The organism is Nonomuraea sp. NPDC049028, assembly GCF_043197735.1.
Lineage (GTDB): Bacteria > Actinomycetota > Actinomycetes > Streptosporangiales > Streptosporangiaceae > Nonomuraea.
The window spans coordinates 170736-286078 of the sequence record NZ_JBICTR010000003.1 but is presented as its reverse complement, the minus strand read 5'-3'; the positions used below and the strand labels follow the sequence as shown (position 1 = coordinate 286078).

Here is a 115343-nt window from a genome sequence, read left to right as displayed (position 1 = left end):
CGGCTGCTGCCCGAGCTCGGCGAGCTGGAGGAACACCCGGAGCTGGGGCGGGCTCGACTGTTCGAGGAGGTGCTGTTGCTGGTCGAGCGGGCGGCCGAGCGGCGGCCCGTCGTCCTCGTACTGGAAGATCTGCACTGGGCCGACCAGGCCAGCCGCGACCTGCTGGTGTTCCTGCTGCGCAACCTGACGCGGCCCGGCGTGCTGGTGATCGCGACCTCGCGCGAGCCGCTGCGCCTGCCCATGGCCGAGGTTCTCAAGGTCCCGCCACTGGGCCGCGACGAGGTGGCGCGCATGCTCGGCGGCAGCGAGGGTGAGCAGGCCGACATCGACCGGATCGTGGCGCGTAGTGAGGGCAACCCGCTGTTCGTGGAGGCGCTGGCCGACGCGGGCACCGCTACCACGCCCGCGTCGCTGCGCGAGGTGCTGCTCGCCGGAGCCGAGCGGCTCGGCCGGGCCAGTCTGGACGTGCTGCGGATCGCCGCCGTGTCGTCGTCGGTGTCGCCCTCGTACGGGGGGAGCCGGACGCCGCACGAGGTGCTGCGGGCCGTGGCGGGACTTGACGACCTGGTGCTCGACGAGGCGCTGCGGCCGGTCGTACGGGCTCGGCTGCTGCTGGTGGACGGGGACGGCTACGTGTTCAGGCACACGTTGATCCGGGACGCCGTCTACGACGACCTGCTGCCGGGGGAGCGTATCCGGCTGCACACCCGCTGCGCCGAGGCGCGGCCCGAGCTGGCCGCCGACCACTGGTACGCGGCGGGCGACCGGCGCCGCGCCTTCGAGGCGGCCTGGCGGGCGGGCCGGTGGGAGCGCGTACTGGAACTGTGGGAGCAGTCCGACTCACCTGATGACGGTTCCGACGGCGGTATGGATCACGCGGCGGTGCTGGAGCTGGCCGCCAAGGACGCGCTGCACGTGGGTGACGCCGAGCGGGCCGAGGAGCTCGCGAGCCGGGCGCTAGACGAGGTTCGCGACCCGCTGCGGGCCGCCCACCTGCTGGAGCTGCGCGTGGCGATCCGCGATCTGCTCGGCGAGGAGGGGCTGGCGGACCTGCGTGAGGCGATCCGGCTGGCGCCGCGCGAGGCCCGGCTGATCGGCGCCCTGGCCAACACGCTGGCCTGGAACGGCCAGGACGCCGAGGCCCGTGCCCATGCCGAGGACGCGCTGGCGCTCGGCGACTCCAGATCCCTGGTCACGCTGGCCGCGCTCACCGCGCTCGAAGGCGACCTGGCGGCCGCGTCGCGACTGCACGCCGAGGCGCGTGCCGCCGCTCCCGATGACGACACGGTGCTGGCCGCGTACGCCGGCGAGGCCGACGTGCTGGAGGCGGCGGGCGAGCACGCCAAGGCGGAGGCGGTCGCGCGCCGGGGCATGGCGCAGGCCAAGCGCCTGGGCATGGCCCGCTCGCGCGGCGCCCACATCGCCGCGAACCTGGCCGAACCCCTGGCCTCCCTCGGCCGCTGGAAGGAGGCGCGCGAGGTCATCGACGCGGCCCTGGCGCTCGACCCGCCGCCGATCCACCGGGCCTGGCTGCTGATGGTGCTCGGTACGGTCGCGGTCTGGGAGGGCGCGCTGGAGGAGGCGGCCGACGTTCTGGATCGGGCCAGGCCGCTGATGCGCGGGCGCTCGCGCGGCTACGACTCGTGCCTGGAGCCCGATCTGCTCGAAGGCAGGCTCGCCGTCGCCGCCGGTGACGTGGAGCGGGCCGGGCGGCTGGCCGACCACGTGCTGTCCGCGCACGACCTGACGCTCAGCCGCCGCTACGCCTGGCCGCTGCTCGTGATCGCCGCGCGTACGGGCCGGGTGCGCCAGGCGCCCGCGGGCATGGAGACGACGGGGCGGGTCCAGGAGGCGTACCGGGCGACGTTCGAGGCCGAGTGCGGGGGCTCGTGGGCGGCCGCCGTGGCCGCCTGGCGGACGGTCGGCCAGCCGTACGCGCTGGGACAAGCCCTGGTCAGGGCGGCCGAGCAGGATCCGGAGTCGGCACGCGAGCTGCTGCGTGAGGCCGCCGCCATCGCCGAGCGGCTGGGCTCGGCGCCACTGCGGCAGGAGGTCGAGGCGGCCGCGGCCAGCGGCCGGGTACGCCTGACGGCCGAGCCGGGGCTGTCGGCGCGGGAGCTGGAGGTGCTGGAGCTGGTGGCCGAGGGGCTGAGCAACAGGCAGATCGCCGAGCGGCTGTTCATCTCGGCCAGGACCTCGGGCGTGCATGTGTCCAACATCATGGCCAAGCTCGGCGTGGCCTCCCGGGTCGAGGCGGCGGCCCTGGCCCGCCGTACCGGGCTTCTGTAGCACTGTCGTTGACGTCCGATCGTGGCTAGCCGCCGCGCTCCGGGCCACGTCACAGTGGGTCGGGTGATGGATGCGGACAATCTGTACGCGGTGCTCAGGAGCCGCGATCGGCGCTTCGACGGGCGGTTCTTCGTCGGGGTCGTCACCACGGGCGTCTACTGCCGGCCGAGCTGCCCGGCGGCCATGCCCAAGCCGGAGAACCTGCGGCTCTACCCCTCAGCCGCGGCCGCCCAGCAGGCGGGCCACCGGGCCTGCAAGCGCTGCCGTCCCGACGCGGCGCCCGGCTCGCCCGACTGGAACCTGCGGGCCGACGTGGCCGGCCGGGCGATGCGGCTGATCGCCGACGGGCTGGTGGACCGGGAGGGCGTCTCGGGGCTGGCCGCCCGGCTCGGCTACAGCGAGCGGCAGCTGCACCGGCTCCTGCTGGCCGAGCTGGGCGCCGGGCCGCAGGCGCTGGCCAGAGCGCAGCGGGCGCAGACCGCGCGGGTCCTGCTGGAGTCGACGGGGTTGGGGGCGGGGGAGGTGGCGTTCGCGGCGGGGTTCGCGAGCATCAGGCAGTTCAACCAGACGATCAGGCAGCTGTACGGGCTGACCCCGACCGACCTGCGGTCCCGCACCTCCGGGCACCCCGCGACTGAGCGTGGGTTCGTGGAAGGGTCGCGGGCTGTCCGGGTCGAGGTGCGACTGGCCTACCGGCCGCCGCTGGACGCGGAGGCGCTGTTCACCTACCTGGCCGCGCGGGCGGTGCCCGGCGTCGAGGAGGGCGGGGCCGGGTTCTACCGAAGGTCGCTGCGCCTGCCGTACGGGACAGCCGTGGTGGGCGTGACGGACGGCGGCGATCACATGCGGTGCGAGCTGCTGCTGGCGGACGTCAGGGACCTCGCCGTCGCCGTGCGGCGGTGCCGGGTATTGCTCGACCTCGACGCCGACCCGCGCGAGATCGAGGAGGTGCTCGGCGCGGACCCGGTGCTCGCCCCGCTGGTCACGACCCGTCCGGGGCTGCGCGCGCCGGGCCATGTGGACCCGGCTGAGCTGGCCGTACGCGCGGTGTGCGGGCCGGGGAAGGAGCTGGCGGAACTGGTCGAGCGCTTCGGCGAGCCGCTGAGCTGCCCGGCCGGGGCCGTGACCCACCTGTTCCCGCCGATGGCGGCGCTGACCGAGGTCGTCCCGATCGCCGAGGCGCTGGTCACCGGGCGGCTCACGCTCGATCCGGGCGCCGATCGGGACGAGGCCGAGCGGCAGCTGCGCGCCGTACCCGGCGTGGATGAGCGGACCGCCGCCTACATCCGCATGCGCGCGCTCGCCGACCCCGACGTCTTCCTGCCCACCCAGCAGGTACGTCAGGCGCCCGCGAGCTGGCGCCCATGGCGCTCCTACGCCCTGCACCACCTGTGGGCCGCGGCATGACACTCACCGTTCTGGCCGCGCGGGACTTCCGCAGGCTGTGGATCGGCTCGTCCATTTCGCTGGTCGGCGACGGCATGACGCTCGTGGCCCTGTCCTGGCTGGTGCTTAACGGGCCGGGCGGCGTCGGCGCGCTCAGTCTGCTGGCCGCCTGCTACACCGCGCCGGTGCTGGCCGGCGGGCTGGCGGTGGGCCCGCTGCTCGACCGCTTCGACAAGCGGCACGTGCTGGCCGCCGACAGCCTGATCAGGGGCGTCGCGGTGGCCACCGTGCCGCTGACGGCCGCGCTGGGCGGCGTGCCGGGGTGGCTGCCGTTCGTCGTGGCGGCCCTGCACGGCCTGCTCAAGATGGTGCCCATGGCCGGTGTGCCCGCCGCCATCCCGGATCTCGTCGAGCCGGACGCGCTCGACCAGGCCAACGCGCTGGAGTCCCTGGCGTACGCCGTGTCCGGAATCGTGGGCTACGCCCTGGCCGGGACGATGATCGACGCCATCGGCGCGGCGAACGTCCTCGCTCTCGACGCGGCCAGCTATCTGTGCTTCGCCGTGGCCGCGCTGCTGGTCCGCACGCCGCTGCGGCCGCACGTGACGCCGGAGACGGGCCGGCCGCGCCTCGGCCACCTGCTGCGCGATCGGGCGCTGGTGCGCACGACGCTGGCGTTCATGGCGTTCAACATCGCCGAGGGCGCCCTGGTGCTGGTCGCCGGGCCGTGGCTGGCCAAGGATCGGTTGCCCGGCGGCCCGGCCACGCTGGCGCTGCTGCTGAGCGCCCTGTCGGTGGGCGAGCTGGCGGGCGGGTTCCTGGCCGGATCGTGGAAGCCGAACGTCAGCCGGATGCGGGCGATCGGGCTGGCGCAGCTCGTGGCGGCGGCCGGATTCCTGGCGCTGCTGGCCGTACCCGACCGGTGGGTGCTCGCGGCCGGGTTCCTGCTGATCGGGGCGGCGGGCGTGGTGATGACCGTCTGGGCCCAGTCGCTGCGCATGGAGCTGATCCCGCCCGCTCTGCGCGGCCGCACGTTCAGCGTGCTTCGTACGCTCATGCAGGCCACACCGCCGGTCGGCGCCGCCGCCGTGGCCCCGCTCCTGGCCGGCGGGAACCTCACGCTGACCGCCGTCCTCATGGCCGCTCTGGCCGGGCTGCCCGCCCTTCTCCTGCTCCTGCCGCGCGACTGAGCCGGGGCACGCTGTCGAGGAGCTTGCGCGTGTACGGGTGGGCGGGGGAGCCGAGTACGGCCGGGGTGGGGCCCTGCTCGACGACGCGTCCGCGTTCGAGCACCGCCGTGTCCCGGCAGAGGGCCGCCACCACGGTCAGGTCGTGCGAGACCATCACCACGGCCATGCCCCGGCTCTCGCCCAGCTCGGCCAGCAGTTCGACGACGCGTACCCGGGTCGAGACGTCCAGCGCGCTGACCGGTTCGTCGGCGAGCAGCACCTTCGGCTCGCAGACGATGGCCCTGGCGATCGCGATGCGCTGCCGCTGCCCGCCCGAGAACTCGTGCGGGTAGCGGCGCGCCGCGTCGGCGGGCAGTCCGACCGCCCGCAGCGCCTCGGCCACCCGGTCCCCCGCCTCGTCGCGTGAGCCGAGCAGTCTCAGCGAGCGCAGCGGCTCGGAGACGATCCGGCCCACGCGCTGCCGGGGATCGAGGGAGGAGTACGGGTCCTGGAACACGGGCTGCACGTTCCGCCGGAACTCGCGGCCAGTGGGCTCCCTGCCGTCGAACAGGATCCGGCCGCTGCTCGGTCTGGCCAGGCCGAGCAGCAGCCGCAGCAGCGTCGTCTTGCCCGCGCCGGACTCGCCGACCAGGGCCAGGCTGCGCCCGGGGGAGACGGCGACCGACACGTCGCTGAGTACGGGGGCCGCCTTCCGGTAGGCGAACCCCACGTCGCGCGCCTCCAGCACTACGCCGCCCCCGGATCCGGCTTCATCGGGGTTCATGGCGCCATCCGATCCAGCTCGCCTTCCAGCTCCCACGCGCTGGCCACCAGCGAGCGGGTGTACGCGTGGCCAGGCTCGTACACGATGTCGCGCACGCTGCCCGACTCGACCGCCACCCCCTCCTTCAGCACCACGATCCGGTCCGTGACCCCCGCCACGACGGCCAGGTCGTGACTGATGAACAGCAACGCCATCCCCCGGCTCGCGACCAGCCCGTCGAGCAGCGTCAGCACCTCGGCCTGGACGGTGACGTCCAAGGCCGTGGTCGGTTCGTCGGCGATCAGCAGCTTCGGCCGGCAGGCCAGGGCCATGGCGATGGCCACCCGTTGCCGCTGGCCCCCGGAGATCTCGTGCGGGTACGCCCGCGCCACGCGCTCGTCGAGCCGTACCTCGGCCAAGGCCGCCATGACCGCGGCGCGCAGCGGGCCGCCGCGTAGCCGCTGATGGCGGCGGAGCGGCTCGGCGAGCTGGTGGCCGACGCGCATCAGCGGATCGAGCGCCGTGAGCGGCTCCTGGAAGACGACGGCCGCCGCCCGGCCGCGTACCCCGTCGAGCTCGCCGTCACGTGCGCCGACGATCTCCGTGCCGTCCAGTACGGCACTGCCGTGCGCGGTCATGCCGGCCGGGAGCAGGCCCATGACGGCCAGCGCGGTCAGCGACTTGCCGGAGCCGGACTCGCCGATCAGGCCGAGCCGGTCGCCGGTGCCCACGGTGAAGGACACGCCGGTGACCAGCTCGCGGCCGTCCGCCCGCCGTACCGTGAGGTCATGGACGTCCAGCAGGCTCATCGGCTCCTCCGGCGGGTCGGGTCGGCCAGGTCTCTGAAGCCGTCGGCGACCAGGTTCACGCCCACGACGAGCACCACGAGCAGCACGCCCGGCGCGATGGCGCCGGTCGGCGCGGTGAGCACGGTGGCCTGAGCCTCCTGCAGCAGCCGTCCCCATGAGGCGTTCGGCGGCGGCGGGCCGAGGCCGAGATAGGACAGGGACGCCTCGGCCAGTACGGCCAGACCGAGCTGCAGGGCCAGGTTGACCAGCAGCGTCGGCCAGATGTTCGGCAGCACGTGCTCGGTCACGACGCGCGGCCACGATGTGCCCGAGGTACGGGAGGCCGTGATGTAGTCCTGGGCGAGCACCCGCTTGACCAGCACCCGCGTCAGCCGCGCGACGATCGCCGACATCGCCAGCCCGATCGCCAGCACGGCCGAGCCCAGTGACGCCTGGCGTACCGCGACCACCAGCATGGCCAGCAGCAGCGTGGGGAAGGCGATGAGGATGTCGAGCACGGCGGAGATCGTGTCGTCCAGCCACCGGGTCGCGAACCCGGCCAGCAGCCCGGCGGCCACCCCGAGCACGCCGCCGACCAGCACGGAGCCGAAGCCGACCGTCAGCGCGATGCGCGCGCCGACCATGAGCCGGCTGAGCAGGTCGCGGCCGAGCTTGTCGGTGCCGAGCCAGTGCGCGCCGCCGGGCGGGACGAGCCGGCCGCCCGAGGTGTCGGACGGGTCGTACGGCAGCCAGAACAGCGAGACCACGGCGACCGCGCACACCAGCGCCACCAGCACACAGCCGATCAGGAACGTCGGCGACCTCTTCACGCCCCGCCCCCGCTCCTCACGGCCGGTCTCCCGCTCCTCATGGCCTGCCTCCGGCGAGGTGGGCGCGGAGCCGGGGATCGACGAGCCGCTGTACCAGGTCGGCGGCGAACCCGATCACCAGCACCGCGAAGGTGCTGACCACCAGAACGCCCTGGATGACCGGATAGTCGTGCTCGGCGATGCCCTTCACCAGCATCCCGCCCAGCCCCGGCAGCGCGAACACACTCTCCACCACCACCGCGCCGAGGAACGTGGTGGCCAGCTCGATGCCGAGGATCGAGATGACCGGGACGGCCGCGTTGCGCAGCCCGTGCCGCCACATCGCGCCGACGAAGGACGAGCCGAGCGCCCTGGCCGTACGCAGATAGTCGGCGCCGAGCACGTCCACCGTGGCCGAGCGGACGTAGCGGATCAGCGAGGCCGACATGACCAGCGCGATCGTCACCACGGGCAGGGCCAGCGAGGTCAGCGCGGCGGCCGGGTCCTCCCACTCGTGCCGGGGGAACCCACCAGCCGGCAGCACCCGCAGCCGCAACGCGAACACCGTGACCAGCAGCATCCCGATCCAGAAGACCGGCACCGCGATGCCGAGCTGCGACACCCCGTTCAGCAGCGGCCCGTACCAGCGGTCCGCCCGGTAGGCGGCCAGGAAGCCGACCGGCACCGCGACCACCACCGCCAGCAGGAACGACAGCAGTGTCAGCGGCACCGTCACCACCAGCCGGGAGGCGATCTCCTGCCCCACGGGCAGCGTGCTGACGAACGAGGTGCCCAGGTCGAACCGGGCCAGCCCGCCCAGCCAGGAGCCGAACTGCTCGGGCAACGGCCGGTCCGACCCGATCTGGTGCCGGGCCGCCGCGATCTGCTCCGGCGTGGCCCCGACGGACAGCAGCGAGTTGGCCGGATCGCCGGGCAGCAGCCGGAGCAGCAGGAACAGCAGCGTCGCCGCCAGCAGCAGCGAGCCCAGCAGGAAGGCCGTCCGGCGCAGCAGGTAGCGCGCCATCAGCCCTTCTTGATGCCGTAGACGTAGAACTGCGAGTTCAGGCCGTTGATCGGGTAGCCCGACAGGTCCGACGACGCCACCACGATCTGCGGATAGAGGTAGAGCCAGTCGCTCGCCGCGTCCTCGGCGATCTGCCGGTTGACCTTCTTCAGCAGTTCGGTCTGCGCCTCGGTGGTCTCGGCCTGCTCGGCCTCAGTGACCCACTTGGTGACCTGCGGGTTGTCGTAGCCCCAGTAGAAGTCCGGGTCGCCGTACCAGACCACATCCCTGTCGTTGACGTGCTCCTGGAGGGTGGCGGCGAAGTCGCGGTTCTTGTACACCTTCGAGTACCACTCGTCGGCGGTGATGACGTTGATGGTGACGGTGATGCCGACCTTGGCCAGCTCGCTCTTGATGAACGCCGCCGCCGTGGGGTGCGGGTCGTAGTTGGGCGTGTCGAGCGTGAAGGCGAAGCCCTTGGCGTAACCGGCCTCGGCCAGCTCCTTCTTCGCCAGGTTCACGTCGTACGGGTTGACCTTGGTCAGGTCCTCGTACCATGGGTCGGTCGGCGGCACCATCGAGCCGATCAGGCTGCCGTAACCCGCCCAGATCGACTCCAGCAGCTTGGCATTGTCGATGGCCGAGGTGACGGCCTTGCGCACCAGCGGCTTGTCGAACGGCGCCTTCCGGTCGTTGAAGGCCAGCAGCAGCTTGGTCGTGGAATGACCGTCGCTGACCCGGTAATCCTTGTTGTCCTTGAACTGCGCGAGGGCGTCCGGGCTCTGCTCGCTGGTGACGATGTCGACGGCGTTGGTGAGCAGCGCGTTGTTCAGCGCGGTCGCGTCGGTGAAGTAGTGGAACACGACGCCCTTGTTCGCCGGCTTGGCGCCCCAGTAGCCGTCGAACCGGTCGAGGCTCAGCGTGGAGCCGCGCTTCCAGGCACCCAGCTTGTACGGGCCGGTGCCGTCTTCGGAGGTGGTGAGGTTCTTCGCCGCCGAATTGATGATCCACACGTAGCTGAGGTTGTAGACCAGCGAGATCGACCGGCTCGCCAGCTTCACCACCACGGTCGCGTCGTCCGGGGTCTCGATGCTCTTGACCGGCTTGAAGCCGCTCTTGCGCGCCGACTGCGAGTCCTTCGCGGTGACCTTCTCGATGCTGTATTTCACATCGGCCGAGGTCAGCGGCTTGCCGGAGTGGAACTTCACACCCTTGCGCAGCGTGAAGGTATAGGTGAGGCCGTCGGGGCTCACCTTGTGGCCCTCGGCGAGCAGGTTCTCGACCTTGCCGTCGTCGGTCAGCTTGAACAGGCCCTCGTAGACGTTGCCGTTGAACGCCTCCGTGACGCCCTGGCCGCCGCCGGCGGTGTTGTCGAGGTTCTGCGGCTCGTAGAGGGAGCCGATCTCGATGGTCGCGGCGGTTGGTGGAGCGGTGCTGGCGGTGACGCCCGACCCGGTGCCGCAGGCGGCGAGAGCTAGGCTGAGAGCGAGGGCCGCACCGACGATCTTGCTGGTCACGAGGATCCCTGACATTTAGGTACTAAATCGGTAGGTTTAGTAGATTATAGCCTCGGGGGCTTTCAGGCTCGGCGGCGCAGGCCCCACGCGGCCAGCACGGCGATTCCGGCGGCGGTCAGGCTCACCGCCCGGGTGAGGCGCACCGCGCGCCGGACGTCCGCCGGCTCGGGCTTGGGACCGTCGCCCATGGTCGGCCGGTGCTCGGTTCTGCCGCCGTAGACGTTCGTGCCACCCAGCGTGAGGTCGAGCGCCCCGGCGAATGCGGCCTCGCACCTGCCCGCGTTGGGGCTGGGATGGCGGTGCCCATCTCTTCGCAGTACGGCCAGCGCCTGCGCCCGGTTCGGGGCGACGAGTACGGTGATCAACCCCGTGAGCCGGGCCGGCAGGTAATTGGCCACGTCGTCGAGCCTGGCCGCCGCCCACCCGAAACGTTCGTAGCGGGGGGAGTGGTGGCCGATCATCGCGTCCAGCGTGTTGATCGCCCGGTAGGCCAGCAGCCCCGGCACGCCCGCCACGGCACCCCAGAAGAGCGGGGCCACGACCGCGTCGGAGGCGTTCTCGGCCAGCGACTCGACGGTGGCCCTGGCGATCTCGGGCGCCTCCAGCGCGGCGGGGTCGCGGCCGCACAGGTGGGGGAGGCGGGCGCGGGCCCTGGTCAGGTCGTCGTCCTCCAGCGCCGCGGCCAGGTAGGCGCCCTCGCGGGCCAGCGTGGTGCCGCCGAGCACCGCCCAGGTGGCGACGGCCGTCAACGCCGTACGGGCGACGGGGTTCGCCACGCGTTCGGCGAGCACGCCCAGGCCCGTGGCCGCGCCCGCGCAGAGGGCGACGTGTACGACGCCGTTCGGCCTGGCGTCGCCATACAGGGCCTGCTCCAGCCGGGTGGCGGCACGGCCGAACAGCGCGACGGGGTGGGCCGCGCGCGGGTCACCGATGACGGCGTCGAGCGCCACTCCCAACGCGATGCCCACCGGCCGCGAGATGTCGTTGACCGGGTGGGACTTAGCTGACCAAATGCGCATGGAGCCTATCTTCGTGCTTGTCCAGCCAGGCGGCGGCCCGGCGGATGCGCTCGCCCGCGCCGCCTGCCCACATCCTGGCCCAGCTCCCGCCCGTCGCCGCCCGGTCACGCATGACCGTGTACGAGCGCTGGAACCGGAGCCTGGCCAGCTCCAGCAGCCGTCGGCGATCGCGCGGCGGCACCCCGTACGCGTCGCAGAACAGGCGCAGCCGCGCCCCCACGTCCAGCCCGCGCTGGAGCGGCGCCAGGTCGACCGGGTCGCCGATGGGCGCCCAGTGCCTGAGCGTCGTGACGACGTCGAACAGCCGGGTCGTTGGCCGGGCCAGATCGAAGTCGATCAGCGCCCGGGGCCTTCCGTCGCGAAATATCACGTTTTGAAGGGTTAAATCGCAGTGGCCGATGACCTCCGGGGCGGCGTCGTCGTTCGAACCGCCCTTCCATCCGCCGCGCGTCAGCGGGAAGCCCCGCGTCGCGTCGTGGAAGTCGCGCAACAGCTCGGCCAGCCGTACCAGCGCCTCGTCGGTGACCGTCACCAGGCCGAGCCCGGTCGTCCCCGGAATATAGGTGAGGATCTCGCGCCCGAGCTCGTCCATGCCCACGACGCGCGGCGCGCCCTCGAACCCGGCGGCTTCCAGGTGGCGGAGCAGGGCGTGCACGGCGGGCGTCGACGGGCTCGCCGGTCTGCGGACGGTGTCACCGACCCGGACCACCCCGTCTGTCACGTCCCCGCCCTGCAAGGGGATCTCGTGCAGGAGCGTCGCGACCATGCCGAGAAAGCTTAGACCCTTTTACACCCCTCCCGCCTGGCGTTTTAGCGTGTCGCGACTCTGTGACGCGCACGCGCCCCCTAGCCTGGAGCCTCATGCCGATCATGCTGTCGTTCGCGGCATTCCTGATGACGCTGCTCGGCGGGCTGGTCGCGCATCGCGTCAGGGAACGCCGTCACCTCGTCCTCGGCGCCGCCGCCGGCGTCATGCTCGGCGTGGTGGCGTTCGACCTGCTGCCGGAGGCGCTCTCCCGCGACCCGGCTCAGCTGGGCGGGGTGCCGGTGCCGATGCTGATGTTCGCGCTGGCGTTCCTGGGCATTCACAGCGTCGAACGCTCGATGGGCATGCACGACGCCCACGAAGGCGACTACGCCTCACACCGCCACTCGCACGCGGGCGTCGGCCTCGTCGCCGGCGCCGCGCTCGTCGTCCACAGCTTCCTCGACGGCGCCGCGATCGGCGCCGCCTTCCAGACCGACACCACGCTCGCGGTCGCGGTCGCGATCGGCGTCATCGCGCACGACTTCACGGACGGGTTCAACACGTACACGATCACTTCCCTGTACGGGAACGCGCGCCGCCGGGCGCTGATCCTGCTGGGTCTGGACGCTCTGGCGCCGGTGACGGGGGCTACGTTGACGTCACTGATCGCGATTCCGGCGGGGGTGCTGGGGGCGTATCTGGGGATGTTCGCCGGGTTTCTGCTGTACTTGGCGACGTCGGACATCCTGCCGGAGGCCCACACCACCAGCCGCGCGGCGGGTCCGACGCTGCTGGCCACGGTGGCGGGGGCGGCGTTCATGTGGCTGGTGATCGCCCTGACGGACTGACTGACGTGCTGCTGTTCGTGGTCCGCTACGGGCAGTCGGCACCGAGGTTTGGTGACGTTCGGCGGCACTGAGGTTTGGTGACGTTCGGCGGCACTGAGGTTTAGTGGCGTTCGGCGGCGGCGCTGAGGTATCGGCGTACCATCTCCACGCTCTTCCACCCGGTGATCCGCATCAGATCGAGCGGATCGCCGCCCTTGTCCAGGTAGTCGTCGGCCATCGTCTGCCGGAACCGGTGCGGATGCAGCCGCCCAGGGATCCCCGCCTCCCGACCCCGCCGTTCCAGCATCTGCTGTATGCCCGTCGCGGTCAGCCGCCGCTGCCCACCCTCGGCCGTGATACCGCGTACCGGAAGCCAGAGCCAGGGCGAGGCCGCGTGCGGATGCCGCGTACGGGCCCGCAGATACCGATCGATCGCCGCGGCGGCCTTCGGCCCGATCGGCACCAGATGCGCGTCGTCACCCTTACGGACGATCCGCAGCAGCCGCCGATCCAACCACACATCCCCGGTCCGCCCGGCTTGAGTATTGTCCCGCTGATCACCGGTAGGACCGTGCCGGAGCCCGGCCAGCCAGGACAGTCGCATCCCGTTGTCCATGAGCACCCGCACGATCGCGGTATCCCGACGATCCACCCAAGACCCCCCGGAACACACCTCCAGCAGTGCCTCAAGCTCCCGATCAGCCAGCAACTCGACCGTCCGACCGGCCCCCTTCGGCGGATCGATCCCGTCCATGGGCGTCCCCGAGATCCGCTCCTCTTCCGCGATCAGCCAGTTGAAGAACACCCGCAGGTTGCGAAAATGCTTGCGCGCGTTCCCGGAACTGGTCGCGGCAGTACTGGCATCGAGAAACGCGCGCACGTTCGCGGCGTCGACCGCCTCCACCTCCACGGGCAACCCGCGCTCGGAGAGAAACCGGGCCAGGACGCGTACGCTGTCGAGGTAGCTCCGGATCGTTCCGGGTGACTTGTCAGCCGCCTGAAGGGACAATTCCCAGGAGGGCACCATGTCGAGCAGGGGAGGCGAAGGGGGCATCTGTCTTCGGGATCGTGCCATGGCCCCTCCAAATCCGATACTGTTCGATCGGCGTATGATTATGCTACCGTCTCTCCTGGTCGGCTGACATGCTGGTCAGAGGCCGAATTCGAGCGCCCTTAGCTCAGCTGGATAGAGCATCGGACTTCTAATCCGACGGTCGCAGGTTCGAATCCTGCAGGGCGCGCTTTGATCATGGTCTGACCTGCGGTTCTGTGAGATCGGATGCATTCTAGAATTTTCGTCTAGCGGTTGCGTGCTCCGTGCGTGCTCGCGCGCTTCAACCCCGCACACACCGTGATCCATTCACTGTCTCCGGCTGCTGCGGGAAGAGCAGCGGCCCCGCCTCGCCACGAGCAGGCGGCGAATGCGGGGCCGGATGCTTAATCCGACTGTCAACTCCTCAGCGAGATGAGTTTCCCGGGCGTGGCCTGGTCGTCCTCGCCGGACAGCAAGGCCGCGGTCTGCTCGGCCGCAGCCGAGGCCACCTGCGGGTAGACAGAGGTGTAGGTGTCGGCGGTGAAGGCGCTGGAGGTGTGTCCCAGCGTTTCCTGCACCACCTTCATCTCCACCCCGGCCGCCAGCATCAGCGAGGCCGCGCCATGGCGCAGGTCATGCAGTCGGACGGGCGGTAGCCCGGCCAGGTAGGCCAGCCAGAGGAATTGGTCGGAGACATTGCGCCTGCCGAAAATTACATCCGTGCTGGCTAAGCGGCATGTGAGTATTCGTGGAGGAGGCCGCCGAGTCGGTCTCGCCGGCGTATGTTCAGGTTGATGATTCGCTCGGGATCTGTGATCGAATCGGGGACGGGACGCAGCGGGGCTGCTTGGTTCAGGGCCTGATGTGCTCGGTACTGGTTGTAGAAGCGTTCGTACTCGCGCAGGGCGTGCCGAAGATGGCGTTCGTTCCAGACGAGGCAGCAGTCGAGAAGCTCGTGGCGGCAGGATTGCACCCACCGTTCCATGATCGAATTCATCCGCGGCATCCGAATGCCGGTGAGCACTGTCGTGATGTCCGCCTCGGCGAGGACCTCGTCCATGAGGGCCGGGAACTTTCCATCCCGATCTCGGAGCAGAAAGCGCGCTCTGCAGCCTGCATCGTCCAGGTCCATCACCAGGTTTTTGATCGCCTGGGTGACCCAGTTCGAGCTCGGGTGAGCGGTGGTGCCGAGCACGCGTACGCGTCTGGTGGCGTGCTCCATGACCGCCAGGACGTACTGGCGTTGTCCGCTGAGAGTGACGGTCTCGATGAAGTCGCAGGCCAGTAGGGCGTCGGCTGGCGAGCGCAGGAAGTCGGCCCACGTGGTGGAAGCCCGTTCGGGTGCCTGGTCGAGGCCTGCCTGTTTGAGGATCTCCCAGACGGTGGACGGCGCAACCTTGATGCCGAGCGTGGTGAGCTCTCCGTGGATCCGCCGGTCGCCCCAGCTCGGGTTCTCCCGAACCAGGCGCAGAATGAGGGCGCGGATGGAGCGGACCGTGGGTGGGCGCCCGGGCCGCTTGGGCTGGCAGATACGGGCGTGACGACGTTTCATCAGGTCGCGGTGCCAGCGCAGGACGGTGTTCGGCCGGACGAGAAGCCGCAGCTGGCGCAGAACGTCACGCGGCAGTGAGGTCAGGAGCGCGGCGAGGAAGGCCCGGTCCTCGGGCGCGAATCGCACTCTCGTGTCAACGCCGAGCTGGCGTTCAAGGACGCGATCTGGTGACGCAGAACGAGAATCTCCATGTCCTTGTCCCGATCACTCATGGCAGCAACCGCAGCGCGGCGAAGGGGTTGCGTCCACGGGAGTGGTGTATGGGTTAGAGCGCGTGTCGAGCACTGCGAGCGACCTCTACGGGCAGTGCCTGCATGACTGGAACGTGGGCTTCACTTCCGCGAGCTATGCTCGTCATGAGTTACCCCGCCTGTCCTGATTCCTTGGGCTGGAACACGGTGGTGCGGATGCCGTTGCCGTGGCCGGGCGCCGTACCGGCCCGGAGTTCGATGGGATCAGGTGCTGTCAAGGATGGCGTAGGCCGGCAGGTGTATGACGGCGGAGTAGACGATGTCAGGGCGATCGCCACCGCGACCCTCCTTTCGCCGGGACTCGCGATCGGACGACTGGGGAGCCGCGGGGATGGGCCTCATGGGCATCGCAACTTGCTCCATCGGTCTGGTGAGGCGGAGCGGGGCGAAATGCTGCCCCACGCGTAGGCGCGGGCCCGGATCCACCACTGCCGAGGCGCGGCCGCTCGGAAGGTACGACGAGCAGCTAAGGCTCGTGTTCTGCTGGAATGCCTGCACCGACCCCGACGACACCTATCCAGACCATCGCGACAAGGATCTAAAGGGTTGTGATGTGACCAACGGTAAGGGCTCAGAGATATACCTGCACCGGGAATTCAAAGCCCAGGGAAAGACGAACCAAGGCGCCCCAAACACTAAGTGCAACCGGATGTGGCCGAGATATTCGGACAGCGGAAAGCAGTGCGACGAGTTCCTGTTCGCATCGACTCGCGAACGGACAAACGCGCTTAAGGACAATCACCTGAATCTGTCTCTCTGCCCAATTACGGCATCCCACAATGGGGATGCGGGCAACTACCTCGATCAGGCCTACCGAGCCGATCGCGTTCTGGCTGGTGACTCGTTCACCAACAGGTTTGACACCACCATGAATAACCCAAACCCGACACGAGAACAGCTATGCGAAGTACCTGCGGTGGGCGAACTGAGCTAGCCCTGGCCTGCGGTGGAGGGTGGGGGTAGCGTTTGTCTCCTGCCTTCCACCGCAACTGCACACACTGACCTCAACCAGAGCAGCCGAGAGGTGTTTGCGTGACGTACGAACCTCTGGCTCGCTATGAGCGCATTCTCGATGAACACCAGTGGATGGACGAGAGCATGAACTGGCTGGTTGTCCAAACTCTCGGACCAGCACCCGGAAGCGTCGACTCCATCGGAGCACGCTTGTCCAAGTTAGGCGTCTGTGATGTCGACATGGAGATGGACCCCCGAGAGGGGTGGGCAGAGTATGACGGCCGACTGGCCGTGTCGGTCGACCTTCAGCAGAAAGGCTACTTCCTCTTCTCGGACACAGACCTCTACGACGAGAGCCTTATCCGTGAACTGAGTTTGGACGGATGTCGGGTCTGGGCTTTGAGAGTCGTCTTGGAGCAACACGAGATGATCTACGCCTTCGACGGCGAGATCCTCATGATGTGGAACACCTTCCGTATCACCGACCGGCCACTCGCACATGACCCGATCGACGAGGACATCCAATTCCTGCAGGAGGTCTGTGCGGAGGAGGGAAAGCGGTTCGATATCACCGCGATGATGGCAGTGTTCGAGCTAGGCAGCGGAGTCGCCATGGACGTCAACTGGGCCGGCACGCCTCGGCCAGCCGTGATCATCAGTGACCCTATCTGGTAAGCCCCTCCAAGGGTGAGGGCGCCGCCGAGCGATGTCGCTTGGACCTGGCCGGTGGCCCTGGACACCACGTCAGCAGGAGGCTCGCTGCATAATCGTGCAGGTTGAGCGGGCTGGCAGCCCGCTCAACCTGTGGCTGGTCCGCACCCATTCCGTCCCAACCGCTGGTCTGGGGCGCGGTCATGGCGGATAGACGAACTGCGGTGCGACATCAGCGAGAGAATTCGCTTGACTGCTGGACGAGGAGCGTGAGCAGGGGGCTTGCCTCGTCGCTGAGCCAACCGGGTTAGATCGGCAGGCAGTCCCGCCGGATGAAGAACCAGGCTTGGTGGTCCTTGCCGTTGCTTTTCCCGTACTTGGTCGCGTGGATCAAGGCGTATGCTCCGTCGCGGGTGACGTATCGCCATTTGACGGTGTTGCGGCTGTTTGTCGCCGCGTCGTCGACCCCGAGGGTGAGGGCTCCCGCGAGCGTGTGGGAAGGTCTGGACACTGTCCTCCAGGGTTCGACGTTGCCCCAGCCGTCGATCTTCCCGTTCTGCGCTACGCACGCGCCATGGGGGCGGAGCTTGATCGGTTGGCCGTCATTGCCTTGCGCGTTGGAGCCGATCATGCCGTTGGTGAAGCGCCGCTTGAACTCCTCACCGCTCGGATACTCGCGAGCGGGGCCGCATGCCTTGGACATGGTGTGCCCACCTGCGGTGGTCGCGTTGTAGAAGATCCAGAAGCATCGGTTCAGGTTGCCGCCTACGCGGGCCCAGGTGTAGGTCTGCCGGCCTCCGTCGATACGTACGGACCAGGGCTTGTACGCGGTGCCGATCACGAAGCTGCCCGGTGCACTGCGCAGGAGCGTGTAGTCGCTGTCAACCTTCCTCGGCGCGGGATCGGCCGAGGCGGGGCTGGCGATGGCGAGGATCAGGAGCGGTGTCGCGAGCCACATTCGCATGGGATGTCTCCTTGCCGGTCGGAGGTCAGCGGCAGGCCGGAAGGTGCATGGCCTCGACGTACCCCCAGCGGCCGGCGGCCGGCGCGTACCCGAGGATCCACTCTTCCGGACCGTGGTGGCCGCAGGCCGCGGTGGTGATGTAGAGCGAGTCGCCGGCGCGCAGGTTGCCGATCACGAATGACCTCGGCTCGCTGCGGAAGGAGCCGACGGAGCCGAGGTGGATCGGTGTGCCGGTCGGCGATCCGGTGTGCGCCGCGCTGATCGGAACGGCCTTGACCTGGTTGTTGCCGCCGATGGCCTGCAGATCAGGCAGTGGCGCGCCACTGTCGCCCTGGCTGCGCGCGGACGGGTCGGCGAGACAGGATTTGGCGATGAAACCCCAGTTGGGGTTGTCCTGCTTGGCGTAGTCGAGGACCATCGCGTACTCGTTGTAGGTGTAGCGCACCCCCACGGCCTGGCCGCTGCCCTTGCCCCAAGCCCGATCGAGGACATCCGGCTTCGGGTAGTTCTCGTGAATCGCGCAGTTGCTCTTCAGGGTCGTGCGGTGGGTGTAGTGCGTGTCCGCTGCCGTGGCGGCCACTGCCGGCGTGCCGAGTTGCGCGGCCAGAGCGATACCGAGGATCAGAGCGCTCTTACGCGGGAAGCGGGTGGCGATTTTCTGACGCAAGATCTTGCTCCTTTGTCGAGGGGAGTTGTGTCGGAATAAAGTTCCGGATCGGCCTTGTGTGACGCTCCGAATTCTTTACGGATCTCCATCGTATTGGCGAGCGTTTTCCATGAGAAAAATTCAGAAAGCGTGTGCAAATCGCTGAAAAGCCACCTAGCCTGGGGGCTCTCGTCGGGGGTCACCGCTTGGCCGAGAGGCTTGAAATGGACAATTTTCACGAAACCGGCACCGCTCCGGCGATCGCAAACAGGCAGACAGGAGAGGAGGTAAGAAGAGCGCGAGAAGCCGCAAATATGACTCAAACGGACATCGTGCGCGAGCTTGCGCGGATGGATGTGGAAATGTCCGTTTCCACGTTGTCTCGTAGCGAGAGCGGTGCCCGGGAGTTCAAGAAAGCCGAGCTCCAGGCCATCGGGGAGGTCCTCAAAGCCGAGATCGTGGCGCTGCGCCCGGCTGAGATATCGGATCCGAAGCCACCGCACAGGGTCCGTGAATTCCTCCGCCGACACGCGATCATCATCGGCGTTTCCGGGGCGTTGATAGGCGCCTTAGGGCTCCTGGGAATGATCGCGACATTGAATGGCGTACCATTGGGCAACCATTCAGATGCACGGTCGACCGCGACCGGCTGCAATCATTATCGCATCGCTGCACAGGATCTGTGGTTGCGCGACCAATATGGTGAAACGGTCGAGCAGTTGCCCCATGACCTCGACGTCACGTACCTGGGAAAGCAGAACAGAGCGGGTCACTGGGAGATCACCGCTACCGACGGGAGACACGGCTGGGTGGACTCTTCCTTCTTGAAACCCCAGTGCTGAACTACGGCCGTATTCGCACGCCTTCGCTGTCCGTCTGAGGGCGGCGCGCGGAAAGTCGGCGCTCATCGAGCCGCGTCCGCGTCCAGGCAGGTAGGGCAGCCCGCTCGGCCGATGTCAGCGGCGCACCAGTTCCCGCAGTTCCTCCATCAGCCTCTGCTCCGCCGGAAAGTTGGCCGGCTTCCCAGCGGTGGCCAGATCGCCGCAGTCGTGACCTTTGCCGGCAAGGGCTCCCGGTCGGTAAGCAAGCCGTACTGAAGGACCCACCCGGACACTCCGCGAAACTGCCAAGCGTGCCTTGGTCAGCTCCACGAGTGAGGCTAAATGTCGGTGCCCGTTGATAACTATGGCCCATCACGTTGACCGACCGACGACGATGGAGCCCCCCATGGCCACGGCCACCTTCAGAGACGAGAGCGCTACCGGCAGGTGCTCAGCCGAGATCCCCCTTCCCGCTCGGCCCGACGTGAGCCCGGCGCGCGAGCCCGTCCGCCTCGTGCCGCGGGTCGGAGCCTGACATGGGCGTCCTCGACAGTTTTCCCAAGTCCCAGGGCTACCTGCTCAACTACCGCATAGAGGGGCTGCCGCGTGAGCTGTTCGCTTTGTACGACGCGGGCGGGCGGCCTGGCGCCGACGAGGCCGGACGGAGGGCGTTCGGGATGTGGGCGCAACTGCGGCTCAGCCTGGGTGACAAGGGCGGCCGCGAGTACCCCGAGGAGGTGCTCCAGCTGGTGCGTGAGGTGGCCGATGGCGACATTTCCTGGACGTTCGAGGACACGCGCCTCCTGTGGGAGATCGCCGACGCGCTGTCGAGTTGCGGTCACACCGGCCACGCCGAGCTGTACCGGATTCCGCTGGCCGCCATCGCGACCCTCGGATACCCCGAGCGCCGTCAGATCCTTGATGACGTGCCGCCGTGGCACCCGGCCTACCGCAGCCCGGGCCGGGCCGCGTTACGCAAGGACCTGGAGCGCGTCCTGACCGAACCCCCGGAGCACGGGCCGGCCGGGGTCGTGCGCAGCCTGGTCTGGGACGGCGACCCCATCGCCCGTGCCATGGCAGGAAAGTACGCCGTCCGGCTGACCGACCCCGCCGTGCTGCCGCTGCTGAAACACTGGCGCAAGGCCAAGGCCAACAGGCCCAGCGAGCCCTGGCTCGCCAAGGTCCGCACGCTGCTCACCGACGACGGCGTGGCAGTGCTGCGCGAGATCCTCTCCCGTGTGGCCACCCACCGCGAGAGCCGCGAGCCCGGCGGCAGGGTCTTCCTCGCTCGCCGCACGGCCCTCCCGCTGCGCGGCATGCTGTGGACCTGCGAGGTGATCGACGCGCCCTGGGTGTCCACGCTGCTCGGCGACGTCGCCACGAACTGCGGCATCGGGCGCAACGGCACCGGGGGCGCCGCCGTCTGCCGTAACGAGAGACTGGCCAACGCCGCACTGAACGTGCTGGCCAAGCGGGGCGGCCTCGACACGGTGGGCGTACTCGCGCGCGTGCGAGCCAGGCTGCGCAGACCGGCCCTGCTGGCGAAGGCGTCCGATGCCCTCGACGCGGTGGCCGTACAAGAGGGGCTGAGCCACGAACAACTCGTCGACCGGACGGTCCCGGCCTTCGGGCTCGGCCCCGACGGGGTCCGGGAGGAGCAGGCCGGCGACTGCGTCGTCCGGCTTGACGTCGACGGGCCGGTGCTGCGGTTCGTCAACGCGTCCGGGCGCGTCGTCAAGTCGGCACCCCAGTCCATCCGCGAGGATCCAGTGCTCGCCGATCTCAAGGCCACGCTGAAAGACCTCAAACGCACGCAGGCCGCTGAGCGGCTACGCCTGGAGCAGATGCTCATCGTCGAACGCGAGCTGTCCTGGCAGGAGGTCGAGCAGTACTTCTTCGACCATCCGGTCACCGGCCCCTACACCCGCGCCCTCATCTGGCGGCTCCCCGACGGGTTCGCCGGGCTGCCGGCCAGGGATGGCGGCGGCTGGGCACTGGCCGGCGTGAGCGGCGAATCCGTGCGTCCGGGCGCCGACACGCCCGTCCGGTTGTGGCACCCGATCCTGGAGAGCGCCGAGGGGGTGCGCGGCTGGCGCGACCACCTGCTGGAGCGGGGGATCAGGCAGCCGTTCAAGCAGGCGTTCCGCGAGGTCTACCTGCTCACCCCTGCCGAGGAGCGCACCCGTACCCACTCCGACCGTTTCAAGGGTCACTTCGTGCGCTACGGGCAGGCCAAGGCGCTGCTGGAGCAGCGCGGCTGGAGCAAGCTGTCGATCGGTCACTGGGACTACGAGTGCGGCGGCGACATAGGGGCGGCCGTCAAGACGCTCGCCGGCTGGCAGGTGAGCTGGGGCATGCAGGTCGCCTCCGACCCCGCGCAGGATGACTGGGGCACGGCCTCCTGTGCCGCCACCGACGCGATCCGGTTCCGCCACGCGGATCTTCCCGGCGACGCGCCGCTCACCGAAGTGCCGCCGCTGGTGTTGTCGGAACTGCTGCGCGACGCCGACCTCGCCGTGGGGGTCGGGTCCCTGGGGCTCGACCAGCAGGCGGCGGCCGGGTACGACGGCTACTGGCAGTCGTACGGGTTCGGCGAGCTGAGCGAGACCGCTCGCACGCGGCGTGACGCGCTGGCCCGGTTGCTGCCCCGGCTGAAGATCGCCGACCGGGTGGAGCTGACCGACCGGTTCCTGCGTGTGCGGGGGCAACTGCGCACCTACCGGATTCATCTGGGGTCGGGCAACATCCTGATGGAGCCGAACGACGCCTACCTGTGCATCGTCCCGGGCCGCGACCGCTCCGCCTCATCGGTGTTCCTGCCGTTCGAGGAGGACGGCGGAATGTTGTCGGTCATCTTGTCGAAGGCGTTCCTGCTGGCGGACGACACCAGGATCAGCGATCCCAGCATCACCCGCCAGCTCGTCGCTGCCTAGGCCCGATGCGGTTCCACTGGTTGTAGAACCGTTCGTACTTGCGCAAGGCGTGCCGCAGGTGACGTTCGTTCCCGAGCAGGCGGCGGTCGAGCAGTTCGCGGCGGCACGACTGCGCCCACCGCTCCATGATCGAGTTCATCCACGGCATCTGCCGAGTGGACGGACGGAAGGCATCCTTGTGGCCAGCCAGGGTGCGAGCCACTGTCCGTGACCTTGACCGGTGGGGCGGGTATGGCGTGCTCCCGTTACAGGCCGATCCCAGCGGCCCAACCAGGATCGGTGCTCGCCCACATGGCCGAAGAGAAGGTGGCGCTCACTCTCGACCCGGCTAGACGTTCCCGGCCCGCACCGTGACGAATAGGGCGTCATCTGCGCCGGTAGCGACATCGTCGCCCATGAACATCACGGTGTAGATGTACTCGCCTTCCTGATCGGGCAGATCGCTGATCTTGAAGCCACCGGCTGCGGAGACCTGCACCGTGCCGAGGTCCGTACTGGTGCCGTCGGGGTTCGCGCGAATCACCAGCACCGACGGACGGGTGGGCGGCGCCTGGTCGCCGAACTTCAAGGTGCCCAAGAAGTCGAATCTCTCCCCGAGGTCCAGGACTGTGCGGCCGGACAGAGTGAGCGACGCCGGCTTACGGGCGACATCGACGGACACCGACGCCTTGCTGCCGCGCACAGTGGCGGAGCCGTGCCAGCTCACGTCGTAGCCGACCGTTCCGGCCACCGGTGGGGTGTCGGTGATGGAGAACGTGCCGTCCGCCTTCGTCTTTCTGTGGCGGAGCGTCGTGCTGGTCCCGTCCGGGAGACGGCGGGTCACCTCCAGCCTCCGCGGCCTCGGGGTCACGCCTTCGGGCAGGGTGAGCCGGCCGGTCAGCGTGACAGGCTCCAGCGCCGTCGCCTTTTGCGGGGCCGACAGGGTCACGGCCGACGGCAGCAGGGTGGCGTCCTCCAGCCGCCACAGACGCAGGTTGGTGGTGCCGGAGGTGTAAAGGACGCTGAAGACGTCGTTGCCGGCGATGGTCATGGTGAGGATTCTGGGGGTCGGCCATCCGCTGGGGATCTTCTGCGAGTACGTAAGCGCGCCCGTGGCCACGTCATACAGTTCGACGCCTCGATCGCCCCACGACCAGCCGCTTGCGAGGTGGCCGCCATCCGGGCTGACGGCGGTGCCGGCCACCGAGCCCCGGACCGCCGGGTTCTTGCCGTAGTCCCGTAGCTTCGTCAGGCTCGCGAGGTCCCAGGACTCCAGCCCGCGCGGGAACGCAAGGACGGCGGTGGAGCCGTCCGGGGTGATGTCGAGGCGCGGCTGGGTGCTCGTGGCCGGGTCGTCCCCGTCGATCTCGCCGCGCAGAATGGCGGAACCGGTGCTCACGTCGTACACCCGGACATCGGCGGAGGATGTGTTAGGAGCGGTGGACAGCAGGGTGTTCCCTGCGACGGCGATCGTGGGCGTATAGGACTGCCCCGTCAGGACCGTGACCGGTTGCGGGGCCGGGGACGACACGTCGAGACGGGTGACGACACCGCCGGTGTACAGGTCACACCCGTGGGCCGTCCACAACGTCTGCCCGGACAGTGCCAGGTCGCTCAGGCACGAGTACGCCGTGAAGTCGAACCGCCGGGTGACCGCCAGGGCGGTGGCGTCGATCTCCACGACTTCGCTCGAGCCGGGCAGCGTCGCGTATGCGCGGCTGCCGTCCGGTGCCGCAACGACATCGTCCACACCGGCGAGGCCGGTGACCGCGCCGATCAGCACGCCTTCGGTGTCGGTGACCACGACGCGGTCACCGGCGGTCACGAAGACCTTGCCTCCTCCCGCGGCCACCTCACTGTGGTCGGCGCCACTGGTGCTGACGCCGAGGTCGGTCATCGAGTCGGCAGCCGAGACCGTGGGCGCCGCGGCGACGATGAGCCCGGCCGTCATGGTCATGGAGCCCACGAGGGCGATTAATCGGCGGGCCGACCGGCTGACGTCCGGCCGTTTCGAGGGTGAGAAGCGCACGTGTACTCCGCTCTGAGCAGGAACAACACATAAGGGAACGCCATGATCAAGCCAGAGATCCGGCATCCGGTCAAGATCGTTGACGGTCACCACGTGATCACGTGACGCAACCTCGCTGCCCACCCTGCTTTCGAGCGGGACCGGGTCGTTGGCAGCACACCGGGCGGTCGACCCGCACTTTCTGGATTAGTCAGCCTGGAACAACGACAGATTTTGCTCCCTACCAGGGCTTGTCGGTATGCCCGAGAATGTCCGCCATGGGTTCCCCATTGATCTTGGCCAGTCTGCCTTTCGCCATCGGCATCGTCATGCTCGGCCTGGGTCTCAGCCTGACTCTGGACGACTTCCGGCGGGTCGGCCAGTATCCGAAGGCGGCCGCGGTCGCGTTGCTGTGCCAAATCGTGCTGCTGCCGGCGATCTGCTTCGGCCTGGTGCTCGCCTCCGGGCTTCCGCCGGAACTGGCGGTCGGGATGCTGCTGGTCGCGGCGTCGCCCGGTGGCCCCACGGCCAATCTGTTCAGCCACCTGTTCGGCGGGAACGTCGCGCTGAATGTCACGCTCACCGCGATCAACTCGGTGCTGGCCGTGATCGCCCTGCCGATCGTGGTGAACCTCTCGGCCGGGTATTTCTTGACCGACTCCGGCGGGGCCGCCCTCGGGCTGCAGTTCGACAAGATGTCGCAGGTCTTCTTGATGGTGCTCGTACCGGTCGCGATCGGGATGCTCCTACGCGCGTGGGCGCCTGAGGTGGCGCGGCGGCTCAACCTCCCCGTTCGGGTGCTGTCGGTCGTGGTGCTGGTCGGGGTCATCTACGCCGTGTTGTACGCGGAGCGGGCGAACCTCGTCGACTATTTCGTCTCGGTCGGGTTGGCCGCGTTGGTTTTCAACATCGTGAGCCTGCTGATCGGCTACAGCGTGCCGCGCCTGGCGGGTGTCGATCACCGTGCGGCGACCGCGACCGGGTTTGAGATCGGCATCCACAACACCGGGCTCGCCATCACGGTCGCGCTGAGCCCGACGCTGCTGAACAGCGCCGAGATCGCCATTCCGGGCGCGGTGTACGGCATTGTCATGTTCTTCACGGCGACCGGGTTCGGCTGGTTGATCAGCCGGCGAGCTCGAAGGTCGGTCGCCCCTTCTGCGGCCGATCCCGGGCCCATATAATCGGTGCACGCTGCGGTGCGAAACGGGTCGTAAGCTGACAAATTTGTCATGTCCATCCGGGAGTCGACGTGACCGGGCCAGCCCATCCCGTTCGGCACGACGGTGAAGGTCCGCCGACCGGTGCTGGTTCGCTGCGACTGCAGATCCTCGGTTCGCTGCGGCTGTGGCGCGATGGCGCCGAACTGGACACCGGCCCCCGACAGCAGGCGCAGCTGCTGGCTCTGCTCCTGGCGCGCGTGGGCCATCCGGTCAGTACGAGAGAATTGATCGACCTGATGTGGGCCGATGACGCCCCCGCCAGCGCGCTCAATCTCATCCAGAAGTACATCGGGGCGTTGCGGCGGGTGCTCGAGCCCGCTGTCCCTGCCCGGGCAGCCGGTACGTACCTGCACCGCCGCGGCAACGCGTACGTGTTCAGCGCCGGCTCCGGCACGCTGGATCTCGTCACGTTCCGGGAACTCCTCAACGGCGCCCAGGCCGCCCACGCCCAGCAAGCTCGCGAAGTGGCGCTCGACGACTACGTCAAGGCGCTCGGCCTCTGGCGTGGCCCCGCGGGGGATGGATTGTCCTATGGATTGACCGCGATGCCGATCTTCGCCGCCCTCGACGACGAGTTCTACGCCGCCTGCGTGGCAGCGGCCGAACTGGCGGTGTCGTTATGCCGACCGGAGCGGGTGATCCCGCCGTTGCAGCTGGCCGCGTCGATGGCACCGTTTCACGAACCCGTACATGCCGGCCTCGTCACCACCCTCGGCGCCGCTGGGCGGCAGGCGGAGGCGCTGTCAGCGTTCCACGCGGTCCGTGACCGCCTCGCCGAGGAACTCGGCATCGACCCCGGTTCGGCGTTGCAGGCCGCGCACCTGCGCGTGCTGACGCAGAGTCCGACATCGCCGGTGGTGACGAGCACGGAGAGCGAGGGCGACCGCGCACCGGCGAGGCAGACGGGCGGCCTGGTCGGCCGGGACGAGGAACTCGGCGTGCTGCGGCATGCCATCGAGGCGGCGCTCACCGGCCGCACCGGGCTTGTCATCGTCGAGGGCGAACCGGGCTCGGGTAAGACGCGCGTGCTGGAAGAGGCCGCTGCCGGCGCGGACCGGCGTGGCGCGCTCGTCGTCAGGGCTTCCTGTTTGGAAGGCGACGGAACACCGTCGATGTGGCCATGGGAGCAGGCGCTCGCCGTCGTCCTCGACAGCCTGCCCGTGTTGGCGCGCGAGAAGTGGCTGGCCAGTGAACTCGGGCGCCTCCTCGAATCTCGAGACGATGACGCCGCGCCGCCGGTTTCGGGCGGCCGCGCCCAGTTCCGCCTGTACGAGCAGGTCGTCACCTTCATCGGCCAGGCCTCGGCAGAACGGCCGATGCTGCTCGTGATGGATGATCTTCAATGGATCGATGCCACTTCGCTCCAGTTGTTCAGCCATCTGGCGGCCCGGCTACCCACCGGCACCGCGATCATCTGCGCCCTTCGCGACCGCGCACCCACACCCGGCCCCGACCTTTCGCGGGCACTGGCCGCCGCCAGCCGGTTGCCCAGCCACCGCAGGATCCAACTCGGCCCGCTCAGCCTGACCGACGTGGCCGAACTCATCCGCCGCGAGACCGGCCACGAACCCGGCGCGGACATCGCCCGCAACATCCACGTTCGCACCGCCGGCAATCCTTTCTTCGTCCGCGAACTCTCGCGGCTCCTCAGCGATAGCGGCGCGCTCAGCGATCGTGGCGCGCTCAGCGACGACGACGCATCGGCCCGGGCCGGGGTGCCGTCCACCGTACGAGACGTCGTCCGCGATCGGATGGCGAGCCTCGACGACGGCGCCCGCCACCTGCTGCGCGTCGCCGCGCTGATCGGCCGCGAGGTCGACCTCGGTCTCCTCGCCCGCGCCGCCGGAGTCGACGTCGCCGACTGCCTCGAACGCCTCGAACCGCTGCGCGCGCTCGGCCTGCTCGAAACGGGGCCGGAGAACCCGTTCTCGTGGCGCTTCGCGCACGACCTGGTTCGCGAATCGATCACGGAGACAACGGAACAACTGCGGGCCGTCCGGCTGCACCTGCGTGTCGCGGACGCGCTCGAAGAAAGCCAGGCGGAGGACGAGTCCATCACCGAACGCCTCGCCTTCCACCTGTCGGCCGCCGGCCCCCTCGCCGACCCGGTTCGTACCGTGGAAGCGCTGAAACGCGCCGGTCGTCGCGCGGCGACCAAGCTCGCGTTCGCCGCCGCCGATCGGCACCTGGAATCGGCCGCCCAGATCGCGCGGACCGCCAAGCTTCCCGAACTCGAGCTCTCCGCCCTCTCGCTGCTCGCGATCGCCCCGCGCCGGCAAGCCGGGTTCGGCGGCACGACGTTCGATCTGCTGGAGCGTGCGGAGCACCTGGCCCGCCAACTCGGCCGGGATGTGGACGCCGCCGGCCTCCTCTTCGCTCGCCTGTTCGGGGCCTACACCTTCCTGGAGTGGGACCGCGTTCGGCTGGTCCGCCGGCTGTACGAGCAAGGGGAGGCGTCCGCCGATCCGGTCATCCGTGTGTACGGCCGGCAAGCCTGGGGCCTGCACCAGTGGGACATCGGCGACATCGGCGCGGCATACCGATGCCTAAGCGAGAACAACCCCGCCCTGCTCGACGGGGTCGTCTCCGCGCACAGCGATACCCCGATCCGGCGTGACGTCTCGGGTGAGTGGCCCGGCTGGCACGCCGTCGTGACGGCATTACATGGTGACGTCGGGACGGCGGAGACCATCATCGACAAGTGGAACGGCCCCGACGACTCGTACGCGGTCGCGACCTGGGCCTACTACACCACGATCATCGCTTCGATGGCCGGTGACGCGGGCTGGGTGATGCGCACGATCGAGCGGTGGATGGCCGTGGGCACCGGCCGCGCGGCCATCCAGCAGGAGCACTACATACGGCTGAACTGGTACTGGGCCCGTGCCCTCGTCGGCGATGACCCGGCCGTCATCGCGGCGGAGGCCGACCAGCTCCTGGCCGGGACGATGGTCGACCCGCCGCGGTGGGGCGTCGCCTACCATCACGCGCTGATCGCCGAGATGTGGCTGGCCGCGGGGATGCCGGACGAGGCGGGCATCGCCCTCGATCGAGCGGACCAGGCCCTCGACGCCTACGGTCAACGCTACGCCGAAGGACTTGTCCTGCTGCTGCGGGCGCGCCTGCTCCACGCCCGCGGCGAGCCCGCGGACGTCGTACGAGCCGCTGCGGAAAAGGCCCGCGACCGGTCCCATGAACGCGGGTCTCACCTGTTCGCCCGCCGTGCCGAGAAGTTCCTCGCGGTATTCGGCCGGGGCGGCGAGTAGACGCTCCAGGTGTGAAAGCCCAGCCCGATGCCCCAAACGACTATCGACCACACCGGCCAGAAGTGGCTTCTCGAGTCGTAGCGAAACCACACCACGACCTGGGTCAGATTGGACAGGACATAAAGAGCCAGGTGAATCCGTAGACCCCACTTCCTGGCCGTCTCGCTCTTCTGTGTGTTCATGCCCGCAGGCTAGATCGACGTACTTGTCAAAGACTGAGGCGTACTTCCCGAAGACTGACCTACCGGGTTCAGCGATCGTCAACTATTCGAGATCTACTCTGACCTGCAATCGAGGTGCCAATCGCAAACCTTTGAAAGGACCACGCTATGACGACGACCCGCCGAGCGGTGCTGGCCGGATCCGCCGCGGTCGCGACCGGTGCCCTGCTGGGGACATCCGAGGCGCAGGCGCAGCCCCGGCCGGGAGCCAAGCCCAAACCCACCGTGGTGCTCGTGCACGGCGCGTTCGCCGATTCCTCCGGCTGGAACGACGTCAGCGCCAGGCTCATCCGCGAGAACTATCCGGTGATCGCCCCGGCGAACCCGCTGCGTAGCGTGGCCGCCGACTCCGCCTACTTGGCCTCCCTTCTCGCCACGCTCAGCGGCCCGATCGTCCTGGCCGCGCACTCTTATGGCGGAATCGTCATCACGAACGCCGCGACTGCTAACCCGAACGTGAAAGCGCTGGTCTACGTGGCCGCGTTCGCCCCTGACCAGGGTGAATCGCTGCTGGATCTGCAGAACAAGTATCCGGGAAGCAAGCTCAATGAGGCGGCGCTGGACTTCCGTCCTTATGGTGATGGGCTCGTCGAGGGATACATCAAGAAAGAGGTATTCCACGACGTCTTCGCCGGGGACGTGCCGAGGGCGACCACCAACCTGATGCAGGCCGGCCAGCGGCCCGCTGACACGCGCACGCTCGGAGAGCCGTCCGGCGCCCCGGCGTGGAAGACCATTCCCTCCTATTACCTGATCGCCAGGAACGATCAAGTGCTCCCCGTCGCGGCCCAGCGGTTCATGGCGCGGCGGGCCGGGGCACGGGCCCACGAGGTCGGCGCCTCGCACGTCGCGATGATCTCGCAGCCCTCCATGGCCGCCGACCTCATCAAGAGCGCCGCGCGCTGACGTCTCAAGGGGACGGCGACGTTCGAGCCGGCGGCCGGTCCCAGTGATTTGGCGTGTCCTACTGTTCCGGCCCGGTACGACGGAGGAACTACATGAACGACGGTACGGCGCGGCGCGGGCCGGTCCTGAACGACGAGCAGTTCCGCCGGCTCGCCGCGTACGGGGAGGTGGAACACGCCGAGGCCGGTCGGGATCTGTACGTGTCCGGCGACGACTCCTACGACTTCTTCCTGCTCCTGACGGCGACCGTGGACATCGTCCGGGACGCGACGGCGATCGAGCCGGAACGTCTGATCTTCCACGGTGGCCCCGGCGACTTTCTCGGCGAGCTCAACCTGCTGACCGGTCAGCACGTCTACCTGACCGCTCGGGTGGTGTCCGCCGGGACAGTCGTGCGGATCGGGGCGGCGAAGCTGCGCCGGGCCCTCGCCGAACAGGATGACATCGCCGACCTCGTGCTGGCGGCGTTCCGGGAACGGCGCGAGGTCATCCGCTCGGCCGCCGGCGACGTCCTGGAGATCGTCGGTCAGCCGGAAACCGCGGCGACTTTGGAACTGCGCACCTACGCGACGCAGCTGCTCCTGCCCCACACCTGGCGCAGCGCGACCTCGCACCCAGGACGTTCGCTGATGACAGCGGCCGGGCTCACGGCAGACGACCTTCCGGCGGCGATCGTCGGTGGTTCGGTGCTGCGGCGCGCGACGTCAAGAACGCTCGCGGAGCTGCTCGGCCTCATCTACCGGGCCGACGAATATCCGGTCGATCTCGTCGTGGTGGGCGCCGGCCCGGCGGGGCTGGCCGCCGCCGTGTACGGGGCGTCCGAAGGCCTCGTCACCGTGCTGCTGGATCGAAGCGGGCTCGGCGGCCAGGCCGCCAAGAGCGCCCGGATCGAGAACTACCTGGGCTTTCCTCACGGTGTCAGCGGTGCGAACCTGACCCGCCTGGCGATGATTCAGGCACTCAAGTTTGGTGTACGGATCCACTCGCCGTGCGCGGTGACCGGTCTCGATCTCTCCGACGATCGACGGCCGACCGTCCTGCTGGAGGACGGCGTACGCATTCCGTGCCGCGCGGTGATCGCGGCGACCGGAGCCCATTACCGTCGTCTCGACATTCCCCAGTGGGCGAGGTTCGAGAAGTCCGGCTGCATCCGGTATGCGGCGACCGAGCTGGACGTCCGCGAGTACGAGCATCACCCGGTGGCGGTCGTCGGAGGCGCCAACTCGGCCGGGCAGGCAGCCCTGTCCCTCGCCGCCCACGGCGCGACGGTGGATTTGATCGTGCGTGGCGCCGATCTCGAGGCTGGGATGTCTGCCTACCTGACCGACCGAGTCCGTGCCCATTCGCGGATCCGCACCCACGCTGATAGCACGGTCCGCGAACTGGCCGGAGATGGCACCCTCACGTCGATTGTCGTCGAGAGGCCGGGCGAGCGGCCGGAACGGCTGGCTTGTCACGCGTTGTTCTGCTTCATCGGAGCCGACCCCGTGTCGGGCTGGCTGTCCGGCGTCGCCAAGGCCGACGACGGCTTCGTCCTCACGGACAGTCGGCTTCCCACCGGCTCGTCCGGCCCGCGGCTTCCGTTCCAGACGAGCGCTCCCCGGGTCTTCGCGGTCGGCGACCTCCGCTCGGGCTCGACGAAACGAGTGGCCACGGCCGTCGGCGACGGCGCGAGCGCGGTCTCCTCCGTACACGTGGCGCTCACCGGCGACTGACATGTCCATCGCCCGTCCTGACCTCCATTGAACCGACGACCAGCCCATGCGCAACCTGCGCCCTTAAGGAGCATCAAATGCCAACCCGCGTGAACCGGCAGACCGTCGATCTGTCCGCCTATCCAGACCTCATCGTCCTTTACCTCGGTATGCGAGTGAATCGCCTGTACGGGATCCGGACCTTCTTCAGCTTCGGCAGGAAGATCAGCGGGTCGGTCGCGGGCAAGCCGGACGGGCTGCTGCTGCACGAGCCCGTGTACTACTCGTTCTTCCCGATGAACATGGGGATGCGCCAGTACTGGCGGGACCTGCCGTCGCTGCTCGCCTTCGCCCGGTCCGAGCCGCATCGGGAGTGGTGGCTGGACTTCCTGCGGGACTCGGGCGGCACCGGTTTCTGGCACGAGACGTACTCGGTCAGGGGTGGCATGGAGGCCGTCTACGACGACGTTCCCAAGCCGCTCGGGTTTGGCCGGTTCGCCGGAATCAGGCGCGCTCGCGGACCCATGTTCGGTTCCGCGGCCCGGTTGGGACGCTCCGACGACGGCGGCAACCCGGTCCTGAGCGAGACGGAGCTCTACGAGTCCTAGCCGGCGAACTGTGTCCGGGCCACCAGCGCCAGGGGCGCCACCAGCGCACACGTGACGGTTGCCGAGACGATCCAGCGCGACCACACGGCGCGCGGGTGGCGGCAAAGCAGCATGACCGCGTGGGCGGGCAAGACGAACGGAAACCGCATCGCGGTCTCGCCCGTGCCCGCGAGTGCGGAGACCATGTGGAGCATCACGTAATAGAGGCCATGCGCCAGGTCCATGTGGCGTAGAACTGTGGGCAAGTCTGTCAGGGGACGGCTGGCGATCGACACCGCTACGGCCTCATCGGCCCAGTAAGAGGGACCATTGATCCGCCACAGGCCGAGAACCATGGCGATCACGGCCGGAACAGCGACGACCCACACGGAAGCGCCAGGCGCCCGCACTCTCGACATGTCCCCCGAAGCAGGCTGGCGCCCAGCCGGGCCGACGTCCGTCTGGTCGGCCACCACCCCGTCACGGCAGGTCCAGGACCGACACCATCGCCGCGGTGTTACTCAACTGCCCGCGCGGCAGGTCTGGCCGTATAGTGACATCACGCGTCGTCCGTATCGATCAAAAGGGAGCTATGGCCAAGGTCGGAATCAGTGACGTCGCCGCTCGTGCCGGGGTCAGCGAAGCGACCGTCAGCCGTGTGCTCAACCGTCGGGGCGTGGTCGCCGCCGGCACGCGCCGTGTCGTGGAGGACGCGATCCGCGAGCTGGGATACGACCGCGGCGGACAGAGTCAGCTCGTCATCGTCCTGACTCCGGGCCTCGCCCAGCCCTTCTTCGGACGGCTCTGCGAGCTGATCGAATCGGCGTTGGCGCCCCAGGGGTTCAAGGCCGTCGTGTGCTCCACGACGGTGGGCGGGTTGCAGGAGATCGACTTCATCACCTCCACCATGGATCTGGGCATCGCGGGCGCGGTCTTCGCCTCGGCGAGTAACACCCTGATCGGCGTGGACCCGGCGCCATACCGGCTGCTGCAGGAACGCCAGATCCCGTTCGTCTCGATGAACGGCGCGATCGAGGGCCTCCCGGCCCCCAGCTTCTCCACGAATGACAAAGTGGCGGCGGCGCTGGCCGTCGAGCACCTGTGGAACCTCGGCCACCGCGACATCGGCATGATCGTCGGCCCGGTGGGCAACCGGCCCAGCGAGCGGCGCCTCGACGGTTTCGTCGAGGCGATGAGCTCACGTGGCGTGGATGACCCGCGGCGACTCGTCGCGCGCCAGGTCTACAGCGTCGAGGGCGGAATGTCGGCCGCCGAGACCCTGCTCGACCAGGGTGCGACCGCGATCGTCGCCGCGAGCGACTACATGGCTTTGGGTGCGATTCGTACGGCGGGGCGCCGCGGTCTGTCCGTGCCAGGCGACGTGTCCGTCGTCGGCTACGACGACTCCCAGATCATGGGATTCGTCGATCCGCCCCTGACGACGGTCCGGCAGCCGATCGAGCGGATCGCGCAGGCGATCTCCGCCACCATGGTGCATCTGGTCAACAGGCGGCCGGTGCCGGCGGGGGAGCTGATGTTCGACCCCGAGCTGATCATTCGCGGCTCGACGGCCGCCCCACGCGCATAGATAGTCGCCGATCGATCGCGGCACAGCAGGCTGACCGCTGCCGCTCGCTGATGGCCTAATTCACCGTCGCCGCCCCATTCGTCCGATGTCGCCAGTGTGACGGCATCGGCGCTCGTACCTGCTCACGGGGTGTGTCCTCCGCTGATGGCTGCCCGGCCGATGGGGGCTGCCTGCCGCTACGGCGGGCTGTGTGACTCCTGCCGACCCCACGATGGGCTGTCGCCCGGGGCGCGGGCTCCTTGAGCGTGTGGCCGTCCTGTAACGCACTGCGTTGCCCTACTGTTGACGTGTTTATGACGTGTATGTAACACTCCCTTTTCATGACGAAGCAGTCACCACCTGCGGCGCATGCCACACGGTCTGGCCAAAATCACCCACCATGGCACCTTCGGGTTGATTCGAGCATGCACGATCTTGTCGAATCTTTCATTTGGGCGTCACGTCGTTCGCGTGAGTGGGTTCAGACCGGACGGGACCCGAGATATCTCCCGAGTTACTGGGCCGGTTTGACGGACCGGCCGATGTTCTATTCGAGAGACCTCGCCCACCAAATGCTCGGCGCGCATCTGCTGGGACTGGACGTGGAGAACCTTTCGATGCTCCGGCATTTCGCCGGATCGTCGAACGGCGCCCGCGGCTGGTATCCGTTGTGGGCCTTCGAGTTCGACGGCACGCCGGCCGCCATCGACTACCACTCGGATGACGACTTCGTACGAGAGATCCCGGCGCCATTCGAACTCGTCGAGAAGGCGGTCGAGCAATATCGCTGGACGGCGGACGACCGATTCCTGCTCACTCCGGAGATCGCGGCGTTCGTACGCAGCACGATGACGTCGTTCGTCGACGCCCATGATCCCCTCGGGACGGGTGTCGCCGGCGAAGGCGGCAGCGGGGACATCTTCCGCGGAACGGCGACCTACAACGAGGGGGAGCGGCCACCGCACCTCCTGGTCGCCGCCGACGGGATCGCCAGCCAATGGGCGGCGCACCTGGCGCTCGGCTCCGTCACCTTCGACGAAGAGTTCGCCGCGTGGAATCGTGCGCGGGCCGAGCAGTTGGCCGAGCACTTCTCGACATCGTGGTGGTTGCCCGGCGACCAGCACTACACCGCGGGCTTCACCGCCGACGGACCGACCGGCGGGTTCCGGCTGGAGAGCACCTGGTTCCCCGCACTCAAGGGGATCATGCGCGACGACCAGCGCTCGAGCGCGCATCTCGACTTCCTGCGATCCGGCCTCGCGGCGACGCCGCCGACCAATATCGAGGCATTCACGTACCTTCCGGAGGCGTTCTTCCGGTACGGATGGGACGACGAGGCGTTGCGCTGGATGCGATACCTCGCGGACTCCAGGGCGGACTATCCCGAGGTCCCCTTCACGCACGTCGCCCATGTCGCGGTCGGCCTGACCGGGCTGGAGCCGGGCGCCCAGGAGGGCGTCGTCCACACCCGCTCGCATCTGCCGGCCGGGGAGTGGATCGAGGTCGGAGATGTTCCGGTCGGTGGTTCCGTCGTCGGGCTGCGGCACGAGGCCAGGGAAGCCACCGAGTTCGAGGTGACCGGCGGACCAGGCGTGACCTGGACCTCCACCTGGGACGACGGGCACGTCACCACGGTCGACGTGCCGAACGGTTCACGCGTACGCGCGGCTGCCGACGGCAGCGTCGTCGTGCTTCGCGGGCAGCGATAGATCACTGACAAAGGAGACCCCCCTTGCACCGAAAGGCACTCGCTGCCGTCACCGCCGCCTCGTTCCTCGCGCTCGCCGCTTGTAGCAGTGAGACCAGTGGTGGAGGAGGCTCGGCCGGGACCACCACGATCAGTTACGCCTTCTGGGGGACCACCGACGAGGCCGCCACCATGAAGGCGATGATCGCGGCGTTCGAGAAGGCCAACCCGACGATCAAGGTCGAGCCCAACTGGATCCAGAGCGACTACGAGCAGAAGCTCCAGACGTCGATCGCCGGGGGCGACGCCCCGACCGTGGCGGAGATCTCAGATACCTCGCTGCCGAGCTTCGCCAACGCCTTCAAGCAGGTCGAGGTCGACAAGAGCGTCTACTACTCCCCGGCCGTCCAGAGGGCGGGGACGTTCGGCGGGGCCGACTACGCGGTGCCCTTCGTCGCGAAGAGCAAGGTCTTGGCCCTCGGCAAAGACGCCTTCGACAAGGCCGGCGTCGCCGTCCCGTCCGGGACGACGCCGATGACGACCGCGGACTTCGTGTCCGCGGCCAAGAAGTTGACGTCGGGATCGGGCGCGAAGAAGGTCTATGGCTCCGCGCCCCTTTGGTACGACGGCTGGCTGATCGCGGAGGGCGGCTCGTACTACAGCGCGGACGGCAAGCAGTGCACCATGGGCAACGCCGACGGGATCCGCGCCGCCCAGACCGTGGTGAACGCCGTGAAGACCGACGGCTTCGCGCCCAACCAGGCCGACGCCCAGGGGCAGGACATGTTCCAGTGGCTCGCCGACGGCAAGGTCGCGATGCTGCCCGACTTCGGCCCGTGGAACATCGCCAAGATCGCCGCGTTGGACTCCTCGAAGTTCCTCATCGTGCCGTTGCCCGGCAAGGGCGAGCCCATGGAGGTCGACAGCCTGGGCATCGCGAAGGACGCGAGCGAGGCGGAGACCGCCGCGGCGAAGACCTTCACGAAGTTCATGAGCTCGAGCCCCGACGCGCAGAACCTCCTGGCGACGACGAAGTCCGCGCTCGGCATCCCCGTCATCGAGGGATCGCTCGACGCCTTCAAATCCATCGCCCCGAAGGTGAACCTGCAGGCCTTCATCGACGCCGTCAAGAACGCGGTCACCACGCCCGCCGTCAAGGACAAGGTGCGGATCGAGAGCGCCTTCTCAGGTGACCTGAACTCACGCACCGCGATCGGGTCCGGCACCGAGGATCCGGCCGTCGTACTGCCGCAGCTTCAGGCCGAATGCCAGAAGTTGCTGGACGCGGCGCAGTGACGGTCACCGAGCGGATCGCGTAGAGGGGGATCGCGGCATGTCAGGCATCGTGGATGGGCTGTCGGGATTCCTCGAACGGCTGCGCGTCGACGAGGGGCTCAGGCCCATCCTCTCCCTGGTCATCATCTTGGCCATCGTGTTCGGCCTCATCGGCGCCGGCCTGTGGGGCGCCCTCCGGGCGCGCTGGATCTCGCGGAACACCGCCGCGTTCTGGCTCTTCGTCTCCCCGTGGATCGTCGGCTTCGTGATCTTCACGGGTGGGCCGATGGTGTACTCCCTGGTCCTGTCCTTCATGGACTGGGACCTGATCGATCCGGCGAAGTTCACCGGGCTCGCCAACTACAAGGAAGCGCTCTCGGACCCCGCGCTCGGTCAGGCGATCAAGGTCACCCTGACGTACGCCGTCGTGAGCGTTCCCCTGCAGACGCTGCTCTCCCTGGGTGTCGCGCTCCTGATGAACGTCCGGGTCCGCGGGGTCAACGTGTTCCGGACCATCTGGTACCTGCCCTCGCTCGTGACGGGAGTGGCCCAGGCGGTGCTGTTCATCTGGGTCTTCCACCCCAGTTACGGCCTCGTCAACGGGGTGCTCCGCCTGTTCGGCGTCGACGGACCCAAGTGGCTCTTCGACGCCGACTGGGCCCTGCCCGCGGTGATTCTCATGAGCCTCTGGACGGTCGGCGGGAACATGATCATCTATCTCGCCGGCCTGCAAGATGTGCCGAAGAGCCTCTATGAGGCGGCCTCGATCGACGGCGCCGGGCGCCGGCACTCGTTGTGGCACATCACGCTTCCCCAGGTGAGCCCCGTCATCTTCTTCAACGTGGTCACGGGTCTCATCGGTGCGATGCAGACCTTCACCCAGGGCTACGTGGTCACGCACAACGGGGGCGGCCCGTCCGACTCGCTCCTTTTCTACGTCCTGTACCTGTACCAGAACGCGTTCTCCTTCTTCCAGATGGGATACGCCTCCGCCCTGGCCTGGATCCTGTTCGCCATGATCATGGTGCTCACGGCGCTGGTGTTCCGGGGGAGCGCTTTCTGGGTCTACTACGAATCGCAACGGCCGAGGGAGCGGAGGCGGCGTGTCCATGTCAGCTAGCGCGGAGGGGGCGCGACCTCGGCCGCTCGGGCCCAAGGTCTTCGCGGTCACCCTGCTCGTGGTCGGGTCCGTCGTCTTCGTCTACCCCTTCCTCTGGATGATCGCGACCGCGCTGCGGACGCAGGCGGGCGTGTCGCAGGGCGGGGTGTCGCTCTGGCCCATCCAGTGGCAGTGGTCCAACTTCTCCGACGGCCTCGGCTCGTTTCCCTTCTGGACCTACCTGCGCAACTCGGTGCTGAGCACGCTCGTCCCGGTCGTCGCGGTGGTCTTCTCGTCCTCGCTCATCGGGTTCGCGTTCGCGCGGATCCGGGTCCGGGGCTCCGGGGTGCTGTTCGCGATCGTGCTGTCGACGATGTTGCTTCCCGGAGAGGTGACGATCGTCCCGCAGTTCATTCTTTTCAAGAATCTCGACATGATCGATACGCTGTGGCCGATCATCGTCCCGACCTTTTTCGGCTCCTCGTTCTTCATCTTCCTCTACCGGCAGTTCTATCTGCGATTGCCGGACGCGCTGACGGATGCCGCCCTCATTGACGGCGCGGGCTGGTTCCGCATCTGGTTCTCGATTTACCTGCCGCTTTCCCGGCCCATCGTCATCGCGACCGCGGTGTTGCAGTTCATGTCCTACTGGAACAACTTCTTCCAGGCCGCGATCTATCTTTCGACGGAGCGGTGGAAGACGCTGCCGCTCGCCCTGGCGGGTTTCCAGTCCGTACACGGCACGAACACTCCACTGCTGATGGCCACCACCCTGGTGGTCACCTTTCCCTGCGTTCTTCTTTTCTTCTTCGCGCAGCGTCACATCATCGGCGGAATATCATTCACGGGGATCAAATGACGGAAATCGAAACGCCTGCCACGGGTGCCTCCTGGCTACCGGGGTGGACCCACTCGGAGCCTGAGGCGCCTGTCCCGCTGGGCGCCGATCACTCCGGCGCGGGGCTCCTGCTGCGGGCGACGCGGCCGGGTGACGTGCGCGAACTGCGGGGCGGAGTCTTCGAGGTCGTGTTCCGCACGCTGGGCGAGCCGCTCAGTCTTACCGTGACGATCCCCGCGACCGACGCGGGCGCGTGGTGGCGTCCGGGCAGCACCGAGCCGCACGCGACGATCCCGCCGTCGTGGGGGGCGCCGATCGACGCGACCGCCCTGCGGGGCCTTCCGCTCGGGGCTCTGCTCGGCTCGCGCGACGTCACCCGTCTGGTCTACGCGGTCGACACCGGGCATAGCGAGACACAGGTGCTGGCCGGCCTGGTGGAGGAGACCGCCGACTTCGTGATCAAGATCGCTGTCGGCGGCTCTGGTACGCCGGGCGACGTGCGGCTTCTCCTGGACGTGTCCGGCGGCACCTTCGCGCGAGCCGTTCCCGATGCGGGGCGCTGGCTCCAGGGGGAGGAGGGCCATCGCGTGGCGCCGGGGGCCGAGGACCCGGTCCTGTGCACCTGGTATTTCGCGCACCAGCACGTCACGGCCGGCACCGTACTCGCGCAGGCCGATCGCGCGGCCGCGATGGGGTTCGGCACCGTGATCGTCGATGACGGCTGGCAGACGAACTCGCACGGACGCGGATACGGATCGTGCGGCGACTGGGAGGTCGCGGAGGACAAGTTCCCCGATGCGGCCGGCCTGGTCGAAGCGTTGCGCGCTCGAGGGCTGCGTACCGTGTGGTGGATCGGCACACCGTTCCTGGGCTATCGGGCGAAGGCCCGCGACCTGGGGCTTTCGACGCTGCGCGACAAACCCGAACTGGAGGCGGAGGTCCTCGACCCGCGAGACCCCCTCACCCGCGCCTACCTGGTCGGGCGGATGGAAGAGATCATCGCGCGGACGGGGGCCGACGGCCTGAAGCTCGACTTCCTGGAGGAGTTCCAGGACCAGGGGGCGCCGGGGTCCGTGGCCGCGGCCGTCGACACCGTGTCCGAGATCGTCGACAGGCTACGAGGGCTCGGAGCCGAGCCGTTGATCGAGTTCCGGGAGCCGTACATTCATCCGGAGCCAGCCCGGTACGCCTCGATGATCCGCGTCGGCGACTGCCCGCTGAACGCCGTCCAGAACCGCGTCGGCATCCTCGACCTGCGCCTGAGCCGGCCCGGCACGCCGATCCACAGCGACCCGATCATGTGGGCCGAGGGCGACAGCCCGGAGCGGGTCGCCCATCATCTGATCAACTCACTGCTGGGCGTACCGCAGGTCTCCGTGGACCTGACGCGGCTTCCCGATGGCCAGTCCGAGGCGCTCACGTTCTGGCTCAGTGTCTGGCGGGAGCACCGCGACCTGCTGCTGCACGGCCGGCTGGTGCCCGAGCGCCCCGAACTGATGTACCCGGTGGCCCGCGTTCACGACGGCGGGCGGCACTTCGTCGCGAGGTACGCGCCGCACGCCATCCAGATTCCGGCCGGCGACTGGACGGAACTGCTGGTCGCGAACGCCGACGACAGCTCCCCGATCCTGCTGAACGAGGGGGACGAGGTCAGCGCCGGCCTGGAGATCTGGGACGCCAGGGGGCGGCGGGTCGTCGACGGGGACATCGTTCTGGCCGCCGGACCCCACGCGCTGGCCATTCCCTCCGGCGGGCTCGCCCGGTTGCGCCGGGCCCGTTCGATGCCCTCGACATGACGGAGGCGACCTGCGGGCCGGGAGTCAGGCCGCACGCACGGCTGGTGCTCGATTTCGTCGGCGAGGGGGTCTAGCTCGGTGCCGGCGACGCTGGACGTCACCGACTTCGGGGCGGCTCCCGGCAGCCGCTCCGATGCCGCGCCCGCGGTCGCGGCCGCGCTCCGGGCCGCCAGTGCCGTGGCGGGGCCGGTGGTCCTCCGATTCCCTCCGGGCGACTATCACTTCTGGCCGGACGGCGCTCAACGACGCGAGCTGTACGTCTCCAACACGGTCGGGGACGATCCGCGGTACCGCGAGAAGACGATCGCCGTACTCGTCGAGGGGATGGACGATCTCGTCATCTCGGGGGAGGGCGCCCGCATCCTGCTTCATGGGCTCCAGACGACCTTCGCCGTCATCGACTCGCGGCGGGTGCGCGTCGAGGGACTCGAGTTCGATTTCGCGGTGCCGACGGTCGTCGACGCCACAGTTGTGGACGCGGGCGTCGAGGCGGGGCGGGCGTACCGGGTGATCCGGGTGCCCGAGGTCACGCTGTTCTCCGTCGAAGGGCGCTCGATCCGCTGGCACGGTGAGGCGCTCGGCTCGGGCGCCGTCGCCTGGGAGGGTCGTGACGCGCTCGAGTACACGCAGATCCATGATCCGTCCGCCCACAGGACGCGGCGCGGCCCGAACCCGCTCTTCGACGACGTCCGGTCGATCAAGGCGGTGGGGGACCGCGAGATCCGCATCGACTACGACCGCGGCGAGGAACCGGCCGACCTCGGTGTCGTCTACGAGATGCGCCTGACGACACGTGATCATCCCGGCGCGCTCGTGCTCGACAGCTCCGGCGTGAGGTTGTCCGGGCTGCGTTTCCGGTTCCTGCACGGCTTCGGCGTCGTGGCACAGGCCAGCCGTGACGTCACGATCGAGGGCTGCGAGTTCAGAAGCCCACCGGGCAGCGGGCGGCACACGGCGGGTTTCGCCGACTTCGTCCAGTTCGCCGGATGCTCGGGAGTGGCGGCCGTTCGCGACTGCCTCTTTGACGGGCCGCACGACGACCCGATCAATGTGCACGGCACCTACCTCCGCGTCGCCGCTCAGCCTGACCGCCGCACGCTGGTGCTCGAGTACGCGCATCCGGAGACGGCCGGGCTCCCGCAGTCCTCGCCCGGCGACCTGGTCGAGATCGTCGAGCGGGAGACGCTCCAGCCGATCGCGACCGCGACGGTGGAGCGCGTACGGCAGCCGAGCGGGCGGGACCGCGCCCACCCGCTCAGGGGCATCGTCCTGACCGTCGGCTCCGAGCTGCCCGGCGACCTCACCGGGCGGGCCGCGGTGGAGAACGTGACCCGGACGCCGGCCGTACACATCGCCCGCAACGTCTTCCGAAACGTGCCCACGCGCGCCGTGCTCGTGACCACGCGGCGTCCGGTGGTCATCGAGGACAACCGGTTCGAACGCCCGGGAATGGCCGCGGTCTACGTCTCGGGCGACGCCGCCGAATGGTGGGAGTCCGGGCCGGTACGCGATCTGATCGTCCGCGGAAACGAGTTCGTCGATCCGGGTGGGCCGGCGATCTTCGTCGATCCGCGGACCGACTCCGCATACCCGGTTCACCGTGGCGTCGTCGTCGAAGGAAATCGTTTCGTGCTCCGTGACGTTCCGGCACTCGACGCCAAGAGCACCCAGGGCATTCGCTTCAGGGACAACAGCATCGCGCGCTCCGGGGCGGAGGCATGGGACGTCGTTCTCCGATCGTGCACGGACGCGGACATCGATGAGCCGACGCTGAGGGGCACCGATCTTGGATGAGCGACACCAGCGGCCACCGCCGTCGCTGAGCCGATCAGGTCTCCCGGGTCAGGAACTGGTGGAGGCTCCGGCAGGCCCGGGTCAGCGAGGTCGAACCGGGTTTCCGGGCGTGAGCCGCCACCTCGGGGATCTCGCCCCGCGCGCCGGCCCACATGGCGATGTCGGTGGCCAGCACGACGGCGTCGGTGTGCGGACGCTGGGCCCGCTCGCCCTCACCCGGGAGGAAGGAGGCCAGGAAGTGGCGCAAGATCGTCCATACCTCGGCGTGCGCGCCCTGCTTGGCGGCCAGTTCCAGTGAGGGCAGCGCGGGGCCGGCCTCGTAGCGGGTGCGGCGGCCCAACAGGCCCAGCAGGCGGCCCGTCTCGGCGGCGGGGAGCGCGCCCTTGGCCGCCAGCTGAAGCAGTGAGGGCACCGCGTCGTCGCCCTCCACGGTGAGGAAGTAGGCCAGCACCAGGGCCGTCGCCGGTCCGGACGCGCCTTCGGCCAGGGTCAGGTCGCGGAGGTCGTCGATCGCGATGTCAGGCGGGTCGAAACGGTCGATCAGGCCGAACGCCAGATGGGCCGCCGCGAGCTCCCGGTGGTGGGGCGTCATGCCGGGCCAGAAGTCACGTGACAGGCGCCGAAAAGGCCGCATCTCGGGGGCGGTCAGCAGGGCGTCAATGTGGGCGAGACCGGTGGGCTCCACTGGTCGCCAGCTCACGTTGGCGATGCCGCGCTGGTCGAGGACACGGTCGTCGTAGGGCACGACGTGGGAGCCGAGGTCGAGGGTCCAGGTCAGCTCCACCTCCGGGGGTGGGGGCGCGCCCCGCTCGAACCAGCGGGCCACCACCGCGGCGGCCGCCGAGCCGATGCCCTGCGCGCGTACGGCCAGGTCGGGGGCGGGATCGGGTGGGAGGCGTAACAGAGCCTGTTCCAGATCGAGCGGGAGCGGTTCGCCGCCGGAGTGCGCGCACATGGCCAGGCGGTCGAGCAAGGTCTCGGGATCGAGGTGGCCGTCGGCACGGGTGGGGGTGGCCAGCAGGACCGGGGGCAGGGCTCCGGCCTTCGCCGCGCGCAGGAGTTCGTCGAGGCGGGACAGGAGGAAGGCGTGGGGGCGGGCGCACTCCCGCAGGCGGGGGAGGCGGTTCCAGGGGGCGGGCGCGGGTCGCCCCGTCGGGTCGTAGAGGTCGGTCTGGACGTCGACCGTCCGCAGCACCTCCTGGAAATAGTCGGGCATCTCGTGGAGCGGGACGACCGTGCGGAGGCCGGGGAACAGCTGGAAGGCCGTGGCCGCGACGTTCACCATGCTGTCGTACAGGGCCTCCCCGAGACCGCCGGACAGGCTCTGCCCCTCGAAGATCGTTTTTCGGTACGACGGGCGCTGCCTCGGCGGACGAGACATGGGCGGCCCTGGATCTTCGCCGGGGTTGACGAGTTCCCTGGCCAGCGCGGTGCACCAGTCACGCGGGGACTGCCACGTCGGCCAGTCGTAGAGCACCGGCCGCAGGTGTTCGCCGAACCGCCGGGCCAGCGTCTCCTTCAGGGAGTCCGGGTTCGTATGCGCTTCTCGCGTGACCGCCGCCAGCCATGCCTCGATGTCGATCCAGCCGATCTCCTCCGGCGGGCCGCTCTCCAGGCCGGAGGTGGGGAACGGGCCGGGGATGGTGGCCTCCGGCAGACGGCCGGGGGTGAAATCGCCGGTCCAGCCTTCGGTGAAGCGCTCGAGGAGTTGCCGGGCTGAGGCCGGGGGCAGCAGTTCGGCCGCCTCCAGGATCGGCGCGGGGTCGGTGAGGTGGCCGGCGTGCTTGAGGGTGAGGGTGACCGCGCGGTCGCGTACCTCGTGAGAGGTGTGCGCGTACGCATTGGTCAGCGCGGTGACGTGGTCGGCCACCCGTTCCGGGTGATGGCGGAGGTCGCGGTCGAGCCAGGTCAGGCCCTTCACCGCGAGCTTGGCCTCCTGGCGAAAGGTCATCGCCTCGATGGCCTCGGCGACGTCCGCCGGGTCGAGCCGTGCTTGGCGTACCTGCTGCCAGGCCAGCTCGGCTACCGGGCCCGGCGCGGCGGGCAGCAGACGCAGGTAGTCGCGCAGTCGCCCGGCCGACTCCTCTGGCGTGGGCGCCACGAGTGTGTGCAGCCGGACGAAGAAGCGCAGGTCCCGTACGTCGCCGCCGAGCAGGAAGCGGCTCACGCAGCCCGTGATGATCTGCTCGCGCGGCAGCGTGCGGGCGGCCAGGGCCAGCCAGCGGGACGGCTTCGGGGTGAGCGTCTCGTTGACCAGTGCCCGGCCCGCGCCGGCCGCCTCGAAGATCTTCGGAAGCAGATGGGGCGTCAGCGGGTCCTTGGCCACGCCCACCGCCGACAACCAGGCCGCCACCAGCGGCTCGTGGTCGGGTGGGGTGGCCTCGCCGTCGCGCAGCAGCGCCAAGGCCAGCGGTACGATCCGGTCGTCGGGGCGGCGGATGCGGCGCGCGAGCCGTACGGCCAGATCGGCCCGCCAGGCCACCGGGCGACCGGAGAGCGCCTTCACCAGCCGGTGCGGGCTCGGCGCGCCGGACCAGCGGGGATTGAGGTCGCGCTTCATCAGCCAGGTGGTCGCCCCGGCCGAGCCGGGAATGGTCGCCGCGCCCACCATCATCAGCACCTCGGACCGCCCGGTGACCTGGTCGAAGGCGTCCCAGTCGGACAGCGGGCCCTCGCGGAGCTCGGCGAGCAGGCTCGGCAACTCGGCGGCGACGGTGGCCCGCTCGGCGTCGGTGAGCTTCGGCAGCCGCGACGCCAGGCCCTCGGCGTCGTGGTGCAGCACGAGATTCCTGATCTCGGTCCGGATGTCGTCAGAAGTCATGACGTGGCTCCGGTGAGCTGGGCGTGCAGGCGCTTGCACTCGTGGACGAAGCGGATCGTCCGGCGGCTGCGCGCGAACTCGGCGACGACCGGGATCTCCCCGCGCGCGCCGGTCCAGCGGGCCACGTCGGTGGCGAAGGCGACGAGTTCGGCGTGGGTCACGGTGATGCGCTGCCCCTCGCCCGGCAGTATCCCGGGCAGCAGGGCGCGCAGGATGCGCCACACCTCGTGGTGGCCGCCGGCGTCGGCCAGCTCGGTCAGGGCCGCGACGGCGGAGCGGGTCTCCAGCCAGGTGCGGCGCAGCACCAGTGCGAGCTGGCGGCCGATCGCCTCGGCGGGCAGTTCGCCCCTGGCGGCCATGCTCAGGACCAGCGGGATCATGCTGGGCACGTTGTCGGCCAGGAGGAAGGCGAGGATCACCGCCGTGGACTCGCCCATCGGGCCCTGGGCGATCTCCAGGCCGGTGATCTCCGCCGGAGCCAGCCACATGCCCCAGCCGCCGCGTGGCATGAAGGGCAGGAAGTTGACGGCCACGACCTCGCGGTGCGAGGGCAGCATGGCGGGCCACGCCCTGAGCGAACCGCCGAACTTGTTGTGCGTCCAATCGAACGGCTGGCGCAGCAGCACCTCGTCGATCAGCCGATGGCCGGTCGGGGCCGTCATCCGCAGCACGGGCTGCAGCCTGACCTCGGTGAAGTGTTCCGGTTCGCCGTCACCGAACTCGACCATGGACGCGCCGACCATGTGGCGCCACACGTGGCCGCACTCGGGATCGGCCATGCCGTCACCGGCGAGCCAGCGGGCGGCTGAGCGCGCAGCCTCCGAGTCGACCTTGGCGGCCCGGTCGGCCGCGGCCTGGTGGCTGCCCCGGGGCAACCGCAGCAGCGCCTGCGCCAGATCGGCCGGGAGCGGCTCCACGCCGGCGGCGGCGCAGGTCTCCAGCCGGTCGATCAGTACGTCGGGGTCGAGGTGGCCGCTCATCCAGGTCGGCGTGGCCAGCAGCACCGGCGGCAGGGTGCCGTCGCGAAGGGCCTCGGCGAGTTCCGCGTAGCGGTGCAGCAGGAAGTCGTGGGGCGGGGAGACGTGATTGGGGTCGGGCAGGTGGTTGCGCCGCCGCCACTCGTCGTTCTCGGGCAGCGCCTCGGGCATGAAGGAACGCAGCCGGGGCGGGATGAAGACGACGGTCACCTGCACGAGCGGCTCGTTCGGGCCTGGCGGGGGTACCTGCTCCTCCGCCCGCATCGCCGCGATCCGGGCGGGGTCCACGCCGAGTTCGGCCATGCGCTCGTAGACGTCGTCGAGGACAAAGGACGGCATGGCCTCCTCGGAGTCGTCGTACAAGACGCCGGGCCTCTTCCGCACCGGACGGAGGTGATTCGGCGGTCCGTCGTCGGTGGGGGAGTCGTACAGGTGGATCCGGCCCTTGGCGAAGGGGATCTGCCGGTCGCCCTCGTGGGCCACCGCCCCGGCCGGGCCGTCGTCGCTGGTCCAGGTGATGAATACGGCGCGCAGTGGGGTGTCGTCGTCGAGGTAGCGGCCAGGCTGCCAGGCGCCGCCCACCACGATCCGCCGGGGCGACGGCTCCGGCTCGGGCTCCTCGTCACGGGTGAGGGCGCGTACTCTCACGGAGTAGCTTGCGTCGTCCCAGAACTTCTTCGGTCCGATCGGCGGTAGCTCCGGCACGCTGCCGGGGTTCACGAGCTCGGCGGACAGCGCCGACTGCCAGTCGTCGGGGTCGAGGCGCACCTCGCTGGACCGCCAGTGGCCCCGGTCCTGCTCGACTTGGGGCGTGAGCTTGCGGCGCAGCTTCGCGCGGTCGTCGGCGATCCCGGTGACGAAGGCCGCCAGCCAGTGCTCCTGGCCGATCCAACGCTCGTGGTAGTCAAGGGAGACCGACGGCTCGGGGAACCGTCGCGCCTCCGGCGGCTCGGGCAGCGGCGGGAACTCCTTCCGCTCCAGCACTTCCTCGACCGGAGTCTCCCCGCCGAACCGCTCGGCCAGCTTCGCGCCCAGGTCGGCGGGGAGGTGGCGGACGCCGTCGAGGATCGCCTCGGCGTGGTCGGCGAACAGGCCGGCGTGTTTCAGGGTCAGCTCGGCCGCGCGGTTGCGCACGTCGAAGGACTTGTGCGCGTACGCCGTGGTCAGCGCGGTCACGAAGTCGGCGGCCGCCTCGGGCGTGGCCCGGATCGCCCGGTCGAGCCAGCGCAGACCGGTGGCGGCGAGCTTGGCCTCGTCCCGGAAGGTGAGCGCGTCGACCGCCTCGACCAGGTCGGCGTGGTCGATCGGCATGGCTCCGCGTACCTGCCCGGCGGCCAGCTCGGCGACCGTGCCCGGGGCCGACGGCAGCAACCGCAGGTAGTCGCGCAGGCGGGACGCGGACTCCTCGGGCGTGGGGTCGAGCAGCGTGTGCAGCCGTACGAAGAACCGCAGGTCCTGCGCCTCGCCACCGCGCAGGAAGCGGCTCACGCAACCGTCGAGCAGCTGCTCCCTGGGCAGCTCGCGCACGGCGGCGGCCAGCCAGCGGGTCGGCCGGGGCTCCAGCCGCTCGTCGCGGAGGACGCGGCCCGCGCCGTCGGCGTCGAAGACACGAGGCAGTAGTACGGGGGTCAGCGGGTCATCGGCCACGTTCGGCGCGGCCAGCCAGGCGGCCACCAGCGGGTCGTGGTCGGGTGGCACGGCGCCGGACTCGCGCAGCAGTGCCACGGCCAGCGGCGCGATGCGGTCGGCGGGACGGCGTACCCGCTGGGCCAGCCGGACCGCGACATCGTGGCGCCACTCCAAGGGGCGGGTGGCCGCCACCCGGCAAACCTGGGCGACGTCGAGGTCCTCGGCCCAGCGGCGGTTGACGTCGCGGCTGGTCATCCACGTCACGGCGGCCGCCGGGCCGGTGATGACGCCGACACCGGTCAGCAGCAGCGCGCCGGCCAGTTTGTCGAGCAGTTCGCCGACCTCCCAGGAGGCATCCTCCTCGAAGTCGTCGGGATACTGCGCCCGCACCTGCTCGGTGCGGGCGCGGCGCAGCTCCTTGACGAAGCCGGGCAACCGCCCGCCCAGCTCGGCGCGCTCCTCCTCGGTGAGCGTGACCAGCCGGTCGGTCAGGCGGGTGACCTGGTTGCGAGTGACCAGGTCGCAGATCTCCGTCCAGAGGGTCATCGGGAGACCTCCACGGCGGCGCGGGCGACGATCCGGGCGGCCAGCACGTGTTTGCACGGCCCGCGGGAGCCACGATGGTCCCACCACCACTCGCAGGTGCAGGAGCCGTCGGTCAGAGAGACCCGGCGCGCGCCACCCGAGGTGTGGACGGTGGCCAGCTCGCCTTCGAGGCGTACGGCGCCCGCGTCAACGAGCTTGCGCGCCTTGGCCAGCCGTGGGTTGAGCAGGAGCACGTTGTCCTTGTCATAGGGCAGCTCACGGTGGAAGTGGGTGGCCTCCGACAGGTCGTAGCCGACCCGCCCGGCGACGCCGAGCTGTGTCAGCGCGGCCCGCACCCGATCGGCGGGGATGCCCGCGCGGTCGGCCAGCAGGCCGATCTCGATCTCGGGCTCGAAGTTGAGCAGCATGCCCACCACGTCGGCGTCGTTCTCGGCCTCGTCGGTGGCCAGGTCGTCGAGCACCGCGCCCTCGCCGGAGAAGCCGCGCCAGCGCTCGGGCGAGAGGGTGAGCGTGTAGCGCATGCCCGGCAGCTCCAGCTCCCAGGCGCTGGAGGCTCCCTCGGCCGGACCGTACACCCGGAGGGACTTCGCGAAGCGCAGCAGCGGCAGGAGGGTGGCGAGCCGGTTGGGGCCGGCGAGCTGGACCGCGCCCGGAACCTGACGGTCGGAGGCCTTCAGCTCACGCCCCGTCTGCGCCACCCATACCGTCTCTCTCTTGGGCAGCCCGCGCAGGAACCGTACCGCCGCCATGCCGGTCAGCTCACCGCGCTGGTCCATGCCCGAGGCGATGACCTGCACCTCGGCGAAGCCGCGTAACCAGCGCTCGGGCAGCGGCACCTTCTTCTCCACCACCGCGCCGTCCATCGTGGTCACGACCAGCTCGTCGAGCCCGACCCCCAGGTGCAGCGGGTCCCGCGCGCCGATGCGCGCCAGGGCCTCCCGGAGCGGCGCGTTCACGTCGACGTTGGTGGTGCCCCGGTCGAACACCTCGCCGTCGAGCGCGCCGCTCAGCAGGTCAAGCCGGGCGTACACGCCGCCACAGGCCGAGAACGACTCGAACCGCAACCGGTCTCCATTGCACGTCACCACCGGGTCGCGCACCCAGCCGGGCCGCGCCTGCGGCTGGTGATAGCGGGCCAGCGCCACATCGGCGACGCCGAGCAGGGCCGCCGCGGCGGGGGCCGACTGGGTCACCACGCCGCTGAAGAACCGGGGGGCCACGGCCGGGCCGGACAGGGCCCGGCCGCCGGAGGTCGCCAATCCGAGACGACCGTCGACAAGGGAGGAGGGCGCGGCGTAGGTGTACGCCTGCGTCGTTGAGGTCATGGCCGGGACACTAGATCGCCCCACCGACAAACCTGTGGGCATCCATTGACGCTCACGCGGAACGCGAGACCCAGAAACCTCACATTCCCCTATAAACACGATGATCAGCTTGAAACACACAAACAACACAACAAAGGACGACCAGCAACAGAACCCCCCAAGACTCACCTACAGCAAAATCTTGGAGGTACGTGTTGGGGTACAGCAGACGCGATTTCCTGTCCGCCGTCGGTGTTTCCGGCGGTGCAGGGGCGCTCTTCGCGACCATGGGCGCGCTCGGCCTCGCGCCCACCGCCGAGGCGGCCGCGAAGGAAACTTTCGACCCGCCGCAGCAGTCCGACTTCTCGCTCACCGGGAGGTCTGCGAAGAAGGTGGTGATCCTCGGCGCGGGGATAGCCGGTCTTGCCACGGCGTACGAGTTGGGCAAGGCAGGCTACGACTGCACAATCTTGGAGGCGCTCGACCGGGTGGGCGGCCGGAACTGGACCATCCGCGGCGGTGATCGCGTGACCGAGCTGGACGGCTCCTCACAGGTCGCGAAGTTCAGTGACGGTGTCTACCTCAACGCGGGACCGGCCCGGCTGGCGCAGTGGATGGTCACCATGGACTACTGCCGCGAGCTCGGCGTGGACCTGGAGGTCTTCACCAACTCCAACGCCCAGGCCTACATCTACCACCAGAACATGCAGGCCCCCGTCCGCTGGCGCACCGCCAAGGCCGACGTATATGGGTACGTCTCGGAGCTGCTGTCGCGGGCGACCGACGCGGGGGCGCTGGACGCCGCGCTCACCGCGCAGGACAAAGAGCGGCTGATCGCCTTCCTGTCGAGCTTCGGGGCGGTGGGGAACAAGGCGAGCGGATTCAAGTACTCCGGAGGCGACCGCCGCGGCCACAGCGTGAACCCGGGCGCGGGTGAACAGCCGGGCACGCTCCTCGAGCCGGTGCCGTCGCTGTCGGAGGTGCTGGCGAGTGGCGTCGGGCAGCGGTTCTCGTTCGAGTTCGGCTACGAGCAGGCGATGCTGATGTTCCAGCCGGTGGGCGGCATGGACGCGATCCCGCGGGCCTTCGCCGGCAAGATCGGGCGGCAGCGGATCCGGCTGCGCGCCAAAGTTACCAAGATCACCGATCTGCCGGACGGCGTGGAGGTGGAGTACCAGGACCGCCACGGCCGTTCGCAGAAGATCAAAGCGGACCTTTGCGTCGCGGCGATGCCCCCGCACATCCTCGCCAAGACCGCGCACAACCTCGGCCCGGACGTCCAGGCCGCCCTCGCCACCCCGACCGCCACGAACGCGGGCAAGATCGGCCTGGAGTACCGCCGCCGCTGGTGGGAGACCGACGAGGACATCTACGGCGGCATCACCGCCACCGACCTCGACCTAGCCACGATCTGGTACCCCTCCTACGGGTACGGCACCTCGCGCGGCATGGTCGTCGGCTACTACAACTTCGGCGCCCAGGCCGACGCGTACGCCGCGCTGAAGCACGCGGACCGCGAGCGCCGCGCGATCGAGCAGGGCATGAAGATCCACGGCGCGAAATACCGCGACGAGCTGGCATCGTCGGTGTCCATCGCCTGGAAACTCCAGCCGCACATCGAGGGCGCCTGGGTGGGCTGGCCGTCCCGGCAGGGCGCGTACCAGCTCCTCAACAGACCGGCCGGGCACGTGCACTTCGCGGGGGACTGGCTGAGCTACATGATCGCCTGGCAGGCGGGTGCCCTGGAGTCCGCCCGCAAGGTCGTCACCGAGCTGCACCAGCGCGTCATGAGCACCTCCTGAGAGGACACCTCCGCATGAAGATCCGCACCATCGCCCTCTCCGTGGCCGTCGTCCTCGTCCTCGGCACCGGTACGGCCGCCGCCAACCCCACCTGGTCGCCCCGGCCGCAGGAGGTCAAGCCCTTCCTCCCGGCCGGCACCACCAACCCCTCGATCGCCGACGGTGTGGCGCTCGGCAAGCAGGTGGCCTCCTACACCGCCAGCGGCCTGGGCCCGGCGGCGGCCAACACCGGGGCTCCCGCCGACTCTCCCGAGCGCTACATCGACTTCCCCGGGGCTACCTTGCCCCCTGGCGTCACCATCACCGAGGCCCAGGCACTCAACGTGCTCAAGCGCATCAAGGCGAACCTCTCCGCCGCTGGGCTGGGCCTGGCCGACGTCGTCTCCATGCGCGCCTATCTGGAGAAGCCTCCCGGAGCCGAGTCGGCCGACTTCACCGGCTGGAACCGCGCCTACCGTCAGTTCTTCGCCAACACGGACCTGGCCACCGGCCAGCCCGTACCCGTCCCCCTCGGCACCGCGCCCCCCGCCTCGCCCATGGAGGTCAACCCGGCCCGCCCGGCCCGCGTGACGATCGAGATCGCCAATCTCCCGGTCGCGGGCTGGCTCGTCGAAGTGGAGGTCGTCGCCGCCTACAAGCACTGACCGCCGCACAGGGTCGCAGGCGTGTGATGCGCGCGCTCAGTGGTCGTGGCAGCAGGCGACCCGGGCTGCCTCGAGTTCGGCGGGGTCGTTCCACCAGTGGCTCGCCGCGCTCTGGTGGACGGGGACGCGGTTTTTGACCTTGCCGGAAGGTGCGGCGGCCGCGGGTGTCGCCTGAGTGGTGGAGGAGGACGGATAAGGCGCGAGGAGCTGCTCGACGGTGTGGTGCCTCCCGCCGACGACGACGGCGGTGACGTTGGCGGCGTCCTCGATGCGGGACAGTGGGTCGCCGTCGATGATGGCCAGGTCGGCGTACATGCCCTTGGCGATCCTGCCCAGCGGGAGGCCGAGGTAGGCCCCGGACGTGCTGGTCGCTGAGGTGAGCGTTTCCCGCGGGGTCAGGCCGTACTTGACCATGGCGCGTAGGTTCATGTGCAGGCTGATCCCGAGGTGATCGATCGGTGCGTCGGTGCCTGCGGTGACCACGCCGCCGCCGCGGATCATCGCCGTGAGCTGCGCGACCTGGTTGGCGAGGTTCGTCCGGATCACCTGGACCGCCGTCGGGTCGGCGGTCTGGGCCGTGGTGACCGTCGCCCGCAGCGCGGCCATCCGCCAGTTCGGGTAGAGCCGGCGGACTCGTTCGTCGGTGACCAGCGAGGTGTCGTCCCGGTAGAGGGTCGAGGAGTTGAACAGCGTGGGGGTTCTGGCCATCTTCGAGGCGTTGAACATGGCGATGACGTCCGAGTAGGCGGAGCCGACGTTCGTGACGGTGCGTGAGTAGCCGAACCGGTTGGTGGCGCCGACGTGCTCGGTCTGGTCGCCGCCCATGGCGATCGCCGGATAGTGGTAGTGCGAGCTGACCGGCTTGCCCTGGCGGTGGGCCCAGTCGATGACCTCCCTGTGCCAGACGACCGGCAGCCGTACGTAGCACTTCATCATGTCGTAGTCGAGGGCGGCGGCCCGCCGCAGTTCGAGCAGCAACTGGTCGTGGGAGTACGTCGGGCGCATGAAGTTGTAGTAGATGCGCGGGCCGTCGATGGCCTCGCCCGTGCCCAGGTAGCGCGGTGCGAGCCGGGCGCCGGACTGCACCGACTCGCGCTCCTCGACCATGTGGTACGCCGGTGAGCCAGGTGAGCGCGTCGTGGTGACGCCCAGGGCGAGCCACAGCGGACCCTGTCGCGATCCGTACGCGTAGCCCTGCATCTCACGGTGATGGTGGATGTCGATGAGGCCGGGCATGACGAACCTGTCGCGGGCGTCGATCCGGGCGCCGGGCCTGCCGTCCCGGTGCGGTTCGATCGCGGTGATGCGCTGGCCTCGTACGATGATGTCGACGTCGCGGACGACGCTCTTGGAGACGCCGTCCCACATGCGCCCGGCGTGAATGACGACCTGATCGGGGCCGGTGTCGTTGCGCCAGGTCAGCTTCATCGGAATCGACCGGGCGGGCTTGCCGTCGAGGCGCACGCTCTTGAGACGTCCCGGGTGACCTGACGGGCGCTGCCGGTGGGCCGTCCGTTCTTGTCGACGGGCAGGACCCACAGGAGCGATTCCATGGCGAAGGCGAGCATGGTGCCGTCAGGGGACCAGACGGGGCCGTCGTCGCCACGGGTCTGCAAGGACCGGTGTGGCGCGGGGTCGATGTACGTGCCGGCGCCCGTGGCCCGGTCGACGAGCAGGATCTTGGACAGTCCCTCACGGTAGCGTCGTGAGTACGGCACCACCGCGGCCAGCGCGAGAGTCTTGCCGTCGGGTGACCAGGTCGGGCGGCCTGGTTCGAAGGTGGCGTCGAAGATCTTCTGGAGGTCGCCGGTGGAGACGTTCACCGTCCACAGGGCGCCGTCCTGGTCCAGGTAGGCGATCTCCCTCCCGTCGGGTGACCACCGGACCGACAGGGCGGCCGAGTCGGTCAGATGGGTGATCTGCCGGTCGGCGCCGGTGCTCAGGTCGCGGACCCAGATGTTGAGGGTGCCGGTGCGGTCGGTGACGAATGCCAGTTGCCGCCCGTCCGGGGAGAAATCCGGGTCGGCTTTCCACCAGTGGTCACGGAAAAGCGGTTCCGGCGTGCCACCGCCGCGCATCAGATAAATGTCGTTGAGCGCGCGGAAGGCGATGGCGGACCCGTCCGGGGACACGGCCGGGCTGCCGATTCCGACGACGGGGAATGACCCGGGCTCGTCGAATACGCGGACCTTCTTCTTGTACTTCGGAGTCGTCGTCGTCAGGGCGGCGGTGAAGCCGATGGTGCCGACGGACGCGGAGTTGAGGCGGCGGACCTTGATGGTGCCCGCTGAGGTGTAGTAATAGCGTCCGTCCGGGGCGAACCGGGCACGGAACGGGAAGACTTCCTCGCCGGTGACGAGGGTGCCCGCGGTGCCGGCCAGATCATTGGCGCCCGAGTGGAAGAGGTGGTAGGCGAGGTCGGTGCCGTTCGGCAGCCAGGACGGCTGGTGAATGACCTGACCGGCGGGGACCGTGACCGCGGTGGCGCGCGTGCCGGTGGCGACCTCGATGACGTCGATCCTGGTGTCGGCCACGACGAACGCGATCTTGCTCCCGTCGGGTGACCAGGCCGGCTCGTACTCCTCGACGGGGGTGTCGGTCAGGACGCGGGTCGCTCCGGTGGCGACGTCGAGCAGGTGGATCCCGTAGCTGCCTCCGGCGTCGGAGGAGTAGGCGATGGTGCGCCCGTCCGGGCTGTAGCGGGGCTCGCGGTGATCGAACGGGCCGGTGGTCAACTGGGTGATCGCGGACCCGTCGGGCCGGATCGTCCACAGGTTGAAGACGCCGTCGCGGTACGACTGGAACACGATGGTGCCGCCGTCCGGGGACCAGTCGGGCTGGGCGATGTCGTACAGATCGCTGGTGAGCCTGCGGGCGGTGCCCCCGGAAGCGGAGCAGACCCACAGGACACCGAGCAGGTCGAGGGCGAGCAGGCGGCCGTCGGGGGAGGGCGCGACGGCGTAGTCGGTGCCGGAGACGACGGCTGTCTTGCCGGCGTTCTCCGCTACGCCTGCCCTCGCCGGTGCGGCCGGGGCAAGCAGGGCGGCACCGGCGCCCACCAAGACGGCCCGGCGGGACGGGCGTGACATCGATCCGGAGGCGGAGGTGAACGCGTCGGGAGAAACCGGCGAGTGAGACATGGGGGGATTTCCACTCCACTATTCACGCATGGTCAGGTGGCCGTCGAGCAGAGGCGGGCTGACGCGTTCAGTGAGGGCAGTGGGACCTGGTTGACCAAAGTGCGTGCATAGGAATGTACATACGTCGGTCAACAGAATTGGTCAAGAGGAGCCAGTGGCTCAGCCTGAGTGATCGAGATTGGGAGGCTCGCCCGCCCATGCCGTACGCAGGAGTCCGGTCAGACCTTCCGCGGTGACCTCGACCGGGTTGGCGTACGGGTTGGCGAGCACCTCGTCGACGATCCGGGGGATGTCCGTCTCCGCCATTCCCAGCTGCCGCAGCGACCGCGGGGCGCCGAGCTCGCCGGCGAGTTCCCACAAGCGGCGCGTCGGGTCGGGATGTCGCCGAGCGCGCGGCGCAGCGCGGCCACGGCCTGTGGCGCGCCCGGCTGGTTGTAGGCGAGAACGTGGGGGAGGACGACCGTGTGCGTGGGGGCGTGGGGAAGGTTCAGCGTCGTAGAGCACGCTGACCGGCAGGACGCGCGGGTCCCGGCCGGTGCGCTTGCGTCCGTTCTCGGTCAGCCCCCAGATGGGCGTCATCTCCGAACCGGCGTAGGTGGTGGGGACGGCGAGGACCGGCAGTCCGTGGGCCAGGGCGACCGCCTTGCCCAGGCCGATCGCCGAGCCGCCGCCGACGGCGACACAGCAGTCGGCCTCCAGCGCTCGGGCTCGGTCCCTGGCGAGGTCGGCGATCTCCAGCGGGACGTGCATGCGGGCTTCGGCCAGGAGACCCGCCGAGCGGTCTCCGAGCGCGTCGGCGATCATCCGCCCGGTGGACTCCTGCTCGGGGCCGCAGAGGACCAGCGCCCGCCGGTGTCCCAGGCGTTCGATCTCCTGGGGCAGCGACTTCACGGCGCCGACGCCGAAGACCACCCACACCGGATCGGTGGGCGGAGCCCCGATCTCGGTTCTGCGCCAGTACATCGAGCAGCAAAGCCGACCGGTTTAAGGCACGCTCAGGCGCTGGAGCGCCTTCCCGCGTGGGCCTTCACCCCCGACGTAAACGCCGGAGCACTGGCCCACATCCCGGTAGATGAACGGGGTCACGGCCGGGGCTCCTCAGGTCGGAGCACCACGTCGAAGTGGACGGTACGGAACGGGTTGGGCAGGCCGGCCTCTGCCGCCCGGGCGGGGTCGTCGATGGTGGGGAACTCGCGTACGAGGCTGTCCTTCACGCCGAAGACCGCGTCGGAGTCGATGTAGGGCGTGTCCGCGACGAACAGGTGGGTGACCAGGGGCCGGAAGCCGGTGGCCCGGACGTCGAAGTGCACATGCGCGGGCCGGTTCGGGTGGCGCCCGGTCGCCTGGAGCAGCCGGCCGACGGGCCCGTCGGAGGGGATCGGGTAGTGCCGGGGCACGATCGACCGTAACCAGAAGCGTCCCTCGTCGTCGGTGGTGAACAGCCCGCGCAGGTTGCGCTCGGGTTGCCGCTCGGGCTGCTGTACGTCGTAGAAACCGTCCGCGTTGGCCTGCCACACGTCCACGGCGGCGCCGGGCACGGGAGTGCCGTCCGTCGCCCTGACCGTACCGGTGACCAGGCACGGCTCGCCCTTCCCGTCCAGCGCGATGTCGGCGCCGAGCTCACGCGGCGGCGACTCGACGACGTGGAACGGCCCCTCCACGGTCGACTCCGTGGCCTCGCCCGCACGGTTGTTCATGGTCTCCACCAGCATGGACACGCCGAGAACGTCGGACAGCAGGATGAACTCCTGCCGGACCGGCGTACAGGTCGCGCCCACCTCGGTGAGGAAGCCGATCGCCGCCGTCCACTCCTCGACCGTGGGCTCGACGTCCTTGACGAACGCGTGCAGGTGCCGTACGAGCGAGGTCATGATGGCGCGCAAGCGCGGGTCCGGAGTGTCGGCGAAGGTCGCGGCGACGATCTCGGCGGAGTGCTCCTCGCTGAAGTGCGCCGCAAGTGCGGTCATGTCGGTTTGATCCTCACGGTGATGATGTGAACTAGTGTTCCGGTTAGGCGCTTGAGGTTGTCAACCGTCTCGCTACGCTTTCGCAGTGAGTAGTAGCGACGCGTCCGCAGCTCGGGGGGAGCGGCCCGGGGGCGGGTGTCAGGTCGTGCCGAGGGCCTTGCGCAGGACATGGATGGCCTGTTCGACGGCGCCGGTGGTGGCGGCGGTCTGCCGGAGCGGGTTGAGCATCATGAAGTCGTGCAGGATGCCGTTGTAGCGCAGGCTCGTCGTGCGCACCCCGGCTGCCGTGAGCTTGCGCGCGTACGCCTCGCCCTCGTCCCGCAGCACGTCGTTCTCGTCCACGATCACGAACGCCTCGGGCAAACCGGTGAGCTCCTCCAGGGTCGCCCGCAGCGGCGAGGCGGTGATCTCCGCACGCCGGTCGTGGTCCGGCAGGTACGCATCCCAGAACCAGGCCATGGCCTTCGCGGTCAGGAAGGGCCCGTTGGCGAACTCCCGGTAGCTGTCGGTGTCCTGGGCGGCGTCCGTGACCGGGTAGTAGAGCGACTGGTGGACGAACCTCACGTCGCCGCGCTGCTTGGCCAGGATGGCCAGGGCGGCCGTCATGTTGCCGCCGACGGAGTCGCCCGCGACCGCGAGGCGGGCGGCGTCGAGCCCTTCGGCGGCACCGTCCCGGGTGATCCAGCGGGCCGTGGCGTACGCCTGCTCGATCGCCACCGGGTAGCGCACCTCCGGCGAGCGCTCGTACTCGACGAAGACCACGGCGGCCTTCGCCCCGACGGCCAGCTCGCGGACGAGCCGGTCGTGCGTGCCGGCGTTGCCGAGGATCCAGCCGCCGCCGTGGACGTACAGAATGACGGGCAGCGCGCCGGTGGCGCCCGGAGGCTTGATGATGCGGACCCGTACGTCCCCGACCTCGGCCGGTACGGTGATCCACTTCTCCTCGACGTCGAGCTTGTCGATCGGGGCGGCCTGGATGTCGTCCAGGACCTTCCGGGCGCCCTCGGGGCCCAGTTCGTACAGGAACGGGGGCTTCGAGGTCGCGTCCGCGATCTCCTGTGCCGCCGGCTCCAGAATGTGCTCAGTCATGAGACGTCCCCCTGGTCGTCATGGATGCTCGAGCCCCCCGGGCTCACGTACCCGCAATCCGGGGGGCGAACGCACGGTCATCGTGACACGCGCTCAGGAGATCGAGGCGCGCGTCACGAGGATGCCGTCGTCATCACTGAACAGCTCGGCCCCTGGATGGAAGGTGACACCGCCGAAAGCGACCGGGACGTCACGCTGGCCAGTGCCCTCCTTGCCGCTCTTACGAGGATTGGCGCCCAGCGCCTTGACGCCCAGGTCCAGTTCACGCAGGGCGGCGACATCTCGTACCGCACCGTTGATGACCACGCCGGCCCATCCGCTGGCGACGGCCAGGCCGGCGATGATGTCACCCATGAGGGCGGTGTGCAGCGAGCCGCCGCCATCGACCACCAGGACGCGTCCCTCGCCGGGCTCTCCCAGGACGGACTTGAGCAGCGCGTTGTCCTCGTGGCAGCGGACGGTGACGACCGTGCCGGCGAAGGCCCGGCGGCCGCCGTATTGGGAGAGCTGAAGGTCGCAGGAGTCGAGCTCGTCGCCCCGCTCGTCGTAGAGGTCTGCGGTCACGATGGTCACAGCGCGGCCTTTCTGCGAATCGGCAGGATACGAGTGGCGAATTGCCGCCGCTGGCACCCCGCCGTTGTGGTTTGGGCACATCTGCCGCGACTGTACAGGCGGTCAGTCGTCAGGGCCTTCCATCTCGCCGCTCCGGGGGTTGGGGCCCTGCGGGTTGGGGCCGGGGCCGGAGGCGGGCAGGCCGAGGGCGCGCTTGACGCCCGCGTTGTCGGCCGACCGGAGTCCCCGCTTGTCGTAGACCCAGGCGTCGAAGTAGTTGATCGGCGGGACGAGCGTGACGTCGAAGTCGGCGAGGACCTTCATCAATTTGGGGACCTCGGCGGCGTCGAAGGCGGCCTGGCCGCACTGCTGGATGCCATCGCGGCCCGGATCGCGCCCCGGCGTCCCGGCTGAGGTCGTGCGCGGCGCGCTTGTCCCCCGTGCGAGCTACCCGCGAGTGTCCACCGCGCGGTGACGATTCCCGGTCGGCACATCCCTAGCGTTCTCGGCGTAGCCGCGGCGCTCCGGTCGCGGAAGCTCGTGGAATCTCGCAGAGGAGTCGTCATGCGGCTGTTGAAGCAGCTCGTGGCCGTCGCGGTGGTCGCCTTCGTCGGCAGCCTGGGTGTGGGCGCGGTACAGGGGAACGCGTTTCTCACCCTGGTTCTCGGTGTGGCGACGGCCGTGCTCGCGGTGTTCGTGTACGCCCGGGTGGTGCGGTGGTCCGAACGCCGCGAGCCGGTGGAGGTGGCCGCGAAAGGCGCCGCCACCGCCGTCGGCCGAGGGGTTCTGATCGGCATCGGGTTGTTCACGGCCGTCATCGTGAACATCGCCTTCATGGGCGGCTACCGCGTCGACGGCGGCGGCTCGCTGGCGGGCGCTATCGGGCTGGTCGGGTTCATGGCCGCCGCCGCCGTGACGGAGGAGCTGCTGTTTCGCGGCGTTCTGTTCCGGATCGTCGAGGAACGCACCGGTACGTGGATAGCGCTGACGCTGACGGGTCTGGTGTTCGGCATGGCGCACCTGTTCAACCAGCACGCCAGCCTGTGGGGCGCGCTCGCCATCGCGATCGAGGGCGGTGGCATGCTCGCCGCGGCGTACGTCGCCACCCGCACCCTGTGGGTGCCGATCGGCCTGCACTTCGGCTGGAACTTCGCCGCGGCCGGCATCTTCAGCACCGAGGTCTCCGGCAACGGCGCGACGGAAGGGCTGCTGCACGGGGTGACGTCAGGTCCGGCACTGCTCACCGGTGGCGACTTCGGGCCGGAGGGCAGCCCGTACTCGGTGGTCTTCTGCGTGCTGGCGACGATCGCGTTCATGTGGCTGGCCCGCCGTCGCGGCAACCTGGTCCCTCGCCGGCGCGCCGCCCGGCCCGGCACGACCGTTACGCTCTCCCAGTGATCGGTCTCCATCGGGTCCCGGATCTGTGGCGGCGGTGTGACGTCACGGTCCGGGATTCTCCGCTCGCGCTGCTGTTGGCCGTCGCGTCGTTCCTGCCGGGATTGCAGAGCGCCGGGACGCAGGTGGGCGACATGCCGCTCCGCCCCTACGACGCGCTGGCCGTCGTGGCGGTCGCCCTTCAGAGCCTCCCGCTCGCCGTGCGCCGGCGGTGGCCGGCCGTCTGTCTCATCCTGGTGTCGCTCGGCTTCGCACTCGACCAGCTACGCGGCTACCACGCGTTGGCGGGCACCGGGCTGCCCATCGCGCTGATGAGCGCGGGCGCCCATCTGGAGCGTCACCGTCGCGTCATCGTGGTCCTCCTCTCCGTGGCGTACGTGCCGCTGGCGGTCGCGCTGGACCGGCCCGGCGGGCCCGAGAGGCCGGAAGGATTCGTGCTGTTCTACCTGGCGCTGGTGCTCGCTTGGGGCATGGGGGCTTGGCTGCGCTCCACCCGGGCCGCCGAGGCCGAACTCCGCCGCCACGTCGCCGAGGCCACTCGCACCGCCGAACGCACCCGCATCGCCCGCGAGCTCCACGACGTCGTGACCCACCACGTGACGGCGATGGTCGTGCAGTCCGAGGCGGCCCGCTACCTGACCGCCGTACCCGATCGCCTCGACGAGACGCTGAGCGCCGTCACCGACACCGGCCGGCGGGCCATCGCCGACTTGCGACACCTGCTCGACCTGCTCAACCCCGGCCACGACACCGACGTCAGAACGCCGTCCGTCGGCGAGCTTCACACGCTCGTGGAGCAGACACGTCAGGCCGGGCAGCCGGTGGAGTTCACCGAGGAGGGCCGGCCGGCGGAGTCGGCCGGCAGCGCCGAATTCGTGACCTACCGGGTCGTGCAGGAGGCTCTGACGAACGCCCTCAAGTACGCCCACGGCAGCCGCACCGTGGTCCGTGTGCGCTATGGCCGGAAGGAGATCAGCGTGGAGGTCAGCACCGATGGTTCCGGCGCACGGAGGGACTCTCCTGGTGGGAGCGGGCGGGGTCTCGCCGGGCTCCGGGAGCGGGTCGACGCCTTGGGGGGCGAGTTCAGCGCGGACCGGCCCACGGGCGGCGGCTTCGTCGTGCGGGCACGGGTCCCCGCGGGGAGCCCGTCGTGAGCGCTCCGGTTGTTCGGGTCCTGATCTGCGACGACCAAGCGCTGATCCGTACCGGGTTCGCGACGATCATCGGTGCGCAGCCCGACCTCGAGGTGGTGGGGGAGTGCGGGGACGGGCGCGCCGCGGTCGACCTCGCCCGCCGGCTGAAGCCGGACATGGTGGTGATGGATGTACGGATGCCGGTGCTCGACGGGATCGAGGCGACCCGCCTGCTGGCCGGTGCCGGGGTGGCGGATCCGATCAAGGTGCTCGTGGTGACGACGTTCAACCTGGACGAGTACGTCTACGAGGCGCTGCGCGCGGGCGCGAGCGGGTTCCTGCTGAAGGACGCCCCACCGGCGCAGCTGCTGAACGGCATCCGCACCGTCGCGACGGGTGCCGCGCTACTGGCACCCGAGGTGACGCGGCGGCTGGTCGGCAGGTACGCGTCCCGGATCCGTCCCGCCGAGGACAAGCCGGACGGCATCGCGCTGACCCCGCGCGAACTGGAGGTCCTGCGCCTCATCGCCGACGGCCTGTCCAACAGCGAGATCGCCGCGACCTTGGTGATCAGCCAGGAGACCGTCAAGACGTACGTGTCGCGCATCCTCACCAAGCTCGACCTGCGTGACCGCGTGCAGGCTGTGGTCTACGCCTACCGCAGGGGCCTGGTGACCTGAGAAGCACCACGCGGCCATCACGCATGCCGATCCTGTGCGGCCGTCAATGGCCGGCGCTCATACCTCCGTCGACGTGCAGGATCTCGCCGGTGACGAACGGGGCCGTCTCGAGGTAGACCACCGCGTCGGCGATGTCGCTCACCTCGCCCATCCGCCCGACCGGGTGCAGCGCGGCGAGGGTCTGGTGGGTCTTGATCGTGCCCGGTGAGACGGCGTTGACGCGGACGCCACGGGTCGCGTACTCGATGGCCAGGGACTTGGTGGCGGACTGCAGGCCGCCCTTCGTCAGCGAGGCCGGCACGGAGGGGACGTTGGCGCAGATCTTCGAGTCCCAGGTCGACATGGTGGAGAAGGTCGTCACCGAAGCCCGGGAGCGCGGCGAGGTCACGGTCGCCGACGCCCACGAGGCGGCGCGATCCGTCGTCGCTCAGCTCGAAGGTCAGGTGCTCTTCGCCAAGCTCTACAACAACACCCAGCGCCTCGACGCTCTGTGGACGAACTGCCTGGCCCTTCTCGGCGCCACCGCCCCCGCCCGGTGATGAACGGACATAAAACATTTGTGTATTTCGCTTGACGAATGAGCCCGTCGAATATGAACAGATGATTTCCGGGGGTCGGTCGTATTGCCCTTACCTGCGGGTTTTAAATAACAGCCGACGTGGTTATCAACGCGGCCGAAACCCCCTATATGGTGGGGTCTCGCATGATCGGGCGGGCATGGCGGCTCGCTGCGATAACTGATAATTAATAGGTCGGGGAGTTATTGGTGAGCGGCGATACCCTCCGCGAGGAACAGGCGATCCGCCGGACCACCGACCACCTGGTGCAGGTCTTCGCCGGCACCCATTCCGCCGAGCACGTCGAGAGTGTGATGCAGGCGGCTTATCGCCGCTTCGACGGCCTTCCCGTCCGTGACTTCGTCCCCGTCATGGTCGAACGCATCGCTCGCGGTGAGCTGACGGCACGGGTGGAGGCGCCCGCGCCCACCGAGTCCGCGCCCACCGAGTCCGCGCCCGCCGAGTCCGCGCCCGCCAAACCCGCGCCCGCCGAGGCTGCGCCTGCGAAGGCCGCGGCGCCCACGGACGCGGCGCCGTCAGGCAAGCCCGCGGACGTTCGGCCCGAGACGACCACCGCAGTCGCCCAACCGGCCGCGGTGCTGGCGAGAATGCCCAGCCGCAAGGTGCTGCTCCCGATCGGTCTCGGGGTCGCGGTCGTCGTGGTCGCCGCTGTGGTGGTCGTGAACCTCGGGAAGCCGGAGGCCCCGCCCCCGCCTCCGCCGCTCACGGTCGTGCGTGGCGTGATCGGCTCCGAGAAGACGGCGTTCTTCGAGGATCCGCAGGTGGTGCGGGCCTTCGCCGACAAGGGGGTGAAGGTCGAGATCGAATCGGCCGGTTCCCGTCAGATCGCCACCTCGGTAGACCTCAGTCGCTTCGACTTCGCGTTCCCGTCGAGTGCGCCGGCGGGTGAGTTCATCCAGCGCAAGCGCAAGGTCAGTACGAAGTACACGCCGTTCTCCTCGCCCATGGCGATCGCGACGTTCCAGCCGATCGCGGACCTGCTCACCAAGGCGGGTGTGGTGAAGCAGGGCCCCGTGCCGACCTTCAACATCGGCCGCTACCTCGAACTGGTCACCACGGACACGAAGTGGGACCAGCTCACGGGCAACTCCGACTACCGCGTCGACAAGAACGTCCTGATCTCCACGACGGACCCGCGCACCTCGAACTCCGCGGCCATGTACCTGGCGATCACCAGCTATGTCGCGAACGGCAGCAAGGTCGTGCACGGCGCCACCGCCGAGAAGAACGTGCTGCCCTTGGTGACCCAGCTCTTCACCAGCCAGGGCTACACCGACAACACCTCCGAGGGTCCGTTCAACGAATACCTCACGGTGGGCATGGGCCCGTCGCCGATGGTCTGGATCTACGAGGCGCAGTTCGTCGACGCGGTCACGCGAGGGCAGATCAAGCCGGGGATGGTGCTGATGTACCCATCCCCGACGGTGATGTCCAAGCACACGCTGGTGCCGCTCAACGCATCAGGCGACCGCGTCGGACGCCTGCTCAGCACCGACTCGCAGCTGCAGCGGCTCGCCGCCGAGCACGGGTTCCGGTCGGCGGACGCCGCCGACTTCGCCAAGGTCGCCGCGGATCACCAGGTAAGCGTCGCGACCGACCTCATCGACGTCGTGGACATCCCCTCCTACGACACCCTTGAGCACCTGCTCGACAGCGTCGGCAAGTCATACGGCTAGCCGCGGCTCCGGCCGCCGTTGCTTCCGGGCATGGACCCCGGCGCGGAAGATCCGGCCGGGGTCACGCCTTCTCGCCAGAGATCACCCGAGATAGCCCGAGATCACCCGAGAGAGATGCGGTCCAGGTCCGGGGCCGGGGTCGTGTCGTTGTGGAGCTTGATGGTGTTCGGGCCGGCCTTCAGCGTGACGGGGACGCTGACGGTGTAGAGGGTGTTGTTGCCCGCCCCGTTCACCTTCACCTCGGTCGGCGTGCCGCCGTTGACCGTCACGGAGTACGACTTGGGGCCGTTCACCGTGAAGTCGATGTACAGCGTGTACGCCCGTGCCTCGGGGACCGTGACGTCCTCGAACAGCACATAGGCGTTCGGCTCGCTGCCCTGGTCCGGTCCGCCGCCGATGTTGCGGACCTTCTGACCGCCGGAGCACGCCGCGCAGGCGGTGATCCCGGCTTCGCCGATCTTGTTGCGTGAGTCCTCGGCCTCCCGCATGAACACCCGGTCGGCGGGACGCGGACGTACTCCGACCTGGTTCGTGACCGTGTAGGGGCGGCCGAGCGACTGGAAGGTGGCGGTGATCGGGATGTCTGTCGCGGTCACGTCCTTTCCGGGGGGTGAGGTGAGCGTCCACGAGCCCGCCAGCGTCTGCCCGAGCCGGACGGCCGACGCCTTGATCGTCTCGCCCTCGACGGTCCAGCCCGCCGGGACGGCCGGGGCGAACGCGACCTGGTCGAGCACGTCCTCGCTGTCCAGGCGCAGCGTGGCCGAGACCCGCAGCGACTGCCGGCCGGGACTGACCCACTGCAGGCCGGCCGGGTCGACGGTCATGGTGGTCTTGGGGGTGTACGAGGCGGGTGGCATCGGGGCGACGGCCAGGCGGTCCACCCCCGCGTCCCCGGACAGGGTGATCGTGTTGGTGCCCGCCTTCAGGGTGACGGGCAGGGCGCTGGAGGCGGGGACGCCCTTGCTGTCGCCCGGCACCCGCACCTGGAGCGGCGCCGCGCCGTTGACGGCGACCGACAGCGTCGCGGGTGTGGCGGAGGTGTGGTCGATCTGCAGGCGGTACTCGCCCGCCGCCGGGACGCTCACGTCGCGGTAGGTGAGCGTGCCGTCCCGCAGCCCGATCACCTGGGCCCCGCCCGAGCAGGCGGCGCAGGACTCGACGCGGGCCCGGCCCGTCCGCTGCTGCCGCTCCGCCTCAAGCGGCAGGCTGTCGCGCGAGACCGGGTACGAGTCGGCGACCTGGATCTCGTCGATCCGGAGCTTGCGGTGGAAGCGTGGCGCCTGCGCGCCCGCCCAGGTGTTGAGCACCTCCAGCTTCACGTAGCGGCCGTGCTGCTCGCCCAGGTCGAGGACCTGCGTGCCGCGGGCGCTGCGCATCGCACCGGCCCGCACCGGCTTGTCCCAGCGGCGGCCGTCGTCGCTGACGTAGACGCGGTAGTCCTTGATCCGGGCGGAGTCCTCGGGCCGCCCGAACGTCACCCTGGCCAGGACAGGCGACCATTCGCGCTGGTTGACCGCCAGATAGGCCACCTTCTTCCGCTTGCCGAGATCCAGCGTCACCGACACCGGCAGGTTGCCGTCTGAGTCCCAATATTTCGTGAAATCACCGTCCACTAGGGCGGCGGCGGGATGCTCGGTCTGCTCGGCGGACGCCGTGGCCTTGACCCCGGTGAGGAAGCCCTGGCGGCCGGCCGTCTCGACCTTGAACACCGTGTCGTAGTCGTCCCACCGCGTGATGCCGAGGATCGTCAGGGAGCCGCCGGACTGGGTGAACCGCATCCGCTCGCCCGTACGCAGGTCGCTCACCCCGGTGATGCGATAGCCGTTGTCGCGCAGCCGTACGCGGTCGGTGCTGGGCTTGGTCAGCACGTGGACGTACTGGACCTTCCCGCCGTCGTCGCGCCGGACGGTGATCACGCCGTGCGCGCCGTCGTTCCAGAAGCCGGGCTGCAGGCCGCCGTACATGTAGCCGCCGCCCTCGGTGGCGTGCAGTGACTCCTTGATCGGCGGGACCCACGTGGACATGAAGGAGTTGAAGGCCTCCTGCTGCGGCGGGAACTTGCCGTTCACCATCGCGGTCTCCGCCATGAGCGACTTCATCGACGAGCCGGCGTTGGTGATGTACCGGCCGGTGGACAGGCGGGCGTCCACGGGGTGGTCGGCGCCGTCGTACCACCAGTCGCCGACCGTGGGCAGCTTGTAGTCCGCCTCGACCAGGCGCGGCATCGGGGTCCACGCCGCCTGCGGGTAGTCGTAGGCGGGGGTCATGCCGGTCTTCTGCTCGTTGCTGACCGTGTCCATGATCGGGGTGTCGGTGTTGTTGTTGCTCAGCAGCCAGTCCGGGCGCCGTTCACGGACCTTGTCGTACAGGCCGTTCTGCTGCCAGTACTCGTTCTCGTTGTCGATCCAGAACCCCGCCAGGTCCGGATATTTCTCCATGACCTCCAGGAAAAGATCCTGGCTGTACATCCCGAAGCCGGGTCGGGTGGTGATGTCGACCTGCCGGCCCTTGTAGGCGGAGTAGGCGGCCGAGTCGAGCATCTCGACGCCCGTGTTGTTGTGCCATTGCGGGTCGTCGGTCATGTAGAGCATGACCCGCACGCCCTTCGCCTTCCCGGCGTTCACCAGTTCGCCGAGGAAGTCGCGGCGGGTGGCGCAGCTGCCCGGGATCGCGGACGGCCAGGGGCGGGCGTAGCCCAGCGCGCTGTGGAAGGTGGCCAGGACGATGTAGGAGGCGCCGAGGTCGCGGGCCTGGTCGATCCAGTAGTCAGGGGTCCAGCCGCCGTCGGTGACGTCGCGTTCCCACGAGGCGCAGTCCAGGTGCCGGGGCGCGGTGAACATGCCCCAGTGCAGGAACAGGCCCGCGGTGGAGTCGCGTAACCACTGCTGGCGAGGATGGACGACTTCGGCGTGGGCCGGTACGGCGGTGAGCAGACCGACCAGCATCGCGAGGGCGAGGATGGCGCGCAGGCGCATACGAATGTCTCCCTACTTGGCGACGCGCTGGATGGCGGCGACCGCGGTGGTGGCGGCGTCGCCCGGGGAGGACTGTCCGGCGAGCACGGCGCTCCACGCCTCGGCCACCGGCTTGCGCATCTGCGTCAGCTCGGTGCCGAACCCGGGCAGCAGGTACGGCACGCCGTTCTCCAGTGCCTTGTTGAACTGGGTGTAGATCGGGTCCTTCATGCCCTCGGTGTCGGCCAGGTCCTTGCGCACCGGCATACTGCCCGCCTCCAGAGCGGCGAGCTCGCCCTCCTTGCTGAGGAACATGGCGGCCACGGCGTTGAAAGCGGCGTCCTTGTCCTTGGTGAACGCGCTGACGTGCACGTTGTCGCCGAACTGGTAGACCTTGGCCGGGGCGCTCCCGTTGGGCACGGGCACGACGCCGTACTTGAAGGAGGCGGCCTTCTTGGCGTTGCCGTACTGCCAGTTGCCGCCGAGCACGAAGGCCATGCCACCGGCGGTGAACTTCTGGAAGGCGACGTCAGGGGTCCAGGTGGCGGCGTCTCTGGGCACGTAGCCCTTCTCGGCCCAGCCGCCGACCAGCTTGAGCGAGGTCTCCAGAGCGGCGGCGTCGGGCTTGGCGTAGTCGAAGCCGTACGCGGTGATGAAGGAGAAGGCGTTGACGTCCTGGTCGCCCTGGCCGGGCAGGCCGATGCCGATGTACTTCTTGCCGATCTTCTCCAGGGCGGCGCTCAGCTCGTCCATCGTCGTGGGCGGCGTGATGCCCAGCTCGTCGAGGATCGTCTTGTTGTACCAGAGGGCGGTCGTGTTGTTGAAGCCCTGGACGCCGTAGACCTTGCCGTCCTTCTTGATGACGTTCGCGTCGGGGATCTGCGCTTTGTCGGGGAACTTGTCGAACTGGGGGGTGATGTCGGCGATCGCGCCGGCCTTGATGAGCTGGAGCAGGTCGGCGCCGCCCTGGACGAAGACGTCGGGGCCCTGCTTGGTGGCCGCCGTGGCGATCACCTTCTGGGTGAGCTGCTCGCCGGGTACGTACACGCTGTTCAGTGGCTTGGACAGCTTGGCCTTGGCGTAGATGTCGTTCAGGTCCTTGGTGAACTTCGCGGTGGCGGGGATGCCCTGGGCGTAGTAGTGCCAGAACGTGACCTTGTTGGCGTCGCCCGAGCCGCCGGAGCCGGAGGTGCCGCACGCGGCGAGGGCGCACAGGGCCGCCGCGGCGGCGACGACGCGGAGTCTTGCAGAGATCAACGGACGCTTCCCATCGTGATACCGCCGACCAGCAGGCGCTGCCCGAACAGATAGATCAATACAGTCGGGACCGAGACCAGGACGGAGACCGCCATGAGACCCGGCCAGTTCACCCCGTAGGAGGACATTTGCTGCGCCAGCAGCGCGCTCACCGGGTATTGGCCCGGGTCGTTGAGAAAGGTGATCGCGTACAGGAACTCGCCCCACGCGCCGATGAAGGTGAGGGTGGCCACGGTGGCGATCCCATTGCGGGTGATCGGCAGCACGATCTTGACGAACCGCTGCCACCTGCTCGCGCCGTCGCTGGCGGCGGCCTCCTCGATGGCGATCGGCACGCCGGTGAAGAACGGCCGCAGCAGCAGCATGCTGAAGGGCAGGTTGGTCGCGGCGATGGCGAGCGCGACGCCGTACAGGTTGCCGGTCAGCCCCCACTGGGCCAGCAGCCGGTTCAGGGGGATGAGGGTCGAGGTGGCCGGCACCATCTGCAGGATGATCAGCGCGGCCAGCCCGCCGGTCACGATGGCGCCGTTGAGCCGGGCCAGTCCGTACGAGGTGGGCACGGCGACGACGAGCACGATGACCGTGGTGGACACGGCGATGATCACGGAGTTGACGGCGGAGGTGGCGAAGCCGCCGTTCCACACGTCGATGTAGGCCTGGAGGGTGGGCTTGAAGATGACCGCCGCCGATCCGGCGAACACGTCCTTGAGGCTCTTGAACGAGGTGGCCAGCAGCCAGTACAGCGGCAGCGCGTAGATCGCCAGCAGGACGACGCAGCCGAGCACGGTGACCGGCGTGTTGCGCTTGGCGTCGGTCATGCCTGCTCCCGCCGGTTCATCCGCAGGTAGACGGCGCTCAGGAAGAGCACGATGACCAGCGACAACGTCGCGGTGAACGAGCCCTGGCCGAACTCGTAGAACTTGAACGCCTGCTGGTAGCCCAGGTACGGCAGCGTGGTCGTGGAGGTGCCGGGCCCGCCGCTGGTCATCACGAAGATGAGGTCGAACGAGCGGAAGGCGTTGATCACGACGAGCACGCCGAGGATGGAGATGACCGGGCGCAGCAGCGGCAGCACGATGTGCCTGGTCACCTTCCAGCCGGCCGCGCCGTCGAGCGCGGCGGCCTCCAGCAACTCCTGGGAGACGTCGAGCAGCGCCGCGCGCAGTACGAGCGCGCAGAACGGCACCACCATCCAGGCGTTGACCAGCCCGAGCACGACGATCGCCAGCGTGCCGTTGGCCAGCCAGGGGATCGGCTGCTGGATCAGGTGCAGCCAGAGCAGCACTGAGTTGACCGGCCCGCCGGATTCAAGCAGAAATTTCCACAGATTTCCGGCGACGACCGCCGGCAGCGTCCACACGAACACCATCGCGCCCAGCGTCACGCCGCTCAGCCGGGTGCGCGGCCGCAGGACCAGCGCGGCGGCGAACCCGCCGGCCAGCCCGACGACCAGCACGATCACGACGATGGCCAGCGTCTGGAGCACCACGTGACCGAACGACGGGTCCTCGATCACCCGCCACATGTTGTCCAGTCCGTTGAACGGCCGCTCGCCCAGCAGGTTCTCGGCGGTCACGTCGGAGAACGCCGTACGGAACAGGTCGATGAGCGGATAGACCGACAGCACCGCGAGATAGATCGCGCCCGGCAGCAGGAACAGCATCGTCTTGGGGCCGAACAGCGTGCTGCCCGCCCGCTGCCGCGCTCTGCGCGCCGCGACCCGGTCGGCGGCGGCCGTCACCATCGCCCGGCCCTCGTCCGCTGCCCAGCACGAGCGGAGGTGAAGACCGTCGCTCGACCCTCGTCCGCTGCCCAAGTACGGGCGGAGGTCACCATTGTTCGACCTTCGTCCGCTCCCCGGTTCGGGCCGAGGTCAGCGCGGCCTCCAGCATCGCGACGCTGTGCGCGTTGTCGGCGGCGGGCGAGGTCGGCTCACCGGTGCCCGCCACGGCGTCGACGAATGCCCGCAGCACCCCGGCCCGCTCGAACAACGGCAACTCGGGCACCTCGACCGCGCGTACGTCCCCGGCCGCGTCGGTGATCGACACGGCCCGGTGGTCGTCCGGCGCGGCCCCCCAGGTCAGCAGCCCCTCGTCACCGGAGATCCGCCACACGCCGGGCCACGGCGTCTGCGGGCCGACCCCCTGGCTGGACAGGACGTAGTCGATCGTGAGCCCGCCGTCCAGCTCGACGATGAGGCTGGCTCCGGGGGTGTGATCCTGGGCCGAGCGTATGGGCGTGACCGGTACGCAGGTGATCGCCATCCCCTCCCGCCCGAACAGGTAACGCATCAGGTCGAAGTGGTGGATGGCCAGCTCGATCAGTGAGTTGGCGTCCCGGACCCCGGCGTGGTCGCGGTGCCATTCGAGCGAGACCCGGCGGACGGCGCCGACGGCTCGCCGCTCGAGCAGGTCGCGGACGACCGGGGCGCCGGGGAAGATCCGGTAGTTCTGGTCGATGCCGAAGACCAGGCCCTTCCGTTCCGCGAGGCCGGCGAGCTCCCTGGCGGTCGCGGCGTCCAGGGTGAACGGCTTCTCCAGCAGCAGATGCGCGCCGGCCTCCAGGACCTGCCGGGCGACGGCCGCGTGCGCGCCGATCGCGACCGGCGCGATGGCGGCCACGGCGCCGGTGGCCGCCAGCGCCTCCTCTACGGTGGCGAACACGTTGTCGTCGCCGGTCTTGGCGGTGAACGCGGCCCGTGCCTCGGGGGAGGCGTCCACCCAGCCGGTCACCTGGACGTCGGGGAGCCGCGGGAGGATGTTCGCGGCCCAGTCGAGCCCCCAGGGGCCGAGGCCGATCTGGATCAGGTCGGTCATGCCTCGGCCCACCAGTTCCGCGGCCATTCGCCCTTCCTGGTGATCTTCGGCTGGGGCTGGACGGGCGGCGTCGCCCACTGGACCGCGTTGGCCAGCACGCGCCTGATCTCGGGCTGGAAGTAGATCGGGGACTCCTCGTGGCCGGGGGCGAAGAAGAAGATCCGGCCCTTGCCCCGCTGCCACGCGCAGCCGCTGCGCAGCACCTCGCCGCCCTCGTAGGAGCTGATGAAGACGAGCTCGTCCGGCTCGGGGATGTCCATCGGTTCGCCGTACATCTCGCCCTTGGGGATGACGACCGGGTTGGGGACGCCGCGGACGATGTCGTGGCCGGGCAGGATCGTCCAGAGCAGCTCACTGTCGTCGTGCCGCCAGCTGGCGATCTTGCAGGAGGTGCCCAGCAGGGCCTGGGCGACCTTCGACTCGATGGCGGAATGCAGGATGAGCAGGCCCATGCCGCCGAGCACCCGCCGCCTCACCCGCTCGACGACCTCGTCACTGACCTCGTCGTGCTTGAGGTGGCCCCACCAGAGCAGGACGTCGGTCTCGTCCAGTACGGCCTGGGTCAGACCGTGCTCGGGCTCCTCCTGGAGCGCGACCCGTACATGTGCCTCGGGGCCGAGGTGTTCGGCCAGCGCCTGCCCGAGCACGACGTGCAGCCCGTCGGGATACACCGACGAGACGCTGGGATACGTCCGCTCCTCATAGAACTCGTTCCACACGGTCACGTTCATTCGTTCGCGCACCCATCCGATGTTTCTGTGAGCCTGCCTCTATTTATGCAAGGCTTCTGCATATTAAGATGGGGTGACTCTAGGCACAATGCCTGGACTCCAGCAAGGTGAAAGGTCTCACATCCTGAGACTTGTGCCGGTGAGTCCGCTCCTTGTGGGTGCTGGAGACGTCCGATGACATAGCGAAGAAAGGTCAGGATGACGAAGACCTCCGACGTCGCGCGGCACGTTGTTCAGCTCCGAGCCGCCGGCGTGGCCCTGATCCTCGACCTCCGGTCCGCCGGGCTGCCCACCGTCGTCCACTGGGGTGCCGATCCGGGCCCGTGCGACCAGGCCGAGCTGGACGCGATGGCCGAGGCCGCCATCGCGCCGCACGTCATCAACCTCATCGACGGACCCGTCTCGCACTCGGTGCTGCCCGAAGGCCACACCGGGTGGTTCGGCATTCCCGGTCTGTCCGGCTCCCGCTCGGGTGCGGCGTGGGCGTCCCGCTTCACCGTGAGCAAGGCCGTCCAGGAGGAGGGGCGGCTCACCGTCGAGGCGGCCGATCCGGGCACCGCGCTCGGGCTGTGCCTCGTCATCGAGCTGACCGGCAGCGGGTTGGTCCGGTTGCGCACGTCCGTACGCAATGACGGTGATGACGACTATCGGGTGGACGCGGTGTCGGCCGTCCTGCCGGTGCCCGAGCGGGCGGCGGAGCTGTTCGACCTGGCCGGGCGCTGGTCGCGGGAGCGGCAGCCGCAGCGGGGAGCGTTCAACGTGGGCGTGCACCTGCGCGAGGGGCGGCGCGGCCGGACCGGGGCCGACGCCGCGACCGTGGTGGTGGCCGGGGTGCCCGGATTCGGGTTCCGGTCGGGGGAGGTGTGGGCGGTGCACACGGCCTGGAGCGGCAACCACCGCACCTGGGCCGAGCGTACGGGCGAGGGCTTCAGGACGCTGGGCGGCGGCGAGTCGCTGCTGCCCGGTGAGATCGTGTTGCGGCCGGGGGAGAGCTACGAGTCGCCCGAGCTGTTCTTCGGGTACGCGGACGGGCTCGACGAGCTGGCCGCCCGCTTCCACCGGCACCTCAGGGAACGGCCGAACCATCCCGATTCCCCCCGGCCGGTCAACCTCAACGTGTGGGAGGCCGTGTACTTCGACCATGACCTCGGCAAACTCCTCGCCCTGGCCGAGCGGGGAGCCGCGATCGGGGTGGAGCGGTTCGTGCTGGACGACGGCTGGTTCCACCGCAGGAACGCCTCCGACCGGGGGCTTGGTGATTGGTTCGTGGACGACCAGACCTGGCCGGACGGGCTGCATCCGCTGGTCGACCGGGTCAAGGAGCTCGGCATGACGTTCGGGCTGTGGTTCGAGCCGGAGATGGTCAGCCCGCTCTCGGAGCTCGCCGTCAAGCACCCGGAATGGATCATGCGGGCCCGTCCCCAGCTGCCGCCGGCCTCGCGCTGGCAGCAGGTGCTCGACCTGGCGCACCCGGAGGCGTACGAGCACGTGCTCACCCGCATGTCCGAGGTCATCGCGGAGTACGGCGTCGGCTACCTCAAATGGGACCACAACCGCGACCTGATCGAAGCGCCCCACGTTCACCGGCAGACGCTGGCCGCCTACCGGCTGATGGACGAGTTGCGCGCCACCTTCCCCGGCCTGGAGATCGAGTCGTGTTCGTCCGGGGGCGCCCGCGTCGACCTCGGCGTCCTGGAGCACACCGACCGGGTGTGGGCCTCCGACTGCATCGACCCGCTCGAACGGCAGACCATCCAGCGCTGGACCAGCCAGCTCATCCCGCTCGAACTCATCGGCGGCCACGTCGCCTCCACCGTCTCGCACACCACCGGCCGCCGGCACGACCTCGCCTTCCGGGCGATCACCTCGCTGTTCGCGCACTTCGGGCTGGAACTCGACCTGACCAGGCTGGACGACGCCGAGACCGCGGAGCTGGCCGAGTGGATCGGGATCTACAAGCGCTACCGGGCGCTGCTGCACTCCGGCACACTGGTCCGCGACGAACACCCGAGCACGGGCCGCTGGCTGACCGGCGTGGTGACGCCGCGCCTGGCGCTGTACTCGGTGGCGGCGGTGCGCCGCTCCGACGAGGAGCCCGCGGGGCGGATGACCTTCCCCGGACTCGACCCGGCCCTGCGGTACGCGGTGCGGCTCGTCGGCCCGAACCGGGACGACCTCGGCCCCCGGCCCGGCTGGCTGGACGCGCCGGGCCTGCTCAGCGGCGCGACGCTCGGCACGGTCGGGGTACGGCTGCCCACGCTACGGCCCGAGACCGCCATGCTCATCGAGATCGCGGCACAACCGGCGCTTGACGGGCAAGCTGTAGGCAACGCCGAGTGGGAAACAGAGCAGAAAGCGAACGGATGACCTCCTCCAGGGTTCGGCCGAGCACGAGCACGCAGCTCGGCGGTGACACCTCCGCCCTGCGGACGCTCAACCTGCGCTCTGTGCTGCGCGTGCTCTACGGCGGCGGCAGCCACACGATCGCCTCGATCGCGGCGGCCGCCGGCATCTCGCGCCCGACCACGACCCAGGCGATCTCCGACCTGCTCGCCGCGGGCTGGATCCAGACCGCCGACCAGGTCATCGACAAGGTCGAGAAGAAGGACGGGCGGGGACGGCCGGCACAGCGCTTCGAGTTCCGTCCGGGCGCGGGCCACGTGCTCGGGGTCGACATCGGCGGTCACAAGGTGCTGGTGCTGGTCAGCGACCTGTCCGGGGAGATCGTCGCCGAACGCCGCGAGAGCCTGCGCCCGACCTCCCCACGGTCCAGGCGTCTGACGATCATGAACGAGGCGATCAACGCGGCGCTGGAGGCGGCGGGCCTGTCCGCCGCCGACATCTCGTGCGCGGCGATCGCCACCCCCGGCGTCGTCGGCCCGGACGGCAAGGTCGCGCACGCCCCGGCCATCCCCGAATGGGCCGGTGTCGACCTGGGCGGGCACGTACGGAATCGGTTCGGCATCCCGACCCAGGTCTTCAATGACATGCGGATGGCCGCGCTGGCCGAACACTGGAAGGGCGTGGCCCGTGACGCCTCCGACGTGGTGTACGTCCATGTCGGCCGCCGCATGGGCACCGGCCTGCTGGTCGCGGGCAGGCCGCACGCCGGTCGGCACGGCGCGGCGGCCGAGATCGGTCTGTGGCGCGGGTTGCCGTGGGCGCACGCGTACGAACGGCTGCTGGATCTGGCACCGGGGCGAAGCACGGACCACGAGGACGCGATCCAGGCCATCTTCGAGGCGGCCAAGGCGGGCGACGCGGCCGCCCAGGCAGGCATAGACGGGTTCGCCGACCTGCTGGTGGAGGGTTTGGCGCCGGTGATGGTGACGATCGACCCCGAGCTGGTGATCATCGGGGGCGGCATCTCGGCCGCCGGCGAGGCCATCCGCGAGCCGGTACGCGCCCGCGTCGAACGCGAGACGGACTTCCCGCCCAAGGTGGTCTGCTCGGTGCTGGGCGACCATTCCTCCGCGATCGGCGCCGTGCGCTGCGCACTCGATGTCGCGGAGGAACGTCTCTTCGCCGAGCTCAAGCCGGGTCCGGGAACGCCGGCTCAGCAGGGGGCAGGGGTGGCGCTCAGCAGGGGGTGAAGTAGTACTTCGCCTGGCCGTCCGTCGTCCCCCACTGGCCGGGCGGCTGAGAGCATCCGGACCAGCGCTGTCCGACGATCTGGTCGCCCACGAAGTAGCTGATGACGAGGAGGAGGTCGCCCCCCGGCGGGGGAGGGGGAATGGCCTGGGCCGGGGTGGAGCCGAGGGCGAGGGCGCTGAGAGCCAGCGCCACCACTAAAACGCCGCGCTTCATTTTCATGCAGGTTCCTCCAGATCAGCCGATTTTCGGGCCAGAGCGAACGCGAAGCCATTCGCCTGAATGAGATCACGATAAGCGCTGTCGATCAAGGTGTCGGCAGCGTCGCTTCTCCGCCGCGATTTTCGGGGACTCGATGAAAGTTTCACCATTTTTGGCGAGTTTCCCCAGCTCAGGCGCATCTCGGCTTGACCAGCCGCCGCTCTGCGAGGACGTTCGTGTCGAACCTTCTGAGTTGGGAGTCCGATGAGTCACCCCCGTCGCCGGTTGCTCGCCATTCTGCTCTCCGCTTTCCTGGTCGCGCTGGGCTCCTTGGCGCCCTTCACGGAACAGTCCGCCAGCGCGGTCAGCGACCCGCCCGGCCCGGTGACGGGCAACGCCACCTACTTCGACGGACTCGGCATGCCCTACGGTGGCTGCGGCCTGCCCCAGGCGAACATCGACTCACCGGACTTCGTCGCGCTCAACGTCTACAACACGCCCGGCGACTACTCCTTCTACCCCCGGCCGTTGACCGGGGCCAACCTCAGCAAGGCCGGGCTGTGGAACAACGGCTTGAACTGCGGCCGCTACGTGCAGGTAGAGATCGGCGACTACTGCACGGGCACCAACGACGGCGCGCAGAACCAGGCGTTCTGCCGCAACGGCTCCTGGGTCGCCGACGCGTACAAGGGCGCGAAGCTGACCATGCTGGTCGCCGACAGCTGCGGCGACTCCAACGCCTGGTGCCGCGACGATCCGTACCATCTGGACCTGTCCAAGGACTCGCTCAACCGGTTCGTGAAGAACGGCGCCCCGATCGGGGACATGTATCCCAGCCATTGGAACAACCGGCACGTCACCTGGTCGTTCGTCCCCGCGCCCAACTACAGCGGCGACATCAACATCGGTTTCCTGCAGTCCGCCCAGGTCTGGTGGCCCGCCATCTCCGTCTCGCACCTGGCCAACGGCATTCACGGCGTCGAGTACTTCGCCAATGGGGCGTGGCAGACGGCCCAGATGAACGGCGACATGGGCCAGTCGTACATCATCGGCGGGACCACCTCGGGCGGCAACCAGTACCAGATCCGGGTGCGCGACGTCACGGACACACTGATCAACGGCGGGCGCGTGTACAGTTTCACGCTTCCGTCCACCTGCAACCCGTGCGGCACCCCGTACACCAAGGTCGGCTACACCACCTCAACCGGCTCGACCTCCACGCCCACCCCGACCCCCACCCCCACGCCGACTCCCACGGGCGGCACCGGTGTCTCGTGCGGCGTGGACTACCAGGTCCCCAACGCCTGGCAGGGCGGCTTCACGACCAACGTCACCGTACGGAACACGGGCGCCACGACCTGGAACAACTGGACGGTCACGTGGACCATGCCGTCCGGCGTGACCCTGACCAGCGCCTGGAACTCCACCATCACGCCGTCGGGTACCACCTGGACGATCAAGGCCCCGAGCTGGGCCACGACCCTGGCACCGGGCGCGTCGGCCACCTTCGGCTTCCAGGCCAACGGCCCATCGACACCCGGCCCGACCAACATCACCTGCTCCTAGGTCGGGGAGCTATCTGCGGAGCCTGGCCTTGGTGGCAGCGGAGACCACCGCGTTCTTCTCGGCGGTGGTCATCAGCCCGGCCCGGATCCAGTCGTCCGCGGTACGGGTCACCGCCGACACGAAGCAGCCCTGGTTGTCGAAGGGGGCCAGGGCCCAGAGTGCGTCCAGGAAGGTCGCCGAATCCGCTCGCGCGTAGTTCGGCACGCCCGAGTCCACCTTGCCGAAGACGATCTTCGGCTCGACGCGGTGGAAGTAGGCGTGGTAGCGGTCGGTGTCGCCGCTGTAGAACGGCACCAGCGGCAGGCCGTGCGTGGTGAAGGTCATCGGGGCGGTGGACGTCATGGTCTGCGCGAGATCGCCGGACAGTGTGAAGTCCTTGAAGAAGGAGAAGTCGCGGAAGGTGGTCTCGTCGCTCTTGGCGACCATCGGCACCGGGCCGTACGCGATGCTCTGGGTGGTCGGGACGTCCAGCGCCTTCTCCACCCGCAGGGAGAACGGCATCGACACCCTGATCTTGTCGCCGCGCCGCCAGTTCCGGTTGAGCGTCACGTACTCGCCGGGCTTGGCATTGACCTTCTGGTCGGCACCGTTGATCCGGACCGTGAAGCCCTTCTCCACCCAGTAGGGCATGCGTAGCTTCACGGCCAGGCGGCCCGTGCCCTCCACCGTGAGTGTCGTCACCCCCGCCGGGTCGGTCGGGTAGTTCGTGGCCTGTTTGATCGTGAAGCCCTTCTCCGGCCAGCGCAGTTCCGAGGCCAGGTAGAGGTTCACGTAGAGCGCCGAGTCGTCCGCCGACCGGAAGTAGATCGAGTCCTGGAACTTGGTGTGGCTCTCCAGCCCGGTGCCGCCGCAGCAGGTGCCGAGGTTGCCGTAACTGCGGGCGGCGCCCGGCCGCATCGGGATGAAGTAGGTCAGGAGCGGATCCGTGGTGCTGTCGATGTTCCGGCGCGAGGCGAGGATCTGGCCGTAGAGGGCCCGCTCGTAGTACTGCATGTACTTCGGGTTCGCCGTGTGGAAGAACAGGCCCCTGCTCAGTTTCAGCATGTTGTAGACGGGACAGGTCTCGGCGTTGTTGGTGCCCAGGGTGCCGACGATGACGTCGCGGGCGCCGAAGAGCTCGCCGTTGTCGGTCGGTCCGGCCGTGCCGCCGTCGGTGAAGGTGCGATGGGGTACGACCATGTCCCAGAAGTTCACGGCGGCGTCGAAGTAGTGGCGTTCCTGGTCGCGCTCGAAAATGGACAGGTAGCCGATGAACTGGGGGATGTGCTGGTTGGCGTGCTTCCTGTTCAGCGTGTCCTCGTTGTTGACCGTGGCCGTGAGGAGCGCGGTGTTGTCGAAGCACTTGGCCGTCGTCAGGTGTTCCGCCTTGCCACCGAGGGCGTAGAGGTCGGCCATGACGGTGTTCATGCCGTTGTACTCGCCCGCGATGTAGATGCTCCACATGCGGTTGAGTTGCTCCCGGGGAAGCGAGCCCAGCCGGCTGTGCACCCAGTCGCCCATCTTCATCACGATGGTGCGCGCCTGCTCGTTGCCCGCGTACTGGTAGGCGTCGAGCAGTCCACGCATGATCATGTGGCAGGTGTAGTAGGGCGCCCAGATGGTGGGATAGGTGGCGTACTGCTCCAGCAGGATGAACTGCGTCTCGGGGTAGGCGGCCAGGAAGCCGGGGTAGCTCGGTCCGGGATGGCCGGTGGGCTCGGAGACCAGCCGGGCGTCCTTCCCCTTGCCCGAGGAGTCGCCCGCGCTCTCGCCGCTCTCCTCGTCGAAGCGGTACCACGCGACGTCGCCGCCGCCCAGCCCGCCGTCCGCGCTGGTCGTCAGGGCCACGATCTCCGCCTCGGTCAGCGCGCGGCCGTAGATCTGGAACTCGTCCACCGAGCCCTTCAGGTACGCGTCGCCGTACTGCGACTTCCCGATCCAGTTGTTTCCGGTCGGGCCGAGGCTGGATGGTTTGAGGGTCATGGCGGTGTTCGTGCCGACCGGTGCGCCGTTCACGTAGAGGGTCCCGGTGCCGCCGGACAGGGTTACCGCCAGGTGGGTCCATTGGCCGGTGGGTAACTGGGCCGTTCCGTTGATGCGCTGCTCGCCGCTGCCGCCGCTGGTGGTGATGGCGAATCTCGGCGCGGCGCCCGCGCTCACGGTCAGGAACATCGTGCGGCTCGTACCGGTGCCGAAATCGAAGATCCGCGACCAGGTGGAGATCGCGGCCGGGTTCAGCCAGACGGCGATGGTGAAGTCGTCGAGGCCGCTCACGATGTCGGCGGGCAGCGACACGTACTGGGGGCCGTCGAGTTTCGCCGCCTTGCCGAACTTCCCCGCCACCCTGACGACCGGGTCCGGAGCCGGCGCGGGCTGCCCGACCCGGGCGGCCAGCGCGTCCTGGCACTCGCCGAGCGCCTTGACCATGTAGTCGACCTTGTCCTTGAAGAAGGTGTCGCCGGAGCCCGCGTAGGCCAGGGCCAGCGCGCTGAGGAAGTGCCCGCTGTAGTGGCCGCGCAGGTTGCCCGTGGCGTCGTCCCAGCTGCCGGGCGGTTGGGCGCCCAGCGTGTCCAGCCCGGCGTTGGCCCGGAAGTTGGCCAGCATCCGGTCGGCGGGATAGGCCCGCAGGAAGTTCAGGATCCGGTCCCGGTTGACGCTGAACAGGCTCTCGCCCAAGGTGACCTGGCTGTTGGCGAACGGTTTCACGATCCAGGCGCCGGGCACCGGCGGGTCGTGTTGCGGCGGCGGGGCCAGTGGCGTACGAGCCGCCTGGGCGGTGCCGAGGGGGAGTGAGGCGAGCGCGGAGGGGGTGACGGCCGCCAGCACCGCCAGTCGCAGGGCCTCTCGCCTGGGCATCATGTTCGACATCGCACTGTCCTGTCCATGCTCGGGTCCGATGGATGGTAGCGCTAACATTTCTGGCCGAGCACCCTGGTGGTTGCGTGCTCGGTGGGAGTGTTAACGATCTCGTCGTACCCGTCAAGGCGCCGAGACGGCACTCTCACTCTGACAGTCGTTTTGACCCTTTGAGTACTGGGATTGACCTTATTGATCTATTCACTTCGACGAACGATCATCGAGGGCAGTAGCGCTTCCGCACCTCAGGAAGGATCTTCATGATTCGCCGCGCATCGCTGGCCGTCCTGGTCGCCCTCGGCGCCCTCACCGTCATCAGCTCACCCGCGCACGCCCGCGCCTGCATGATCGACTACCACTGCGAGACGTACTACTACAGCGACTCCGCCCACACCACGCTGGTGGGGGTCAAGTACGAGAACTGCGTCGGGGACGAGGAGTGGGTGGGCAGGCGCGGGTCGTACGCGGTGTTCAACGAGACCCCCTGCTGAGACCTTAAAAAGCCGCAGCCGGCCGCTCTCAGCCCAGGTTGAGGCGGTCGCGCTGGGCCGTGTACAGGTCGGTGACCCGGGGGCGGGTGCCATGGTCGGCGAGCAGGTTCTCCAGGTCTCCGGTGAAGTCGGGAGCCAGCTCGCCGGCCGTCCCCGTGGTGCCCTGCACCCCGACGGTGAGGCTGCGCGGGGCGACGTCCGCGATCGTGATCGCGTACGGGCTGCCACTGGTGACGCGGATGTTCCAGTGCGCGATCCGCGCCCCGAACAGCGGGCCCGAGGCCGCCGAACCGCCGACCCGGCCGTTGTTGACCAGGGTGATGTTGGTCCGCGCGTTCTCGAACGGCAGCGCCCGGTGCGAGTCGAACGTGCCCTCCGCCATCGTGCCCCGCCGCCAGACGTTCCCGGATGACAGTCCCTCCAGGTTGAGGCCGTGGTGGACGGCCCCTGCGGGGACGGGCACGGTGAACGCCTCGATCTCGAAGTCGTCCACGAGATTGTCGTGCGACTGCATCCGGCAGGCGAAGCTGTGGTGCGCGGAACGGCCGCCGACGGCGACGCGGGTGAGGGTGTTGGACTTGGCGGTGGTGAAGCCGAAGCCGAGGTCGCAGTTCTCCACGCGTACGTCCCTGGCCCAGCAGTCGTGGACGGCCTGGAAGCACACGCCGTTCGAGCCGGGGTGCTTGTTGTGGGCGGTCATCGGGACCAGGTCGTTGCGGATCGTCAGGTCCTCGACGCCGCTGTCGTGCACGGTGGGGCCGAGGGCGCGCAGCCGGGCGGGCCAGCCGGGGCGCAGGTCGTACCTGATCGGCTGGGCCAGCCTGACGAGGCGGGTGCCCAGAACGGCCTCGATCCGCACCGGCCATTGGAGGAGCGCGTACTGGATGTACTGACCGCCTGATCCGGTAACGAGCTGGGGCGCGCGGCTCGGCCAGTCGTACGACCGAGTGCCCGGAATGTCGCCCGCCAGGTGCTTCAGCAACGTCGCGTCCGGCGGGTTGTCGCATTCGAGCACGACCAGGTCGCCCGCGCGCAGCTTGCTCGTGTCGGACACCAGCAGGGTCCGCTGGCCGCGCGAGGCCGCGCCGACCTCGGCGAGCGTGTCGCCGAGCAGCCAGCCCTCGGTGCCCGCGTAGTCCTCGGACTCGGAGCGGGCGCGCCGCTCGGCCGCGATGAACCAGACCTGGCCGCCGGTCCACGACCAGCGGCTGTTGCCGTTGGACTGCCTGGCCGGCCGGTAGCCGTCGTCCAGAGTGCGGGTGAAGCGCAGGATGGTGGAGTCGCGCCCGGCGCCGCGCAGGACCACGTTCGACCAGTGCATGAACACCGGCGACGACAGAAGGTAGGTCCCGCCCGGCACCAGCACCGCGCCGCCGCCCCGTTCACCGGCGGCGCGGACGGCCGCGTTGAAGGCGGCGGCACAGTCGGTCGTCCCGTCCGCGCGGGCGCCGAAATCGGTAACCTTCGCCACCACCCGAGGTCGCGGTGGCCGGGCCCCGAGCCGGTAGCCGGCCCGCGCGATGTCGGGCACCAGCGGGTGCCCGCCTTCCGCCGCCGCCCACTCCTCCAGCAGCGCCGCCGACGTGTCGCCCTGTGGGGCTCGGGTCTCCGCCTTGGCGGGGGACAGGGGGAGCGCCGGTACGGCGGCGACGCCGCCGATCAATGCTCGGCGGCTCAGCGTGAAAGGCTCAGGCACACATCGGAGGATTACATCAGCAATGATCGCGGTCAAGGTGGTATGGCCGTTGGAACGCGGCAATCCATCGGATGACTCGTCAGGACGTGGTCATGAGGGTGAGGCTTTCGTCCTTCACGGATGCCGTGATGTCGCGGGTGACGCGGTACGGGGCCAGGTCGGGGCCGCCGCCGTTGGTGATCTCCGCGGCCACGAGGCGGCCGAGCTCGGGGGCGAGGTTGACGCCGCTGTGGGTGACCAGGTGATAGAGGCCGGGGACGCCGGGGTGCGTACCCGCCAGCGGCAAGCCGTCCGTCGGCACCGGCCGGACGCCGAGGCGGACCCCGGCCAGCCGGGCGGTGCGCAGCGCGGGCAGGATCCGCTGGCCACTGGCGTGCAGCCGTTCGGCCAGGGCGTCGTCGCCCTGGCCGGGCAGGAGCGCGTCCACGGGCCAGGAGATGGAGCAGATCCGGTCACCGGGTGCGGGGCGCAGGTCCACCTGGGGCGTGGCCAGGATCGCGCCGAGCCGAAGGCCGGGGATGGGGGTGCTCTCTCCGACCAGGCCGGGGATCCGGGTCATGGGGAGGTCGGTGCCGGCGAGCGCCGCGACGCGGTCGGCGTCCGGGCCGGTGCAGTTGACCACCCAGTCGGCCGCCCAGCGTCGCGTACCGGTCTCGACGCCGGTGACGGCGTCGCCGCTGCGGATCAGCGCCTCTGCCCGCAGGCCGTACCTGATGTCGGCGCCGAGCGTGGCGGCACGATCGAGCAGGCGCTCAACGAAGAGCGGGGCGTCGTACCACGCGCTCTGGTCGTGCACGACGAGTTCGCTCGCCGTGCACGCCGCGGGATCGACGTCGGGGGCGAGTTCGCGCAGCTCGGACGGGTCGGCGATGCGGCAGGCATGCCCCCAGGACATGAGGCGGACGGCCCGCTCCCTGAGGCTCCGCCGGCTCTCCTCGCTGTCACCCCACTGGATGGCGGGCATGGGATGCCGCCACGACGGGCCCCCGAGCTCCTCGGCCAGCGTGGTGTGCAGGGCGGAGCTGGCCCGGTTCAGGTCGTAGTAGGTGCGCGGGGTCTTCAGATGGGTGACGTCCATGGAGAAGGTCGCGCTGGAGGTGCCCGCGGCTGGGCCGCCGGCCTCGATGACGACGACCTGGGCCCCTGCGACGGCCAGATGGTAGGCGACGGAGGCACCGAGCACTCCGGCACCGAGAACGATGACGCGGGACACGTGGATATCTTTCCTTCGGAGTCTTCGGGGGCTTCAGGGTCTCTTCGAGGTCTTCGAGAGTCTTCGAGGTCTTCGGGTCAGAGGACCTTGCTGAGGAATGCCCGGGTGCGCTCGTGCCGGGGCTCGCCGAGCACGGCGCTGGGCGGCCCGGATTCGACGACGACCCCGTCGTCCATGAAGACGATGGTGTCGCACACCTCGCGGGCGAAGCCCATCTCGTGGGTGACGATGATCATCGTCATGCCGTCCTCTTTCACCAGGTCGCGCATGACGTCCAGGACCTCGCCCACGAGCTCGGGGTCGAGGGCCGAGGTCGGCTCGTCGAACAGCATGAGCCGGGGCCGCATCGCCAGGGCGCGGGCGATGGCGACGCGCTGCTGCTGGCCGCCGGACAGCTGGTCGGGGCGGCTGTGCGCCTTGTCGGCCAGTCCCACCCTGGTCAGCAGGGCGTGGGCGCGCTCGCGTACCTCGGCCTTCGGCTCCTTCTTGACCATGATCGGCGCCGTCATGATGTTCTCGAGCGCGGTCATGTGCGGGAAGAGGTTGAAGCGCTGGAAGACCATCCCGATGTCCACCCGCTGGGCGGCGATCGCCTTGTCGGGCAGCTCGTAGACCTTGCCCTCACGCTCCTCGTAGCCGATCAGGCGCTCGCGGAAGTAGAGGCGGCCGGCGTCGATGCGTTCGAGGTGGTTGACGCAGCGCAGGAAGGTGGACTTGCCGGACCCCGAGGGGCCGATCACGGCCAGCACCTCTCCTTCCGCGACCTCCAGGTCGATGCCTTTGAGCACGTCGACCGTTCCGTAACGCTTGTACACGCCTTCAGCGCGGACGAGGGTCTTCATCGGCTGAACCTGCGTTCGATGTAGTGCTGCCCGGCGTTCAGGACGGTCGTGGCCACGAGGTACCAGAAGCAGGCCACCGTGAGCAGGGCCACCTGCTGGAAGTTCCTGGAGTAGATGCCCTGGATCGAGGTCAGGAGCTCTGGTACGGCGATGGCGAAGACGAGTGAGGTGGTCTTGAGCATGGATACCACCTGGTTGCCCGTCGGCGGGATGATGACCCGCATGGCCTGCGGAAGAATGATCTTGCGCAGGGTCTGGAAGCGGGTCAGCCCCAGGGCGTGGGCCGCCTCCGTCTGGCCGGGGTCGACGGAGGTGATGCCGGCCCGGACGATCTCCCCCATGTAGGCCGCCTCGTGCAGGCCGAGGCCCAGCACCGCCGCGGTGAGCTGGGTGATGATCATGTTGGTGTCGAACTCGACGAACGTCGGTCCCCAGGGCACGCCGAGCCCGATCGTCGGCACCACCGCGGACAGGAAGTACCAGAACAACAGCTGCACCAGCAGTGGCACGCCGCGGAAGACCCAGATGTAGAACGCGCTCAGCGCCGCCAACAAGGGGTTGGGCGACATGCGCAGCACCGCGAGGACGATGCCGCCCGCGACGCCGACGACCATGGCGAGCACCGTGAGCAGCAGCGTGGTGCCGAGCCCGGTCAGTACCGCCGGGGAGAAGAGGTACTCCCCGACCACCTTCCACTCCATGCGCGGGTTGGCCACCCAGCCCTGCAGCAGGAAGATCGCCAGGAAGCCGAGGACGCCCGCGCCCACCCAACGCCCCGGATGACGGAGCGGGACGGCCTGGATCCGCACCTGCGAATCCGGGCCCGCCGTCTGCCGGGTCGTGGTCACGACTCGCCGCCGTTGATCACCGCTTTGTCGAGGGCGCCCGACGCCATCTCCCACTTGGCGAGGATCTTGGCGTAGGAGCCGTTGTCCATCAGCTTCTGCAGCGCCTGCTGTACGGCCTTGGACAGGTTCTGGTCCTCTTTGTTGACGAGGATCCCGTACGGGAGGAAGCGGTACGGCTGACCCACCTGCTTCATCCGGCCACTGGACTGGGCGGCCTGGTAGGTGATGGTGGGTGTGCCGCCGATGAAGGCGTTGGCCCGGCCGGTGGAGACGGCCTGCAGACAGCCGGCCGTGTCGGGGAACACCAGCACCTTGACCGCCGGCTTGCCCGCGCCCGTGCACTTCGTGTTCTGCTGCTCGGCGTCGTCGGCCTGGGCGGTGCCCTGCTCGACGGCCGCCGTCTTCCCGCAGAGGTCTTCGAGGGACTTGATCGCCTGAGCGTCCTTCTCCTGGACCAGGAGCGAGCTGCTGGTCTTGAAGTAGTCGACGAAGGTGACCTTCTCGCGGCGTTCCGGCTTGTCGAGCATCGCCTGGACGGCCAGGTCGTAGCGGCGGGCCTGCACGCCGGCGATGAGGCTGTCGAAGCTGGCCTGGTTGAAGGTGACCTCGACGCCGAGCACCTGGCCGATGGCCTTCATCAGCTCGGGTTCGAGGCCGATGACCGTCTTGTTGTCGGTGTCGAGATAGACCAGGGGCGGGTAGTTGTGGCCCGCCGCGACGTTGAGCGTGCCACTCTTCTTGATCTTGTCGGGCAGAAGCTCGTGGAGCTCCTGATTCTTCTGCTGCGCTGGCGCGGCCGCCTGGGACGTGCCGCTTCCAGAACAAGCTGTCAGGGACAGGAGTCCCACCAGGCCGAATGCGGCGGCTGTTCGGGTGAACCGCATGGAGCAGGACACCCCCTCTCAGGCGTAGTACGACGTTCCGTAAACACCAATATTGGGGGTCCGTTTGGAAACGACAAGGTGAGCGAGCATTCGCATTGGTGCACAGGCTGTTCAGCCTTGCTTATCCTTTTACCCGGCTCGACCAGCCAGCCGACCCAGGCGGCCGGTCGCATCGCCTCTTGTCGGCTAGTGGTCTGGTGATGCTAGTCGCCGGACTGTTAAGTTGGCCCGATGCTTACCCCGGGCCAGTTGCAGGCCATCCGTGAAGTGGTCGCCACCGGTTCGCTCAGGACTGCCGCCAAACGCCTCGGATTCACCCCGTCGGCCATCTCGCAGCAGGTCTCCTCGCTGGAACGGAGCCTGGGGGTCCAGCTGTTCGAGCGTCTGCCGCGCAGCATCCGGCCCACGGCGGCGGGGGCCGAGCTGGCCCGCAAGGCGGCCAGGCTGCTGGCCGATCTCGAGGCGGCGGAGGAGGAGATGCGGTCTTTCGCCGCTGCCCACCGGGGCAGACTGCGGCTCGGCAGCTTCTGGTCGGCCGGATTCCGGCTGGCGCCCGCCGTACTGGCCGAGTTCCTCCGCGACCACCCCAACGTGGACATCCGCTACGAGGAAGGCGATCCGCACCGGACCATTCCCGCCGTGAACGAGGGGCGGCTCGACCTGGCCGTGGTCTTCGAGTACGGCATGGTGCCGCACACCTGGCCGAAGGACCTCAACATGACGTTGATCATGGAGGAGCCGCTGTACGTGCTCGTGCCGACCGGCCATCGGCTGGCCGCCCGCAAGCGCATCCAGTTCGGCGAGCTGTCGGCCGAACGCTGGATCTCCTACACCGAGGGGATGGACGCCTCGCTCAACCTGTCACACATCTGCGCGGCCAGCGGCTTCGACCCCGATGTGCTGTTCCGGACCAACGACTACAACCTGCCGTTCGAGCTCGTACGCAAAGGGCTGGGGGTGGCGATCGTGCCGGAGCTGGCGATGATCGAGTCGCACGACGTGTGCGTGTTCCGGCTCGGCGACGCCTCCCACATTCGCCGGGTCTTCACCGTGTGCCGCGCCACCGACCCGAACCCGCTGCTCAGCCACGCGACGAGCATGCTGATCAGTGCCGCCGAATCCCTGCACCGGCGGACGGATCTCCCCGTCGCCGTATGAGCCCGGCCGCTTGTTCAACCGCCCTCACGTGCCGCTTGTTCAACCGCCCGCACGTGCCGCTTCAGCCGGCGAACCTCTTCGCGACGTCCCGCGCCCATTGCGCGGCCTCGGCCGCCTGGTCGCCGGTGAAGGGCGCGCCGGGCATCCGGCTCAGGCGCTCCACCTGCTCGGCGTAGCGCAGGTGCTCCTGGTGAGCGTGCTCGCGGCAGGTGAGGCAGGTGACGCTCTCCGGACGCGGCGAGGTCATCGCATAGGGCACCTGGAGTCCGCAACCGGTGGTGACGACGCTCGGTGCGTCGGGCACGCGGCCCAGCATCGACACGATCGCATTGCGGTAGGCGGCACCGGCCTGCATCACCTTCTGCTCGACGTGGATGTGCGGATCGGCCTCGCTCATCTGCGTTCGCGCCTCCGTCCGAGTCGTCCGGGAATCAGCCTAACGCGCGGACTCACGTGGGGCGCCTGACCAGTCCGGCAGCGGTTCGCAGCTGCTTCTCCACTGTGGCGGCAGTTGAGTGCTCTCGGCGGCCGCGATGATCCCGCCGACGATGGCGCACGTGGTGTCGACGTCCCCGCCGGCCGCCGCCGTGGTCCACATGGCCGTTGCGAAGTCGTGGCGTTCGCGAGCCGCCACCCAGAGGGTGAACGGGACCGTGTCGTGCGCGCTGACCTGCCGGCCGTTGCCGAGCATCCGGGCGGCCAGCGTGGGGTCGCTGATGGTGAGGAGCTGCCGGGCCTCGGCGATGCCGTCGCGGACCATGCTCGCGGGCACGTGTTCGCTGACCCGATCGAGGAAATGCCCGGCGGACAAGTCGGGCTCTTTTACGGTGACGGCGGTGGCCACGGCGACGGCTATGGCGCCGGCCACCGCTTCGGGATGGGTGTGGGTCACCTGGGCCGACAGGGCGGCCTGTCGTACGACGTGGGTCAGGTCGTCGGCGAGCCAGGCGCCGAGCGGTGCCACGCGCATCGCGGCACCGTTGCCCCACGAGCCCATGCCGTCGAACAGCTCCGCCGAAAGCGTCCGCCAGTCGCCGCCCTCACGCACCAGCCGGAGCATCCGGTTCGTCGCGGGGCCGTAGCCGCGGTCGAAGTCGTGGCGGGCGGCGAAGCTCGCGGCGAGCTCGTCCTGGTCGATGGTGCAGACCCAGAAGTGGGCGTTCGAAAGGGAGGACGTCCCCGCGCTGGTCCGGGCCGTCCACGCAGAGAACCAGGAGTTGCGCGCGGCTGGAGTTTGCCGACCCGAACGTCACCCCGCTGCACCGCCGACCGCTGAAAGGGGGCGCCTCAGGGAAGCCTGGGTGCAGGCGGTGACTGCGTTATCACCGTGACGTTAGGGGTTGTTCTCATCCTCGCGTGATTACTTAGCGTATGCGACAGCAACTCAAAGTAATCACGCGTAGTGAAAGGGTCTCCATGCGCCGCATCCTGACCAAGATCCTCACGGTTGGCACCACCATCGCGACAATCGGAGTCGTCGCCCCTGCACCCGCCCAGGCGGCCGACTCGGCCTACTTCGTGATGACCGACGTCACCCGCGCGGAGTTCGTCGTCAAACTCACCGACCCCGGCAAGATCCAGCACGCCCGCGACCTGCTCAGCGGCGCCACCGCGAGCGAACCACACGTCATCGGACGCATCGACAAGAGACCCGCTCCCTACAACTGGCGCTGGAGTTACCACCTGAGGCCCGAAACGGTCGACTTCTTCGACTTCGCCATCGAGGTCTGCGACGCGACCATCCCGTACGTCGAGGATCACCTGGACGAGGCCGGCGGGGCGTTCCTGCCGGGCCTTGTCTGGTGCCCCTGGAGTTCCCAGCTCGTGCGCGAAATCCCGGCGCCATAGCCCCGGACGTCATCTGTCATCGCGGCCCCCGAGACAACCGCTCCGGGGGCTGCCCCATCCGCTGACGCGATCTCCACGGCGAGCAGGCAACGTGAAGTGAAAAGAATGAGCATCCTTCAAAGCCGACGGGCTCGATTGACTACGTGATAATCGAGATGGCCGAGCTCGGTGCTGATGTGACGACGGTCGATTCGGTGCCGATCGTCAGGCCGGGGACGCCAGCTCACTGTCCTTGACCAGATACATGAACGTCCCATCCGAGCCTTCGGCGCCGAACATGGCGATTACGACGGGCTTGGCTTTCTTCGGCAGATCGAACACCAGCACCCTCGTGACCTTCTGGGCGGGATTGATCTCGTCGTAAAGGCCCTGGCCGCCCTCCAGGTTCTGGCTGATAGTGGCGTCGGAGTCGACGTTGTACTGCTTGCCGTCGCTATCCAGGATGCCCGAGTCGGTGCCATCGAACGCGGCAGGGCTGTTGCCGGTGTTTTTCACCAGGACCCGCACGACCACGTAGGAACCCTGGGCCTTATGGCTGTCGATCGAGCTGCTCACGGTCTGCTCGCGGCTGACGGACAGGACCTTCAACGAGAATGGCGGCTCTTTGGCGACGGCGCCAAGCGCGAGGGGTTTGGGCGCCTGGCTCTTCGACGGGCTGGGATCGCCCGGCTCTGCGGACGCGGTGGCGGAGGCGACGATCTGGTCGATCTTCGTCGCCGCATCGCCCACGGCGTTCACCGTGATGACCAGCCCCCAGGTGGCGAGTGCCATGGAGATCAGGCCGAGTATGGCTCCCGAGAGTGCCGTCCCGCCGTTGGAGGCGGCGCCACGGCCCGCGCGGGCACGGCCGACGAAGCCGAAGATCACAGCCAGCAGGCCGAGAGTGCCGGCGATGAAGAACAGCACCGGGATCAAGCCGACCAGTGCCCCGATGATGCCGATGACCAGCGCGGCGACGCCTAGCCCATTGCGCATCTGCTGATGGTGGTAGGCGGGCCCTGGAGGCATCATTCCGTAGCCTGGAGGCGGCGTACCGTACGCCTGATGGTGCGCCATGTTCGGCGCATGCTGCTGCTGCTCGTATGGGTTGGACATGTCGAATCCCTCCGCGACGGACCGGGTTTGGCCGTGCCACCGCAGAGCGATTCCATCCCCGTATAGACCCCGTGCGATGCGCCTACAAGATCGTAATGGCGCGATCCAACAAGCAAAAGGCTTGCGCCGTATTTTGCTGATGGTCAGCCATTGGAGTCGGCAGGAATGAAGCGTCTGCCGCTGGAGTTCATAGCCGCGACTCGCCGAGGCGTCGAATGGACGACAGGACTTCGCGAATTGCGCCATTTCGTGGAACGCCCCCGGATCTCATTCCGGGGACGTTCATGTGGGGGTTGCCCCGGCATTCCATCGCGTAATGCACAGTGACGGGGAGTATGGAGCGTTTCGTGCTTACGCCTGCTCGGTTACCTCGATGGCGGCGCCGGGGCAGACGGCGGCGGCCTCTCGGACCGCGCTGTGCTGGTCGGCCGCGGGTTCGGGTTCGAGCAGGATGACGATGCCGTCCTCGTCGCGCTGGTCGAACACCTCCGGCGCGATCAGTACGCACTGCCCGGCGCCGCAGCACTTGACCTCGTCCACGATGACTTTCATCTTGGGTACTCCTCCTTGTCGATCAAGATCACCAACGGACCGGCACCGTACGCAGACCGCCCACCGCCAGCCCTTCCACGCGCTCCAGCTCCTCCACCGGCACCGCCAGCTCCAGCGTGGGCAGCTTGCGCAGCAGCACCTCCAGGACGACCTGCAGCTCGGTGCGGGCCAGCGCCTGACCGAGGCAGGAGTGCGCGCCGGAGCCGAAGGCCAGGTGGGGGTTGGGGCTGCGGGTCAGGTCCATCTGGTCGGCGGCCTCGAAGGCGCTCTCGTCCCGGTTGGCGGCGGCCATGCTGCAGATCACGGTGGTGCCCTTGGGCAGTACGGTGCCGCTGACCTCGGTCTCCTCCTTGAGGTAGCGCGGCAGCCCGAAGCCGGAGTTGGCGTCGAGGCGCAGCGTCTCCTCCACCGTGGAGCGGATCAGCGAGGGCTCGGCCAGCAGGCGCTCCCACCGGGTGCGGTCGGCCAGGAGCATGGAGACCATCTTGCCGATCATGTTGGCGGTGGTCTCGTGACCGGCGACCAGCAGCGCCATGCCGGTGACGAGGATCTGGATCTCGGCCAGGCCGCCGTCTTCGGGGCCGCCGGCCGCGATCAGCTCGCTCAGCAGGTCGTCGCCCGGCTCGGTGCGCTTGGCGGCGAGATGGTCGGACATGTACTGGAAGAACTCGGCCTGGGCGGCCTCGATCTCCTCCTTGCTGTAGCGGGTGAGGTTGAGCAGCGTGTCGGACCAGTACGAGAACCGGTCCCGGTCCTCGGCGGGCACGCCGAGCATGTCGCAGATGACGTACACCGGCAGCGGGAAGCCCAGGCCCGCCCTGAGGTCGCCGGGGGCGCCGCGCTCGACCATGTCGTCGATCAAGCCCTCGGCGATCTGCGCCATCTGGGGCCGCAGGGCGTTCATGCGCTTGGCGGTGAACCACTTGCCGACCAGGCGCCGCCAGTGCAGGTGCTCCTCCCCGCTGTCGGGGATGATCGCCGCCATGTCGCTGTTGAACAGCCCGCCGTCGTCCGTGGCCGACAGCCGGGCCGCGTCGGGGGCGTTCAGCAGCCGGGTGAAGCGCGGGTCGGCCAGCACTTCCTTGACGTCCTCATAGCGGGTCAGCAGCGTCGCCTGGTCGCCGCTGGGCAGCTTCACGTGCGCCACCGGGCACTTGCCGCGTAGCTCGGCCCACTCCGCGGGCGGCTCCAGCGCCGCGTCGTTGGGGATCGGATAGCTCAGAACCTGCTCGTTGACGCTCAACGGACATCTCCTCGTGGAGGGATAGTGGTGGTCTTCTGGTCGTGCGGGTTCTCACGCGGGCGTGAGTGGTGGGGTGGGCTGCCAGGTGCCCAAGAGTCGCTGCCGTAGGAGGCGGGCCTGCTTGGGCATGTTCCAGCCGAGTACGCCGGTGACCTGGCCGCCCTCGCGGTAGACGGCGGCGAAACGGTGCTGCTCCGGGTCGCCCTCGGCGATGGTGACCTCGGCCGCCGGCGAGGGCAGGCCGTGGGCCTGGATCTTGATGTCGTACTGGTCGGTCCAGAAGTACGGGATCGGCGTGTACGGGCGGTCGGCGCCGAGGAGGTTGGCCGCCACCACCTGGGCCTGCTCGGTGGCGTTGGTCCGGTTCTCCAGCCGGAGGCGCCTGCCGAGCCCGGCGTGCTCGAAGGAGGCCACGTCGCCGACGGCGTACACGCCCTCGGCGGCGCGGCAGCGCGCGTCGCATTCCACCCCGTCGCCCAGGGTGAGGCCACTGCCGGTCAGCCAGCCGGTCGACGGGCGGGACCCGATGGCGACCACGACCGCGTCGGCGGGCAGCAGCTCGCCGGTGGCCAGCCGCACGCCGGTGACCCGGCCGCCGGCGCCGGTCAGCTCGTCGACCGCGACGCCGGGCTGGTCGCGGGTGCCGGTCAGTTCGGAGACCGCGACGCCGAGCCGCAGCCGGACCCCGCGCTCGGAGTGGGCGCGGCTGAGCAGGCCGCCGACCATGTCGCCGAGCTGCTCGCGCAGCAGCGTCTGCCCCATGCCGACCAGGGTGACCTCCAGGCCCATGGCGCGGGCGGTGGCGGCGAGCTCGGCGCCCAGTACGCCCTCACCGACGACCACGAGCCGGGTGCCGGGGGTCAGGCGAGCGCGCAGGGCGAGCGCGTCGTCGAGGCCGCGCAGCACGTGTACGCCCGTCAGCCCGTCCTGGCCAGGCAGCCGGTACGGCGTCAGACCAGTGGCCACGACCACGGCATCGGCCCGCAGCACGCGGCCGGCGGCAGTGGTGACCGTCCGCTCCGCCGCATCCAGCGCAACGGCGGGCTCGCCCCGGACGAACTCGGCGGCCAGGGCGTCGAGCTGGACCGCGGTACGGAGCTGAGCGCGGGCCGGCTCCCAGACACCGGCCAGGACCTGCTTCGACAGCGGCGGCCGATCGTAGGGGAGGTGGGGCTCGGCGTCCACCAGGGTCAGCCGGCCCTCGTGGCCGAGCCGTCGCAGTGCCTCCGCGGTGCTGAGCCCGGCGGCCGACGCGCCGACGATCAGTACGTGTCCGGGCGAGGTCACGAGGCGCTGCCCGGGGCGAGGGCCTGAGCTGCACTTATGCACATAAGTCGAGATCCCTTCGTCGTCCCGGTCACACATTAGCCTACAGCTGCAAGGAAACTTGCACCTGTAGGCGTTCGATAGGATGGCGACTGTGGACACCGCCAGAGAGAGCAAGGCCTCATCAGGTGACCGGCGCGTGCGCCGTACCCGGACAGCGCTGGCACGTGCGCTGATTCAGCTGGTCGAGGAGCAGGACCTGTCCCGGATCAGCGTCTCCGACGTCGCCGAAGGCGCCGGCGTGAGCCGCTCGGCCTTCTACGACCATTACCGCGACGTCCACGAGCTGGCCGAGGACGCCTGCACCGCGATGATCGACGGCTTGATCGAGTCCTTGCCCGCTCCCGAGCTCGATTCGCCGGACCTGGTGCAAGAGGCGATCCGGTCGCTGGCGGCGTTCTTCGCCAGCCTCGCCGAACACGCGGGGTTGTATCGCGCGTTGCTGGGGCTGGAGGGCAGTGCGCGCGTCGTCGGCCACATTCGCCACCGCATGGCCACGGTCATCCGTGATCACCTGGTCGCGGCCGACGCCGGGCAGTGGCCGGAGCTGGTTCCGCATGACGTGACGGCCGCGTTCACCGCCGGGGCGCTCCTCGGTGTGGCCGTCGACTGGCTCGAAGGCGGATGTACCCGCACCCCTGCCGAGATGGCCGAGGCGATCTGGCCGCTCCTGAACGCGCATTACCGCATCAACGAGGGCGGACGGAGATGAGGCCGACGGACCCGTCGGCCTCTGGACCGTTCCGGTCTTACAGATGAGGCCGACGGACCCGTCAGCCTCTGGACCGCTCAGGTCTTACACGCGCACGTTTTCCCCCGAAGGAGAGCACTATGTCCACCGCTGATGTGTCGAGCAGGTCCCTGGCCGAGCTCGTTTCCCTGACGGGCCGCCGCGCGGTCGTGACCGGAGGCGGTCGCGGACTGGGCAAGGCGATCGCGTCACGCCTGGCCGAGGCGGGCGCCGACCTGCTGATCGGCGACATTGACGAAGAGCTCGCCTTGACCGCTGCCGAGCAGCTGGCGCAACGCCACGGTGTACGCGTGATCGGCGCCGCCATGGACGTCACCGACGCGGCGTCCGTCGCCGCTACGGCCGACCGCGCGGTCGCCGATCTCGGCGGCCTGGACATCTGGGTGAACAACGCCGGAATCTTCCCGGCCGTCCCCCTGCTGGAGATGACCGAGGAGACGTGGGACACGGTGTTCGCGGTGAACGCGCGCGGCGTCTTCGTCGGCGCGCGTGAGGCGGCGCGGCGGATGGCGGCCGCGGGCACGGGCGGTGTCATCGTGAACATCGTCTCGACCGCCGGTTTCCGCGGCAGCGCGCCCGGCCTGGCCGCCTACGTCGGATCGAAGCACGCCGTGCGCGGTGTCACGCGCGAGCTGGCCCTCGAACTCGCTCCGCTCGGCATCCGCGTGCTCGGGGTCGCACCGAGCTTCGTCCCCACCGAAGGCAACATGATGGCCGCCGCCGCTGTGATGACCGACGCCGTCCCGCCGACCGACCTCCCGATCCCGCCGACCGAGATCCCGCCGACCGACCTCATGTTGAACGGTCCGATCGGGCGGGTCGGCGTGCCTGATGACATCGCGCGCGTCGTCCTGTTCTGCGCGTCGGACCTGTCGACCTTCATGACGGGCAGCACGCTGCTCGCCGACGGCGGCGACACCGCCTGACCGCCTTGGTCAGTGCCAGTAGTCCCGTTCGGGCAGCCGCAGGTGCATGTCCGGACCGCTGATCGCGCGGGCACTGGTCGGGCGCAGGTCCGCGCCGGCGAAGCAGTAGGCCTCGGCGTGGCCCACGTACAGGTATTTGAGCAGGATCTCCTGGGCCGAGTCATCGCCGGACACGCTGCCACCGCCCGGGTGGGTGTCCCACTCCATGACCTCGCCGTCGCGGTAGACGCAGCCCTGGTTGCCGCTCTTGGGGTTGGCGTACATGCCGTAGGCGACCGTGCCCGCCGACAGCACCTGCATGACGACGGGAGTCGAGGCCATGTAGCCCCATTGCTGGCTGACGAGGCAGCCGCCGGGTACGTCGGTGAAGCCGATGAACTGCATGGCCTCCTCCTCGAACGGGTCTTCCATGGCCTCTTCCAGCTCTTCCTCGCCGACGGGTGTGGCGGCTAAGCGCTGTGCCGCCTCGGCGGCGCTGATGCCGCGTACACACGCAAGGCTGAAACCGTCGTTCACGATGCCGTCCAGCGCGCCGATCAGGCGGTCGGCCTCCGTCACAGCGGCGGTCTCGGCCTCGGTCAGCCTGGCATGACCCGGCGGGAACGGGAAGAACAGGCCAGGCGTGGGGCCCGCCAGGCTGAGCCGGCCGGGCGACCAGCCGGCCATCATGGGCCGCCACGGGTCCGCTCCGGCGGCGACCAGGGCGAGGGCGTTCTCGGGCCGGTCGCTGAAGACCGCACCCCAGAGCGCGGTGCGGCCCTCGCACTCCGCGTCGACGTCATCGACCCGGCCTGCCAGCTCGGCGACCACCTCCGGAGAACCGCGCTCCGCCGCGGCGTGCAGCGGCCGCTCGAAGATGTAGACCCCTTCGTTCGGGTCGGCGCCCGCGTCAAGTTTGGCGCGGACCAGAGCGAGGTCCTCCCAGGAATTCCACCCGAAATCTGACCAATCTGCGCTTTCCTTGGCGGTCATGACAGCCCCTTCGAGATCACGTACGTGGACACGAGCGGGGCCATCATGGCGGAGGGCAAGGACAATTTCGGCGCGCGTCAGCCGGACGTGCCGAACATCTGGGCGGCCATCCGGAGCGAGGCGTCGACGGTGTCGAAACCGCGCGGGATCATGACGCGTTCGTACGCGGCGACCGCGTCGATGAGTGACTTGTCGCCGCGTGCGGCGGCGAGCAGTTCGCCGGCCAGTGTCGCGGCGTCTTGCAGCGCGGTGTTCGCGCCGACGCCGCCCGTCGGCGGCATGGTGTGGATGGCGTCGCCGAGGAGCGTGACCGGGCCGGACGTCCACGGGTCGACCCGCTCACCGGCCCGGATCGTGATCGAGAAGAACCTGTCCGAGTCTGCGTACGCGAACAGCTCCCGGAGCGCCGGATGCCAGCCGGCGGTCACCTCGAGAGTGAGCTTCCACAGGGCCTCCGGCGAGAGCTCGAACAGCTCCTCGTCCGGCGAGCCGAGCCGCTCGGAAGTGGCGAGCAGGGTGGTCATCAGGTAGTCCGACGCGCCCTCCGGCCGGGAGCGGAACCGCACCGGCGCGAACCCGGCGCCGCACCCGCTCTCGTCGTAAACCCAGGAGAAACCGCGTCTGATGGCTTCCGGGATGAGAGCCTCGGTGGTCTCGTTGATCGTCATCCGCCCGTAGACGCATCGGAGGCCGAGGTCTTTCACGGTGGCGTTCGGGAGCAATTGGCGGCGTACCGGCGAACCGACGCCCTCCGCGCCGACCAGCAGATCGCCCTCGTCGTCGCCGCCCTCGGCGAACTCCACCCGTACCCGGCCGGAATCGGTGATCCGATAGCCGGTCAGCGTGCGCCCGAAGCGGACGGTGTCGGCCAGGCCGGTGAGCAGGCCCTCCCGGAAGGTCTCGCGGTCCACGTTGGTGATCAGGTCGTCGGTGATTCCCGGGAAGGTCCGCGTCGTCACCTGCCGCAACTGGTGGGTGTAGCCGGCCACCACGTCGTCGTTGACCCCGCTGGTGCGGCGGACCAGGTCGAGTGTCCGCGCCGGCAGGCAGGTCCGCAGCGCGGAGTTGCCGTCCGGGTCGATGTGGATGCGGTAGCCCTGACTGCGGATCTTCGGTGTGGAGTCCCGCTCGTACACGGCGACGTCCAGGCCGCCGTGACGCAACGCCTGCGCGAGCGCCAGCCCGCCGACGCCGGCGCCCGCGATGAGGATCCGTGGTGAATCTGGCATGTCATTGTCCTTCGCTGTCCAAGGGCTGTCCTCGCCATCGTCAAACGTCCGAAGGACTCTGTCAAGCGTTCATTTGATTAAGTCATAGGAGTGCTTGATATTGCCAGGCGTATGTATAGTCCTGCGTGTGTCTCCGTCGTCGAGTCCCCGTAGGTCGCCCAAGCCGCAGGAGCGGCAGCGCGATCCCGAACGCACCCGCAAGCGGATCCTGGACGCGGCATCGGCGGAGTTCGGCGCGCACGGCTACGCGGGCGCCCGGATCAGCGCGATCGCCGCCAGAGCGGGCGTCAACGTGCAGCTGATCTCGTACTATTTCGACGGCAAAGAGGGCCTGTACGAGGCCGCGTCGCAGCAGTGGCAGCAGCGGCGCCGCGAGCTGGCACCACCGGGCACGCCGCTGCCCGAGCAACTGCGCCGATACGCGATGGAGGCGTTGCACAACCCGGAGGGCACCCGCCTGCTCGCCTGGAACGGCCTGCAGTACACAGGTCCGGACGACGACCCCGACCACGCGCCGCGCACCCGGATGCTCGCCGAGAGCGTCGACGAGCTGCGCGCGCTGCAGGCTGCCGGCCGGCTGCCGGCCGAGGTGGACCCGGCCAGTCTGCTGGTCATGCTGATGGCCGCCGCCATGGCGACCACCACGCTGCCGCATGTCATCGAAGGCGTCTGCGGCACCGATCCGACCTCGCCGGAGTTCATCGCGCACTTCGCCGACCAGGTCGCCGTCCTGGCCCGGCTCATCGGGCTCGATGGCTCTGAGCAGTAGTGGGGAAATGACCGCTATCGTCCCGGCCAGTACGGGCTGAGCAGGTCGAACTGGTTCGGCAGGCCGAGCAGGTAGCGTGCGTCGTCGGTGTCGTAGAGCAGTTTGAACTCGCGTGGCAGATAGAGGCTGAAGAGCCGGGCCCGGGACGCGGAGGAACCGACGGCGTCGAGGATCCCGTTGGCCGCCATGCGCCCGGCCTCGTTGCCGCCCTCCATGGTGGCGAGGTTGATGCTGTTGCGGACGAAGTCGGCGGCCAGGAACAGGTTGGGGATCTGCGTCGTGGCCGTGGGGCGGTTGGTCCAGGACGCGGGCGTGTTGATGAGCAGCGGCTCGTCGTTGGCCACCGCCGAGGTGGCCTCGCCGGTGATCGCCGGATCCACGAACCAGGACCGTACGATCGAGTCGGGCAGCAGCGCCGCACCACCGGGCAGGGCCGAACGGACCTGGGCCAGGACCTCCTGGACGATCTCCGGCCGGGTGCACTGCCGGGCGGTCTTGCCGAACAGGACACCGGGAGTGCTCCAGTCCGAGAGGTCGAGGGACAGGCAGTCGGTGACCGTGCCGTCCCCGTAGCTGGTCGCGAAGTCGCCGCGCCAGAACTGTGCCTGGCTGATCGAGGTGAGCGCCCACGGCGTGCCCGCGTAGATGAGGTGGCCGTTGGCGATCGGGCGGGGCTCCTTGAGGTAGATCATGACCCCGTTCATCCAGTCCGTCTCCAGATGATCCAGCCGGGCCAGGGCGGGGTCGGCCGCCTTCATGGCGGAGGTCAGCAGGGGGCGCAGGCGCTCGACGGGGAGGGCGGCCACGTAGTGGTCGGCGGTGACGGTGCCGGCGGCCCCGCTGGGATCACTCACCCGCGCGCCGGTGATCCGGCCGCCGGAGTAGTCGAACCCGGTGGCACTCCAGCCGACCTTGAACTGCACGCCGAGGCTGGTGAGGTAGCCGATCCAGGGGGTGAGCCAGACATCGTTGGATGGACCGCCGAGCACCCGGTCGGGCGGGCCATACGGGCCGAGGCCGAGCCCGCTGTAGACCAGCGCCTCGAACATCAGGCCCATGGTGCGGGTGTTGGCCTTGTTCGGCTGGGCCGCGACCAGCGACGCGGTGAACAGCCTGACCAGCAGATCCCGATACTCCTGCGACATGATGCTCGCCTTGATGAAGTCGGCGAAGCCCATGTTCTCCCACTGGCCGAGCCGCCGGCGCGGACCGCTGGTGACGAAGGTGACGAGCTTCGAGGCGAAGAAATCGACCTGCGTCAGCGGGACCGTCGTCACGGCCGTGAGAGCGCTGCGTAAGTAGTCCCTGATCGCGTCGGGAGTGAGGACTCCGCCGACGTTGCCCGGCACCGGGACGCGTAACTCCTTCCCCTTGTACGCGATCACCTCCAGGCTCGCCGGGACCAGGTTGTCGCGTACGGTCCCGCTGCCGGTGCCGTACGGGATGCGGCTCATGGTGTCGGGCAGGTTCTGGTAGAAGCCGGGGAAGAACCGGAAGCCGTGCTCGCCGGGCAGGTCCTGCCTGCCTCCGGCGCCGGTTCCGGGGACGGGGATGCTCCTGGACTTGCCGCCCAGGGCCTTGCGCTCGTACACGGTGACCTGGAATCCGCGTTCGGCCAGTTCGTGCGCGGCGCTCAGCCCGCCCATGCCGGCGCCGAAGATGGCCACGCTCTTGCCCGCGGCGCGCACCAGGGACGGCGCCGCCGCCTTGGCCGCCGAGGTGCCCCACAGGGGGCCGGTCGCCGCGGCCATCGCGCCCGTGACGAAGCTCCGGCGCCCGATCTTGTTCCGGTTCTCTTGCTGGCCCACGACGGAACCTCCCGCCTAACCGACACACCTGTTGGTTGAGTTAGGCGAACGATGAACGCGTGGCTCACATCTGTCAATACGTGAACGTGAGCGTCATTTCCGGGGCACGTGAAGGCTCAGCGAGTGTCGGTGCCGGGGAGTTGCGACAGCCCGTTCCACACCACGAGCATGGCGGCGTCCACGAGTTCGTCCCGTGACACCGAGGGGTGCCGCGCCCACCACTGGGCCAGGCCGTCGGTGCCCGAGATCAGCAACTCCACCACCGCCTGGGCGGCCTCGGTCTCGGGGTCGAGGCCGAGACGGCGCAGGTCACGCCCGAGCATCACGGCCACCGAACGCGTGCGGGTCTCCCTGATGCCCCAGCGCACGGCCTTGATCTCGGGATCGTCCTCGTCGGTGTGGTCGAACAGCAGGCGGCGCGCGGCGGAGTTGGCCTCGGCGAAACTGAAGTAGGCGTTCAGCGTGGCCCGCAGCCGCCGGTTGGGCGAGCCCGAGCCGGTGATCCGGGCGCCGACATGCTCGACGAGCAGGGCGTTCTGCTCCTGCAGCACCGTGATCAGCAGCACCCGCTTGGACGGGAAATGGTCGTACAGGACCGACCGTGTCACCCCCGCCGCGATGGCGATCTCCTCCATCGCCGTGGCGTGGTAGCCCCGGCCGGCGAAGACCTCCAGAGCCGCCTCGACGATGCGGGCCCGGCGGGCCGAGCCCGGCATGCGCTTCCTCAGCTCCTTGCTCGCCATGCCGTGCACACTACCGTCCGACCGGCCGTTGACTCCGGACTTCGGGCCGCTTACCGTCCAATTAACCGACACCCTAGTCGGTTAGCGGACTGTCCGCGAGGAGGCCCGATGGCCGAGCAGGCCGACGTCGTCATCGCCGGGGCACGCTGCGCGGGCTCGGCCGTGGCCACCGCCCTCGCCCGGGCGGGGCGCCGGGTGATCGTGGTGGACCCGGTCCGGTTCCCCGCCACGACGGTCTCCACTCACCTGCTCTTCGCCGGGGGCGTCGCGGAGCTGGCCCGCATCGGCGCGCTGGACCGGGTCGAGAAGATCGGCGCGCCGCGACTCTCGCGCGCCTTCATCGGCGGCCCCGGCCACGCGGCCGACGGTTCCTACACGCCGATCGACGGGATCGACTACGGCCTGTGCGTACGGCGCGCGCCCCTCGACACGGCCCTCGCCGAAACCGCCCGCGAGGCCGGCGCGGAGATCAGGCACGGGCATCGCGTCACCGACATCATCTGGCGGGACGGCCGCGCGGTGGGCGTGCGCGTTCGCGACCAGAGCGGGCGCGGGTCCCACCGGAGCGCTCGTGGATCCGATGAGGGCGGTCGGGAGTACGAGATCCGCGCCGATCTCGTCGTCGGCGCGGATGGGCGCCGCTCGACCGTCGCGCGCCTGGTCGAAGCCGAGCGTCCGCGTATCGCCCACGCCAACGGCCGGGCCTGTTACTACGCCTACTACGAGGACCCGCACCCGGACTGGCGCTCCACCGCCGCGATGTGGCTGACCGGCCGCGAGCTGGGCAACGCCTTCCCCTGCGACGGAGGGTTGTCACTGGTGCTGCTGATGCCGCCGGTCGAGCGCGTCGCGGACTTCCGGGGGGGTCTGGAGGCGGAGTTCGATCGGACCGTGGGTCTCATCCCGGGGCTGGCCGCGCGCCTGGCGGGTTGCCGCCGGAGCACGAGGATCGTCAGCTCCGCCGAACACCCGTCGTACTTCCGCCGCTCGGCGGGCCCCGGCTGGGTTCTGGCGGGCGACGCGGGACACTTCAAGGATCCCGTCACAGCCCAGGGCATCCGCGATGCCGTACGGTTCGGGCGGCTGCTGGGCGAGGGCGTCGCGCCCGTGCTGGACGACCCCGCCGCGCTCGACCGGGCCACCCGCGCGTGGGAACGCACCCGCGACGCGCAGTGCGTGGACACCTACCACTGGACGAACCTGCTCGGCCGCGGTGACGGCCTGGCGCACGTACAGTTCGAGCTGCTCCGCGCGCTGACCGACCGGCCGGACGGCGTCCGACGCGTCCTCGACGTCTACTCCCGGATCCGCGACCCGCGTGAGACGCTCGCCCTGCCCGGCCTGCTCAAGGCGACGACCCGCGCGCTCCGGAGCGGCGCCGGCGCACGACCCGCCATCGTCCGGGCGGTCGGGGACACCCTCCTCGAACTCGCCGGTCACCGGGCGGAGGCCAGGCGGCTGCTGACCGGTGGGGCGGCAGCCGTCCGGCCGTGAGCCCCGGCCTCCGCCGCTCCTCAGCTGCATGATCCAATTAGGGTTGACACGAATCTGGCGACCAGGTCATCCTGATCCGCGGCGTGCCCAGAAACTCGCAAAACTCAACAATCGGCAGGCGCGACAATGACGTCAGATGCATCACCCTTAGCATCTGTTCTGCAGCTTTATCAGGACCAGCTGTCCAGGGCCTCAGAAAGGGTCGCTGTTTCGGCCGGTCAAGAACATCTCACCTACCGAGAGTTAGATCGCCTCGCGAACGGCATCGCCGCTCAGCTGCTTCGTCTCACGATGACCGGGCAGCCCTGGGTGGCCGTGCTCGCGAGCCGGTCGATCCGGCTGGTCGCGGGCCAGCTCGGTGCGATGAAGGCGGGTCTCGCCTTCGCGCCGATCGACCCCGCCACGCCCGCCGAGCGGATCGGCGCCATGCTGGCGGGAGCCGCGGCCGTGGTCACGGCGCCGGAGTGGAGAGCTCTGGTCCCCGACGGCATCCCGGTGATCGACACGCCCGACGTGTCGGACGCGTTACCCCTGCCGGACGTCAAGCCCGGCGATCTCGCGTACGTCATCCACACCTCCGGCTCGACGGGGACTCCCAAGGGCGTGCTCGTCCCGCACCGCGCGCTGACCAACCTGATCAGCTGGTCGCACGAGACCTTCGGGACCGGCGGCCGGGCCCCGCTGCTCACCAGCCCCAACTTCGACCCGTCGGTCTGGGAGATCTGGACGTACCTGACCGCGGGCACCACGATGGTCATCCCCAGCGAGCGGACCAGGCTCTCCCTGCCCGCGTTACGCGACTGGATCGTGGATCAGGAGCTGACCACCTGCTACGCGCCCACGCCCATCGCTGAAGGGCTGCTCGGCCTGTCCTGGCCGGAGAAGACCACGCTGGCGACGCTGAGCACCGGCGGCGACCGGCTCACCACGTATCCGAGACCCGAGCTGCCCTTCCGGCTGATCAACCTCTACGGCCCGGCGGAGTGCGCCGTCAACGCGATCGCCGGCGAGGTGCCGGTCGCCGACGGCCAGACCCGCCCGCCCGCGCTCGGCTCGCCACTGCCCGGCGTCACCGTCCACCTGCTGGACGAGGCGATGCGGCCGGTCGAGGAGGGCGAGATCTACCTCGGCGGCGTGTGCGTCGGCCTGGGCTACCTCGACCGGCCCGACCTCACGGCCGAGCGCTTCGTCCACGACCAGGACGGACAACTCCTGTATCGCACCGGCGACTTGGCCCGCCGTGACCAGGCCGGCCAGATCGAGTTCCTGGGCCGCGCGGACGACCAGGTCAAGATCCGCGGCAACCGGGTGGAGCTCGGCGAGATCGAGACCGTGCTCGGCCGGCACGAAGGGGTCCGGGCCGCCACCACCGCCGTCCGCGGCCACGAACTGGTCGCCTACCTCGTGGGCACCGCGAGCGAGCAGGAGGCGCGCGCCCACCTGCGCAGGTACCTGCCCGACTACATGATCCCCACTGCCTGGGTCTTCCTGGACGAGCTTCCGCTGACCCATAACGGCAAGGTGGATCGCGCCGCGCTGCCCGACCCGGTCCGCGAGCCCCGCTCCATCACGCCGCCCGGCACCGCCACCGAACAGCTGCTCGCCGAGATCTGGCAGGACGTCCTCGGCGCCGGGCCGATCGGTGTCGACGACGACTTCCTGGCGCTGGGCGGCCAGTCGCTGCTGGCGATGCGCATCGCCGCCCGCGTCTGCGAGCGGCTGAACAAGCCGGTCGAGCCCCGGATGCTCTTCGAACATCCCACGCTCGCCGCGCTGGCCCGCGCGATCGACGACCTGCCGCAGGCCACGGCGGTGACCGCCGCCGAGGACGGGCTCACGCCCGCACAGCGCCGCCTTTGGTACATCGACCAGGTGGCGCCCGGCGCGCAGTACAACGTGCCCATCCTGTACGCCCTGGACGGCCCCCTCGACACCGGCCGCCTGCAGAACGCGATCAACGAGATCGTGCGCCGGCATCCATCCCTGCGCACCCGTTACGAAGAGCGCGACAGCGAGCCGGTGCCCATCGTCGTCGAGCCGGCCGACGCGCTCATCACGATGAAGGTCATGGACGCCACCCCGCGTGGCGCGACCGCGCTGGCCCAGCACGCCGCCCGCGACCCCTTCGACCTGCTGAACGGTCCCGTGCTGCGGGCGCTGCTGCTCCGGCTCGCCGACGACCGGCACCGGCTGCTGGTGACCGTGCACCACATCGCCTTCGACGGCTGGTCGGCCGGGGTCTTCCTGGACGAGCTGGCCCGGCTCTACGCGGGGGAGACCCTGCCCACGCCGGCCGGACCGTACCGGCGCGGGCAGGGCCTCGACGGCCTGCCGTACTGGCGGAAGGTCCTGGAGTCCGTGCCCGAGCGGCTGGGGCTGCCCGCCGATCGCCCGGGATCGACGGGGCCGCTCCGGCCCGGCGGCCGGGTCCGGGCGACGTTGCCGGACGGGCTGCTCGCCGAGGTGGAGTCGCTGGGCAGGAGCGCCGGGGCCAGCCCGTTCATGGTGCTGTTCGCGGCCTTCCAGGCGTTGCTGTACCGCTACAGCGGCCAGGACGACCTCGTGACGGGCGTGCCGTTCTCCGGCAGGGAGGCACCGGGCGCGCACTCCGTGATCGGCTTTTTCGTGGAGACGCTGCCGATCAGGACCGGCCTGTCGGACGACCCCTCCTTCGAGCGTCTGCTGGCACAGGTGCGGGCGACGGTCCTGGCCACGCCCACGGACGTGCCGCTTGAGGACATCGTCCGGGAGCTCTGCCCCGACGGCCGGCCGCCCTTCGACGTGATGTTCGCGATGCAGGAGCCGCCGGACGTCAAGCGGGGCGACGGCGTGACCTTCCGGATGCTCGAGGAGGTGGAGAACGGCGGCGCCAAGGCCGACCTGGTGCTCTACGCCGAAGGGCGGGAGATGAGCCTGGAGTTCGCCGCCGACCTGTTCGAGCGCGCCACCGCGGAGCGCCTGCTGGGACATTACCTGCGCGTCCTGGAGCAGGCTACGGCCGACCCGGCCGCGCCGATCTCCACGCTGCTCGCCCGGCGGCACGAGCCCGCCGGTCGCGGTCCCGACCAGCGCCTTCATCAGCTCTTCGAACAGCAGGCGGACAGAACGCCCGACGCGGTCGCCGTCGAGTTCGAGGGCACCGCCCTCACTTACGCCGAGCTCGACCGGCGGGCCAACAGGCTGGCCCACCTGCTGCGCGAGCAGGGGGTGGGCCCGGAGGTGCCGGTCGCCCTGCACGTACGGCGCTCGCTCGACCTGCCCGTGGCGATCCTCGGCATCCTGAAGTCGGGCGGCGCGTACGTACCGCTCGACCCCTCCTACCCCGAGGGACGCCTCACCCAGGTGCTCGGCCGGGTCGACACCCCGGTCCTGGTGACGCACCAGGCCCTGGCCGGCGCACTGCCGCACGAGCGGCCCATCCACGTCGACACCGACCTCGACGGCCGGCCGGAACACCGGCCGGACAGCGGCGTCACGCCCGACGACCTGGCCTACATCCTGTTCACCTCGGGCTCGACCGGTCAGCCCAAGGGCGTGGCGATGCCGCACCGCCCGGTCGCCAACCTCATGGCCTGGCACAGCGGTACGTACCGGAGCCTGCAGTTCACCGCGCTCGGCTTCGACGTCTCGGTGCAGGAGATCTTCAGCACCTGGGCGTACGGCGGGACGCTGGTCATGGTCAGCGACGAGGTGCGGCGCGACCCGGCCGCCCTGCTCGACCACATCGCCAGGACCCGGGTGGAGCGGATCTTCCTCCCCTTCGTGGCGCTGCAGTCGCTGGCCGGCGCCGGGATCGAGCCGCCCGCCACGCTGCGCGAGGTGATCACCGCCGGCGAGCAGCTCCAGGTCACCCCGCAGCTGGAACGGTTCATCAAGCCGTGGATGACGCTGCACAACCAGTACGGCCCCACCGAGGGCGCGATCATCGACATCGCCCACACGCTCACCGGCCCTCCGGAGAGCTGGCCACGGCTGCCGCCCATCGGCAGGCCGGTCACCGGCATCCAGACGCCGATCCTGAACCGCCTGGGCCACGAGGCGCCCGACGGCGTCCCCGGCGAACTGCACCTCGGCGGCGCCTGCCTGGCCAGGGGCTACTACAACCAGCCCGAGCTGACCCAGGAACGGTTCATCACCTGGCGGGACGGGCGCCGGCTCTATCGGACCGGGGACCTGGCCCGCCGCGACGAGGCGGGCGAGATCGAGTTCCTGGGACGCGCGGACGACCAGGTCAAGATCCGCGGGTACCGGGTCGAGCCCGGCGAGATCGCCGCGGTGCTGGCCGGGCACCCCGCCGTCCGTGAGGCGTTCGTCATGGTCCGGGACGGCGCCCTGGTGGCCTACGTGGTCGCCGACGGCAGCCCCGAGCTACGCCCTTACCTGGCCGAACGGCTGCCCGAGTACATGGTGCCGAGCACATTCGTCACGCTCGACTCCTTGCCGGTGAGCCCCGCGGGCAAGGTGGACCGGCAGGCCCTGCCGGAGCCGGGCCGGAGCGCGCGGGTCGTCACGGCCCCGGCCACCCCGGTGGAGCAGGCCATCGCCGCCATCTGGCAGGAGGTGCTGGGCGGGCCGGTCGGGCGGCACGACAACCTGTTCGAGCTGGGCGGCAACTCGCTCAACGCCACCCAGATCGCCTCCCGGCTGCGCGAGGCGCTGGAGGTGCAGGTGCCGCTGCGGACGCTCTTCGCCCACCCGACCGTCGCCGAGCTGGGGGCGCAGCTCACGTCGCCGGACGTGGAGGCGGCCGCGGAGCTCTATCTGATGGTCGCCGCGTATTCGGACGAAGAGGCCGAGGCCCTGCTGCGCTCGATGGAAGGTAATCAATGAGCCTGTCAGCCCAGCAGCGTCAGCTCCTGGAAGCGTTACGCAAGAAGAAACAGCGGCAACAGACCGAACGGCCCAGGCCCGACCGGCTGCCGATGTCCTTCACCCAGCTGCGCGCCTGGTATCTGGACAAGATGGCGCCGGGTGCCGCGCACTATCTCATCCCGCTCGCCTTCCGCGTCGAGGGCCCGCTCGATCGCGAAGCGCTGCACCGCGCGCTGAACGCCCTGGTGGCCAGGCACGAGAGCCTGCGCACCACGTTCGCCATGGACGAGGACGGCCCGTACCAGATCGTGGCCGACTCGCTCACGGTCGACCTGGCGGACGCCGAAGACGGCACGCCGATGGACCTGACCACCGGCCCGCTTATCCGCGCCCACCTCGTGCGCGAGGGCGCGGAGCGGCACGTCCTGCACCTGTTGCTGCACCACATCGTCGCCGACGCGTGGTCGCTGGACGTTCTGCGCCGGGAGCTGAGCGCGTTCTACAACGGCCAGGAGCCGCCGGCGCTGTCGCGGCAGTACCCCGACTACGCGATCTGGCAGCGAGAGAAGGACTACAGCGGGGATCTGGCCTACTGGCGCGAGCGGCTGGCGGGCGCGCCGCCGTTCACCGAGTTACGGACGGACCTGCCGCGGCCGGCCGTCCAGACGTACGCGGGCGCCGAGCTGCCCTTCTCCCTCGACCTTCCGCGCGAGGAGTTCGCGGCCTACTGCCGCGGCCTGGGCGCCACGCCGTACATGGTGCTGTTCGCGGCCTACCTGGTGGTGCTCTCGCGCCGCTCCGGCCAGCGGGACCTGGTGGTGGGCACGCCCATCGCCAACCGGGACCGGATCGAGTACGAGGGCCTGATCGGGTTCTTCACCAACACCCTGGCCATCCGCGCCGACCTGTCGGGCGAGCCGTCGTTCGCCGAGGTGGTCGAGCGGGTCAAGGAGGCGGTGCTCGACGCCCACGACCACCAGGGGATGCCGTTCGAGCGGCTGGTGGAGGAGCTCAACCCGGAGCGCCGCCTGGACCGTACCCCGGTGTTCCAGACGATGTTCAACATGCTGCCCGAGGCCACGGCGGCGTTGGACCTGGCCGGTCTGACGGTCACCTCCGTCGACATCCCCGAGCACACGGCCAAGTTCGACCTGACCGTGGGCGTCCGCGAGACGCTGGACGGGCTCGTGGAGTACAACACGGACCTGTTCCACGCCGGCACGATCCGCGGGCTGGTCGCCGACCTCCAGCAGGTGCTGGCCGGGGCGATGAGCGGGGAGGAGAGGCCGAGGGAGCTGCCGCGCCGCGAGATCTCCCAGCTCGTCACCCGAGCCTGGCGCGAGGCGCTGGGCACCGACGCCTTCGGCCCCGACACCAACTTCTTCGAGGTGGGCGGCCATTCGCTGCTGGTCCTCGAGGTGCACGAGCGACTGCGCAAGCGGTTCAGCCTGACGGTCACCGACCTGTTCAGGTACCCGACGATCGCCTCACTGACGGCCTACCTGAGCGCCGACGGCCCGGCCCCGGCGGCGGTCTCGACCACCGCGCCCGCCGCCGACGGCGCGCTCGCCATCGTCGGCATGGCCTGCCGCTTCCCCGGCGCCACCGGGCCCGAGGAGTTATGGGCGGCGATCCGCGACGGCGTGGAAGCCGTCCAGGACTTCACCGACGAGGAACTGCTCGCCGACGGCGAGGACCCCGACCGGCTTTCGGACCCCGCCTACGTCAGGTCGGGTACGGTCCTGGACGGCATCGACCTGTTCGACGCCACGCTGTTCGAGTTCACCCCGCGCGAGGCCGAGATCCTCGACCCGCAGCAGCGGCTGTTCCTGGAGAGCGCCTGGGAGGCGCTGGAGGACGCGGGCTGCGACCCCGCCCGCCACCCGGGCCAGATCGGCGTCTTCGCCGGCTCGGCGATGAGCAGCTACCTCATCGAGAACCTGCTGGCCGCGCCCGACGTGCTCAAAGCGGTCGGCGACTACCAGGTCATGCTCGGCAACGACAAGGACTCCCTGCCGACCCGGACCTCCTACAAGCTCGACCTGCGCGGGCCGAGCATCAGCGTCAACACCGCCTGCTCCACCTCGCTGGTCGCGCTCCACCTGGCCAGGCAGAGCCTGATCGCGGGAGACTGCGACATCGCGCTGGCCGGGGCGGTGCGGGTCAACGCCTGGACCCGGCGCGGCTACGTCTACCAGAGCGGCGGGATCGGGTCGCCCGACGGCCACTGCCGGCCCTTCGACGCCGAGGCCCGGGGCACGATCGGCGCCAGCGGCGTCGGCGTCATCGTGCTCAAGCGGCTGGAAGACGCCATCGCCGCGGGCGACACCATCCACGCCGTCGTTCGCGGCTCCGCGGTCAACAACGACGGCACCAGGAAGGTCGGCTACACCGCGCCGGCCGTGGACGGCCAGGCCGAGGTCATCACCGCGGCGCTCGCCTCGGCCGGCGTCGACCCCGGCACGATCGGCTACATCGAGGCGCACGGCACCGGCACCGCGCTCGGCGATCCCATCGAGGTCGCGGCGCTCTCCCAGGTCTTCACCGGCGATCGGCGGATCGCCCTGGGCTCGATCAAGTCCAACATCGGCCACGCCGACGCCGCCGCCGGGATGGCCGGGCTGATCAAGACCGTACTGGCGCTCAAGCACCGCACGCTGCCGCCCACGGTCAACTTCGCGACGCCCAACCCGCGCATCGACTTCAGTCCGTTCTACGTGCCCACCGCCAGCGCGGAGTGGCCGCAGGGGCCGGGGCCGCGCAGGGCGGGCGTCAGCGCCTTCGGGATGGGCGGCACCAACGCCCACGTCGTGCTGGAGGAAGCACCCGCACAGCTCCCCGTCCCGCAACTCCCTGCCTCGCAGCTCCCCGCCGCACAGCCGCTCGCCTCCCCGGAGCCCCTCGCCCCATCGGTGAGCGGCCCGCACCTGCTCATCCTGTCGGCGGCCAGTGACCCGGCGCTGGGGGAGATGGCCACGCGACTCCGCGCCCACCTACGCGCGCGTCCGGACACGGACCTGGGCGACGTCGCCGCCACGCTCCGGCACGGCCGCCGTCAGCTGCGGCATCGCGGCATCCTGGTCGCCGAGGACCACGACTCGGCGCTGGACGCCGAGTTCGTCACGGGCGAATCGCGCCCCCGCGAGGTCGCCTTCGTCTTCCCCGGCCAGGGCGCTCAGCGCCGGGGGATGGGCGCGGGCCTGTACCGATCGGAGAGCGTCTTCCGCGCCACCGTCGACGCCTGCTCCGGCATCCTTGAGCCGTACCTCGGCCTCGACCTGCGCGAAGTCCTGTACGGCGAGGCCGGTGACCTCGACCAGACCTGGCTGACCCAGCCCGCGCTCTTCGTCACGGAGTACGCCTTCGCCCGCGCGCTGATCGAGCGCGGCGTCCGCCCGGCGATGATGGCCGGGCACAGCATCGGCGAGTACGTCGCCGCCTGCCTGGCCGGAGTCTTCACCCTGGAGGACGCCCTGCGCCTGGTCGCCGCGCGCGGCCGCCTGGTGCAGAGCCTGCCCCCCGGCTCGATGCTGGCCGTGCCGCTGCCCGAGTCCGAGGTGGGTGACCTGCTCGGCGCGGACGTCTCGCTGGCGGCGGTCAACACCGCCGAAATGTGCGTTCTGGCCGGGCCGGAGGGGGCCATCGCGGAGGTGAAGCGGCGGCTGGAGCGGCAGGATGTCGCCTGCCGCACGCTGCGCACCTCCCACGCCTTCCACTCCGCCATGCTGGACCCGGTGCTCGACGCCTTCGCCACCGAGGTCGCCTCGGTGCAGCTGGGCACGCCCGAGCTGCCGTACCTGTCCAACGTCACCGGCGGCTGGGCGTCCGGCGCCGAGACCAAGGACCCCGCCTACTGGGTGCGCCATCTGCGGGAGACCGTGCGGTTCGCCGACTGCGCCCGCGCCCTCGTGGCGGCCGACGCCGCGGTGGTGGAGGCGGGGCCGGGCCGTACCCTGACCACCCTGGTACGCCGCCAGGGCGGCCAGGCGACGGTCGCCACCCTCGCCCTCGCCCCCGCCCCCGACCTCGCCGGGCCGGAGAGCGGGCGGACCGCCCTGCTGGAGGCCGTCGGGCGGCTGTGGGTGCACGGCGCCGACGTCGACTGGACGGCGTTCGGACCATCGGGCAGGCGGGTGCCGCTGCCCACGTATCCGTTCGAGCGGCGCCGCTACTGGATCGGGCCGCGCACCCGGCGCTTCGAGGTCGCGGCCGCGCCGGTGGCGGAGGCGGTCCAAGAGCTCGACGTGGTCGCCGCAGTCTGGCGGGACGTGCTCGGCCTCGCGCCCACCAGCCCGCAGGACGACTTCTTCGACCTGGGCGGCGACTCCCTCGTGGCCACCCAGCTCGCCTCCCGCCTCGGCCTGCCCATCGAGGCGGTCTTCGACCACCCCACGCTGGGCGGCCAGCGGGCGCTCGTCGACTCGGCGGCCTCCCGTGAAGCGATCCCGGCCGTCGCGGCGGGCCTCCGCGAGGTGACGCCGGCCGTCACGGCGGCCCTCCGTGAGGGGACGTCGGTCGTCGCCTCGGCGGGCCAACCTGGGGTGACGCCGGTCGTCGCCTCGGCGGGTCTCCGTGAGGTGATCCCGGTCGGTGAGGAGCCCGCGCCCGTCTCGTTCATCCAGCGGCGCATGTGGTTCATCGACCAGGTGCACGGCTCGGCCGCCTACGCCGTGGCCACGGCGCTGGACCTGCGGGGCGAGCTGGATGTGGCGCGGCTGCACGAAGCCCTGCGTGAGCTGGTGCGGCGGCACGAGTCGCTGCGGACCGTCTTCCGCGCCCCGGACGGCGAGCCGGTGCCGGTGGTGCTGCCCGCGGGGGAGACGCCGCTGCCGGTCGAGGACTGCGACGACGCCGAGCGGGCGCTGAGCGCGGCCGCGACCGAGCCGTTCGACCTGGCGCACGGGCCTCTGTTCCGCGCCCGGTTGCTGCGGCTCGCCTCGGATCACCATGTTCTGTCGCTCAACTTCCACCACATCGTCGTGGACGGCTGGTCGATCACCTTGCTGAGGAGCGAGCTGGTCGCGCTGTACAACGGCGAGACGCTGCCCGAGCCGCAGGTCAGATACCGCGACTACGCGCGCTGGCAGCGGGAGCAGGTCGCCGACCTCGGCTTCTGGAAGGAGCGGTTGCGCGGCATCCCGCACAGCCTGGACCTGCCCACGGACCGGCCGCGCCCGCCGATGCAGACCTTCGAGGGGGCGGTCGCCACCCACGTGCTGCCCGCGGAGCTGGCCCGAGGACTGCGGAAGCTGAGCCAGGAACGCGGCGCCACGCTCTACATGGCCCTGCTGACCGCGCTCCACACGCTGCTGTACCGCTACAGCGGCCAGGAGGACATCTGCGTCGGCTCGCCGGTGGCCGGGCGCACCCGCCCCGAGCTCGAAGGCATCGCGGGCTGCTTCATCAACACCCTGGTCATGCGGGCCCAGATGGACGGCGGCCTGCGATACACCGAACTCCTGGCGCAGGTACGCGAATACGCGCTGGGCGCGTACGCCCATCAGGACGTGCCGTTCGAACGGCTGGTGGAGGAGCTCAACCCGCCCAGGGACCTGTCGCGCAATCCACTCTTCCAGGTGCTGTTCAACCTGCTCAACCTGCCCAAGAGCGACCTGGACATGGCCGGGCTGGCCGTCGGGGAGCTGGCCGTGGAGGTCGGCACCGCCCAGGTGGACCTGGTGTTCTACGTCAACGAGCAGGACGACGAGCTGGAGTGCCGGCTGGAGTACAACACCGCGCTCTATGACCCCGGCACCGTCCAGCGGTTGCTCCGGCACTACGAGGCCCTGCTGTCCGCGATCGTCGCGGCGCCCGAGACCACGCTGTCCGAGCTGGACTTCCTCACCGGCGAGGAGCTGGCCGAGCAGCTGGACAGCCAGGACGTCGAGGTGCCCGACCTGTGCGTCCACGAGCTGGTGGAGGCCCAGGCCGACCGGACGCCCGACGCCGTGGCCGTCACCTTCGAGGGCGACTCACTGACGTACCGGGAGCTGGACGGGCAGGCCAACCAGGTCGCCTGGCGGCTGCGCGCGGCGGGTGTGGGGCCCGAGACGCTGGTGGGCGTGGCGATGGAGCGCTCGGCCACGATGCTGGTCACCCTGCTCGGCGTGCTGAAGGCGGGCGGCGCGTACGTGCCGCTCGACCCGATGTACCCGCAGGACCGTCAGGACTACATCCTGGACCACTCCGGCATCGGCGTCCTGGTCACCGAGCGCGAGCTCGCCGGGCGCTACACCGGCTACAAGGGGGAGCTCATCCTGACCGACGGTGGCTTCTCCGGTGAGAGCCCGGAACGGCTGCCCGCCCTGGCCACCCAGGAGAACCCCTGCTACGTCCTGTACACTTCCGGCTCCACCGGGCGGCCCAAGGGCGTGCGCGTCCAGCACTCCTCGGTGGTCAACTTCCTCACCTCCATGAGCCGCGAGCCCGGCCTGACCGGCCAGGACACCCTCCTGGCCGTCACGACGACCGCCTTCGACATCTCGGTGCTCGAGCTGTTCCTGCCGCTCACGGTCGGCGGCCACGTGCTGATCGCGAGCCGCGAGGCGGCCTACGATCCGCTGCGGCTGGCCGCCCTGCTGGACGGCGCGACGGTCATGCAGGCCACTCCGGCGACCTGGCGGCTGCTGCTGTCGTCGGGCTGGGCGGGCAAGCCGGACCTGAAGGCCCTGTGCGGTGGCGAGGCGCTGCCCGCCGACCTGGCCGCCGACCTGCGCGGCCGGGTGGCCGAGCTGTGGAACATGTACGGCCCGACCGAGACCACCATCTGGTCCACCCTCACCCGGGTCACCGACGGGCCGATCACCATCGGCCACCCGATCGCCAACACGCAGATCCACCTGCTGGACGCCGCGATGCAGCTGGTGCCCACCGGTGTGGTCGGCGAGCTCTACATCGGCGGGGCGGGCCTGGCCCGCGACTACCTCGGCCAGCCCGAACTGACGGCCGAACGCTTCATCACCTGGCGCGACGGGCGCCGGCTCTACCGGACCGGTGACCAGGCGCGCCGCCGGGCCGACGGCTCCATCGAGTTCCTCGGCCGGGCCGACGGCCAGGTGAAGGTCCGCGGCTACCGGATCGAGCTGGGCGAGATCGAGTCGCTGCTGCTGGCGCATCCCGCGGTCCGCGAGGGGGCCGTGGTGGTGCGTGGCTCGGACGATGACAAGAGCATCGCCGCCTATCTGGCCGCCGACGCCGAGCACGACTGGCGCGAATATCTGCGGCGCAAGCTGCCCGACTACATGATCCCCTCGGCCTTTGTGCTGCTGGACGCCCTGCCACTCACCCCGAACGGCAAGGTGGACCGCAAGGCGTTGCCCGAGCCGGTCGCCCAGGTACGCGCCGAGGGCACGGCACCGCGCACGCCGGCCGAGGTCAAGCTGGTCGAGCTCTGGTCGGCGATCCTGGGTGTGAAGGGGATCGGGATCGACGACGACTTCTTCGCGCTGGGCGGCGACTCCTTCAAGGCCGTACGCGCCGTACGGGACTCGGGGATCCAGGCGACCGTGCTGGACCTCTTCAAGAACCCCACCATCCGCACCTTCGCCACACTCGACGGATCATCCCGAAATATCGGGTTATTGCATGAACTGACGCCGCCACGACCCGCGGCCTCGCTGACCCTGGTCTGCGTGCCGTTCGCGGGCGGCGGCGCGATCACGTACCAGCCGCTGGCCTCGGCCCTGCCCGCGCACATCACCATGCTCGCGCTGCAGCCGCCGGGCCACGAGACCGGCAACCCCGGCGAGCCCGTGCTGCCCTTCCACGAGCTCGTCGAGGGCTGCGTCAAGGAGATCAAGGAGAAGGTCGACGGCCCCCTCGCCCTGTACGGCCACTGCATGGGCGGCGCGCTCACCGTCGAGCTGGCGCGCCGGCTGGAGGAGGAAGGCGTCGTCCTGGAGAAGGTGGTCATCGGCGGGCACCTGCCCGCGCCCCGCCTGCCGGGCAAGACCTTCGCCTGGTTCCGCAAGGTCTTCCCGATGGAGCGGTGGACCTCCAAGCGGCAGGCGCTGGAGTTCCTGCGGGCGATGGGCTTCTTCACCGAAGCGCTGGACCCCGCCGAGCGCGACTTCATCATGGGCGTCTTCCTCCACGACACCCAGGAGGGCGAGGACTACTACACCGAGCTCTACAAGGCGCCCATCAAGAAGCTGTCCGCACCGCTGGTCTGCGTGGTCGGCGAGAGCGACCGCGCCACCGAGCTGTACGAGGAGCGCTTCCGCGAGTGGGAGGCCTTCTCCGACGAGGTGTCGCTGGAGGTGATCCCCAAGGCCGGGCACTACTTCCAGAAGCACCAGGCGCCCGAGCTGGCCGAGATCCTCGATGGCGGGGACCGGTCACCGGCGCCGCTGCCGCCCCGCTACCAGCAGGCCAGCCTGAAGACGTTCTTCCTGGTGGCCTTCGGCCAGCTGGTGTCGCTGATCGGCACCGGGCTGACCACGTTCGGCCTGGGGCTGTGGGTCTACCAGCAGACGCGGTCGATCTCGATGTTCGCCATCGTCTCGGTCATGGCGCTGCTGCCCGCCGTCGTGCTGGCGCCGGTCGCCGGAGCCGTGGCGGACCGCTGGAACCGCCGGCTTGTCATGATCACCGCCGACTCGGCGGCCGGGGTCTCCTCCGCCTCGCTGGCCGCCCTGCTGTGGACGGGCGGGCTCCAGCTCTGGCACGTCTACCTCATCGTCGCCGTCGGCGCGGTG

General features: G+C 69.6%; 89 protein-coding genes and 1 tRNA gene (2 of these 90 cut by a window edge). 40 read left to right on the top strand and 50 right to left on the bottom strand.

The features are described 5' to 3' along the window. The 3 genes from ACGFJ2_RS12210 to ACGFJ2_RS12200 all read left to right on the top strand — a co-directional run. On the top strand, positions 1–2289 hold the 3' portion of the coding sequence (locus ACGFJ2_RS12210) for an ATP-binding protein (RefSeq protein ID WP_393467420.1). 345 nt of this gene lie to the left of the window's left edge; 2289 of the gene's 2634 nt are visible here — the last part of the coding sequence; its start codon lies beyond the left edge, outside the window; the stop codon is at positions 2287–2289. A 66-nt stretch (positions 2290–2355) separates the two neighbouring features. Further along, on the top strand, positions 2356–3696 hold the full coding sequence (locus tag ACGFJ2_RS12205; RefSeq protein WP_393468515.1) for a DNA-3-methyladenine glycosylase 2 family protein: 1341 nt from the start codon (positions 2356–2358) through the stop codon (positions 3694–3696). Continuing rightward, positions 3693–4865: an MFS transporter gene (locus ACGFJ2_RS12200; RefSeq protein WP_393467417.1), complete on the top strand. Its 1173-nt coding sequence runs from the start codon at positions 3693–3695 to the stop codon at positions 4863–4865. Before ACGFJ2_RS12205 ends, ACGFJ2_RS12200 begins: the two co-directional genes overlap by 4 nt. On the opposite strand, the gene ACGFJ2_RS12195 is transcribed toward ACGFJ2_RS12200, so the two are convergent. The 7 genes from ACGFJ2_RS12195 to ACGFJ2_RS12165 all read right to left on the bottom strand — a co-directional run bounded on the left by ACGFJ2_RS12195 (position 4810) and on the right by ACGFJ2_RS12165 (position 11509). After that, positions 4810–5628, bottom strand: coding sequence for an ABC transporter ATP-binding protein (locus ACGFJ2_RS12195; RefSeq protein ID WP_357955898.1), 819 nt, complete (start codon positions 5626–5628; stop codon positions 4810–4812). The two genes, ACGFJ2_RS12200 and ACGFJ2_RS12195, sit on opposite strands and share 56 nt — an antisense overlap. Next, complete coding sequence (locus tag ACGFJ2_RS12190; protein ID WP_393467414.1) at positions 5625–6416, bottom strand: ABC transporter ATP-binding protein; 792 nt, start codon at positions 6414–6416, stop codon at positions 5625–5627. Before ACGFJ2_RS12190 ends, ACGFJ2_RS12195 begins: the two co-directional genes overlap by 4 nt. Further along, complete coding sequence (locus ACGFJ2_RS12185) at positions 6413–7225, bottom strand: ABC transporter permease (RefSeq protein WP_357955894.1); 813 nt, start codon at positions 7223–7225, stop codon at positions 6413–6415. The genes ACGFJ2_RS12190 and ACGFJ2_RS12185 overlap by 4 nt, the downstream gene beginning before the upstream one ends. A gap of 37 nt (positions 7226–7262) precedes the next feature. Beyond that, positions 7263–8228: an ABC transporter permease gene (locus ACGFJ2_RS12180; RefSeq protein ID WP_225292399.1), complete on the bottom strand. Its 966-nt coding sequence runs from the start codon at positions 8226–8228 to the stop codon at positions 7263–7265. Further along, positions 8228–9724 carry an ABC transporter substrate-binding protein gene (locus ACGFJ2_RS12175; RefSeq protein WP_393467410.1) on the bottom strand — a complete coding sequence of 499 codons (1497 nt, stop codon included), beginning with the start codon at positions 9722–9724 and terminating at the stop codon, positions 8228–8230. The genes ACGFJ2_RS12180 and ACGFJ2_RS12175 overlap by 1 nt, the downstream gene beginning before the upstream one ends. Before the next feature lie 62 nt (positions 9725–9786). Further along, a complete protein-coding gene (locus ACGFJ2_RS12170) occupies positions 9787–10743 on the bottom strand; it encodes a cobalamin biosynthesis protein (RefSeq protein WP_357955887.1) in 957 nt (318 codons plus the stop codon). After that, complete coding sequence (locus ACGFJ2_RS12165) at positions 10724–11509, bottom strand: phosphotransferase (RefSeq protein WP_357955885.1); 786 nt, start codon at positions 11507–11509, stop codon at positions 10724–10726. Before ACGFJ2_RS12165 ends, ACGFJ2_RS12170 begins: the two co-directional genes overlap by 20 nt. Positions 11510–11604: 95 nt before the next feature. Here ACGFJ2_RS12165 and ACGFJ2_RS12160 point away from each other — a divergent pair, with 95 nt between their 5' ends. Next, on the top strand, positions 11605–12339 hold the full coding sequence (locus ACGFJ2_RS12160; protein WP_357955883.1) for a ZIP family metal transporter: 735 nt from the start codon (positions 11605–11607) through the stop codon (positions 12337–12339). Positions 12340–12439: 100 nt separating this feature from the next. Here ACGFJ2_RS12160 and ACGFJ2_RS12155 read toward each other — a convergent pair whose 3' ends face one another. Beyond that, positions 12440–13393: a tyrosine-type recombinase/integrase gene (locus tag ACGFJ2_RS12155; protein WP_393467405.1), complete on the bottom strand. Its 954-nt coding sequence runs from the start codon at positions 13391–13393 to the stop codon at positions 12440–12442. A 92-nt stretch (positions 13394–13485) separates the two neighbouring features. Here ACGFJ2_RS12155 and ACGFJ2_RS12150 point away from each other — a divergent pair. Continuing rightward, a tRNA-Arg gene (locus ACGFJ2_RS12150) sits at positions 13486–13559 on the top strand. A 208-nt stretch (positions 13560–13767) separates the two neighbouring features. Here the strand turns inward: ACGFJ2_RS12150 and ACGFJ2_RS12145 are convergent. Both ACGFJ2_RS12145 and ACGFJ2_RS12140 read right to left on the bottom strand, forming a co-directional pair. Continuing rightward, positions 13768–14064 carry a tyrosine-type recombinase/integrase gene (locus tag ACGFJ2_RS12145; protein ID WP_393468512.1) on the bottom strand — a complete coding sequence of 99 codons (297 nt, stop codon included), beginning with the start codon at positions 14062–14064 and terminating at the stop codon, positions 13768–13770. 14 nt (positions 14065–14078) lie between these two features. Beyond that, positions 14079–15029, bottom strand: coding sequence for an integrase core domain-containing protein (locus tag ACGFJ2_RS12140; RefSeq protein ID WP_393467402.1), 951 nt, complete (start codon positions 15027–15029; stop codon positions 14079–14081). Between the two features lie 384 nt (positions 15030–15413). Here ACGFJ2_RS12140 and ACGFJ2_RS12135 point away from each other — a divergent pair, with 384 nt between their 5' ends. Beyond that, the gene (locus ACGFJ2_RS12135; RefSeq protein ID WP_393467399.1) at positions 15414–16088 is read left to right on the top strand and encodes a NucA/NucB deoxyribonuclease domain-containing protein; all 675 of its coding nucleotides are present in this window, start codon (positions 15414–15416) and stop codon (positions 16086–16088) included. Between the two features lie 98 nt (positions 16089–16186). Next, a complete protein-coding gene (locus ACGFJ2_RS12130) occupies positions 16187–16783 on the top strand; it encodes a hypothetical protein (protein ID WP_393467396.1) in 597 nt (198 codons plus the stop codon). A 283-nt stretch (positions 16784–17066) separates the two neighbouring features. Here the strand turns inward: ACGFJ2_RS12130 and ACGFJ2_RS12125 are convergent, their stop codons facing one another. Beyond that, complete coding sequence (locus tag ACGFJ2_RS12125) at positions 17067–17723, bottom strand: hypothetical protein (RefSeq protein ID WP_393467393.1); 657 nt, start codon at positions 17721–17723, stop codon at positions 17067–17069. Positions 17724–17748: 25 nt separating this feature from the next. After that, positions 17749–18390 (bottom strand): hypothetical protein, encoded by a 642-nt coding sequence (locus ACGFJ2_RS12120; protein WP_393467391.1) that lies wholly within the window; start codon positions 18388–18390, stop codon positions 17749–17751. A gap of 185 nt (positions 18391–18575) precedes the next feature. Between ACGFJ2_RS12120 and ACGFJ2_RS12115 the strand changes: the two genes are divergently transcribed. Further along, positions 18576–19211 carry a helix-turn-helix domain-containing protein gene (locus ACGFJ2_RS12115; protein WP_393467389.1) on the top strand — a complete coding sequence of 212 codons (636 nt, stop codon included), beginning with the start codon at positions 18576–18578 and terminating at the stop codon, positions 19209–19211. Positions 19212–19726: 515 nt separating this feature from the next. Further along, positions 19727–22123, top strand: coding sequence for a DUF4132 domain-containing protein (locus tag ACGFJ2_RS12110; RefSeq protein WP_393467386.1), 2397 nt, complete (start codon positions 19727–19729; stop codon positions 22121–22123). Here ACGFJ2_RS12110 and ACGFJ2_RS12105 read toward each other — a convergent pair. Next, on the bottom strand, positions 22098–22262 hold the full coding sequence (locus tag ACGFJ2_RS12105) for a hypothetical protein (protein WP_393467384.1): 165 nt from the start codon (positions 22260–22262) through the stop codon (positions 22098–22100). The two genes, ACGFJ2_RS12110 and ACGFJ2_RS12105, sit on opposite strands and share 26 nt — an antisense overlap. A 189-nt stretch (positions 22263–22451) precedes the next feature. Continuing rightward, complete coding sequence (locus ACGFJ2_RS12100; RefSeq protein WP_393467382.1) at positions 22452–24059, bottom strand: hypothetical protein; 1608 nt, start codon at positions 24057–24059, stop codon at positions 22452–22454. A gap of 320 nt (positions 24060–24379) precedes the next feature. Between ACGFJ2_RS12100 and ACGFJ2_RS12095 the strand changes: the two genes are divergently transcribed. Together ACGFJ2_RS12095 and ACGFJ2_RS12090 are read left to right on the top strand one after the other, a co-directional pair. Next, positions 24380–25294: a bile acid:sodium symporter family protein gene (locus tag ACGFJ2_RS12095; RefSeq protein WP_393468509.1), complete on the top strand. Its 915-nt coding sequence runs from the start codon at positions 24380–24382 to the stop codon at positions 25292–25294. A gap of 68 nt (positions 25295–25362) precedes the next feature. Then, the gene (locus tag ACGFJ2_RS12090; RefSeq protein ID WP_393467379.1) at positions 25363–28599 is read left to right on the top strand and encodes an ATP-binding protein; all 3237 of its coding nucleotides are present in this window, start codon (positions 25363–25365) and stop codon (positions 28597–28599) included. On the opposite strand, the gene ACGFJ2_RS12085 is transcribed toward ACGFJ2_RS12090, so the two are convergent. Next, positions 28539–28781 carry a 2TM domain-containing protein gene (locus ACGFJ2_RS12085; RefSeq protein WP_357953836.1) on the bottom strand — a complete coding sequence of 81 codons (243 nt, stop codon included), beginning with the start codon at positions 28779–28781 and terminating at the stop codon, positions 28539–28541. The two genes, ACGFJ2_RS12090 and ACGFJ2_RS12085, sit on opposite strands and share 61 nt — an antisense overlap. A gap of 147 nt (positions 28782–28928) precedes the next feature. Here ACGFJ2_RS12085 and ACGFJ2_RS12080 point away from each other — a divergent pair, with 147 nt between their 5' ends. The 3 genes from ACGFJ2_RS12080 to ACGFJ2_RS12070 all read left to right on the top strand — a co-directional run bounded on the left by ACGFJ2_RS12080 (position 28929) and on the right by ACGFJ2_RS12070 (position 32028). Further along, the gene (locus ACGFJ2_RS12080) at positions 28929–29726 is read left to right on the top strand and encodes an alpha/beta fold hydrolase (protein WP_393467376.1); all 798 of its coding nucleotides are present in this window, start codon (positions 28929–28931) and stop codon (positions 29724–29726) included. A 92-nt stretch (positions 29727–29818) separates the two neighbouring features. After that, positions 29819–31441 carry an FAD-dependent oxidoreductase gene (locus ACGFJ2_RS12075; protein WP_393467373.1) on the top strand — a complete coding sequence of 541 codons (1623 nt, stop codon included), beginning with the start codon at positions 29819–29821 and terminating at the stop codon, positions 31439–31441. A 77-nt stretch (positions 31442–31518) separates the two neighbouring features. Further along, positions 31519–32028, top strand: a complete 510-nt coding sequence (locus tag ACGFJ2_RS12070) for a monooxygenase family protein (RefSeq protein WP_357953830.1) — start codon at positions 31519–31521, stop codon at positions 32026–32028. Here ACGFJ2_RS12070 and ACGFJ2_RS12065 read toward each other — a convergent pair. Then, the gene (locus tag ACGFJ2_RS12065) at positions 32025–32372 is read right to left on the bottom strand and encodes a hypothetical protein (protein ID WP_393467370.1); all 348 of its coding nucleotides are present in this window, start codon (positions 32370–32372) and stop codon (positions 32025–32027) included. The genes ACGFJ2_RS12070 and ACGFJ2_RS12065 overlap by 4 nt on opposite strands. Positions 32373–32599: 227 nt before the next feature. On the opposite strand from ACGFJ2_RS12065, the gene ACGFJ2_RS12060 reads away from it, so the two are divergent. From ACGFJ2_RS12060 to ACGFJ2_RS12030, 7 genes are all read left to right on the top strand, one after another. Continuing rightward, positions 32600–33595 carry a LacI family DNA-binding transcriptional regulator gene (locus tag ACGFJ2_RS12060; RefSeq protein WP_357953826.1) on the top strand — a complete coding sequence of 332 codons (996 nt, stop codon included), beginning with the start codon at positions 32600–32602 and terminating at the stop codon, positions 33593–33595. Between the two features lie 521 nt (positions 33596–34116). Further along, entirely contained in the window at positions 34117–35283 is a 1167-nt protein-coding gene (locus tag ACGFJ2_RS12055; RefSeq protein WP_393467367.1) for a hypothetical protein, read from the top strand. Between the two features lie 23 nt (positions 35284–35306). Further along, positions 35307–36557 carry an extracellular solute-binding protein gene (locus ACGFJ2_RS12050; protein ID WP_357953822.1) on the top strand — a complete coding sequence of 417 codons (1251 nt, stop codon included), beginning with the start codon at positions 35307–35309 and terminating at the stop codon, positions 36555–36557. A 37-nt stretch (positions 36558–36594) separates the two neighbouring features. Further along, positions 36595–37656 (top strand): carbohydrate ABC transporter permease, encoded by a 1062-nt coding sequence (locus tag ACGFJ2_RS12045; RefSeq protein WP_393467363.1) that lies wholly within the window; start codon positions 36595–36597, stop codon positions 37654–37656. A gap of 97 nt (positions 37657–37753) precedes the next feature. Next, positions 37754–38494 (top strand): carbohydrate ABC transporter permease, encoded by a 741-nt coding sequence (locus ACGFJ2_RS12040; RefSeq protein WP_357953817.1) that lies wholly within the window; start codon positions 37754–37756, stop codon positions 38492–38494. Continuing rightward, the gene (locus ACGFJ2_RS12035) at positions 38491–40269 is read left to right on the top strand and encodes an alpha-galactosidase (RefSeq protein ID WP_393467360.1); all 1779 of its coding nucleotides are present in this window, start codon (positions 38491–38493) and stop codon (positions 40267–40269) included. Before ACGFJ2_RS12040 ends, ACGFJ2_RS12035 begins: the two co-directional genes overlap by 4 nt. A 78-nt stretch (positions 40270–40347) precedes the next feature. Further along, positions 40348–42063, top strand: a complete 1716-nt coding sequence (locus tag ACGFJ2_RS12030; RefSeq protein ID WP_393467357.1) for a right-handed parallel beta-helix repeat-containing protein — start codon at positions 40348–40350, stop codon at positions 42061–42063. 34 nt (positions 42064–42097) lie between these two features. On the opposite strand, the gene ACGFJ2_RS12025 is transcribed toward ACGFJ2_RS12030, so the two are convergent. From ACGFJ2_RS12025 to ACGFJ2_RS12015, 3 genes are read right to left on the bottom strand one after another with little or no spacing between them, the layout of a single operon-like run. Further along, positions 42098–44884 (bottom strand): hypothetical protein, encoded by a 2787-nt coding sequence (locus ACGFJ2_RS12025; RefSeq protein WP_393467354.1) that lies wholly within the window; start codon positions 44882–44884, stop codon positions 42098–42100. After that, on the bottom strand, positions 44881–48036 hold the full coding sequence (locus ACGFJ2_RS12020) for a DUF6493 family protein (protein WP_393467351.1): 3156 nt from the start codon (positions 48034–48036) through the stop codon (positions 44881–44883). Before ACGFJ2_RS12020 ends, ACGFJ2_RS12025 begins: the two co-directional genes overlap by 4 nt. Continuing rightward, positions 48033–49361, bottom strand: a complete 1329-nt coding sequence (locus ACGFJ2_RS12015; protein ID WP_357953807.1) for an SWIM zinc finger family protein — start codon at positions 49359–49361, stop codon at positions 48033–48035. The genes ACGFJ2_RS12020 and ACGFJ2_RS12015 overlap by 4 nt, the downstream gene beginning before the upstream one ends. Before the next feature lie 194 nt (positions 49362–49555). Between ACGFJ2_RS12015 and ACGFJ2_RS12010 the strand changes: the two genes are divergently transcribed. Together ACGFJ2_RS12010 and ACGFJ2_RS12005 are read left to right on the top strand one after the other, a co-directional pair. Further along, entirely contained in the window at positions 49556–51142 is a 1587-nt protein-coding gene (locus ACGFJ2_RS12010) for a flavin monoamine oxidase family protein (protein WP_393467348.1), read from the top strand. Between the two features lie 14 nt (positions 51143–51156). Further along, positions 51157–51786 (top strand): Rid family hydrolase, encoded by a 630-nt coding sequence (locus ACGFJ2_RS12005; protein WP_357953804.1) that lies wholly within the window; start codon positions 51157–51159, stop codon positions 51784–51786. A 36-nt stretch (positions 51787–51822) separates the two neighbouring features. Here ACGFJ2_RS12005 and ACGFJ2_RS12000 read toward each other — a convergent pair whose 3' ends face one another. The 7 genes from ACGFJ2_RS12000 to ACGFJ2_RS11970 all read right to left on the bottom strand — a co-directional run bounded on the left by ACGFJ2_RS12000 (position 51823) and on the right by ACGFJ2_RS11970 (position 58858). Then, positions 51823–53214, bottom strand: coding sequence for an amidohydrolase family protein (locus ACGFJ2_RS12000; RefSeq protein ID WP_393467344.1), 1392 nt, complete (start codon positions 53212–53214; stop codon positions 51823–51825). Then, entirely contained in the window at positions 53211–54926 is a 1716-nt protein-coding gene (locus ACGFJ2_RS11995; protein WP_393467341.1) for a hypothetical protein, read from the bottom strand. The genes ACGFJ2_RS12000 and ACGFJ2_RS11995 overlap by 4 nt, the downstream gene beginning before the upstream one ends. Positions 54927–55085: 159 nt before the next feature. Beyond that, positions 55086–55889: an iron-containing alcohol dehydrogenase gene (locus ACGFJ2_RS11990; RefSeq protein ID WP_393467338.1), complete on the bottom strand. Its 804-nt coding sequence runs from the start codon at positions 55887–55889 to the stop codon at positions 55086–55088. A gap of 119 nt (positions 55890–56008) precedes the next feature. Beyond that, complete coding sequence (locus ACGFJ2_RS11985; RefSeq protein WP_393467335.1) at positions 56009–56893, bottom strand: intradiol ring-cleavage dioxygenase; 885 nt, start codon at positions 56891–56893, stop codon at positions 56009–56011. Positions 56894–57031: 138 nt separating this feature from the next. Continuing rightward, positions 57032–57982 carry an alpha/beta hydrolase gene (locus ACGFJ2_RS11980; protein ID WP_393467332.1) on the bottom strand — a complete coding sequence of 317 codons (951 nt, stop codon included), beginning with the start codon at positions 57980–57982 and terminating at the stop codon, positions 57032–57034. A 93-nt stretch (positions 57983–58075) separates the two neighbouring features. Then, the gene (gene rraA / locus ACGFJ2_RS11975; protein ID WP_357953792.1) at positions 58076–58555 is read right to left on the bottom strand and encodes a ribonuclease E activity regulator RraA; all 480 of its coding nucleotides are present in this window, start codon (positions 58553–58555) and stop codon (positions 58076–58078) included. 102 nt (positions 58556–58657) lie between these two features. Continuing rightward, positions 58658–58858, bottom strand: coding sequence for a hypothetical protein (locus ACGFJ2_RS11970; RefSeq protein WP_357953790.1), 201 nt, complete (start codon positions 58856–58858; stop codon positions 58658–58660). Between the two features lie 240 nt (positions 58859–59098). On the opposite strand from ACGFJ2_RS11970, the gene ACGFJ2_RS11965 reads away from it, so the two are divergent. Genes ACGFJ2_RS11965 through ACGFJ2_RS11955 form a run of 3 tightly spaced genes read left to right on the top strand, consistent with a single transcriptional unit; the run spans position 59099 to position 61742 of the window. Further along, positions 59099–59932, top strand: a complete 834-nt coding sequence (locus ACGFJ2_RS11965) for a CPBP family intramembrane glutamic endopeptidase (RefSeq protein ID WP_393467328.1) — start codon at positions 59099–59101, stop codon at positions 59930–59932. Continuing rightward, entirely contained in the window at positions 59929–61083 is a 1155-nt protein-coding gene (locus ACGFJ2_RS11960; protein ID WP_393467325.1) for a sensor histidine kinase, read from the top strand. Before ACGFJ2_RS11965 ends, ACGFJ2_RS11960 begins: the two co-directional genes overlap by 4 nt. Beyond that, positions 61080–61742, top strand: coding sequence for a response regulator (locus ACGFJ2_RS11955; protein WP_393467322.1), 663 nt, complete (start codon positions 61080–61082; stop codon positions 61740–61742). Before ACGFJ2_RS11960 ends, ACGFJ2_RS11955 begins: the two co-directional genes overlap by 4 nt. A 43-nt stretch (positions 61743–61785) precedes the next feature. On the opposite strand, the gene ACGFJ2_RS11950 is transcribed toward ACGFJ2_RS11955, so the two are convergent. Beyond that, complete coding sequence (locus tag ACGFJ2_RS11950; RefSeq protein WP_393467320.1) at positions 61786–62043, bottom strand: SDR family oxidoreductase; 258 nt, start codon at positions 62041–62043, stop codon at positions 61786–61788. A 10-nt stretch (positions 62044–62053) separates the two neighbouring features. Here ACGFJ2_RS11950 and ACGFJ2_RS11945 point away from each other — a divergent pair, with 10 nt between their 5' ends. Further along, complete coding sequence (locus ACGFJ2_RS11945) at positions 62054–62281, top strand: hypothetical protein (RefSeq protein WP_393467317.1); 228 nt, start codon at positions 62054–62056, stop codon at positions 62279–62281. 227 nt (positions 62282–62508) lie between these two features. Then, a complete protein-coding gene (locus ACGFJ2_RS11940; protein ID WP_393467314.1) occupies positions 62509–63996 on the top strand; it encodes a three-helix bundle dimerization domain-containing protein in 1488 nt (495 codons plus the stop codon). Positions 63997–64097: 101 nt separating this feature from the next. Here ACGFJ2_RS11940 and ACGFJ2_RS11935 read toward each other — a convergent pair whose 3' ends face one another. The 6 genes from ACGFJ2_RS11935 to ACGFJ2_RS11910 form a co-directional block, all read right to left on the bottom strand. Continuing rightward, positions 64098–66971 carry a CBM35 domain-containing protein gene (locus ACGFJ2_RS11935; RefSeq protein ID WP_357953777.1) on the bottom strand — a complete coding sequence of 958 codons (2874 nt, stop codon included), beginning with the start codon at positions 66969–66971 and terminating at the stop codon, positions 64098–64100. 12 nt (positions 66972–66983) lie between these two features. Continuing rightward, the gene (locus ACGFJ2_RS11930) at positions 66984–68207 is read right to left on the bottom strand and encodes an extracellular solute-binding protein (RefSeq protein ID WP_357953775.1); all 1224 of its coding nucleotides are present in this window, start codon (positions 68205–68207) and stop codon (positions 66984–66986) included. Further along, positions 68204–69025 (bottom strand): carbohydrate ABC transporter permease, encoded by an 822-nt coding sequence (locus ACGFJ2_RS11925; RefSeq protein WP_357953773.1) that lies wholly within the window; start codon positions 69023–69025, stop codon positions 68204–68206. The genes ACGFJ2_RS11930 and ACGFJ2_RS11925 overlap by 4 nt, the downstream gene beginning before the upstream one ends. Further along, complete coding sequence (locus ACGFJ2_RS11920) at positions 69022–69951, bottom strand: sugar ABC transporter permease (RefSeq protein ID WP_357953770.1); 930 nt, start codon at positions 69949–69951, stop codon at positions 69022–69024. The genes ACGFJ2_RS11925 and ACGFJ2_RS11920 overlap by 4 nt, the downstream gene beginning before the upstream one ends. A gap of 85 nt (positions 69952–70036) precedes the next feature. Next, on the bottom strand, positions 70037–71050 hold the full coding sequence (locus ACGFJ2_RS11915) for a Gfo/Idh/MocA family oxidoreductase (RefSeq protein ID WP_357953768.1): 1014 nt from the start codon (positions 71048–71050) through the stop codon (positions 70037–70039). After that, on the bottom strand, positions 71020–71766 hold the full coding sequence (locus ACGFJ2_RS11910; protein ID WP_357953766.1) for a ThuA domain-containing protein: 747 nt from the start codon (positions 71764–71766) through the stop codon (positions 71020–71022). Before ACGFJ2_RS11910 ends, ACGFJ2_RS11915 begins: the two co-directional genes overlap by 31 nt. 186 nt (positions 71767–71952) lie before the next feature. Here ACGFJ2_RS11910 and ACGFJ2_RS11905 point away from each other — a divergent pair, with 186 nt between their 5' ends. Both ACGFJ2_RS11905 and ACGFJ2_RS11900 read left to right on the top strand, forming a co-directional pair. Next, the gene (locus tag ACGFJ2_RS11905) at positions 71953–74121 is read left to right on the top strand and encodes an alpha-galactosidase (RefSeq protein WP_357953764.1); all 2169 of its coding nucleotides are present in this window, start codon (positions 71953–71955) and stop codon (positions 74119–74121) included. Next, entirely contained in the window at positions 74118–75347 is a 1230-nt protein-coding gene (locus tag ACGFJ2_RS11900) for an ROK family protein (protein WP_357953763.1), read from the top strand. The genes ACGFJ2_RS11905 and ACGFJ2_RS11900 overlap by 4 nt, the downstream gene beginning before the upstream one ends. On the opposite strand, the gene ACGFJ2_RS11895 is transcribed toward ACGFJ2_RS11900, so the two are convergent. Then, positions 75334–75567 carry a hypothetical protein gene (locus ACGFJ2_RS11895; RefSeq protein ID WP_357953761.1) on the bottom strand — a complete coding sequence of 78 codons (234 nt, stop codon included), beginning with the start codon at positions 75565–75567 and terminating at the stop codon, positions 75334–75336. The two genes, ACGFJ2_RS11900 and ACGFJ2_RS11895, sit on opposite strands and share 14 nt — an antisense overlap. A 243-nt stretch (positions 75568–75810) precedes the next feature. Here ACGFJ2_RS11895 and ACGFJ2_RS11890 point away from each other — a divergent pair, with 243 nt between their 5' ends. Continuing rightward, positions 75811–77112 carry a cellulose binding domain-containing protein gene (locus tag ACGFJ2_RS11890; protein ID WP_393467306.1) on the top strand — a complete coding sequence of 434 codons (1302 nt, stop codon included), beginning with the start codon at positions 75811–75813 and terminating at the stop codon, positions 77110–77112. Positions 77113–77121: 9 nt separating this feature from the next. Here the strand turns inward: ACGFJ2_RS11890 and ACGFJ2_RS11885 are convergent, their stop codons facing one another. Further along, positions 77122–79959 carry a beta-L-arabinofuranosidase domain-containing protein gene (locus ACGFJ2_RS11885; RefSeq protein ID WP_393467303.1) on the bottom strand — a complete coding sequence of 946 codons (2838 nt, stop codon included), beginning with the start codon at positions 79957–79959 and terminating at the stop codon, positions 77122–77124. Positions 79960–80207: 248 nt separating this feature from the next. Between ACGFJ2_RS11885 and ACGFJ2_RS11880 the strand changes: the two genes are divergently transcribed. Further along, a complete protein-coding gene (locus tag ACGFJ2_RS11880) occupies positions 80208–80438 on the top strand; it encodes a DUF6289 family protein (protein ID WP_225292445.1) in 231 nt (76 codons plus the stop codon). Positions 80439–80466: 28 nt separating this feature from the next. On the opposite strand, the gene ACGFJ2_RS11875 is transcribed toward ACGFJ2_RS11880, so the two are convergent. The 5 genes from ACGFJ2_RS11875 to ACGFJ2_RS11855 form a co-directional block, all read right to left on the bottom strand. Continuing rightward, complete coding sequence (locus tag ACGFJ2_RS11875; RefSeq protein ID WP_393467299.1) at positions 80467–82134, bottom strand: glycosyl hydrolase family 28-related protein; 1668 nt, start codon at positions 82132–82134, stop codon at positions 80467–80469. 79 nt (positions 82135–82213) lie between these two features. Further along, entirely contained in the window at positions 82214–83347 is a 1134-nt protein-coding gene (locus tag ACGFJ2_RS11870) for an NAD(P)/FAD-dependent oxidoreductase (protein WP_393467296.1), read from the bottom strand. A 77-nt stretch (positions 83348–83424) separates the two neighbouring features. Further along, entirely contained in the window at positions 83425–84189 is a 765-nt protein-coding gene (locus ACGFJ2_RS11865; RefSeq protein ID WP_357953749.1) for an amino acid ABC transporter ATP-binding protein, read from the bottom strand. Further along, the gene (locus ACGFJ2_RS11860; protein ID WP_393467292.1) at positions 84186–85037 is read right to left on the bottom strand and encodes an amino acid ABC transporter permease; all 852 of its coding nucleotides are present in this window, start codon (positions 85035–85037) and stop codon (positions 84186–84188) included. The genes ACGFJ2_RS11865 and ACGFJ2_RS11860 overlap by 4 nt, the downstream gene beginning before the upstream one ends. Next, on the bottom strand, positions 85034–85921 hold the full coding sequence (locus tag ACGFJ2_RS11855) for an ABC transporter substrate-binding protein (protein WP_357953745.1): 888 nt from the start codon (positions 85919–85921) through the stop codon (positions 85034–85036). The genes ACGFJ2_RS11860 and ACGFJ2_RS11855 overlap by 4 nt, the downstream gene beginning before the upstream one ends. 231 nt (positions 85922–86152) lie before the next feature. Here ACGFJ2_RS11855 and ACGFJ2_RS11850 point away from each other — a divergent pair, with 231 nt between their 5' ends. Then, positions 86153–87079 carry a LysR family transcriptional regulator gene (locus ACGFJ2_RS11850; RefSeq protein ID WP_357953743.1) on the top strand — a complete coding sequence of 309 codons (927 nt, stop codon included), beginning with the start codon at positions 86153–86155 and terminating at the stop codon, positions 87077–87079. 61 nt (positions 87080–87140) lie between these two features. Here the strand turns inward: ACGFJ2_RS11850 and ACGFJ2_RS11845 are convergent, their stop codons facing one another. After that, complete coding sequence (locus ACGFJ2_RS11845; protein WP_358183370.1) at positions 87141–87476, bottom strand: hypothetical protein; 336 nt, start codon at positions 87474–87476, stop codon at positions 87141–87143. A 39-nt stretch (positions 87477–87515) separates the two neighbouring features. Further along, complete coding sequence (locus ACGFJ2_RS11840; RefSeq protein WP_393468506.1) at positions 87516–88217, bottom strand: ADP-ribosylglycohydrolase family protein; 702 nt, start codon at positions 88215–88217, stop codon at positions 87516–87518. A gap of 278 nt (positions 88218–88495) precedes the next feature. Between ACGFJ2_RS11840 and ACGFJ2_RS11835 the strand changes: the two genes are divergently transcribed. Then, entirely contained in the window at positions 88496–88927 is a 432-nt protein-coding gene (locus tag ACGFJ2_RS11835; RefSeq protein ID WP_358183365.1) for a calmodulin-binding protein, read from the top strand. A gap of 204 nt (positions 88928–89131) precedes the next feature. Here ACGFJ2_RS11835 and ACGFJ2_RS11830 read toward each other — a convergent pair whose 3' ends face one another. The 4 genes from ACGFJ2_RS11830 to ACGFJ2_RS11815 all read right to left on the bottom strand — a co-directional run bounded on the left by ACGFJ2_RS11830 (position 89132) and on the right by ACGFJ2_RS11815 (position 93104). Then, positions 89132–89983, bottom strand: a complete 852-nt coding sequence (locus tag ACGFJ2_RS11830) for a DUF4352 domain-containing protein (protein ID WP_358183362.1) — start codon at positions 89981–89983, stop codon at positions 89132–89134. Between the two features lie 390 nt (positions 89984–90373). Continuing rightward, positions 90374–90574 carry a ferredoxin gene (locus ACGFJ2_RS11825; RefSeq protein WP_357953733.1) on the bottom strand — a complete coding sequence of 67 codons (201 nt, stop codon included), beginning with the start codon at positions 90572–90574 and terminating at the stop codon, positions 90374–90376. 28 nt (positions 90575–90602) lie between these two features. Next, positions 90603–91817, bottom strand: a complete 1215-nt coding sequence (locus tag ACGFJ2_RS11820) for a cytochrome P450 (protein WP_393467287.1) — start codon at positions 91815–91817, stop codon at positions 90603–90605. A gap of 51 nt (positions 91818–91868) precedes the next feature. After that, complete coding sequence (locus ACGFJ2_RS11815) at positions 91869–93104, bottom strand: NAD(P)/FAD-dependent oxidoreductase (RefSeq protein WP_393467284.1); 1236 nt, start codon at positions 93102–93104, stop codon at positions 91869–91871. Between the two features lie 124 nt (positions 93105–93228). On the opposite strand from ACGFJ2_RS11815, the gene ACGFJ2_RS11810 reads away from it, so the two are divergent. Both ACGFJ2_RS11810 and ACGFJ2_RS11805 read left to right on the top strand, forming a co-directional pair. Next, entirely contained in the window at positions 93229–93855 is a 627-nt protein-coding gene (locus ACGFJ2_RS11810; RefSeq protein WP_357953727.1) for a TetR/AcrR family transcriptional regulator, read from the top strand. Positions 93856–93974: 119 nt separating this feature from the next. Continuing rightward, entirely contained in the window at positions 93975–94820 is an 846-nt protein-coding gene (locus tag ACGFJ2_RS11805; protein WP_357953725.1) for an SDR family oxidoreductase, read from the top strand. A 9-nt stretch (positions 94821–94829) separates the two neighbouring features. On the opposite strand, the gene ACGFJ2_RS11800 is transcribed toward ACGFJ2_RS11805, so the two are convergent. Together ACGFJ2_RS11800 and ACGFJ2_RS11795 are read right to left on the bottom strand one after the other, a co-directional pair. Continuing rightward, a complete protein-coding gene (locus tag ACGFJ2_RS11800; protein ID WP_357953723.1) occupies positions 94830–95792 on the bottom strand; it encodes an ankyrin repeat domain-containing protein in 963 nt (320 codons plus the stop codon). Positions 95793–95869: 77 nt separating this feature from the next. After that, entirely contained in the window at positions 95870–97021 is a 1152-nt protein-coding gene (locus tag ACGFJ2_RS11795) for an FAD-dependent oxidoreductase (RefSeq protein WP_393467280.1), read from the bottom strand. A gap of 127 nt (positions 97022–97148) precedes the next feature. On the opposite strand from ACGFJ2_RS11795, the gene ACGFJ2_RS11790 reads away from it, so the two are divergent. Beyond that, complete coding sequence (locus tag ACGFJ2_RS11790) at positions 97149–97790, top strand: TetR/AcrR family transcriptional regulator (RefSeq protein ID WP_393467277.1); 642 nt, start codon at positions 97149–97151, stop codon at positions 97788–97790. Positions 97791–97804: 14 nt separating this feature from the next. Here ACGFJ2_RS11790 and ACGFJ2_RS11785 read toward each other — a convergent pair whose 3' ends face one another. Beyond that, the gene (locus ACGFJ2_RS11785; protein ID WP_393467274.1) at positions 97805–99598 is read right to left on the bottom strand and encodes an FAD-dependent oxidoreductase; all 1794 of its coding nucleotides are present in this window, start codon (positions 99596–99598) and stop codon (positions 97805–97807) included. 116 nt (positions 99599–99714) lie between these two features. Then, positions 99715–100341, bottom strand: coding sequence for a TetR/AcrR family transcriptional regulator (locus tag ACGFJ2_RS11780; protein WP_393467271.1), 627 nt, complete (start codon positions 100339–100341; stop codon positions 99715–99717). A gap of 108 nt (positions 100342–100449) precedes the next feature. Between ACGFJ2_RS11780 and ACGFJ2_RS11775 the strand changes: the two genes are divergently transcribed. From ACGFJ2_RS11775 to ACGFJ2_RS11765, 3 genes are all read left to right on the top strand, one after another. Next, complete coding sequence (locus ACGFJ2_RS11775) at positions 100450–101835, top strand: NAD(P)/FAD-dependent oxidoreductase (protein ID WP_393467268.1); 1386 nt, start codon at positions 100450–100452, stop codon at positions 101833–101835. A 126-nt stretch (positions 101836–101961) separates the two neighbouring features. Next, a complete protein-coding gene (locus ACGFJ2_RS11770) occupies positions 101962–106665 on the top strand; it encodes an amino acid adenylation domain-containing protein (RefSeq protein WP_393467265.1) in 4704 nt (1567 codons plus the stop codon). Beyond that, positions 106662–115343, top strand: partial view of an amino acid adenylation domain-containing protein gene (locus ACGFJ2_RS11765; RefSeq protein ID WP_393467262.1) — the 5' portion only. Its footprint extends 972 nt past the window's final position; only the first 8682 of its 9654 coding nucleotides appear in the window; it begins with the start codon at positions 106662–106664; its stop codon lies off the right edge, out of view. Before ACGFJ2_RS11770 ends, ACGFJ2_RS11765 begins: the two co-directional genes overlap by 4 nt.

Excerpts from the sequence above, each read along its gene's own strand:
- ACGFJ2_RS12205 (WP_393468515.1), top strand. The coding sequence starts at position 2,356 with ATGGATGCGGACAATCTGTACGCGGTGCTCAGGAGCCGCGATCGGCGC.
- ACGFJ2_RS12200 (WP_393467417.1), top strand. The coding sequence starts at position 3,693 with ATGACACTCACCGTTCTGGCCGCGCGGGACTTCCGCAGGCTGTGGATC.
- ACGFJ2_RS12195 (WP_357955898.1), bottom strand. The coding sequence starts at position 5,628 with ATGAACCCCGATGAAGCCGGATCCGGGGGCGGCGTAGTGCTGGAGGCG.
- ACGFJ2_RS12190 (WP_393467414.1), bottom strand. The coding sequence starts at position 6,416 with ATGAGCCTGCTGGACGTCCATGACCTCACGGTACGGCGGGCGGACGGC.
- ACGFJ2_RS12180 (WP_225292399.1), bottom strand. The coding sequence starts at position 8,228 with ATGGCGCGCTACCTGCTGCGCCGGACGGCCTTCCTGCTGGGCTCGCTG.
- ACGFJ2_RS12170 (WP_357955887.1), bottom strand. The coding sequence starts at position 10,743 with ATGCGCATTTGGTCAGCTAAGTCCCACCCGGTCAACGACATCTCGCGG.
- ACGFJ2_RS12165 (WP_357955885.1), bottom strand. The coding sequence starts at position 11,509 with ATGGTCGCGACGCTCCTGCACGAGATCCCCTTGCAGGGCGGGGACGTG.
- ACGFJ2_RS12160 (WP_357955883.1), top strand. The coding sequence starts at position 11,605 with ATGCCGATCATGCTGTCGTTCGCGGCATTCCTGATGACGCTGCTCGGC.
- ACGFJ2_RS12155 (WP_393467405.1), bottom strand. The coding sequence starts at position 13,393 with ATGGCACGATCCCGAAGACAGATGCCCCCTTCGCCTCCCCTGCTCGAC.
- ACGFJ2_RS12135 (WP_393467399.1), top strand. The coding sequence starts at position 15,414 with ATGTCAGGGCGATCGCCACCGCGACCCTCCTTTCGCCGGGACTCGCGA.
- ACGFJ2_RS12125 (WP_393467393.1), bottom strand. The coding sequence starts at position 17,723 with ATGCGAATGTGGCTCGCGACACCGCTCCTGATCCTCGCCATCGCCAGC.
- ACGFJ2_RS12110 (WP_393467386.1), top strand. The coding sequence starts at position 19,727 with ATGGGCGTCCTCGACAGTTTTCCCAAGTCCCAGGGCTACCTGCTCAAC.
- ACGFJ2_RS12105 (WP_393467384.1), bottom strand. The coding sequence starts at position 22,262 with ATGAACTCGATCATGGAGCGGTGGGCGCAGTCGTGCCGCCGCGAACTG.
- ACGFJ2_RS12100 (WP_393467382.1), bottom strand. The coding sequence starts at position 24,059 with ATGACCATGACGGCCGGGCTCATCGTCGCCGCGGCGCCCACGGTCTCG.
- ACGFJ2_RS12095 (WP_393468509.1), top strand. The coding sequence starts at position 24,380 with ATGTCCGCCATGGGTTCCCCATTGATCTTGGCCAGTCTGCCTTTCGCC.
- ACGFJ2_RS12085 (WP_357953836.1), bottom strand. The coding sequence starts at position 28,781 with ATGAACACACAGAAGAGCGAGACGGCCAGGAAGTGGGGTCTACGGATT.
- ACGFJ2_RS12080 (WP_393467376.1), top strand. The coding sequence starts at position 28,929 with ATGACGACGACCCGCCGAGCGGTGCTGGCCGGATCCGCCGCGGTCGCG.
- ACGFJ2_RS12075 (WP_393467373.1), top strand. The coding sequence starts at position 29,819 with ATGAACGACGGTACGGCGCGGCGCGGGCCGGTCCTGAACGACGAGCAG.
- ACGFJ2_RS12070 (WP_357953830.1), top strand. The coding sequence starts at position 31,519 with ATGCCAACCCGCGTGAACCGGCAGACCGTCGATCTGTCCGCCTATCCA.
- ACGFJ2_RS12060 (WP_357953826.1), top strand. The coding sequence starts at position 32,600 with ATGGCCAAGGTCGGAATCAGTGACGTCGCCGCTCGTGCCGGGGTCAGC.
- ACGFJ2_RS12055 (WP_393467367.1), top strand. The coding sequence starts at position 34,117 with ATGTTCTATTCGAGAGACCTCGCCCACCAAATGCTCGGCGCGCATCTG.
- ACGFJ2_RS12045 (WP_393467363.1), top strand. The coding sequence starts at position 36,595 with ATGTCAGGCATCGTGGATGGGCTGTCGGGATTCCTCGAACGGCTGCGC.
- ACGFJ2_RS12040 (WP_357953817.1), top strand. The coding sequence starts at position 37,754 with ATGATCGCGACCGCGCTGCGGACGCAGGCGGGCGTGTCGCAGGGCGGG.
- ACGFJ2_RS12035 (WP_393467360.1), top strand. The coding sequence starts at position 38,491 with ATGACGGAAATCGAAACGCCTGCCACGGGTGCCTCCTGGCTACCGGGG.
- ACGFJ2_RS12025 (WP_393467354.1), bottom strand. The coding sequence starts at position 44,884 with ATGACTTCTGACGACATCCGGACCGAGATCAGGAATCTCGTGCTGCAC.
- ACGFJ2_RS12020 (WP_393467351.1), bottom strand. The coding sequence starts at position 48,036 with ATGACCCTCTGGACGGAGATCTGCGACCTGGTCACTCGCAACCAGGTC.
- ACGFJ2_RS12015 (WP_357953807.1), bottom strand. The coding sequence starts at position 49,361 with ATGACCTCAACGACGCAGGCGTACACCTACGCCGCGCCCTCCTCCCTT.
- ACGFJ2_RS12005 (WP_357953804.1), top strand. The coding sequence starts at position 51,157 with ATGAAGATCCGCACCATCGCCCTCTCCGTGGCCGTCGTCCTCGTCCTC.
- ACGFJ2_RS12000 (WP_393467344.1), bottom strand. The coding sequence starts at position 53,214 with ATGAAGCTGACCTGGCGCAACGACACCGGCCCCGATCAGGTCGTCATT.
- ACGFJ2_RS11995 (WP_393467341.1), bottom strand. The coding sequence starts at position 54,926 with ATGTCTCACTCGCCGGTTTCTCCCGACGCGTTCACCTCCGCCTCCGGA.
- ACGFJ2_RS11990 (WP_393467338.1), bottom strand. The coding sequence starts at position 55,889 with ATGTACTGGCGCAGAACCGAGATCGGGGCTCCGCCCACCGATCCGGTG.
- ACGFJ2_RS11985 (WP_393467335.1), bottom strand. The coding sequence starts at position 56,893 with ATGACCGCACTTGCGGCGCACTTCAGCGAGGAGCACTCCGCCGAGATC.
- ACGFJ2_RS11980 (WP_393467332.1), bottom strand. The coding sequence starts at position 57,982 with ATGACTGAGCACATTCTGGAGCCGGCGGCACAGGAGATCGCGGACGCG.
- ACGFJ2_RS11970 (WP_357953790.1), bottom strand. The coding sequence starts at position 58,858 with ATGAAGGTCCTCGCCGACTTCGACGTCACGCTCGTCCCGCCGATCAAC.
- ACGFJ2_RS11965 (WP_393467328.1), top strand. The coding sequence starts at position 59,099 with ATGCGGCTGTTGAAGCAGCTCGTGGCCGTCGCGGTGGTCGCCTTCGTC.
- ACGFJ2_RS11935 (WP_357953777.1), bottom strand. The coding sequence starts at position 66,971 with ATGCGCCTGCGCGCCATCCTCGCCCTCGCGATGCTGGTCGGTCTGCTC.
- ACGFJ2_RS11925 (WP_357953773.1), bottom strand. The coding sequence starts at position 69,025 with ATGACCGACGCCAAGCGCAACACGCCGGTCACCGTGCTCGGCTGCGTC.
- ACGFJ2_RS11920 (WP_357953770.1), bottom strand. The coding sequence starts at position 69,951 with ATGGTGACGGCCGCCGCCGACCGGGTCGCGGCGCGCAGAGCGCGGCAG.
- ACGFJ2_RS11915 (WP_357953768.1), bottom strand. The coding sequence starts at position 71,050 with ATGGCCGCGGAACTGGTGGGCCGAGGCATGACCGACCTGATCCAGATC.
- ACGFJ2_RS11905 (WP_357953764.1), top strand. The coding sequence starts at position 71,953 with ATGACGAAGACCTCCGACGTCGCGCGGCACGTTGTTCAGCTCCGAGCC.
- ACGFJ2_RS11900 (WP_357953763.1), top strand. The coding sequence starts at position 74,118 with ATGACCTCCTCCAGGGTTCGGCCGAGCACGAGCACGCAGCTCGGCGGT.
- ACGFJ2_RS11895 (WP_357953761.1), bottom strand. The coding sequence starts at position 75,567 with ATGAAAATGAAGCGCGGCGTTTTAGTGGTGGCGCTGGCTCTCAGCGCC.
- ACGFJ2_RS11890 (WP_393467306.1), top strand. The coding sequence starts at position 75,811 with ATGAGTCACCCCCGTCGCCGGTTGCTCGCCATTCTGCTCTCCGCTTTC.
- ACGFJ2_RS11885 (WP_393467303.1), bottom strand. The coding sequence starts at position 79,959 with ATGTCGAACATGATGCCCAGGCGAGAGGCCCTGCGACTGGCGGTGCTG.
- ACGFJ2_RS11880 (WP_225292445.1), top strand. The coding sequence starts at position 80,208 with ATGATTCGCCGCGCATCGCTGGCCGTCCTGGTCGCCCTCGGCGCCCTC.
- ACGFJ2_RS11865 (WP_357953749.1), bottom strand. The coding sequence starts at position 84,189 with ATGAAGACCCTCGTCCGCGCTGAAGGCGTGTACAAGCGTTACGGAACG.
- ACGFJ2_RS11855 (WP_357953745.1), bottom strand. The coding sequence starts at position 85,921 with ATGCGGTTCACCCGAACAGCCGCCGCATTCGGCCTGGTGGGACTCCTG.
- ACGFJ2_RS11850 (WP_357953743.1), top strand. The coding sequence starts at position 86,153 with ATGCTTACCCCGGGCCAGTTGCAGGCCATCCGTGAAGTGGTCGCCACC.
- ACGFJ2_RS11845 (WP_358183370.1), bottom strand. The coding sequence starts at position 87,476 with ATGAGCGAGGCCGATCCGCACATCCACGTCGAGCAGAAGGTGATGCAG.
- ACGFJ2_RS11835 (WP_358183365.1), top strand. The coding sequence starts at position 88,496 with ATGCGCCGCATCCTGACCAAGATCCTCACGGTTGGCACCACCATCGCG.
- ACGFJ2_RS11830 (WP_358183362.1), bottom strand. The coding sequence starts at position 89,983 with ATGGCGCACCATCAGGCGTACGGTACGCCGCCTCCAGGCTACGGAATG.
- ACGFJ2_RS11825 (WP_357953733.1), bottom strand. The coding sequence starts at position 90,574 with ATGAAAGTCATCGTGGACGAGGTCAAGTGCTGCGGCGCCGGGCAGTGC.
- ACGFJ2_RS11810 (WP_357953727.1), top strand. The coding sequence starts at position 93,229 with ATGGCGACTGTGGACACCGCCAGAGAGAGCAAGGCCTCATCAGGTGAC.
- ACGFJ2_RS11805 (WP_357953725.1), top strand. The coding sequence starts at position 93,975 with ATGTCCACCGCTGATGTGTCGAGCAGGTCCCTGGCCGAGCTCGTTTCC.
- ACGFJ2_RS11800 (WP_357953723.1), bottom strand. The coding sequence starts at position 95,792 with ATGACCGCCAAGGAAAGCGCAGATTGGTCAGATTTCGGGTGGAATTCC.
- ACGFJ2_RS11795 (WP_393467280.1), bottom strand. The coding sequence starts at position 97,021 with ATGCCAGATTCACCACGGATCCTCATCGCGGGCGCCGGCGTCGGCGGG.
- ACGFJ2_RS11780 (WP_393467271.1), bottom strand. The coding sequence starts at position 100,341 with ATGGCGAGCAAGGAGCTGAGGAAGCGCATGCCGGGCTCGGCCCGCCGG.
- ACGFJ2_RS11775 (WP_393467268.1), top strand. The coding sequence starts at position 100,450 with ATGGCCGAGCAGGCCGACGTCGTCATCGCCGGGGCACGCTGCGCGGGC.
- ACGFJ2_RS11770 (WP_393467265.1), top strand. The coding sequence starts at position 101,962 with ATGACGTCAGATGCATCACCCTTAGCATCTGTTCTGCAGCTTTATCAG.